A 112,177-nucleotide genomic window follows, 5' to 3' on the forward strand; every position below is an offset into this window, starting at 1 on the left:
CTGCGGCGATGTGCCGGTGGGTGGGGGCGAGGACGGAACCGGTCGGCGACAACATCGGGGTCACAGCTTCACCGACACGGATACGGTTCTTCGCTGTACCGACCGATACCCCGGTGAGTGCGGCGAGTCCTTCTTCCGCGGTGGCGTGACCGAGCTGGCCGAACGTGTCGACGGGACCGCCCGAGCGGGACTTCGCGTCGCCCGCGAGACGGTGGCGGAGAGCGTCGACGACGCGACCGAGGGACTCGACCTCGGTGAGAAGAGTGAGGTAATCGTCACCGGAAAGGCGGCCGGGGACGAGAGCGCCGAGGGGCGCGGCGAGTTCGTCGACCGCGTGCGCGATCGCGACTCGAAGCTGCGTCTCGTGTTCCCCCATAGGAACAGTGAACAGCACACCACCGACATTCACCCGGAGAGTCACCCCAGGGTGGAAAAGCCGGTGGGCAGCCGTTTCGTGGACGACGGTCAGGCTCAGGATGACGCCCTCCGTCAGGCTCAGGGACCGTGGGGGCGGAGTCCGTCGAGCTTCTGCTTCGCGAATCGCCCGAAGTCGCCCAGGAGGGTGACCAATTGCGTGACACGGTGATATAGTTGACGCTCGCCAACTATTGACGGGAGACAGATGTCACGCGGGGACGAGAGCGCGAAGCGCACCACGAACACACCGGCCACGAGCGCCGCGCCGGAGGGCTCGCCCGACGGCTCCATGAACCACCGCCAGGTACTGCAGGCCCTCTCGGGGCTGCTCCTCGGCATGTTCGTGTCGATCCTCGCGGGAACCGTCGTCTCGACGTCGCTCCCGCTCATCATCTCCGAACTGAAGGGCGATCAGTCCGCGTACACGTGGGTCGTCACCGCGACGCTCCTCGCGACCACCGTGTCCACTCCCCTGTGGGGCAAGTTCGCCGACCTCTTCAACCGCAAGCTGCTCATCCAGCTCGCGCTCGGACTCTTCGTCCTCGGTTCCGCGGCCGCCGGTTTCGCCCAGAACACCGACTGGCTCATCGTCTTCCGGGTCTTCCAGGGCCTCGGCGGTGGTGGCCTCGCAGCGCTCAGCCAGATCATCATGGCCGACATCATCAGCCCGCGTGAGCGCGGCCGCTACGCCGGACTCTTCGGCGGCGTCATGGCCGTCGGCACGGTCGGAGGCCCGCTTCTCGGCGGCCTCATCACCGACGCGTTCGGTTGGCGCTGGAACTTCTTCGTGGCGCTCCCGGTCGCGATCATCGCGATCATCATGCTCCAGGCCACGCTGCACCTCCCGAAGCGAGCCAAGCGCAAGGTCACGATCGACTACGCGGGTGCCGTGCTCATCGCGGGCGGCGTCTCGCTCTTCCTCATCTGGATGTCGATGGCCGGCAAGCAGTTCGACTGGATGTCCCTCGAGACCCTCACCATGGTGACGGGCGCCATCGTGCTCCTCGTCGCGGCCGTGATCGTCGAGCTCAAGGCCAAGGAACCGATCATCCCGCTGTCGATGTTCCGCAACCGCACCTTCACCCTCGCGGTCGTCGCGAGCATCTCCGTCGGCGTCTCGATGTTCGGCACGGCCGTCTTCCTCGCCCAGTACATGCAGTTGGCCCGCGGCGCCACACCGACGCAGTCCGGCCTCCTCACGATCCCGATGATGGCCGGCCTCCTCATCGCCTCGGCCTTCTTCGGCTCGCTCATCAGCAAGCGCGGTCACTGGAAGGCGATCATGGTGACCGGCGGTGTGCTCGCCGTCGTCGGAACCGCTCTCCTCAGCACGCTCCACTACGACACCCCGTTCGTACTCGTCGCGATCTACATGTTCGTCCTCGGCGCGGGCCTCGGCATGCTCATGCAGAACCTCGTGCTCGTCGTGCAGAACTCGATCGAGGTGCGCAACCTCGGCGTCGCGACGAGCGCCGTGACGTTCTTCCGCAGCCTCGGCGGCACCGTCGGCGTCTCCGTCCTCGGCTCCATCCTCGGCACGGTCGTGGCCGACGGCATCAAGGACGGCATCGCCGACCTCGCCCCTGAGCAGCAGGCCGCGGCGGCCCAGGCCCTCGGCAGCGGCACGATCCCGCAGGTCAACCAGCTCCCGGAGGCGATCCGAGTCGTCGTCGAGAGCGCGTACGGCACGGGCGTCGGGCAGGTCTTCTTCTACAGCGTCCCGCTCGCGATCATCACCCTCATCGCCGTCGCCTTCCTGCCGAACGCCCGCCTCGGTACGCTGAACGCGGTGCAGTTGAAGAACGAGAAGGGCGGCGCCGCGACGGAGTCCGGGGCGCCGAGTGAGCTCGTGGTCGCGGAGGACGCGCTCATCGACGTCTCGACGGCGTCGGTCGCCCTCCCCCCGGTCGGCACCTCGCACCCCGACGGCCGGCGGTCCGACGACGAGAGCCCTGACGGAGGCCGATCGCGATGACGATGCCGGAGGTCGACGGCGGCACGCAGGACACGAGCGCGGAGAGCTCGTCCCCGATCCACGAGGTCGAAGAGCAGATGAGCGTGCTCGCGGGCAAGATCCGCGTGAGCATCCGCAACGCGGCCGCCGCCGTCGACCCGTCGCTTCAGCCGTTCGGGCTCAAGATGCTCCGCATCCTCGAGCGGCACGGCCCCGTGCACGCGGGGGCGGCGGCGGAGATGCTCTCGGTCGACCGCACCGCGATCAGCCGGCAGTCGCGTCAGCTCGAGGACCTGGGTCTCGTCGCGACACGTGCCGACACCGAGGATCGACGGGCCCGCTTCATCGAGTTGACGGACCTCGGTCGCGAACGGCTCCGCAACGCCGGGCCCACGGGTTTCAACTCGCTCCAGCGCGTGCTCGGCGAGTGGAGCGACGACGACCTCCGGCAGTTCGCGGGCTACCTCGCACGCTGGGTGGAGGGCTGGGATGCTCTCGACGCGGAGACGGGAATCTCGGACGAGGCCGAGGCCGAGGCTGAGGCCGAGGGCCCGGCGTCCTCCGACGACGCCTGACCCTCTTCTGCGCATCACCTGACGGACTGGATGAGTTCGAGCAGCGCCTCGCCGTACGCCTCGGCCGCGTGGTCGCTCGAATAGGTGCGCTCCTCACCGTCGATGCGCGCCGTGACGGTGTAGAGGGTCCGTCCGCGCAGACCCTCCTGCACGCGGGTGAGGGAGACGAACGCGCTTCGCAGCAGTTCGCGGAGCTGGTCCTCGCGCGGCAACCAGAGCGCGTCGTCGAGAGCGACCGAATCGAGGGCCCACTCCGTCGTGCCGTTGAAGCCGAGGATCGTCCCGCTCGGGTACTGGTGCGGTTCGATCGTCATGTCGCTCACGGTGAAGACGTCGCCTTCGAAGTCGTCGCGAGCGATCTGGAAGGCGTCGCCCGACGACGGCGCCCACGTGAGGCCGGCGGTGCGGAGGCGGGAGGCGAGGGCGGTGGAGATCATGTCCCCATCCTGGTGTGTGCAGCGGGGATTCCGCTGAGTCGGCGGTGCGACGCCGACCCAGCGGAAGAGTGGGAGCGGCCTAGTTGTAGTTCCCCACCAGGTTGTGAACACTGAAGTCGGGTGATGATGCGAAAGGATGCGGCGCCGATGCTCGTTTTGGTAGGTTGGGCGAACCGGAAGTAGAAACGCAGCGTCCGACTGCGCGCATACGTGGCCGTGGGGCCGCCACTTCTCTCTTTTGAGGAGTGTGCTATGCCTGCGAATCGAACCGCCCCGAAGTCGTTGCGTGCTGCAGCGGTGGCTTTGGTTGGCCTGTCGGCCGTGTTCCTGTTCGAGATGCTCGACAATTCGGTCCTGAACGTCGCGCTTCCCACGATTGGGACCGAGTTGCATGCCTCGACCGCGGCGTTGCAGTGGGTGACGAGCTCTTACGCTGTGGTGTTCGGCGCGTTGATGCTCGTTTTCGGCGCTCTGGCTGATCGCGCGGGCCGTCGCCGGGTGATGGTCGTCGGTTTGGTTCTGCTCGGGCTGGCGAGCCTTGCCACCGTGTTCGTGACGACCGCCCCGCAGCTGATCGTCGTGCGGGCGGTGATGGGCGTGGCGGCGGCGATGACAACGCCTGGCTCGTTGGCTCTTGCGTTCCGGTTGTTCGAGGAAGAGTCGTTGCGGGTACGTGCGATCACCGTGATTTCGACGGTCGGGCTCGTTGGCCTCGCGATCGGGCCCGTGGTCGGCGGCTTCGTCCTGCAGTTCGCGCCGTGGCAGGCGCTGCTGGTCGTGAACGCGCCGATCGCGCTCATCGCCCTCGTCTGCATTCGTCTCGGGGTGCCCGCCGACCGCCCCGAGGACCTGCACCCGCAGTGCATCGACATTCTCGGTGCGATCCTCGGCACGGCCACGATCGCAATCGCGCTTCTCGCACCCACCTTGTTCATCTCCGACGCCGGATCCTGGGGCCCGTGGGACGCCACAGCGGCAGCAGTCGTGTCCGGAGTCATGTTTGTGATCCGCGAACGGACTGCCGCGCATCCGCTGCTCGAGTTCGCGCTGATTGCCCGCCCCCTCGTCTCCAGCGGGTTGGCGTTCAAGGCCGCGGCGGGCCTCGCGGTCGCGGGACTGAGCTATCTCGTCACGCTGCAACTGCAGCTCGACTGGGGATGGACCCCTGCGCAGGCCGCCCTCGGCATGCTCCCACAAGTCGTCGTGCTCATCGCCGGGGGAACGGTCATCTCGCCGTTGATCAAACGGATCGGCATCGACAACGCCGCCTGGGTGAGCGCAGTCGTGGTCGTCGCGGGCCTCGCTGTCTACGCCGTGTTCGGCAGGCTCGGGTACGCCTGGATCGCTGTCGCGCTCATGCTCGTCGCCGCGGGGATGCGCATCGTCGGCGTCGTCGCCGGCAACAACGTCATGCGCGGCCTACCCGCCGACCGCACAACCCTCGGCGCAGCCCTCGTCGACACGGCAAGCGAACTCACCACCGCCATCGGCATCGCCCTCACCGGAACCATCCTCGCCGCGATCTTCACCGGCAGCATCACCACCCAGCCCTGGACCATCGGACAGATGGCCCAGTTCCGAGCGGCGACGACCCTAGCCGCAACCGCCCTCACCGTCCTCGCCGCCCTCCTGGTCGCGCTCGGCATCACCCGCGGACGCACACGCCGATGAGTCAATGGATACGCGGAATGTTCGAAGCCCAGGCGAATCCGCGGCGGCAGAGGCACGCTCACGTCGCATGCGGCAGACGGCACCTCCGTGGGGGCGGAGGCGCTCGTGACTCACGCTAACGCTCCTTTGACGCCGGAAGGACGCCGGAGGCTTGCAGTCCTCGTCATCGATCGGGGCTGGTCGCTGCGACGGGCCGCCGAACGGTTCCAGTGCTCGCCCGCGACGGCGAAGCGGTGGGCGGACCGGTATCGAGCAGGTGCCCCATTGACGGATCGCAGCTCGCGTCCTGCGTCGTCGCCCGGCAGGCTGCCGCGGCGGACAGAGCGGCGGATCGTCGCGTTGCGATTCACTCACCGGTGGGGGCCGCACCGGATCGCGTATCACCTGCAGCTGCACCGGTCCACGGTGGGGCGGGTGCTGGCCCGTTACCGGATGCCGCTACTGGCCGCCGTCGACCAGTCCACGGGCCTTCCGGTGCGCAAGCCGAAGCCGGTGCGATACGAGGTCGACCGGCCCGGTCGGCTCGTGCACGTGGACATCAAGAAGCAGGGCCGGATCCCTGACGGTGGGGGCTGGAGGGTCCACGGACGCGGCTCCGCCCAAGCACGGAAAGCCGCCACGGCTCGCGACCGGGCTGCACAGGCAGGAACGGGAGCACCGCACGGCTACCGCTACCTGCACCACGCCGTGGACGACTACTCGCGGGTGGCGTACTCGGAGATCCTCGACGACGAACGCAAGGAGACCGCCGCCGGCTTCTGGCAGCGGGCGAACGCGTTCTTCCAGAACATCGGGATCACGGTGAGCGCGGTGATGACTGACAATGGCTCCTGCTATCGGTCCCGCGCATTCGCGGACGCCCTTGGCGAGAACGTGAAGCACAAGTGGACAAAGCCATTCCGGCCGCAAACGAACGGGAAAGTCGAACGCTTCAACCGAACCCTCGCCGCCGAGTGGGCCTACGCGCGACCATACGCCAGCGAGCAGGAACGCGAGGCCACATACGAGACATGGCTGCATCACTACAACCACCATCGACCCCACACCGGCATCGACGGCCAAGCACCCTCAGCCCGCGTTCACAACCTCACGGGGCGGTACACCTAGTCGCCGGACGTCACCGCGCCGAGCTGGTCGAAGATCGCCGTGTTCGCCTCGAACGCGGCGCGCGCCTCGGTGACGAGCACGTCGCGCTCGATCGCATCGAGTTCCATCGCATCGAGCGCGTCGCGGTAGCCGCGCTTGTACGGCACGAGGGCGCCGAGGTCGTCGAAACGGAAGAAGGACAACTGCTCCTCCGTCGCGCCGTAATGACGCCGGAGCATCGTCGCCATGACCTGCCCACCGGACAGGTCGCCGAGGTACCGGGTGTAGTGGTGGGCGACGAGCCGGATCGGTTCGTCGCGGGCGATGGCTCGGAGGTGCTCGGCATACACCTGCGTGGCGGGAAGCGCCGGGATCCGCTCGCGCCAGTCGGGAGCGCCGAGCGCGACGAGGTCGGCCTCGATCACGGCCGCCCGGTCGAGACGTCGGTCGTGCAGGACGGCCGGGTCGGAGTCCGCGACGGCACGGGACTCGAGCGCCGCGTAGACGCGCGCGAACTGTGCGAGATACACGGTGTACGCCGCGAGATCGAGCTTTCCGCCCATGAGCGCCGTCATGAACGGGCGCGACTCGGCGGCGCGGTGCTGCGCCTCGGTGGTTTCACGGAGAAGAGCGGCGACGCCGAGCGCCGGAGGCTCGACGACGGAAGCGATTCGGGTGTCCATGGCGTCACTCTACGGCAAAGGGTAGGTTTACCTAAGTACTTAATCTCGTTAGGGTAGGCATACCTTCCTTTCCCTCCTCGTTCGAGAGATCAGCACCGACGTGACCGCCCTTCGCCGTTCCCCATTCCTCCCCGTCATCGCCTCTCTCGTCCTCCTCCTCGCGGGGCCGGTCCTCGCGGGATGCACGTCTGCAACGTCCGGCGACGACACCGCGGGGGTGGCCACGCCGCGCCTGGCCGACGTGACCGCCGTCAATGAGCCGCGCTCCTGGGAGGGCCCGAGTACCGCCGTCGCCCCCTCGTCCCCCGTCGATCCCATCACCGAGGGCGAGCAGTCCCTCCCCGTCACGGTGACGGACCGGCAGGGCACGACCGTCGAGATCGACGACACCTCCCGCATCCTCGCCCTCGACATCTACGGCTCGCTATCACGGACCGTGTTCGAGCTCGGACTCGGCGACCAGGTCGTCGGTCGGGACGCCTCGAGCGGCTTCACCGAAATCGCCGACCGGCCGCTCGTGACGCAGAACGGTCACGACCTCAACGCCGAGGCGATCCTCGAGCTCGCGCCCACGCTCATCATCACCGACACGAGCCTCGGCCCCTGGGACACGGTCCTGCAGATGCGCGACGCCGGAGTCGACGTCGTCGTCGTCGACTCGCACCGCGCGATCGACTCGATCGGCTCGCTCGTCGGAGAGGTCGCCGCGGCGCTCGGCGTCCCCGAGCGGGGCGCGCTGCTGGCGGAACGCATCTCGGTGGCGGTCGATGAGACCGTGGCCGAGATCGCGGGCATCGCACAGGCCGACGGCGAGAAGCTCCGCATGATCTTTCTGTACGTGCGGGGGCAATCGGGCGTCTACTACATGTTCGGTGAGGAATCCGGCGCCGACGCCCTCATCACCGCTCTCGGCGGGGCCGACGTCTCATCGGAGATCGGCTGGTCGGGGATGAGACCGATCACCGACGAGGGACTCGTCGCCGCGAACCCGGATCTCGTCCTCGTGATGACGGGCGGGCTCGAATCCGTCGAGGGCGTCGACGGACTGCTCGAGGCCGTCCCGGCGCTCCAGCAGACCCCCGCCGGCGAGCACCGCCGCGTCGTCGACATGGCTGACTCTCAGATCCTGAGCTTCGGTCCGGACACGGCTCGCGTCCTCGAGGCGCTCGCCGTCGCGGTCTACGCGCCGGACGCGGCAGCCGCCGGCGCCGCGGGATGAGCGCCGCCGCCACCGCACTCGGACCCGCGCGGTCGAGCGCGCCGGTCCGGGTCCGCTCGGCCGGTCCGCGGCGAGTGCTCGTGCTGACGCTCGGCGTGGCAACGGTCGTCCTCGCCGTCGTGTCGGCGGGGCTCGGTCAACTCGCGATCTCCGTTCCGGAGATCCTCGGTTCGCTCGCGGCGCACACGAACGACGCGCTCGCCTCGATCGGCTGGTCGGCGGTCGTGCTGCCGGAGACGGCCGCTCCGGCGCACCCGAACGCCGATGCGACCCTCTGGATGATCCGCTTCCCCCGCATCGCCATGGCGCTCGTCGTCGGAGCGGCGCTCGCCGTGGGGGGCGCTCTCATGCAGGGCGTGTTCCGAAACCCGCTCGCAGAGCCCGGTGTCGTCGGGGTGTCGTCGGGCGCGGCCGTCGGGGCCTCGATCGCGATCCTCACGGGGGCCTCCTTCGCCGGGCCACTCACCTCTCCCCTGTTCGCCTTCGTCGGAGGGCTCGCCGCGACCTTCCTCGTCTACTTCGCCGCGCGTTCCGGCGGTCGCACTGAGGTCGTCACGCTCGTCCTCACCGGCATCGCCGTCAACGCGGTGTGCGGGGCGGGGATCGCGCTCGCGACCTTCCTCTCGACGACGCAGCAGCGGGAGCAGATCGTGTTCTGGCAGCTGGGCTCGCTCAACGGCACGCGTTGGCAGGACGTCGCGATCGTGCTGCCCATCACGATCGTCGGGATCATCGGCGCGCTCACGCTTTCCCACCGCCTCGACCTCCTCGCCCTCGGCGAGCGCCAGGCGCGCCACCTCGGCGTCTCGATCGAGAGCACGCGCGTGATCGCGATCGTGCTCGTCGCGGTGCTGACGGCCGCGGCGGTGTCGCTCTGCGGCATCATCGCGTTCGTGGGACTCGTCGTCCCGCACCTCGTCCGTCTCGTCCTCGGGCCGGCACACCGCGCGCTCCTCGCCGTGAGCGCTCTCGGCGGCGCCTTCCTGCTCCTCGCTGCCGACACCGTCGCGCGCACGGCCGTCCCGTACGCGGATCTACCGATCGGCATGCTCACCGCGCTGGTCGGCGGTCCCTTCTTCTTCTGGCTGCTGCGCCGCGCCCGCGTGCGGGCGGGAGGCTGGGCGTGAGCGCCGTCCTCGAGGCCCGCGGTCTCCACGTCCGCTACGGCGAGCGCGAGGTGCTCGCCGGGGTCGACCTCGCCGTCTCGCCCGGCGAGCTCGTCGCTCTCGTGGGACCGAACGGCGCCGGTAAGTCGACCCTCCTGCACGCCCTCACGGGTGACGTCGGCCTCTCCTCGGGGAGCATCGCGCTCGACGGACGGCCGCTCGGGGCGATCCGTACCCTCGACCTCGCGCGGCGGAGGGCCGTCCTGACGCAGTCCAACGAGGTGTCCTTCCCCTTCACGGCCGTCGAGGTCGTCGAGATGGGGCGGGCGCCGTGGCGCGGACGCCCCGAGGCGGACGAGGACGACGCACGCATCGCGGCCGCCGCCGAGGACGCGGAGGTCACGACCCTCCTCGAGCGTCGCATCACGGAGCTGTCAGGCGGCGAACGGGCGCGGGTCGCCTTCGCCCGCGTTCGTGCGCAGTCGTGCGAGATCGTGCTCCTCGACGAGCCGACGGCGAGCCTCGACATCCGCCACCAGGAGCGTGTGCTCGCGCGGCTCGCGGACCACGCCGATGCGGGTGGTGCCGCCGTCGTCGTGCTGCACGATCTCGATCTGGCGGCCGCCTACGCCGACCGCGTCGTGGTTCTCGACGGCGGCCGCGTCCGCGCGGACGGCCCGCCCCACGTCGCCTTCACCTCCGCTCTCCTGACCGATGTGTACCGTCACCCGCTCTCCGTGCAGGTCGTCGACGACGACGTGCACGTCCGTCCCGTCCGTCACGTCTCCCGCTCTCGAAAGGAGCAGCCGGCGAATGCCTGATCGCTTCCCCCTCGGCGCCCATCGCGTCCACCGTCTCATGACCGCTACGACGGTCTCCGCGCTCGCGGCAGGCGCCATCGTGCTGTCGCCGCTCTCGGCCCCGTCGGCATCCGCCGAGGCGCGCGTCACGATCGAGGGGGCGTCGGCCGCCGACCCCGAGTTCGCGACCTCCGTGACCGTTTCCGGATCCGGTTTTCAATCCATCACTGGCGGCTTCGGGGGTGTCTACGTCCTCTTCGGCTGGGTGGCCGAGGGCGCGTCGTGGCGGCCGAGCAACGGCGGCGAGGTCGGGAGCGACTACCGCTATGTGCCCGATCAGGAGGCGAAGGAGAACAAGGGCTTCCAGCGATTCGTCGCCTTTCCCGGCAGCGACACGGAGGACGCGGCGAACGCCGTCATGGAAGTGGACGGTTCGTGGCGCGTCGACATGGTCGTGCCCGGCGCGACCTTCGAGAGCCAGGACCGCGGCGGCGGCGTGAGCGAGGTGGACTGCCTCGCGGTACGCTGCGGGATCATCACGATCGGCGCGCACGGCGTGAAGAACGCGAACAACGAGACGTTCACTCCGATCGAGTTCGGCTCGACGCCGGGACCGTCGGACGGCGCCTCGGACGACGGAGGCGAGGACGCCGCGGCGGCTCCGAGGACCGATTCCGCCGCGGCCGCCGCGCGCGTCGGCTACACGACGACGACAGCGATCCCCGGCCAGGCGCTCAGCTTCACGGGTCAGGGCTTCTCTCCGGGAGAGCTCATCGTCGCGACCCTCGACGACGGCGTCTCGGCCGTCGGCCCGCTCACGGCCGGGCCGTCCGGGGAGATCGCCGGCGTCCTCCCCCTCCCGGCCGACCTCCGCGTGGGCACGCACCTCCTGACCCTCACGGGAGCCGCGTCCGGGAAGGTCGCCGAGAGCGACGTGACCGTGAGCGCCGATGCGACGGCTGCCGCCGGGGCCGCGCCCCCGGCGGCCCCGCCGACCTGGCCCTACATCGCGCTCGGGATCGCGATCCTCGTGGCTCTCGTGCTGCTGCTGCTCAGCATCGTGACGTCGATCCGCCGCGTGCACCGTGGCCGCCGTCTCCGCCGGGTCGACCTCGCGACGGGAGCGGAGGCATGACGGGCGCCACGAGACGCGGTCGGACCGCGCGCGCCGTCGCCACTCTCGCGCTCACGGGCGGCCTCGTGCTCGCGGGCACCCTCCCCGCCGCCGCGACCGGCATCCCGCCGGCGACGAACGACTCCGACGACGGTCTCCCGATCGGTGTGACGGTCCCCGAGTCGACGGAGCCCCCGAGCCACGGTGCGACCACGGTCGACGACGCGCAATTGTGGTGGGGGCTGAGCCGGGAAGCGAGTGGCGGCGCATTCGCGGGCGGGTGCAACTTCCTGAGCGCGGGCCTGGCCGGCGATTCCGGCGGAGCGCGCGTGTGGGGCGCGGTCGACGGGCTCTACTCCGCTCGCGAGGGCGACGTCGAGATCGTCAAGGCCACGGCGGCCGGCGAATGGCAGCGCGCCTCCTTCGAGACCAAGTGCCTCGACGCCGCCGGCAACGCAGTCACCGCCGCCTCGCTCTCCTCGTCGACGGACTCGCAGGTCGTCTTCTCGGGCGGCGCGGGCAGGATCGGCGACGACGGCGTCGACCTGCGCTGGACGGGATCCTTCACTGTCGCCTTCTATGGCGGCATGACCTATTGGAGCGCGAGCGACCCGGTCCTCACGGTCGATGCGAGCGGGACGGGGCGGCTCACGGCGACCCTGAGCGGCTATGGGACGAGCATAGAGGACTTGTCGACGTGGGAGCCCATCCCCGGTCGCACGGTCGTGCTCGCGGAGCTGCGTGACGTCGAGCTCGGGGAGGGCGGATTCCAGGTCCTGCCCGAGTACGTCGGCGTCGAGGCGGCGGGAGCCGGCCAGGTACCGCGGACCGAGGCCAACGCTCCGTATTGGGGAGCCTTCCCCGCCACCTTCCTCGGGTTCCAGAAGCTCACGGGACAGACCGGCTACTGGCTGACGTCCGGCGGTCAGCGCGACCCCGCGAAGCCCGCGACGCCCATCACGGTGAACGCGGACGCGCGAGCGCCGGCGATCGTTCCGACGACGGGCGGAGGTGCACCCTCCGGCGGCGGAGCCACGGAGATTCCGCGGAACGATGCGGTGTTCGCGCCTCGCGGTCCGACCACGAGCGCTCCCCCGGCTGTGGCCGCCACGCCGCAGGGGACCGCCCAAGCGGCATCGACGGTACAGCGCGCGAACGCGCCGCTCGTGCCGGGTGCGTCGGACGTACTGACCCCGCTCGTGCTGCCGCTCGGCGGCACGCTTCTCGCGATGCTCGTGAGCGTGCTCGCGTCGCTGCACCTCGCCGGGCGGCTCCGGTTCCCCTGGTCGCGGGCCTGACGAGCGCGGAAGCCGTCAGGCCGGGAGCGGTCGTCAGGCGGGGCTCGTGCCCTCGAGGCGCGTTCGGGAGCGGCGCGCGAGCAGGATGACGGCGAGAATGATCACGAGCGCTCCCGCGAGGATCAGCAGGGTCGCGATCGGAACCGCCGCGAGCGAGTACGGCGCGACGACGGCGTCGAGCTGGGTGGCCCCGACGCCGACGCTCGTGGGGATGACGTCGACCGCTCCGCCGAGCCATGCGAGCGCCGCCACTCCCTCGAGACTCTGCCGGACCGCCAGGCTCGATCCCGGGAGGATCTCGGGCAACTGTTCAGCTCCCGTAGACATCGCTGCCACGCCGAACGGACCGTGGGCGGAACTCGCGGCGACGGCCGTGACTCGCGTGTCGCCCGTGTTGGTGAGGGTGTAGGAGACGTCGAGACGCCCGAGCGCGAACGGATTCCACACCCCATCGAAGGAGACCGTGGGCTCCGACACGTCGACGGAGGGCGAGAGCTCGCCGGCGACGCGGATGTAGAGCCGGCTTCCGAGGCGGCGGTCGACCTGGACCTGCGCGCCGGCGTCATCGGAGAGCAGGGAGGTCACGATGCCGGCAGGGTGATCGCCGGGCCGGGCGTCCGCGGGGACCGTGAGGGTGAACGGCACGATCGCCGTCTCCCCCGGATCGAGGTCGACCTCGGTCGCCCCGAGGCCGACCCATGTACCCGAGTCGACCGATTGCTCGTCCGCCGGGAGGAGATCGATCGTACCCTCGCGAGTCGTGAACGCGTCCGCGGCGTAGACACGGAGTGTCAACGGCATCGCTCCGTCGTTGCGCACCGTGAAGGCGTCCTCGATCGTCGCTCCCGGATCGAGCGCGTACTCGAAGAACGGGCGACCGGTCCCGAGCGGGCCATCGGCGGGTCCGACGCTCCAACCGGCGGTGTCGGCCGCTACCGGGGTCCTCACCCGAGCGGCTTCGTGCGGCATCGGCTCGGCTGCGGCTGCAGCGGCGGTCGCGGAGACCCCGGGAAGGACGAGAGCCGCGACGAGCGCGGCGGCGGCGAGGAGGGGGGATGCGACGGTACGGGTCATGACGGGGTCCTCGAGTCGGGAACGGAGGGCGGAACGGAGGGCGGAACGGGACGGGATACGGGAGGGCGCACGAGAGGTGCGCGAGACGCGACGAGGCGGTACCGGGCCGCAGGGCCCGGTACCGCCGTCGAGATGGAGTCGGATCAGCCGAGCGCGGTCACCGTGAGGGTCGCGGCGTAGTCGCCGGCCGGGGTGTCGCTCGGGATGACGAGCTCGAGACCCGCGTCGATGTTCGCGCTCGCGGCCGTCGTGCTCGATGCGAGGGTCGCCGACGAACCGAGACCCGCGCCGCCCGAGAGCGTCGAGGGTACCGGGGCACCCGCGGTCACGCCGGCACCCGCCGACGAGACGCTCGGGCTCCAGCCCAGGTAACCGGCCGAGAAGTCGGCGGTTCCGGAGCTGAACTCCGACACGCTGCCGGAGATGCTCCACGAGTACGCGCCGGCGCCGCCCGACCGCGTGTCGGTCACGGCGATGGTGTTGAGTGCGCCGTCGGCCGTGAAGGTGCTGCCGACCTGGACGGCGGTGCCGAGGCTCACGGCGTCGGCCGAGGTGAAGGCCCAGCCGAAGCTGCCGGTCTCGGGCTCGGGCGCCGCGGGCACCGTCACGTCGATGTCCTGTTCACCCTCGCCGGGCTCCTCCCCGCCCGGGTTCGTGCCCGGGTCAGTTCCGGGGTCGTTCGCGAGCGAGTACGAGACCGCGAGCGGCGTCGTGGGCTTCGCCGCGTCACGCGAGCCGCCGGAGCTGTACCAGTAGCTGCTCTGACCCGTGAGCTGCTGGAAGTCGACGAAGCTCTGCGGGAAGGATCCCCACGTGGCGCCCGTCGTGGTCTGCGGCGTGCCCGCCGTCGTCACGGTCCTCCCCAGGTAGTCGGGGGTGACGGTGAAGCCGTCCTCGTCGGCGGCGGCTCCCGTGATGTCGGCGAGCACGATCTCGCGCCCCGAGACCGGAACCCACTGCGTCATGTCCTCCATGCTCGCGCCGTAACCCGATGCGGTCGCAGTGAGCTGCCCGTTGCCGGCAGCGTCGAGCGAGAGGACGGGGTCGGTCGCGGTCCAGTAGGTCAGGCCGCCGTAGAAGGCGACCGTGAAGGACCCGGTCCAAGCGATCTCCGTCGAGCCGTCGGCCGCGACCGCGCCCTCGCCGCCGTCGAACACGACGGCGTTCTTCGACAGCGAGGTCGTCGAGCCCGCCGAGACGGGCGTCCCTTGCGGCGTCTCGCACTTCGTGGTCCACGTGGGCTGGACGAGCTCTCCCGCTGCGTTCGGCTTCACGATCGTCACGTCACCGTCGGAGGTCGAGTAGAACCCGTCGGCCTCCGTCCACAGCCGTGAGCTGCCGGTGTTCCCGGCGGTTCCGGCGCTCAGGAAGTTGCAGCCGCCGAAGAAGGCACCGCCGCCGGCTTCGCCGCTGAGACCCCACGTGAACGAGGCGTCGGTGATCTGCCCGGCCGGCGGAGCCGCGTTCGCCGCCGTCGTCGTGCCGAGAGCGGCGCCGAGCGAGAGCGCCGTTGCGGCGACGATCGCGGCGGTACGACGGGCGGCTGAACCGCTCCGGCGCGGTACTGCTGAATCCACGGGTTGTCCTTTCGATAGCGGGACCCCCTCGAGAGGACGCGGCTGCGCCGGTCGATTCGAGACGGTTAGGTAAGGCTTAACTTACTGAGGACAGCCTTACCTTTGCAACGAGGACTTCACGCGCTCTCGTCCCGCCGCCCCTCGCGGACGTCGCGATGGAGGATCAAGAGCACCTCCGAGCGGAGCACGTCGGGAGCGAGGAGCCGACGGCCCACGGTTCCGGCGCGAGGGCCGGAAGACCGTCACTCGCGAGCGCGCGTCCCCGCCTCCCCCACCACGTCGGGAAGACGCTCGGCCTCGGATTCGAGCTGCTGCACGAGCGACGAGTCGCGCCCCATCTCCCGCTCGAGCTCGTGGGCGAGGGAGTCGAGTTCCGCGCCGCCGGCCATGAGGCTCGTGAGCTGGCCGAGGGTGATCTCGCTCTTCTCGAAGTTGCCGAGGCTCGTCCCGCGATTCAGGAGCAGGAATCGGTCGCCGACGGGGTAGGCGTGGTGCGGGTTGTGGGTGATGAACACGACGCCGAGCCCCCGGTCCCGCGACCGCGCGATGTACTTGAGCACGACGCCCGACTGCTTGACGCCGAGCGCCGCCGTCGGCTCGTCCAGGATGAGCACGCGCGCGCCGAAGTACACGGCGCGGGCGATCGCGACGCACTGCCGCTCGCCGCCCGAAAGCGTGCCGATCGGCTGGTCGACGTCGCGGAGGTCGATGCCCATGTTGTCGAGCTCCGTGTAGGTGATGCGCTTCATCTCCTTCACGTCGAGGCTGCGGAACGGGCCGACGCCGCGCGTCAACTCGGAGCCGAGGAAGAAGTTCCGCCAGACGGGCATGAGCGGCACGACCGCGAGGTCCTGGTAGACGGTCGCGATACCAGCGTCGAGAGCGGCACGCGGCGACGAGAAACGCACGGGCTCGCCGTCGAGCAGGAGTTCCCCCTCGCTCGGCGTGTGCACGCCCGCGAGGATCTTGATGAAGGTGGACTTGCCGGCGCCGTTGTCGCCGAGGACGCACGTGACCTCTCCGGCGTTGACCGTCGTCGAGACACCCGAGAGGGCGTTCACGGGACCGTAGCTCTTCCCGATGTCGCGCACCTCGACGACGGGCGCCGCCGATCGCTGCACGGCCGGTGCTGGGGTCGTCGCGCTCATCGGGCGCCTCCTGCCCTGGTTCGAACGAAGTGGTTGAGGAAGACCGCGAGCAGGAGCATCGCGCCGAGGAACGTGCGCAGCCAGTTCGTGTCCCACTGGGCGAAGGTGATGCCCTGGAAGACCATGCCGTAGATGAGGGCCCCGAGGGCCGCGCCGATCGCGGAGCCGAAGCCGCCCGTGAGGAGGCAGCCGCCGACGACGGCGCAGATGATGTAGATGAACTCCTGCCCCACACCGGTGTTGGCCTGAACGGTCGAGGTGCGGAAGAGCGAGATCATCCCGACGAGCCACGCGGCGCCGGCGGTCGTCATGAAAAGACCGACCTTCGTCTTGAGGACCGGCACGCCCACCTGGCGCGACGAGTTGAGCTGCCCGCCGACGGCGAAGATCCAGTTGCCCGCCCGCGTGCGCAGGAGCACCCACGTCGCGAGGATCGTCGCGAGGAACCACCACAGCACGGAGACGTAGAACGTGCCTCCCCCGATCTGGATCGACGAGCCGAAGAGCGGCTGCACCGAGTCGTAGAAGGGCACGTTCGTCATACCCTGGATCGCGACCTGGCCGGTGATGAGCTTCGTGACCGCGAGGTCGATGCCGGCGAGGACGAAGAACGTGCCGAGGGTGACGATGAAGCTCGGAAGCCCCGTCCGCATGACGAGGAACCCGTTGAGCGCCCCGACCGCGAGGGCCGCGACGAGCGACACGAGGACCGCGACCCAGATGTTGAGGCCGTAGTGGCTCGTGAGGACCCCGACGATGAGGGCCGTGAACCCCGTCATGACGCCCGCGGAGAGGTCGAACTCCCCGCCGATCATGAGCAGTGCGACGGCGACGGCCATGATGCCGAAGGTCGACGCGGACTCGAGCCACACGCCGGCGCCCGAGAGCGTCATGAAGTTCGACGTGTAGACGGAGAAGAAGAGCATGACGGCGAGGGCGGCGACGAGGGCGCCGATCTCGGGACGGGCGAGGATCTTGCGAAGCGGGCGGCTTTCGAGCCGCGGCCGGTTCCCGACGGTCACGATGTCGGTCGTCGTCATCGTTCCGCCCGTCCGTTCCGTCTCGTGCGGGTGGGCGTCGTCACCCGGGTGAGCATCGTCATCGTTGCGTCCTTTCGTTGCGACGGTGGGGCGGACGCGCCGCCCCACCGTCTCGCGTCGGTCGGGCTAGCGGGTGCCGTTGGCGGCGTACTCGGCCACCTCCGCCGCGTTCTCCTCGGTCACGAAGGCCGGACCGGAGTAGACGGGCTGGCCGCCGCCGATCTGGTTGCCGTTGACGGAGTCGAGGTAGAGGGCGGTGACGCCGAGGAAGCCCTGCACGTACGGCTGCTGGTCGACCGCGAACAGGATCGCACCGTCCTCGATGTTCGAGACGACGTCCTCCGAGAGATCGAAGGTCGCGACTGTCGCCTCGCTGCCCGCCTCGTCGACGGCCCCGACGGCGTCGATCGCGTACTGGCCCCCGAGGGTCAGGATGCCGTCGATGGACGAGTCGGCCTGGAGTTTCGACTTGATGGTCGCCTTGACCTCGGCGTCGTTCGTGCCGTCGACCTGCAGGTTCTCCATGGAGCCCGTGAACGTCGATGCGGCCGATCCGCAGCGCTCCTCGAGTCCGACGTTGCCGGCCTCCTGGATGACGCACAGGACGTTCGTGAGCCCCTCCTCGCTCAACCGGTCTCCGACGGCCTCGCCTGCGACGGTCTCGCTCTGGCCGATGTGGGTGAGTGCGCCGAACTCGGCGGAGCGTTCGATGCCGGAGTTGATCGTGACGACGGGGACGCCGGCGGCGACGGCCTTCTCGATGCTCGACTGGAGACCGTCCGGGTTCGCCATCGAGACGACGATGCCGTCGACGTCTTGCGCGACGGCGTTGTCGATGAGCTGCGACTGCTTCGCGGGGTCCGGGTCGGCGTTGTACGTGACGGTCACGCCGTAGTCGGATCCGGCCCGCTCGGCGCCGGACTTGACGCGGTCCCAGAAGGCGTCGCCGGGTCCCGAGTGGGTGACGACGGCGTAGGTGAGGTCGAGGGAGGCGGATTCTGAGCCGCCGCCGGAGCTTGCCTGGGGCTCCTGTCCGGTTCCGGAGCAGGCGCTGAGGAGAAGAGCCGCAGTGGTGGCGATTCCCAGCCCCACGAGGAGTTTCTTCGTCATTGAGGGTTCCCTTCGGTGCGGATCGTCTCGTCGTCGAGTCGTCCGGGGTGACGTCGGTGTCGAGTCGAGTTTCCGCTACGACACCCCAAATGTCAATACATTCTGTCATCCATGTATATTGATGCTCACTCAGCGTCGAGGAAGGGCACGTCATGCCAACGAAGCAGCACATCGGGGTCGGTCTCGTCTCGGTCGGGTGGATGGGGCGCGTGCACGCGCGCGCCTACGGTGCCGTCCGCGTTCACTATCCGGACGCCCCCGCCGTCGCCCGGCTCGTATCGGCCGCCGATGTGAGCGAGGACGCGAGGACCTACGCGGCGGACGCGCTCGGCTTCGAGCGGACGACGGACGACTGGCACGACGTCATCGCGGACCCGGACGTGGACGTCGTGTCGATCTGCACCCCGAACTTTCTGCACCGCGAGGTCGCCGTCGCGGCAGCAGCCGCTGGCAAGCCGTTCTGGATCGAGAAGCCCATGGGGCGGGGCTCTGCCGAATCGGCCGACATCGCCCGAGCGGCCACGGCGGCGGGGATCGTGACCTCCGTCGGCTTCAACTACCGTCACGCGCCCGCCGTCGCCCGTGCCCGCGAGCTCGTGCGGAGCGGCGCGCTCGGCCGGATCACGAACGTGCGCGTCTCCCTGCTCGCCGACTACTCCGCGGACCCGCGCGGCGCGCTCACGTGGAGGTTCCAGACCGGACTCGCCGGTTCGGGGGTCCTCGGTGATCTCCTCTCGCACGGCGCCGACCTCGCGCAATACACGGTCGGGCGCATCGAGGAGGTCACGGCCATGACGGAACGCTTCATTCGTGAACGGCCGCTCCCGGCGTCGTCGTCCGCCGGCCACTTCTCGCTCGGCTCCGAGTCGGGCCCGACCGGCACGGTCGAGAACGAGGACTACGCGGCCCTGCTCGTGCGCTTCGCGTCCGGAGCCGTCGGTGTCATGGACTCGAGCCGTGTCGCCGTGGGTCCGCACGCCGAGTACGCGCTCGAAATCTACGGAACGCTCGGCTCGCTGCGGTGGGACTTCCAGCGATTCAACGAGTTGCAGATCGCGGATTCGCGGGACGGGTATCGCACCGTCATGGCCGGTCCGGGATTCGGCGAGTTCTCGCGCTTCCAGCCCGGTCAGGGCACGAGCATGGGCTTCGACGACCTCAAGACGATCGAGGCGCAGCTCTTCCTGCGCTCGGTCGTGGAGGGGCGGCAGCTCGCTCCCTCCGCGTCGGACGCCTGGTCGGCCGCCGAGATCGTCACGGCCGCGCTGCGGAGCGCGGAGGATGGGACGTGGCAGCCCGTCGCGGCGGTCGACGGACCGACGACGACAGGAGAATGACCGCGGGCACGACGGGACGGTCGGCCCATGATCAGTCCAGCATTCGGCTACGCCGTGAACGCCGCCCGGAACGCCTCGAGAGCGGCATCGTCGTCGCCGCTCGCCCACGCCTCGAGCCCCACGACGCCGTCGTATCCGAGCGCCCGCAGCTCGCGAGCCACGGCCTCGTAGCGGATCTCACCCGTGCCGGGCTCGCAGCGGCCGGGCACGTCGGCGACCTGGATCTCCCCGACCCACGGAAGCGCCTCGCGGACGAGTTCGATGAGGTTCCCCTCCCCGATCTGCGCGTGGTAGAGGTCGAGGTTGAGCCGGAGCCCCTGATCATCGACCGAGCGGACGAGCGCGAGCGTGTCGGCGGCCCGCGCGAAAGGCGTCCCGGGGTGGTCGACTGCGGTGTTGAGGTTCTCGAGGGTGAAGACGCGGCCGGCACGCCGCCCGAGCTCCGCGAGCCGAGCGAGGGTGTCGCGGGCGCGCAACCAGTCGTCGCCGTCCACGACGCCGCGCGGACGCACCGGGAGCCCGTCGGGATCGAGTCCCGTCCCGTGGAGGTTGAGCCGCGGGGAATCGATGAACTCCGCGGCGCGTAACGACTCCTCCGCCGTCGCGAGGAGCGCGGCGATCCCGTCGACCGTCGTGAGGTCGCCGTGCAGGTATCCCGTCATGGAGGAGAAGGTCGCTCCCGTCGCAGCGAGCGCGGGGAGATCCTTGGAGGACCAGTCCCAGATCTCCACCGCGAATCCGCCGTCGTGGAGTCGAGCGACGCGCTCGACGAACGGGAGGTCTCGGTAGAGCATCTCGGCGGACGCCGCGAGCCGGTACGTCATGATCGCGGTCAGCTCAGGTCCACGGTCACGGCGACGTGCTCGGTCGCCGAACGCTGCGCCGCGTCCGCGAGCAGGAGCGCAGCGCGGCCGTCCTCGAACGTCGGGCTCGTGGACGGCTCGCCCCTCACCAGTCGGACGAACTCGCGGAGCTCGGCCGCGTACGCCTCGGCGTACCGTTCCAGGAAGAAGTTCTGGTACGGCGGGCGGCCCTCGACGACCGTCGCCGTGGAGAGGCTCACGAGGCTCGTCGGCGCGTTCGCGACCTGCAGGACGCCGTCCGGACCGAACGCCTCGAGGCGCTGGTCGTAGCCGATCGCGCTGTGCCGCGAGTTCACGATCGAGGCGATCGCCCCGGAGGCGGCCCGCAAGGTCGTGACGGCGGTGTCGAAGTCGCCGTGCTCGCGCGCTCCCGCGTCGAAGACGGTCGTACCGACGGCCGAGACCTCCACGATGTCGGGAAGGAAGAACCGCGCCATGTCGAAGTCGTGGATCGTCATGTCGCGGAAGATCCCGCCCGACACGGCGATGTAGGCGGCGGGCGGCGCCGCGGGATCGCGGCTCACGATCGAGAGGTGCTCGAGCTCGCCGATCTCGCCGGCGGCGACGCGGGCGCGGACGCTCGCGAACGCCGGGTCGAAGCGGCGGTTGAAGCCGAGCGCGACGGGTACCCCCGACGACCGGACCGCGGGGAGCAGCGCGTCGACCCTCGCGATGTCGAGGTCGATCGGCTTCTCGCACAGGGCGGGGACGCCGGCGTCGATCGCGGCGGCGATGAGGTCGACGTGGGTCGCGGTCGGCGAGGCGATGAGCACGGCGTCGACGTCACCGGAGGCGAACACCTCGCCGGCGTCGTCCGTCACCGTCCCGCCGAAGCGCTCCGAGACGGCGCGTGCACCGTCCACGAACGGATCACAGACCCACGCGAGGGTCGTATCGGGGTCGGCGGCGATGCTCGCGGCGTGCACCTGTCCGATGCGTCCCGTGCCGATGAGTCCGAAGCGGAGGGGCTGAGTGGTCACGTTGAGTCCTGTCTTCTCCGACGAGGTGATGGCTGCTGACGGTGTGATGGCTGTGGCGGAGTGTTGCTGTGGCGGAGTGCTGCTGTGGCGGAGTGCTGCTGTGGCGGAGTGCTGCTGTGGCGGAGTGCTGCTGTGGCGGGTTCCCCGGACGGGACGACCCGGGATCCCGGTCAGACCCAGGCGGTCAGGACGTCCCTGTTGCGGCGCTGGTCGTCGGCGCGCTGCGATTGGAAGTCGGTGATCGCGACGTCCGGCCCGTTGAGCACGTCCTGCTCGACGACGACCCAACCGTCGAAGCCGCTCGCGTCGACGGCCGTCATGACGGCGACGAGGTCGATGTCTCCCCGACCGAAGGCGACGAACGATCCGGACGACCACACCTCACGCATGCCGCCGCCCGCCGCGAGGACGCGTCGCAATTCGCCGAGGTCGACGTCCTTCAGGTGGAGGTGGTTGATGCGCTCGCCCCACCGTGTCACGGCCGCGAGCGGATCGCCGCCCGCGATGAACAGGTGTCCGGTGTCGAGCGTGAGCGAGACGTCGACGTTCTCGAGGAACCGGTCGATCTCCTCGGGCGACTCGACGAAGGTGCCGGCGTGGTGGTGGAACGTCGGCTCGAAGCCGGCGGCGCGCACACGCTCGGCGGCGCGCTCCGTGTTGCGGAGGAGTCGGCCCCACCCGCCGTCGTCGAGGGGGTCCAGGGCCGCGCCGCGACCGGGAGCGGAGCGCCGCACCGCGGACCCGTCGTCGGCGAGCGTCGGCAGCGGCAGCCGTGATGGGGATGCCTCCGAGGCATCCGAGAAGACGCGCAACGCGGCGTCGAGCGACGGCAGGGCCGCGGCGAACGCCTCGTCGTCGCTGAACGGCAACTGGACCCAGCCGCCCGCGAGTTCGAGGTCGAACCGCTCGAGTCGGCGACGCACCTCGGCGCCCTCACCGAGGTACCCGAGCGGGCCGAGGTCGACACCGCGGTAACCCGCGTCGGCGAGGATCTCGAGCATGGCGTCGGGAGCGACGGTCTCCGCGCCCTCCGGCGTCAATTCGAAGACGCCGAAGCTCACAGGCGCTCCCGCGACGGACGCCCTCATCGGGTCTCCTCCCCGCCGAGGAGCGGACGCTGCGCCGTGCGCTGCTGCTCGTACTCGGCGCGCGCCCGACGCGTCGACTCGAGCGTCGACTCCTCGGCGACGGGCACGTCCCACCAGCCCTCGCCGTCGGGTCCGTAGAGGAGCGGGTCGCTCTCGACGTGGATGACGGTCGACCGATCCGAGCGCTTCGCCTCGGCGACCGCCTCACCGAGCCGTGCGATCGCATCGGCACCGGGGGAGATCTCGACGACGTCGAGTCCGTAGCTGCGCGCGTTCATCGCGAGGTCGATCGGCAGTCGTTGCTCGCCCTGGAAGTTCCGCCGCTCGGGGTCGAGCGCGCGGTACTTCGTGCCGAAACGATCGGAGCCGACGGTCTCGGAGAGATGGCCGATGCTCGCGAAGCCGTGGTTCTGGATGAGGACGACGATGATCTTGATCCCTTCGGCCACGGCCGTCACGAGCTCCGAGTGCATCATGAGGTACGAGCCGTCGCCGATCATGACGATGACGTCGCGGTCGTCCCCCGCCGCGTCGAAGGCGCGCTTCGCGCCGAGTCCGCCCGGGATCTCGTACCCCATCGTCGAGTAGGCGTACTCGACGTGGTAGCCGAGCGGGTCGCGCACGCGCCAGAGCTTGTGGAGATCGCCCGGCAGGGAGCCCGCGGCTTGGACGACGACATCGGCAGGATCGGTCGCCGCCTGGACGGCGCCGATGATCTCCGCCTGACCGGGGAGATCGCGACCGGACGGCGCGAGCGCCTCGTCGACCGTCGAATCCCACTCCGCCTTCTCCTGGCGGATCCGCTCGGCGTAGCCGGTCGAGACCTGGAAGCGGTCGAGCTCGGCCGTCAGAGCGACGAGCGCCTCGCGTGCGTCCGCGATGACGGGCGATTGCGTGCCGTGCTTGTAAGCGTCGAAGGCGGCGACGTTGATGTTCACGAAGCGCACGCGCGGATTCTGGAAGGCCGTCCGCGACGCCGTCGTGAAGTCGCTGTAGCGCGTGCCGATGCCGATCACGACGTCGGCCTCCGCCGCGAGCCGGTTGCTCGCGGTCGATCCCGTCGCGCCGACCCCGCCGAGGTACTGCGGGTGGTCCCAGTCGAGGACGCCGCCGCCCGCCTGGGTCGTGCCGACGGGGACGCCCGTCTGCTCGACGAAGGCCCGCAACGCGTCCTCCGCGCTCGAGTAGAGCACTCCACCGCCAGCGACGATGAACGGACGCTCCGCCGACCGGATCGCGGCGACCGCACGCTCGAGCGCGCCGCGCTCCGGGAGCGGACGCCGGACGTGCCAGTCGCGATCGGCGAGGAACTCCTCCGGCACGTCGAGGGCCTCAGCCTGCACGTCCTCGGGGAGGGCGATCGTGACGGCTCCGGTCTCGGCGGGGTCGAGGAGCACCCGCATCGCGGAGAGGGCGATCGAGTAGAGCTGCTCGGGGCGCTGGACGCGATCGAAGAAGCGCGAGAGCGGCCGGAAGGCGTCATTGACGGTGAGACCGATGTCCCACGGCTGCTCAAGCTGCTGCAGCACGGGGTCGGCGACGCGCGTCGCGAACGTGTCGCTCGGCAGCAGGAGCGCCGGCAGCCGGTTGGTCGTCGCGAGCGCCGCTCCCGTGAGCATGTTCGTCGCGCCGGGTCCGACCGACGCCGCGGACGCGTACGTCGCCCGACGGCGTCGCATGCGCGCGAAGCCCACCGCCTGGTGCACCATCGCCTGCTCGTTGCGGGCCTGCAGATACGGCATCGCCCGCGACCCTTCGGCGTCGAGTTGCGCGAGCGCCTGCCCGATGCCCGCGACGTTGCCGTGCCCGAAGATGCCGAAGATGCCCGGGATCGTGCGCTCGCGGTGGTCGCCGTCGACCGTCCACTGGTGCGCCAGGAACTCCACGAGCGCCTGGCTGACCGTCATCCGTCTCGTCGCCATCAGTTACGTTCCTTCCGTCGGGTAGGGCAGCCGCGCGTCGACGCCCTGTGCGGCCCAGTCGTTCCTCACCCAGGCGTGCCGGGGGTCGTCGGTGATGCGCCACGCGCGTTCCGCGTCCGGGCCGGCCATGACGTTGAGGTAGTAGAGGTCGTAGCCGGGGGCGGCGACGGCGGGTCCGTGATACCCGAACGGTACGAGCGCGATGTCACCCGTTCGCACCATCGCGTTGATGTCGATGTCGCCGGCCGGTGAGGAGTAGGTGCTGAAGACGCCGAACGCCGCGTCGGCGTCCACATCTGTCGCGGCGTCCGCCGTCGGTGCCGACTCGAAGTAGTAGATCTCCTCCAGTCGGGACTCGGTCCCCTCGACGTGTTCGTCGTGCTTGTGGGGAGGGTACGACGACCAGTTGCCCGCGGGCGTGATGACCTCGCAGACGATGAAGCGGGCGGCGTCGAGGGCGTCGGGGGTGCCGAAGTTGTGCACCTGTCGGCTCGCCGCTCCCCCGCCCCGCAATTCCACGGGGGTCTCCTCGGCGCCGATGCGACGCGTCGGCAGCACGTCCGTCGTCGGCGACGAGGCGACCGCGACACGGACGGTCCCATCCCCCGTCGCCGCGATCTCGACGCCCGCGGTGGACGAGACGTAGAGCACGTCGCTCGGCCCGGAGAACACGGAGGCCCGTCCCGCGAGCGACACGATGTCTCGAGCGTCTCCGTCATCGACCGCGACGTCGACGGAGCCCGAGAGGGGAACGACGAGCCGCTCCTCGCCCGCCGCTGGCAGCGCGAGCCTCTCGCCCGGCGCGAGCTCGGCGATCCGGAGGCCCGTGTGCTGCCAGCCCGGGAGCGATGCGTCGACGACGCTCTCCCACCCGTCGCGAGCGAGCTCGCCTCGGCGCCGGAACCAGCGCGGTTCTGCAGTGTTCACACCGGTGTTCACAATCGATCCCTCGTTCCACGGCGAGCGCCGCTGCTCGGTTCCATCGTGCCCTGCCACCGCGTCAGGACGCCGACCCGGCGTGGACGAGTCCGGCCGCGATGTCGACGGCCGCGACGACGTCGCCGTCCGGCGGGTAGAGCAGCGTGCGTCCCACCGTCAGCCCGCGGACCCCGGGGAGCGCGAGCGCCTCCTGCCAGGACGCGAACGTGTCGTCCGGATCGGCTCCGGAGTCGCCCCCGAGCAGGAGCGTCGGGAGCGTCGTCGCCGCCATGACCCTCTCCATGTCGTCGACGACCGGGAGCTTCATCCACGTCGACGCGCTGCTCGCACCGAGTCCCGCCGCGATCGCGATCGAGAGCACGACCGCGTCCGTCGAGAGGTCGTTGACGACGCGACCGTCGTGCCACCGGCTCATGAAGGGCTCGAGCATGATGGGGAGCCCCGCTCGGGCCGCTTCGGTCACGACGCGTGCGGTGCTCTCGAGTGTCGCAGCGGTTCCGGCGTCGTCGAGGTTCACGCGGAGGAGCGTCTTGGCGAAGTCGACTCCCGACTCCACCATCGTCTCGACGTCGTAGCTCGTGAAGCGGTCGTCCATCTCGAACCGGGCGCCGCGCAGCCCGCCGCGGTTCATCGAGCCGACGACGATCTTGTCGTCGAGCAGCCCGAGGAGGGCGAGGTCGTCGATGATGTCGGGCGTTCCGAGCACGCCGTCGACGCCCGGGCGGCGGAGCGCGATCGCGAGTCGGCGCAAGAGGTCGTCCCGATTGGCCATCGCCGTGGGGTCCTGGCCGACGGCGAGCGCTCCCCGCGCCGGGTGATCGGCGGCGACGATGAAGAGCCGCCCGTCGCCGCGGACCACCTCGCGGCGCCGCCGACCGGCGAGGGCTGCGCGGATCGCGCCGGGCTCCTCGGCCCGGACGCGACGCACGCGTGCGAGTTCATCGACCCCGAGATCGCTCGTGATGGTCATGCCGTTCCCCCTCCCACCAGCAGCGCGTCGACCTCGTCGGAGGTCGGCATGGCCGTCGAGCATTCGCGGCGCGACGCGACGATCGCCCCCGCGACGTTCGCGAAGCGCAGGATGCGCTCGAGGTCCCACTCGGAGAGGAGGCCGTGGCACAGCGCGCCGCCGAACGCGTCTCCGGCGCCGAGGCCGTTCACGACCTCGACGGGGAACGGCGGCACCTCCACGCGCTCCGATCGCGTCTTGGCGAGCACGCCCTTCGGTCCCTGCTTCACGATCGCGAGCTCCACGCCCCGGTCGAGCAGCGCGTCGGCCGCGCGATCGGGATCGGTCTCCCCCACGGCGATCTCGCACTCCTCGCGATTGCCGACGGCGACGGTCGCGAACTCGAGGGCCGCACTCACCTGCGCGGTCGCCTCCGCAGGCGAGGCCCAGAACATCGGGCGGTAGTCGAGGTCGAAGACCGTGATGCGGCGACGCGCCCGGATCGCGAGCGCGGCCTCGTGCGTGGACCTCGTCGGCTCGGCGCTCAAGCCCGTCGCTGTGAACCAGAACACGCGCGCGTCGCGGATGGCGTCTGCGTCGAGGTCCGCGGCCTCGATGTTGAGGTCGGGGGCTTTGGGCTCGCGATAGAAGTAGAGCGGGAAGTCGTCGGGCGGGAAGATCTCGCAGAACGTGATGGGCGTCTTGAGCACGGGGTCGGCGGGCACGAGGCGCGCGTCGACGCCGAGTCGCTCGAGCTCGCGCGTCAGGTACCGGCCGAACGGGTCGTCCCCGACGCGCGAGATCAGTCCGGAGCGGCGGCCGTGTCGAGCGGCGGCGACCGCGACGTTCGCCGCGCTCCCGCCGAGGTACTTCCCGAACGTCGAGACGTCTTCGAGACCGACCCCGTCCTGGAGCGGGTAGAGGTCGACGCCCAGTCGGCCGACGGCGAGGACGTCCAGTCCTGTGATGTTCTCGGTCATACGTCGCTGTACAACTTCCTCGTGGCGCGTTCGGCACGGGATCCCGCGCCATGTCCTGACAATATCACAAGCGCCGCCGAGCGACGAGGACGTGACAACGGCTCGCCCAAGTCATATTGTCGTCACATTGCGCACTCGCGCTCGGAGGGAGAGACCGTGTCCGACGATCGCACCTACTGGCCGGACGAACTCTTCGCCGATCTCGACCGCACCGGCCCCGTCCCCCTCTACTTCCAGGTGTCGAGTCGGCTCGAGGCCGCCATCCACTCGGGCGCCATCCCGCCCGGCGCACGCCTCGAGAACGAGATCTCGATCGCCGGCCGACTCGGCCTCTCGCGACCCACCGTCCGTCGCGCCATCCAGGAGCTCGTCGACCGCGGACTCCTCGTCCGTCGGCGTGGGATCGGAACCCAGGTCGTTCAGGGTCGGGTGACGCGTCCCGTCGAGCTCAGCAGTCTCTTCGAGGATCTGCAGAGCACGGGCCACGAGCCGGGGACCGTCATCCTCGCCCATGAGGTCGTCCGCGCCGACGAGTCGCTCGCGAGCCACCTCGGAGTCGCCGTGGGTGACGACGTCGTCCGGCTGCGGCGTCAGCGCACGACCGACGGCGTCCCCGTCGCGGTGCTCGAGAACTTCCTCCCGGCGGAGTTCGCCGACATCACGCGGGAGCAGCTCGAGAGCACGGGCCTCTACCAGGTGTTGCGCGCTCGCGGCGTCGCCATCCGCATCGCGAAGCAGAAGATCGGCGCCCGCCGCGTGCAGGGCGACGAGAGCGAACTCCTCGGCATCGACCGCGGCCACCCGGTGCTCACGGTCGAGCGCGTGGCCTTCGACAACTCCGGTCGGGTCATCGAGTTCGGGCACCACTGCTACCGCCCGGACATGTACAGCTTCGAAACGACTCTCGTCGCGAAATGACGACGGCGGCGCGCACCGGACATCGGTGAGACGACGGCTCCTCGTCAAGGGCCTCGCACGAGGCCATCGCAGGTGATCGAATAGTCGACGACGATCGAGGGATGGTTCTGTGAACGAAGAGATGTCGGATGACGTCCAGCTGGAGACCGGTCCGAGCGACGGGATCGAGGCGGAAGCCGAGATCGACGCACCGGAGATCACGTACGACGAACAGCTCTACCCCGCAAGACCCCGGCGACTCCGCCCGCGCACGAACCTGCGCGGCGGCAGCCTGCGGCGGTCCTTCTCCGACCCGCGGGCGGCGAACGGCCAGAACCCCGCGTACGTCGAGTGGCTCGTTCGCCACTCGATGCTGAAGGACGCCGACGTGCTGAGTCGCCAGCTCTCCGGGCAGCCGAGCATGTGGCGCCACCCCTACGCCCGACCCGACGCGCGTCGCGCCGTGTCGATCGCCGACGTGTGGTTCACGGCGTACCCGATCTCCGTCATCACGCGAGAGCACGAGACCTACATCGGAGCCCTCGCGGATCCGGCGCTGTGGAACGCTTTCCAGGAGATCGGCATCAACGGCGTGCACACGGGTCCCGTCAAGCGGGCCGGCGGCATCTCCGGCTGGTCGGAGACCCCGAGCGTCGACGGTCACTTCGACCGCATCAGCACCCAGATCGACCCCGTCTTCGGAAACGAGGAGACGTTCCTGCGGATGGCGGACGTCGCCGAGGAGCACGGCGGCAGCATCATCGACGACATCGTCCCCGGCCACACCGGTAAGGGTGCGGACTTCCGTCTCGCGGAGATGGCGTTCAAGGACTACCCCGGCATCTACCACATGGTCGAGATCCCTCCGGAGGAGTGGGACCTGCTGCCGACGGTTCCGCCGAACCGCGACTCGGTCAATCTCGATCCCGCGACCGAGGCGGCTCTCTCTGAGCGCGGCTACATCATCGGTGAGCTGCAGCGGGTCATCTTCTACTCCCCCGGCGTGAAGGAGACGAACTGGAGCGTCACGGCTCCCGTCGTCGGCGTCGACGGCGTCACCCGGCGCTGGGTGTACCTCCACTACTTCAAGGAGGGCCAGCCGTCGGTCAACTGGCTCGACCCGACCTTCGCGGGCATGCGCCTCGTCATCGGCGACGCGCTCCACTCGCTCGGGGACCTCGGTGCGAGCGCGCTGCGGCTCGACGCGAACGGCTTCCTCGGCGTCGAGAAGAGCGCTGAGGGTCTGCCGGCGTGGTCCGAGGGCCACCCGCTCTCGCAAGCGGCGAACCACATCATCGCCGGCATGGTGCGGAAGGTCGGCGGCTTCACGTTCCAGGAGTTGAACCTCACGGTCGACGACATCCGGGACACGGGTGCCGTCGGCGCCGACCTGTCGTACGACTTCATCAACCGGCCCGCCTACCAGCACGCGCTCGCGACGGGAGACACCGAGTTCCTGCGGCTCACGCTGCGCACGTCGCTCGAGTTCGGCGTCGAGCCCGTGAGCCTCGTCCACGGCATGCAGAACCACGACGAGCTCACCTACGAGCTCGTGCACTGGTCGACCCTCCACCGCGACGACGTCCTGACGTACCGCGGCGTGGAGACCACGGGGATCGCGATCGCGGACTCGATCCGTGCGGAGCTCACGTACGTGCTCACGGAGAACGCGGACTACAACCTCGTGTTCACGCAGAACGGCATCGCGTGCACGACGACGTCGCTCATCGCGGCCTCCCGCGGGCACCAGACGCTCGACTCGATCCGCGAGAGCGACATCCCGGACATCCGCGAGGCGCACCTCGTCCTCGCCGCGTTCAACGCGTGGCAGCCGGGCGTGTTCGCCCTCTCCGGGTGGGACCTCACCGGGGCGCTCACGATCCCGAAGGAGCAGGTCGCCGACCTGATCGCGGACGGCGACACCCGCTGGATCGAGCGCGGGGCGCACGACCTCGTCGGGTCAGCTCCCGAGGCCACGCGGTCCGCCTCGGGCATGCCGCGGGCGCGTTCGCTCTACGGCACGCTGCCCGACCAGCTCGAGCAGCCCGACTCGTTCGCGAGCCTGTTGCGCGACATGCTCACCATCCGGGCCGAGAACGGCATCGCGACAGCTCGTCAGGTCGACATCCCCAACGTCGCCCAGCGGAGCATGCTCGTGATGGTGCACGAGATCGACGTCGAGGGCGAGGACGAACCGCTCACCCAGGTCACGGTGCTCAATTTCTCGGCCGAGCCGATCGACGGCGCGGTCCTGTCGGAGGCACTCCCGCCGAGAGCGATCGTCACGGACGTCGCGTCGGGCGAGACGATCGCGAAGGTGGACGACCTCCACAGCTTCCCGATCCACCTGGAGCCGTACGGTCGCGCGTTCCTCATGCTCGAGCCCGGCCCGCCCGAGCCGCCGACGGCGACGACCGCCATCCCGATCATCACGTCGGCGATGCCCATCATCCAGCCGTAGACCCGTGCTCACGCGCGCTTCCCCGGATCGAGCAGAGCCTGACGACTCACGCCGGGCCCCAGTGGGCCGGCTTTCACGGCCGACGAGCGACCGTGGCGAGTGGTCGTAGCGCCCACTTCGTTCGATCGCCACCCCGAGCGGCACCGCATGCGTCCGGCAGAGAGTGGAGGCATGGACGGTGAGATGCGGCGGAGGGGACACGCGACGGAGCACGACGGCGGGTCGGACGGGGTGCTCGTGGTCGGTCAGGCCGCGCGGGACCTCGTCCTGCGGACGGAGCGGTTCCCGGAACGGAACGACCATGCATCCGTGACCGAGCGGATGGAGACGCTCGGCGGCAAGGGGGCCAACCAGGCGGTCGGGTTGCGACAACTCGGTGCGTCGGTCCGCCTGCTCGCGGTCCTCGGCCGTGATGCTGCGGGCGAGGAAGCCGCGCGGACTGCGGCGAGCGACGGCATCGACGTGCGCTGGATCGTGAGGCGAGCTGAGACCGCGCTCCTCGTGGACGTCGTCGACGGCGACGCCGACCGGGCGCTCCTCGAGCACGTCCCCGATGACTCCCTCCTCACCGAAGAAGACGTCCGGTCGGCGGCGGAGTCCGGGGCCTTCGACGGTTGCGACACCGTCGTCCTGCAGCTGCAGCAACCCGAGGCGACCGTGCTCGCGGCGGCTCGACTCGGTCGGGCTCGCGGGCTTCGGGTCGTGATCGACGGTGCGGCCGAGGGGAGAACTCGCGATGAGCTACTCGGGATCGTCGACGTCGTGCGAGCCGATGCGACCGAAGCGCGCACCCTCACAGGCGCAACGCTCTCCTCTCCCGCCGAGACCCGGGTCGCCGCCGAATCGATCCTGGCGACAGGCGCCTCCGTCGTCGCCCTCACCGTCGAGGGTCAGGGGGATCTCGTCGCCTGGTCCGGCGACAGCGCCTTCTTCGCTTTCGGCGATGCGGCCGTCGTCGACCCCACCGGCGCCGGCGACGCGTTCGTCGCAGGGCTCGTCACCGGCCTCCGCCGCGGCCTGAGCCCGCGGGACGCCGGGGACCTCGCGCACCGCTCGGCCGCCGCGACGGTTGCTCGGCTCGGTGGTCGCCCCGATCTGGCCCGCCTCGCTCCACACCGATGAGCTCGCTCCACACCGATGAGGACGAGCAGCCGCAGACCGGCAAGGGGTTGCCGGCCGCGAAGACGTCTCGTTGACTCGAGGCATGAGTAGCGTTGCGATCTTCGCGCCGTCACCCACGTTGACGGTCACGATCGAAGAACACGAGTCCGGGGACGAGATCCACATCCACGCGGGCGGGCAGGGCGTCTGGCAGGCGCGGATGCTCCGGACCCTCGGCATCGAGGTGACGCTGTGCTGCGCGATCACGGGCGAGAGCGGCACGGTACTCCGGCGCATCCTCGAGGACGAGGGCATCGCCGTGGCCGCGGTCGAGCGACCGGGCCGCGGTGCCGGATACGTGCACGACCGACGCGAGGGACACCGCGAGGTCGTCGCGGAGGAGGACGGCGACGCGCTCTCCCGCCACGACCTCGACGAGCTCTACAGCCTCACTCTCCGCGAGGGGCTCACGACCGGTCTCGTGATCCTCAGCGGGCCGGACGCCGACTCGGTGCTCGACGCCGACACGTATCGTCGACTCGCGGCCGACCTCCGCGCCGGCGGAGCCCGCGTCGTCGTCGACCTCGCGGGCGATCGACTGCGATCGGCTCTCGAGGGCGGTGTCGACGTGCTCAAGCTCAGCGACGAGGAACTCACGGCCGACGGGTTCACGGACGACGACGTCTCGTCGATCCAGGCCGCCATGCGTCGCCTCCGCGATGACGGAGCCGACACGGTCATCGTGACGCGGGCTCCCGAACCGTCCCTGCTCCTCGACGGCGACGGCTTCCTCGAGGTCTCGCCGCCGTCGCTCGAGATCGTCGACACCCGTGGCGCCGGTGATTCGCTCACCGCCGGCGTCGTCGCGGCCATGACCCGGGGCGAGCAGCCGCGCGAGGCCGTCACACTCGGTGCGGCGGCCGGGGCTTTGAACGTCACTCGGCACGGCCTCGGCACGGGAGACGGGGAAGCGATCCTCCGGCTCCGAGAGTCCGTCGCCGTCCGCGAACTGTCCGATGAGGACCGCCAGGACGACTCAGACGACATCACGGAGGAGGACGAGCGATGACGAGCATCCTCGTGACGAACGACGACGGCATCGACGCTCCCGGCATCCACGTCCTCGCCCGAGAGGCGCGCGACGCGGGCCACGACGTGACGGTCGCGGCCCCGGCCCTCCAGTCGAGCGGCTCGAGCGCCTCCATCATGGCCGCCGAGGACGACGGCGGCATCGCGGTCGAACGCCGCACCCTCGACGGACTCGAGGACGTCCCCGCGTTCGCCGTCTCCGGAGGACCGGGACTCATCGCCCTCATCGCGGCGCGCGGAGCGTTCGGGGCTCCGGCGGACGTCGTGCTCTCGGGGATCAATCACGGAGCGAACGTCGGTCGGGCCATCCTCCACTCGGGCACGGTGGGAGCCGCGCTCACCGCGGGGCTCAATGGCGCACGGGCGGCCGCCGTCTCCCTCGACGTGGGCCTCCACCCCGAGGAGTTCCATTGGGAGACCGCGGCGACGGCCGCCCTCGCGCACATCGAACTCCTGCTCGCCCATCCGAGCGGCACCGTGATCAACCTCAACGTTCCGAACGCTCCGACGAATCGCGGCGTGATCGAGGCGTCACTGGCCCCGTTCGGCATCGTCCAGACCACGCTCGGGGAGAGCGACGAGCACCACGTGCGCCTCGCGGTCGAGGATCTGCCGAACAGTCCGGACCCGGGCACGGACGCCGCGTCCCTCGCGGAGGGCTGGGTGACGATCACGCGCCTCGACCCGGTCTCCCAGCTGCCTCTCGAGGTCGCGCTGGGCTGACGTCCCGCGCCGGGAGCCGCGCTCGAGGCTAGCGCCGCCGCAGTTGCGCGAGCAGTTCGTCGTCGGTCGACCCGGTGTACTCGACGATGCGACCGTTCGCCACGCGATAGATGCCGAACTCCGCGACGTTCGCGTGCCGACGCGTCCCGGGGACCCCGCGGAACTCGCCCGTGTGCGTCCCGCTCCCCCGCAGGTGCGCCGCGATGCGGTCGTCCTCGACGACGAGCTGGATGCGGCGCCAGCGCCAATCCGGGAACGCCTCGAAGAGCGTCGCGAGATCGGCCGTCCACGCCGCCACGCCGCCCGGCAGGTGCGCGCGCTTCACGCGCTCGTCGACGAACTCACGGATGGCGGCGAGGTCATGCCGGTTGAGCGCATCGAGGTAGTCCCCGAACCACCCGTGCAACTCCCACGACTCCACCCGTCCATTATCCCGGGGCGGAGGTCGTGCGGCGCCGTCGTCAGTCCGTCGGCGGCCGCCGCAACCGCTTGGTGTTCGTCCGCTGCTGCTTCGCCTTCAGCCGGCGTTCCTTCGCCCCGCGGGTCGGCTTCGTCGCCCGCCGCGTCGCTGCGGGCGGTCGCGCCGCCTCTGCCACGACGGCCGCGAGCCGCGCCCGTGCCGCCTCGCGGTTCCGGACTTGCGCCCGATGCTCGGACGCCGCGATCGTGAGGACGCCGTCCACGAGACGCCCGCTCAGCCGGTCGAGGACCCGCTCGCGCTGCGCCGGCGACAGTGCCGTCGTGTTCGCCGCGTCCCACAGCAGCTCGACGCGCGAATCCGTCGTGTTGACCCCCTGCCCGCCAGGACCCGAGGACCGCGAGAACCGCCACGACAGCTCGGCGTCGGGGATCGTGATCCCCGACGTGACGCGCAGGCCGGGGCGGTGCGGAGCGGCCATGCCTCCATCATCCCCTGTGATGCACGAGGGCCGGAGGCGGAGTCGTCACGTCGGTGAGGGTGCCGCGAAGGTGAGCCAGGATGCGGGATTGTCGTGCAGGATGCCGGACGCCACTTCCACGCCGAGTCGCTCTTCGAGTTGCGGCACGATCCGGCGGGCGACGTAGCCGAGCCCGGGGATCCCTCCGTACGAGAGGTACCGACTCGCCCTCGCCACATCGCCGCCGAGGATGACCGCCCGTCTCCCCGCCTCGGTGCCGACCACACGAGTGAGGCAATCGAGCAGCATCGAATCCGGCCAGTCCCGATGCCGGGCCCAGCCGTCATAGCCGAGTCGGGCGCCACGAGCCGCGAGATCGGCGTGGACGAGCGGATCCGGATTTCGATCCACGTGTGCCAGGGCCACGCGAGACGGCGCGATGCCCTCCGCCTCCAGCAGATCGAGCAGCTCGTGCGCCGCCGAGCCGTGTTCGAGGTGCACCATGAGGGGCGCGCCGGTGATCCGTGCCGCGGTGGCGGCGGCCGTGAGGACCCGGCGGGAGAACGCCGGGATGTTCCAGTACTCGATGCCGGCCTTGACGACGCCGGCTCGCACGCCCGGTGCCTCCGCGAAGCCGTCGGCGATGTCCGCGATGAATCGCTCGGCGAGGCGGTCCTCGTCGAGCGTCAGCAGGCTGTCGTCGGCGCCGTAGTGCGCGGCGCGGTGCGCACCGGTGACGTGCACGACGTGCAGGCCGGTCGACCGACTGATCCGTGCGACCGCATCGGGTCGTCGGCCCAGCCCGGTGGGCGTCGCCTCGACCATGGCGCCCGTGCCGGCCGCGACGAGGTCGACAGCCTCCGCCCGCGAGAGCTCCTCATCGGCGAGCTCCTCCCCGGGAAGCAGCGGTGACACCTGGAAGAGGTGCTCGTGGTAGTTCACCCGGCCGAGGACCTCGGGGAGGACGTCACCGAGAACGGTGCGGACGAAGGGCTCGGTCATGTCTCCGACACGCTCTCGAACCAGGGTTCCAGCCGCCGGTAGGCGTCGAGGAATTGCTCGTAGCGAATGCGGTACCCGTCTCGTTGCTCAGCATCCGGAGCGATGGCGGCGTCCCGTCGTCCCCACCGCTCGGCGACGCTGAAGTCGTCGAACATGCCGATGCCGACGCCTCCCACCACGGCGGCGCCGACGGAGGTCGCCTCATCACGCATGGTGCGGGCGGACACGGTGACGTCCCACACGTCGGCGAAGATCTGAAGCAGCGCCGCAGACTTGGACGCCCCGCCGATCGTGTCGACGGATCCCACCTCCACCCCGGCCTCGCGGAACGCGGTGAGTCCGGTGAGCAGGTTGAACGCGACGCCCTCGAGCACCGCGCGCACCATGTTGCCCCGGCCGTGATGCATCAGCAGCCCCACGAAGGCCGCCCGGGCCCGTGGATTCCAGTACGGCGAGCGCTCACCGAGCAGGTGGGGGAGGAAGAACAGGCCGTCCATGGCGGCCGGCCTGCCTGCCTGCTCGAGCAGCTCGGCGAAGCGGTCGGGACCGGTCGGCGAGAGGACGTCGACGATCCACTGCAGCGAGGCACCACCGGCCTGCATGGTCGCCGTCGGCACGAACATCCCCGGGATGACGTGGTTGAACGTCATCGACCGCATGAGCGGGTCGTGTACGGGACGCTCGTCCGCGATCGACACCCACGACGACGAGCCGAGGTACGCGTACGCACCCGAGGATCGATCGATGATGCCCGCGCCGAGGGCCGCCATGGGGCCGTCGCCGCCGCCGATGACGACGGGGGTCCCGACCGGCAGGCCCGTCGCCACTGCGGCGTCGGCTGTCACGAGGCCGGCGATGGTGGTGCTCGGCTGGATCTCGGGCAGGAGTCCGAGCGGAAGGTCCGCCGCATCCAGCACCTCGGCAGACCAGGTTCCCGTCGCCTGGTCGTACGCGTTCGTTCCGGAGGCGTCGGACGGATCCGTCACCTGCACACCGGTGAGCCGCGCGACGATGTAGTCCTTCGGCAGCAGGACGCGCGTGGTGCGGGCGAAGACGTCGGGCTCGTTGTCGCGGAGCCACGCGATCTTCGACAGCGTGTAGGTCGCGTTGATGCGGTGGCCGGTGATGCGGTACGCGTCCTCGAGGCCGATCCTCTCGAGGATGCTGGCGCTCTGCGCGACCGACCGCGTGTCCGCCCAGATCATCGCGGGCCGGAGCGCTCGCGAGTCCGGTCCGACGGCGACCGCTCCCATCATCTGGCCCGAGAAGGAGACGCCCTCGATCGTCGCGCCGCGTTCCGCCGCGACGGCCGCCAGCCGTCGACTGGCGCGACAGACGGCGTCCCACCAGTCCTCGGGGTTCTGTTCCGCCTTGCCCCCGGGTCCGAAGCCGACCGGGTACGGCTCGGTGACCGCATCGACCAGCTGGCCGTCCGCGTCCACGAGGGTTGCCTTGTTCCCGGTCGTGCCGAGATCGTGTGCGAGTATCACGAGTCCTCCGCCTTTCCCGTCACCGAAGCGACGAGCCGCCGTCCATGAGCAGTTCGGCACCGACGAAGTACGCCGCCTCGTCACTGAGGAGGAAGCGGACGGCGCCGGCGACCTCTTCGGTCGTGGCGAATCGGCCGATGACCGTGTCAGCGCGCCACGTGTCGTGCATGTGCTGCTTCAAGTGGTTGAGGGGTGTGTCCACGTATCCGGGCGACAACGTGTTGACGCGCACGCCGCGGGGTCCCCATTCCACCGCGAGCGAGCGGGTCAAGGCGGACACAGCCGCCTTCGAGGAGTTGTAAGCGCTCTGCTTCTGAGGGAAGTTGACGATGGCGTTGCCGCTCATGGAGGCGATGTTGACGATCGCGCCACCTCCGCGATTCAGCAGTTCACGCCCGAAGGCCTGATTGGTGAGGAACACACCACGGATGTTGACGCCGTACACGCGGTCGAACTGCTCGATCGGCATGTCCTCGGCGGCAACGTCGTCCTCGACGATGCCAGCGCTCGTCACGAGATCGACGGGGCGCTCGTCGTCGCGATAGATCTCGGAGACCACCGAGCCGATCGATTCCGCCGACGACAGGTCGACCTCGAAGGTCGTCACCGATGCGGGCAGCCGTTCGAGCCCGCGCATGTCCAGTCCGATGACGTCGGCGCCCTCGGCGAGCAGTCGGTCGACGATCGCCGATCCGATGCCCCCGGCAGCCCCCGTGACGGCGACGCGGCGCCCGTGCAGAGTGAGTTCCATAATGTGCTTCCTTGCCTATTTGGTTAGCCAAACTACATCCGTGCCCAGCCTAAAGGCCGTCGGCTCCTCTATCCTGCACCTCACGGCAACTTTCGTGTAGTGTCACTACCAACTGATCGAGGAGGACCGGATGGAACAGGACATCGATGTTCCCCAGTTGCTGAGGGTGCACACGAGCGGTCAGCTCGACGGCGGCACCCGTGTCTACACCAAGCGTCTCGGAGAGATGGCCGGCGTGTATCGGGACGAGTCGGCCTACACGTCCGCACTGGACGAACGCGGCCCCGACGAGCTCGTGTACGAGGTGCACGAACACAAGTACCGTACCGGCCCCGGCGCGCTCATCGTGGGCACCAGCCGCCTGCTCCCCGGCCGATACGGCGATGAGTTCGCCGTCACCCGCGGGCACCTGCACGCGGTCGCGGACCGTGCCGAGCTCTATTACTGCCTCTCCGGACACGGCGTGATGCTGCTCGAGACCGTCGACGGGCAGTCGACGAGCGTCGAGCTGCGAGCCGGGGACGCCGTCGACGTGCCGGGTCAATGGATCCACCGCAGCGTCAACATCGGCGACGAACCCTTCGTGACGCTGTTCTGCTACGCCTCGGACGCCGGTCAGAACTACCAGATCATCGAGGACGCCGGCGGCATGACGACGCTCGTCGTCGACGACGGCGACGGGGGCTGGACGAACCGACCCAACCCCGACCACACCGGCTACCGAGCGGTGGCGCGATGAGCGACGTCCTCGCGGAACTCGGATCGCTCCGCATCGTCCCCGTCGTCGAGATCGAGCGCGTCGAAGACGCCGTCCCGCTCGCCGACGCTCTCGCGGCCGGCGGCCTCCCCGCCGTCGAGATCACCCTGCGCACGGCGTCGGCGCTCGACGCGGTCCGTGCGATCGCCGACGCTCGGCCGGAATTCCTGCTCGGTGCGGGCACCATCATCACGGCGTCCGATGCGCAGCGTGCGGCCGAGGCCGGAGCGCGCTTCCTGGTCTCCCCCGGGCTCACCCCGACCCTGGCCGCCGCTGTGCGGCAGCTGGACCTGCCGTTCATCCCCGGCGCGGTGACCGCCGGTGAGGCGATGGCGGCCGTCGAGGAGGGCTGGGATCTCGTCAAGTTCTTCCCGGCCGAGACCTCCGGGGGCATCGCCGCCATCACGGCTCTCGCGGGGCCGTTCGCGACCCGGGGCGTCCGATTCATGCCCACCGGCGGCATCCGCCCCGCGAACCTCGACCGATACCTCGCGAGCCCCGTCGTCGCCGCTGTCGGAGGCACGTGGATCGCGACGGCGCAGCACCTTCGCGACGGGGACTACGCCGGCATCACCGAACGAGCATCGGCGGCCGTCTCGGCCGCGCAGCAGAGCGGAGTTCTCGCATCATGACCGGAACCTCCCCGAAGACGCTCACCGCGGAGACGCTCGAGCCGGCCGCCGTCCGCACCTTCTACTTCGTCGGCGTCACGACGGCGTCCTCGTCGATCCGCTCGGTGTTCCCGCGCTGGGCGGTCGAGCTCGACCTCGGGGAGGTGGAGCTCGTCGGCGTCGACCTGCCCGTCCACGCGCCCGCCGAGCAGTACCGACGCGTCGTGCAGTTCCTCGCCGACGACGCACTGAGCCTCGGCGCTCTCGTGACGACGCACAAGATGGATCTGTATGCGGCCGCGGCGGATCTCTTCGACGAGATCGACCCGCTGGCGCGGCTCATGACCGAGATCAGTTCCATCTCGAAGCGCGACGGGAAATTGCGCGCCGATGCGAAGGACCCCTACTCGTCAGGGCTCGCACTCGACACCTTCATCCCGCCCACCGCGTGGGGCGACGCACCGCGCGACCTGTTCATCATGGGCGCCGGAGGCTCGGCTATCGCCATGGACTGGCACCTCATCCGCCCCGAGCGCACGGCCGGGCGCCCCGCGTCCGTGATCGTGTCGAACCGCAGCCCGGAGCGTCTGGAGATCCTGCGCCGCGTGCACGAGGCCACCGCTCCCGACGTCCCCCTCCGGACCGAATCGATCGCGACGGCACAGGAGAACGACGCGCTCCTGGCCACGCTCTCGCCGGGCGCCGTCGTGGTCAACGCCACGGGGCTCGGCAAGGACGCCCCCGGGTCGCCGCTCTCCGACGACGCCGTGTTCCCCGAGAACGCCTATGCGTGGGATCTCAACTACCGAGGCGACCTGGTGTTCCTCGACCAGGCGCGTGCGCAAGCGCCCACTCGCGGTCTCACCGTCGTCGACGGCTGGGACTACTTCATCCACGGGTGGACGCAGGTCATCGCGGAAGTCTTCGCGACCGACATCCCCACCTCGGGGCCACGGTTCGACACCCTGTCCCAGCTCGCTCGCGACACGCGATGACGCGCCGCATCCTGGTCACACCCCGATCGGTGACCGCGGCCGGTCTCGAATCGGTCATCGAGCTGCAGCCCTTACGCGACGCCGGGTTCGAGCTCGTCTCCGGACCCGCCGGGACGACTCCCACCGCCGCCGACCTCGCGGACGTGCCGCACGACATCGTCGGTTGGCTGGCCGGGGTCGAGCGCATCGGCCCCGCCGAGATGGACCTGCTCCCCGCACTGCGCGTCATCAGTCGCAACGGCGCTGGCGCTGACGCCATCGACGCCGCGGCCGCCGCCGCCCGGGGCATCGAGGTCCTCACCGCTCGCGGTGCCAACGCTCGTGGCGTCGCAGAGCTGGCCCTCTCCCACATGCTCGCCGGTGTGCGCGGAACGGTGCCATCGCACGACGCGCTGCGGCGCGGTGAGTGGTTCAGGACGCCCGGTCGGGAGTTCCCCGACCTCACCGTTGGTGTCGTCGGGTACGGAGCGATCGGACGACTCAGCGCCGCCTTCGCGCGCGGCCTCGACGCCCGTGTCCTCGTCTCGGACCCGTTCGCGGTCTCCGACCGACCCGATGTCGAGAGTGTCGAACTCGGCGACCTGTTCGCACGCGCCGACGTCGTGACGCTCCACGCACCGCCGCCCGCGGACGGCACCCCACTGCTCGACCGCCGCCGGATCGCGCTGCTGCCGCCTCGAGCGGTCGTGGTGAACACGGCACGCTGGTCCTTGGTCGACCCGACCGCGATGCTCGATGCCCTGGAATCGGGGGCCGTCTCCTGTTACGCCGTCGACGCCTTCGCCGAGGAGCCACCGGCGCCGCACCCGCTCCTCGAGCATCCGAACGTGATCCTGAGCGCACACCTCGGCGGCTACACCGATGCGAGCGTCCGTCGCGCCGTCGAGGGTGCGGTCGCGGGATTGCTCAGTACGCTGGGCTCGAGGTAGATCGCCTCGCCGAGAGGAGCACCGTGACGTTCGACCCCGGCATGCCGCTGCTCGAGCATCTCGCCGCCGAGCTGCCGTCCCTCCGACGGTCGGAGAAGAAGGTCGCCGAACTCGTCGCGAGCGATCCCGGTTTCATCGTGCAGGGAACCATGGCCTCCGTCGCCGAGGCGGCCGGGGTCAGCGAGCCCACCGTCATGAGGTTCTGCACGGCACTCGGCTACGACGGCTTCAACCAGTTCCGTCTCGCACTCGCCCAGTCCGTCGCCCTCGGCCTGCCCGCCACCCTGTCGACCGTCTCGGCCAACGACAGCATCGCCGTCATGGCGTCGAAGGTGTTCGACCACTCCATCAGCAGCCTCGACCGCGCCCGACGCTACCTGGACGCCGCGCAGATCGAACGAGCGGTGGACGCGATCCTCGGCGCCCGCTCGCTCATCCTCACCGGACTCGGCGCCTCCGGGATCATCGCCCAGGACGCGGCGCAGAAGGCGCCGCTCTTCGGAGTGCCCTGCGTCGTGCCGACCGATCCTCATCAGGCGCTCATGACCGTCGCGGTCGCCGATCCGGACGACGTGCTCCTCGCGATCTCCAACACCGGAACCACCTCATCAGTGATCGAGATCGTCGATGCCGCCCAGGCGGCCGGCGCGACGGTCATCGGACTGACCGGAGCGGACGACAGTCCCCTCGCTCAGCGGGTCGACATCGCGCTCGTCGCGCGCACCTTCGAAGACACCGATATGTATACGCCCACGGTGAGCAGGATCGCGGCACTCGTGATCGTCGACGTGCTCGGGACCGCCGTCGCGCTCCGGCGCGGGGAACGGCACGCCGAGCGGCTCTCGTCCATGAAGGAGCAGCTCGTGACGTTCCGGCGCCGCTCCGCCGAGTGATCCGGAGAACGAGCAGAGGGTCCGGAAGCTCGCGCTTCCGGACCCTCTGCTCGTTCTTCGTCGGATCAGAACACGCTGTCCTCGTCGTAGTACTCGTCGACGTTGTCGCAATCGACACCGGCGCCCTCGATGTACTCGATGGCGTCGAAGTCGTCCGGCTCTGCCTCGCCCGTGGCGACCTGGAGCGCGATCTCGAAGGCCCGATCGGTCGCCGCCGACGGGGAGTTCAGAGCCGTCGAGGCGTACTGCCCCTCGCACCCGCCGTCGGAGATCTCCGCGAAGGCCTCCTTCTGCCCATCTACGCCCGACACCACGGTCGTGGTGTTGTTCTGGTCTCGGAGGACCGTCAGCGCGCCGAGCGCCATCGCATCGTTGAGGCCGAGGATGAGGTCGACGTCCGGGTGGGCAGCGAGCACGCTCTCGGTCGCGGGAACCGCCTCGTCCTGCGAGTAGTTCCCGGTCGCCTCGGCGACGATGTTGTAGGTGACACCGGCGGCCTCGAGCCCCGCGAGGAAGCCCTTCTGCCGATCGGGTCCGACGATCTCGTCGTTCGGTCCGCCGTTGATGACGGCGATGTCCACGGTCGAGCCCTCGTCGAACCGCTTCGCCGCGAGCTCGCCCGAGTCCTGGCCGATCTGCTCGTTGTTGGAGCCGACGGCGGTGAAGCCGACCTCCGGGATGCTCGTGTCGATGAAGAGCAGGGGCACCTCCCCGGCGATCTGCTCGAGCTGGTCGCGCTGCGTGTCGGGGCTGATGGCGTTGACGATCAAGACGTCGACGCCCTGGCTCAGGAGGGTCTGCGCCTGGTCGAGCTGGGTGACGGGGTCTCCGCCGGCGTTCTGGAAGAGGAGGGTGAACCCGTCCTCTTCGGCGAGCGCCTCCGCCTCCGCCTGCATCGCGGCGTAGTACGGTGCGTCCACCTGTCGCTGCAGGAATCCGATCGTCACATCCGAGGCGTTCTCGGCGGTGCCGCCCGCCGAACCGCCGTTGTCGCCGACCGTGCCGCAGCCGGACAGGGCGAGCGCCCCGACGGTGACGACGGCGCCGATGCCTGTCGCTTTCTTGAATGTCATCGCTGACCTTTCTGTGGGTGTTTGGGTGGGAGTGGTCCGGATCAGGAGATCGTCGGCCGCGCGCGGCGGCGGGAGAACTGGAAGGTCGTGAGCAGGATCGCGATGAGGATGAGCGCACCGCGGAACGCGTCCTGCAGGAACGTGGAGACGTTGAGCAGGACGAGGAGGTTCGTGATGACGCCGAAGATCAGCGTTCCGACGACCGCGCCGAACACCCGTCCGCGTCCGCCCGACAGAGCCGTGCCGCCGATGACGACGGCCGCGATCGCGTCGAGTTCGTAGAGCGTGCCGGCCGTGGGGGTGCCGGCGCCCACGCGGGAGGCGAGCAGGAAACCGGCGAAGCCGATGAGCACGCCCGCCATGATGTACGTGACGAGCAGGGTGCTGCGCACCGGGATTCCGGAGGCGTGCGCGGCCTCCTTGCTGCTGCCGACCGCGTAGATGCGGCGACCCAGCACGGTGCGCCGTGTGATGAAGCCGACGACGAGCGCGAGCGCGAGCCAGAGGATGCCGATGACGGGGATGCCGGCGACCGTCGCGGTCGCGATGCCCCGGAAGTCGGCCGCCTCGGGACGTACCGGGGAGCCCTCGGTGTAGGCGTACACGAGACCGCGGGCGAGGGCCAGCATTCCGAGGGTCACGATGAAGGGTTCGAGGCCACGGAACGCGACCAGGTAGCCGTTGATCGCACCGATGGCGGCGCCGACCGCGACGGCGATCGCGATCGCCATGATGACGTTCGAACCGCTGAGCAGCCCAGCGGCGAGGACCCCCGACAGCCCCAGGACGGAGCCGACGCTGATGTCGATCCCGCCCGTGAGCACGATCAGGAACTGGGCGAGGGTGACGATCCCGATGACCGAGGTCTGCAGGATCAGGTTCGCCAGGTTCCTCGGGGTGAAGAACGCGTCGGACGTGAGGCCGGCGACGATCAACAGGACGATGAGGATGTAGAGCGGGTACTGCTCCTTCGCCCAGCGACCGATCGCGGCCCAGCGGTCTGCCCGGACGTCCGGGGTCGGGATGGTGACGGTGTCGGTCATGAGATGTCTCCTCCGAGCGAAGCTCGAATCAGGTCGTCGGTGGTGCTGGTGAGGGGGTCGTAGGTTCCGACGACCGCCCCGTCGCGGAGGACGAGGATGCGGCTGCACAGCTTCAACGCCTCTTCGGCCTCGCTCGTGACGACCACGACCCCCTTCCCGCCCGTGGCGAGATCGCGGACGATCTCGTAGATGTTGAGGCGGGCGCGGACGTCGATGCCCTTCGTCGGCTCGTCGAGCACCATGACCTCGGGAGTGGCCTCGAGCCACTTCGCGATGCACACCTTCTGCTGGTTGCCCCCGGAGAGGCTCCGGGTCATGGTCTCCGCCCCGCCCTTCACCTGATATCGCTTCAGCAGCGTGGCGACACGGGCCTTCTCCGCGCGTCGGTTGATGACCCCCCAGCGCGAGTCCTGTCCGGGGGTGGCGAGGGTCAGGTTGAGCGCGTTCGTGAAGGCGGGGACGAATCCCTCGCGGCGGCGATCCTCGCTGAGGTAGGCGATCCCCTTCTCCAACGCCCGTCGCGGCGAGCCGGACGGTATGGGTCGGCCGCGCACGCGGACCGTCCCCGTCCGCCGGTCCTGATGCCCGGAGATGGAACGGGCGATCGAACTGCGGCCGCTGCCGACGAGACCGTAGATCCCGACGATCTCACCGGGTCGCACGTCGAGGTCGATGTCGTGCGCCGATCCGGAGCTCAGCCCGCGCACCTCGAGGATCGGGTCAGCGGCCGGGTCGGGCTTCATGTCGAACGGCTCGAGGGCACTGACGGCCTCGCCGATCATCATCGTGAGGATCTCGTCCGGATCGGTGTCGGCCGTGCGGACGACGTCCACGAGTTGCCCGTTGCGCAGCACGGCGATCCGGTCGGCCATGGCGAACACCTCCGGCATCCGGTGGGAGACGAACACCACGCACACTCCGGCGGCGCGCTCGCGGTCGACGAGTTCGAGGACGTCGCGGAAGTGCTCCTCGGTCGTCGACGCCGTGGTCTCGTCGAGGAGCAGCACTTTGTGGTGGTTGACGCTCGTCCGGCTCAAAGCGAGCATCTGCCGGGGTCCGGGGCCGAGGCTCCGCACCGGCGTTCGCGGGTCCAGATCGCTCAGTCCCACCGCGTCGAGGGCCTCGCGGGTTCGAGCCCCGCGGTCGCGCCGGACCGTGCCCCACGCCTTCACGCCGTCGGCACTGCTCAGCGACGTGAGCCACACGTTCTCCTCGACGGTGAAGTCCTCGATCACGAGGGGCTCCTGGTGCATGAGGAGCACGCCGGCGGCCTCCGCGTCGGCTGGCTTCCGGATCTGGCCGTGCGACCCGATCCGCACCGATCCGCTCGTCGGCGTCTCCTGACCGGCGAGCAGACGCGCCATCGTGGACTTGCCGGCACCGTTCGCGCCGCAGATGGCGAGCACCTCGCCGGGATAGCCCTCGAGCGTGACGTCGCGCAGCGCGTGGACGCCCGGGTAGCTCTTGCTGACCCCATCGAGATGGAAAGCCGGCACGGGCGACCGCTTGTCGTCATGAGAGGACACCGTCGCTCCTTCGCGTTGTAGTAGTACTACGGCAATGTAGCAGAACGCGAGCAAACGGGCGCACCAGATGCGGATTGTGTCCGAATATCTGTAGTTCCGCTACGACGATCGGGCCATCCCTGTCGCCGCGGCGTGCTCAAACGTCGACGCGCGAGTTCCTGACGCGACCGAGCCCGTGCGATCACGCACCTCGACGCTCGGCCGTAAGCACGGCCGCAAAGTAGGCGCACGAACGCTCCCGCTCGGTGGGTGAGGAAGCCCGGACACGCCCCGCCCTGCCGATGTCGGTCGGTAGCCGTCGACGCCGGTCCCGAGTCGGCGGACTCCGGATTGCCCGACTCACAATCGAGGTCGCTGGCGGCGAGCCGTGTCGACTGCCCACGAGATGGTGCCCCTGGAGGGACTCGAACCCCCAACCAACTCCTTAGGACGGAGGTGCTCTTCCATTGAGCTACAGAGGCAGGCGACATCGAGTCTAGCCGACGCCTCGGAGCCGTCGAGAAGCTCGCGTCGACGGACGATCCCCTCCACGTACCGTCCGTTCATCGCGCGGACAGCAGGGCGCGCGCACGGGGTCATACACGGTTCACGGGGTGCCGGAAGCGTAGGGACGCTCCCATCGGGAGCGCTCACCCCACTCGACACACTTCGAAGGACACCCCTGTGCATTCCTCCCCCTCCGCCCCCGTGGGCGGATCCGGTCGGCGCCTCGCGGCGCGCGGCACGGCGGCCGCAGTCGCCGGCGCGGTCGCGTTGAGCCTGTTGGCCGCGGCTCCCGGCGCTCCCGCCGTCGCCGCCCCGGACGACCTCGCGTCGCGCTTCACGTTCGCCGTGCTGCCCGACACGCAGTTCTACTCGCGCTACTCGTCCGACCAGTTCCTCCCGCGCTACGGCAGTGACCCGTTCCGCGCGCAGACGGAGTTCCTCGCGGACAACGCCGAGGCGCTCAACATCCCGTTCGTCGCCCACCTCGGCGACGTCGTCGACCGCGTCGGCACGGCGCGCGAGTGGGAGGCCGCCGACGTCGCGGTGCGCACCCTCGACGACGCGCCCCTCCCCTACTCGATCCTTCCGGGCAACCACGACGTCCGGAACTCGAACGACCAGCTGAGCGACGTCGACTACGACCTCGCGAACGAGCCGTTCCTCGACTGGTTCGGACCGGACCGCGCCGCGGGCGTCTCCACGTTCGAGGGCAGCGACCCCACAGGGCTCAGCCAGTACCACGTGTTCGAAGCCGAGGGCCAGGAGTTCATGGTGCTCGCCATGACGTGGCGCGCGTCGGAGCAGACGTTCCAGTGGGCACGCGACGCGATGGCGGCACACCCCGATGTGCCCGTGATCCTCACGACGCACTCGCTCCTCAACATCGACGCCGACCAGGAGACGCCGCGCGACACCGAGTACGGCGACAAGCTCTGGAACGACCTCATCGCCCCGAGCGACCAGATCTTCCTCACGCTCAACGGCCACTTCCACGGCGCGACGAAGCAGACGAAGATCAACAACGCCGGCCACGCCGTCACGCAGGTCCTCATGGACTACCAGATGGCGTACGAGGGCGGGAACGGTTACCTCGGGCTCATGGAGTTCGACCTCACGAACAACGCGATCAACGTGCAGACGGCGTCCCCGTGGGTCGTGTCGAAGCCGCAGGAGACCCTGACGAGCTACGACCAGCCGTTCCTCGAGGCGCCCGGCCAGCAGTTCACGATCGACATCGACTTCGCCGAGCGTTTCGCCGCCTTCGACCCCGGCTTCACCGCCGGCGAGCCCACGCAGCCGAAGCTCACGCAGGTCGCTCGCGACATCCTCCTCGATGGCTTCGAGGGCCCCGACCCGATCTCCACGGAACTGCCGGGCAATGAGCTCGACTACCTCGAGGCCGACGGCACCGTCGCGCACTGGCGCATGGGCTCTCTTGACGAGGGCGTCCTGCCCGAGGGCGGCGTCGTTCCCGACGTCGCGAACGGCAACGACCTCACGCGCGTGTCGATCGCCGACTCCGGCTCCTCGACCGCCGAGGTCGGCGACGTCACGATCGTGAAGGACGACGTCCACGGCTTCTCCTCCGACGGCGCGGCGATGTGCTTCTCGAACGCCGACCAGGCGGCCGACCGCTTCAGCTACCTCGAGACGGCCTCGGACGCGCCCGCCAACGACGAGACCTTCGAGGACGGCTACACGCTCGAGACGTTCATCAAGCTCGACGAGAGCTGGACCGCCGACAAGAACGGCTGGTCGAAGGCGATCGTCCGCTCGGGCAACCGCTCCGAGCTCCCCGGCATGCCGTGGTCGCAGTGGGACTACACCGCATCACCCGCCGCGCTCGGCATCTCGAACCTCCGCGAGTTCCAGTACACGGAGGTCCCGCTCCAGACCACGAAGGGTGACCGCACCGCGTGGTCCGGCGAGATCATGACGGAGAGCTGGGCCCACGTCGCGATCGTCAACGACGCGGAGTCGAGCACCACGACGATGTACGTCGACGGCGCACCCGTCCTCCGCAACGCGACCGACACACGCGGTCAGTCGATCAACGAGAACACGACGTGGCTCTTCGGCGCCGACTTCGTGGACGCCGCAGCCCGCAACGGCTGGAACGGCTGCATCGGCGAGACGCGCGTCATCGACCACGCGACCGGACCGGCCGAGTGGCTCACGCAGCGCGCCGACCTCGGCACCCTCACCGTCGACGCCCCGACCGGCACGCTGCCGTGGGACACGGAGCTCACCGAGCTCTCCGGCACCGGCTTCCCGGGCGCCGAGGTCACCATCGGCGACGCACCCGTCGAGACGACGGCCCGCGCGGTCGGCGAACTCGCGGGGACGACGACGGTCGGCGAGGACGGCACGTGGACCGTGACGTTCGACGGCGCCCTCGCGTCCGGTGAGTACGACGGCTCCGTCGTGCAGGCGCTCGGCGCCCGCGCGTCGAACGCCATCGCGCTCGACTTCGCGATCGCCGCCGCTCCCGCCGAGCCGACGCCCGGACCCTCGCAGCCCGGAACCGACCCGGACGACCCCGCCCTCCCGGGCGACCCCGACGACTCCCCGTCCGACGACGGCGGCCAGTCGGGTGACGAGGCCGGCGACGACCTCGCCGTCACCGGTGCGACCGTGGCCCCGTGGCTCGTCGGCGCGGCGATCGCGCTCCTCCTCGGAGGAGCGGTCATCGTGATCGCCCGCGCACGTCACCGTCGCGCGACGGAGTAGCCTCCTGCACGCACGAAGGCCCCGCCCGGACGTCCGGGCGGGGCCTTCGTGCACCCCGAGCTTCGCTCGGTTGTCACATATCGGCTATCGAAACGGTGATCGACCGCCGATATGCGTCAACCCAGGAGGGATCGGGTGGACGCGCAGAGTGTGCAGAGCTGCGAAGCTGCAGAGCGTGTTCCGTCAGGCGGCGAAGCCGACGTCGAGGTAGCGGTCCCAGACGGGTGTCGTCCGCTCGACGCCGCGCACGGCCCACGTCGGCCCGTGCGGCGTCTTCGGGGTCAGTCGCAGCTTCCACCCCATCTCCGCCGGTGTGCGGTCGCTCTTCAGGTTGTTGCACTTGAGGCAGCACGCCACGAGGTTCTCCCAGGAGTCCTCACCGCCGCGCGATCGCGGCAGGATGTGGTCGATCGTCGTGGCGGCCTTCCCGCAGTACCCGCAGTGGTTCCCGTCGCGACGGAGCACTCCCCTCCGGGTGACGGGTACGCGTCGGGCGTGCGGGATGCGCACGTAGCGCGTCAGGACGATCACGCTCGGCCGATCCCACGACCCGGATGTCGCCCACACCGGGTGACCGGTGTCGACCTCCACGACGGTCGCCTTGTCGTTCATCACGAGCATGAGGGCCCGCTTGAACGAGACCACGGCGAGTGGCTCGTATCCTGCGTTCAGCACGAGTGTGCGCATCGGTTGTTCCTCTCGAACGGCCGCTTGGGTTTCCGGTAATTCGAACTGCACCGACACGAGACGACGATCGAGGGGTTTCAGGCAACAAAAAAGGGCACCGTCACGCAGACGGCGCCCTTGCTTCGCTCGGCTCGATACCGAGGCACAGTTGGCTGAAATGCTTCAAGACGTACAGACCGCGCGCATCCATGGGGTGGATACCCGAGACCCTGTCCATTCGGCTCCCCTTCTCCTCGAGAAGTGTCAGAGCATCAGAGTACCCCCGAGGGGAACGGAAACCGAACGGAGCCGGTCGATCGTCGACGTGTCGTCACACAGAGTTCACGTCGCCGCGGTCGACTGCGGCGCGAGGCGTCAGCCGGAGATGCGCACGATCGAGTAATCGCTCGTCCAGATGGACCGCATCTGAACGACCTTGCCGGGACGGGGCGCGTCGAGGATCATCCCGTTGCCCGCGTAGAACCCGTCGTGACCCGACATGATGACGAGGTCGCCGGGGCGGGCCTCCGAGAGCGGGATGCGCGTCCCGGCGGCGGCCTGGCCGCTCACCGAGTGAGGGAGGCTGATTCCGAACTTCGCGTAGACGTACATGACGAAGCCCGAGCAGTCGAAGCCCGACGGCGTCGAACCGCCGAAGACGTAGGGCGTGCCCCGGTACTGCAGCGCGGTCTGGAAGACGGCGTCGAGACTGAACGACGGCGTCGGAGCGTCGCCCGAGACGCTGGAGCCGCCTCCAGGCACCGAACTCGACGCGGAGGCCGAGGCCGCCGCTGCAGCGCGCGCTGCCGCGGCCTCGGCCGCCGCTTCGGCTTCCGCGGCAGCGCGCGCCGCGGCGAGCTCCTCGGTCGTCGTCGCGCGGTAACCACCGGCCGCCGCGCCGGTGAGCGCCGCTCCCCCGTCGAGCGTCAGCGACTGGGTCTCGAGGCGGGCGGTCTCGAACGTCGTGGGCGCCGCCTCCTGGCCGGGCCCGGTCGCGAACGCCGGCAGCGCCGTCGTGCTGAAGAGTCCGGCCACGATGACCGTGCCGATCGCACGCGCGCGCAGCTTCTTCGCACGGGAGGCGGCGCGGAACCGGCGCTCGGCCTCACGACGGGCGGCGCGCGAGTCCAGGGGCTGCGAGACGGAACGGGGTGAACGGTGGGAGTCGGGAAGGCTCACGAAGAATTCTCCAGCGCCCGCCGGGACGGCTCGTGCCGCGCCCGCCTCGTTGAGTGGTTCTCGGGTCGATCACCGGGACGAGGAACGGGCACCCGGTGTCGCAGTCCGTGTCCCGGTTGGGAAGACGAACTCGCACTACCCTAGGCGCGGATCACATGATTGTCGAGTTGTCGAGAGAAAAAGATCACGAAAGCATAACGGTTGGCAGAGGTTCCTCCGCGCGGGGTATCGCTTACGCGGCGCCGTTCGCGCGCAACCAGGCCATCGGGTCGACGAGCGAACCGTTGATCTTGACCTCGAGGTGGAGGTGGTTCGCCGTCGAGCGACCGGTGCTTCCAACCTGTCCGATGATCTGGCCGGCGGTGACCTTCTGGCCCACCTGCACCGATCGGGTGCCGTACGTCATGTGGCCGTAGAGCGTGCTGACGGTCTTGCCGTTGATGACGTGGTCGATGACCACCGCGACGCCGTACCCGAAGTAGCTCTCCGTCGAGATGCGGACGGTGCCGTCGGCGATCGCGCCGATGGCCGTGCCGCCCGGGCACAGCATGTCGACGCCGTTGTGGGCACCGCCACGTGAGCCGAATCCGTCACCGATCGTCGCGGTGACGGCGAGCGGGTAACGGACCTCGCCGGAACCGGCGATCGCACCGAAGATGGCGGAGCCGCCACCCGAGCCGCTGGATCCGCCGCCGGACAGTCCGGCTTTCTTGGCGGCTTTGGCAGCCGCCTCTGCAGCCTTCTTGGCCTCTTCCGCGGCCTTCTTGGCGGCGATCTCCTCGGGCGTCGTGGCGCCGTAAGCGTCACGACTCACGGTCAGGGTCTGAGCGGCCGACGAGACGACGAGCGTCTGGGCCGACTGCTCGGCATAGGAGTGCGTCGCCTCCGTCGTCGTGGCGTCCGGAGCGACGGCGTAGGCCGGAAGCGCGACGGTCGCGAAGAGACCGGGGACGACGAGAGCGACGATCGCGGTCGAACGGAACGACTTGCGGGCGGGACCCTGCTTCGCCGCAGCGGGAGCGGTGCGAGCGGGAACCCGCGGGGATGACGGGGCGCCGGCAGTCGTCGACCGCGCGTTCACCGACGGGACGGACGGGGCCGAACGCTGCTGACGGGTCGAGGCCGTCGCCGGCGCATCACGACGCAGGGACCGACGCGAGGGCAGTTCCGGAGCAGCGGCGTCGCCGCGAGTCGAGTCGTCCGGGTTGCCTGGCGTCGAGGGAGCTGACAGGACCAATAGGGTGACCTCCGGCGTCCCGAACCCACGAAGGGCAGCTCTCGTCACGACCAATGTCTTGGCTTCTCCCCGCGAGGTGACGAGTCTCGGGACGACTCGCAGGGGGTCCGTCGGTCGGCTTCTGACCTTTGGACTTCACCGAGAATACGCGACGATCAGCCGAAACGCACGTCTTCCCGAGGAGCATTAACGGGAAAGTAACGGAATGATAACAGCGAATCCGCGCGTGACCAGGGGTTAAAGAACCGCGACGTAGATGTGCCCGGCGACCTCGGTCGGCAGTTCGAGACCGTCCCCGTGGCCCTCGACGCGGACGAGCACGTAGGAACCGGAGGGCGAGAACGTCGCGGTCGCACCCGGCGTGACACCGGCCTGCTTCAGTTGCAGGAGGAGTTCCGGCTCGAACTGCACGGGCTCGGCGAGCCGGCGGACGGTCGCGAGGACGGGCTCGGTCGAGGAACGCACGACGTCGACGACATTCGAGAGCCCCTCGGTGAAGACCGCGGCTTGCGGCCCGCCGAGCTCCTCGAGCCCGGGGATCGGGTTGCCGTACGGCGACTCCGTCGGGTGGTCGAGCACCTCGAGGAGCTTGCGCTCCACCTGCTCGCTCATGACGTGCTCCCAGCGGCAGGCCTCTTCGTGCACGAACTCCCATTCGAGTCCGATGACGTCGCTCAGAAGCCTCTCGGCGAGCCGGTGCTTGCGCATCACGTGCACGGCACGGCGGCGGCCCTGCTCGGTCAGTTCGAGGTGGCGGTCTCCGGAGACGACGACGAGTCCATCGCGCTCCATCCGGCCGACGGTCTGCGAGACGGTGGGGCCGGAGTGGCCGAGCCTCTCCGAGATGCGCGCGCGCAGGGGAACGATGTTCTCCTCCTCGAGATCGAGGATCGTGCGGAGATACATCTCCGTTGTGTCAATAAGGTCGGTCATCGACATCCCCTTCGAATTCACGCATGCGCCCCCAGCCTACTGTTTCGCAGGGCCCCTCCCGCGCACGTCACGATCGGGCGGTGCGGCGCCGCGGCCCTAGAATCGAGCCATGCCTGAGCTCGTCATCCCTCGTGACCTCCTGCCCGCCGACGGACGATTCGGCTGCGGCCCGTCGAAGGTCCGCCCCGAACAGATCGCCGCGCTCGAGCAGGCGGGCACCTCCCTGCTCGGGACGTCCCACCGGCAAGCGCCCGTGAAGTCGCTCGTCGGCGACGTCCGCCGTGGTCTCGCCGACCTGTTCTCGCTGCCAGACGGCTACGAGATCCTTCTCGCCAACGGCGGATCGACCTCCTTCTGGGACGCCGCAGCCTTCTCGCTCATCGAACGACGCAGCCAGAACCTCGCCTTCGGCGAGTTCGGCCAGAAGTTCGCTACGGCCGCCGGAGCCCCGTGGCTCGGGGCGCCCGACGTCCGGAAGGCCCCCGGTGGCGGCATCGTCGCGGCCGAGCCCGTCGAGGGTGTCGACGTCTACGCGTGGCCGCACAACGAGACCTCCACGGGTGTCATGGCGCCGGTCCGGCGCGTGCACGGCGACGCTGGCGCGCTCACCGTGATCGACGCGACGAGCGCCGCGGGCGGCCTGCCCGTCGACATCGCGGAGACCGACGTCTACTACTTCGCACCCCAGAAGAACTTCGCGTCGGACGGCGGCTTGTGGTTCGCCGCGGTCTCCCCCGCCGCGATCGAGCGCATCGAACGGATCGCCACGAGCGGACGGTACATCCCCGAGTCGCTCTCGCTCGCCAACGCCGTCTCGAACTCCCGGCTCGAGCAGACGCTCAACACCCCCGCCATCGCGACGCTCGTCATGCTGCGTGCGCAGCTCGAGTGGATCAACGGCAACGGAGGGCTCGACTGGGCGAGCGAGCGCACCGCGACATCGGCGGCGACCCTCTACGACTGGGCCGAGCGCACGAGCTACACGACGCCCTTCGTGAAGGACGTCGAGGCACGGTCGAACGTCGTCGTCACGATCGACTTCGACGACTCGGTCGACGCTTCGGCCGTCGCGAAGGCGCTCCGGGCCAACGGTGTCGTCGACACCGAGCCCTACCGCAAGCTCGGGCGCAACCAGCTGCGCGTCGCGACGTTCGTCGCGATCGATCCGTCGGACGTCGAACAGCTCGTGCGCTCGATCGAGTTCGTCGTCGACTCCCTCTGATCAGGTGAACGAGGAGGGGCCGGTCGCGATCGCGACCGGCCCCTCCTCGTTGGTTCAGCGTCTCTCACCGTCGACGTTCGTCGTACTCCTCGTCGGAGTCGTCGTCCTCATCCGAGTCGTCGTCCTCATCGGACTCGTCGTCGTCCGACTCGTCGTCATCATCGTCGGACTCGTCGTCATCGTCGTCATCGTCGTCATCGTCGTCATCGTCGGACGCGTCCTCCGGGTCGTCGATGTCGAGCTCGTCGTCCTCCGCGAGATCCGACTCGTCGAGTTCGTCGGAGTCGTCCTCACCGTCGTCGTCCGGCGATCCGCCGAGAGCGGCGGCCGCCTCCTGCGACGCGCGGTAGTCCGCGAGCCGATCGGACCACGGCACCCAGTCGGGAGCCACGAGAGCGCCGTCACCGGGAAGCAACGACACCTCGAGGACGGTCGGTTCCGCATCATCGACGCGAGCGACCGTGACGGTCCAGAACCATCCGATGTAGCCCTCGAGCCGGCTCGCGAAACGCAGGGACAGCACGTGATCGGCCTCGACGATGTGACCGGCGTCCTCCCCGACCGTGCGCTCCGGCGTCGTCTCGATGAGCGCGGCACGCGCGAGCTCGCGGGACGCGAGCAGGACGGGATCGGCCTCGAGCCCGACCGTCTCGTCCGCGGTGCCCTCGACGCTCGCCGGATCCGCATCGGCCTCGTGGGACGAGGCGCCCTCGACGGTCTCCGTAGCTTCGACGGCCGACGCCGCCTCGGCGTCAGACATCGAGCTCGTCGGCGACGCGGCGGAGGACCGCCGCGACCTTGCGCCCGTGGGCGCCGTCCGGGTAGCGGCCCTTGCGGAGGCCCGCACCCAGGCCATCGAGGAGCTTCACGAGGTCTTCGACGATGATCGCCATGTCGTCGGCCGACTTGCGCTTCATCTTCGCGAGGCTCGGCGGTGCTTCGAGGAGGCGGACCGAGAGCGCTTGCGCGCCTCGCTTGCCGTCGGCGATGCCGTACTCGAGCCGCGTCCCCGCCTTGACGCTCGTGACGTCGGCGGGCAGAGCCGACGCGTGGAGGAAGACCTCCTGGCCGTCGTCTCCGGCGATGAAGCCGAAGCCTTTGTCCTCGTCATAGAACTTGACCTTGCCGGTGGGCATGGGGGAACCTCGCTGTGGATCGAAACGCCGATCGTGTCGGCGTCGGGGGTGGTCGCCCCTGGACGACCCAGGAGCGGACGACGCTCACGCCGCCTCTCCAGTTTAGTCGGGCGGCGTCGCGAAGTCCCGCTGTCGCTCGCCACTGCGCGAGGACGTCGGACCCCGCGCTCGAGCCGTTGGGCATATCCTGACAACGTGACCACTCCGACGACGCTCAGACCGACGCGGTTCGAACGCATCCTGATGTTCATGCTCGTCGGCGTCTCGATCATGTCGATCGTCTGCCTCGTCGTCGTGCTCGTCGCCACGTGGGCCGGGGCGACGGACTTCCGCGGCAGCGTGTGGCCCGTCGTCGCGATGACGCCGTACTTCGGCCTCCCCCTCGCGTTCCTGCTCCTGTTGACCCTGCTCATCGTCGCGACGGTGCGACGAGCCCGCGCGGCGACCACCGCCGCCAGCGAGCGGAGCTGACCATGACGGCGCCAGCGAGCAGGCCGGAGTGACCGACACTCTCGCGCTCGCGAGCGCACTCCGCCGCTGGGACGAAGACAGGCTCCGCGCTCTGCTCGTCGCTCGCGACGTCCCCGACGACGCCCACATCGCGGACCTCTTCGATCTCGCCGAGTACCTCCTCGACCGCTCCCGCCTCGAAGCGACGGTGCGTCGGCTCGACCGCCCCACGCTCGTGGTCCTCGCGGCCGCTGCAGAACTCGCTCGTCCCTTCGCCTTCGAGGAGCTCCTGGCGCTCGTCGGTCGACGGGGAGGCTCCGACGGCTGGGATGCCGACGATCTCGCCGCGGCCCGTTCGCACGCCGTCGTCGCGGGCCTGCTCCTCGCCGAGGACCTCGACGTGCCGATCGACGCCGTCGGCTCCGCCTTGCACTCCCTCGACGACGGTTCGCTCGCTCTCGACGCGCTCCTCGCGGCACCGCGCCCGAGCAGCATCTCCCCGGCGGCCGACGCCGCTGCGGTCTCCGCCTCGGCCGTCGAACGCGCCTTCCTCGCGTCGGCGCGGACGGGTGACCTGCTCGATGCTCTGCTCCGCCATCCCGCGCGGGAACTGGGCCGGGGTGGGCTCTCGCTCCCCGATGCGCGCCACCTCGCGACCGTGATCGGGACCGACGTGGCCGCTGTCGGCCCCCTCATCGAACTCGCCTCGACCGCCGGACTCGTGGCGCTCGAGGACCGCTCGTGGCTCGTCACCCACGCGGGCCTCGAGTGGTTGGGGCTCGGCATCGCCGACAGGTGGCGGACCCTCGCCGAGTCCTGGGTCTCGAGCCTCTCTCCCGAGATCCTCGCGGTCATGACCTCGACGCGGCACGGCCAGCTCGGCGAGAGGCTCGAAGCCTTCGCTCATTGGTGGTTCCCCGCCGGCGGCGACTGGCTCACCACACGCGTCGACCGGCTCGCCGCGCGCTCCGACATCCTGGGTCTCACCGTGCGCGGCCTCTGGAGCCCTGCAGCGATGGCCCTCCTCACCGAGGGGGTCGACGCGGCGACCGCCGTCCTGTCGCCGGACCTCCCCAGCGAGGTCGACCAGGTCTACGTGCAGAACGACCTCACGATCATCGCTCCCGGTCCGCTGCGCGCCGAGATCGACCGCACCCTCCGCACGATGACGGACCTCGAGTCGCGGTCGCACGCGTCCACGTACCGGCTGTCGCCCCAGAGTGTCGGCCGGGCATTGTCCAGCGGATCGACGCGCGCTCAGATTCTCGGTTTCCTCCGCTCGGTCTCCCTCACGGGGGTGCCCCAGCCCGTCGAATACGTCGTGTCCGAGGCTGCGGCCCGGCACGGGCTCATCCGGGTCGGCCCCTTCTCCCCCGCCGACGGGGCCAATGCGGCGGCGTCGTCCTACGTCCGGTCGACCGATCGCGACTACCTCGCCGCCATCGGCGTCGATCAGGCCCTCGCTCCGCTCGCCCTCCGGACGAATTCGCCCGGTTCGTCCGATCAACTCGAGAGTTCGCTGCCGCCCGACGTCGTCTTCTGGGCGCTCCAGGACGCGCGCTATCCCGTGGCGCCGGAGAGCAGCGACGGTTCCGTCGTCCTGCTCGGTCGGCTCCGTCTCGCGACCGGTCGCACCTCGGATGCCGGGGCGACGAGCGGACTTCTCGAACGGCTCCGCGCGTCAGTCGGCGACGAAGGCGAGGCCACCGACGCCGCCTGGCTCTCGCGACAGCTCGACGAAGCGGTGAAGCGCCGCAGCACGATCGCGATCGTGGTTCGGTTCCCGGACGGCTCGGACCGGGAGTTCCGGCTCGAGGCGACAGGTCTCTCCGGCGGGCGATTGCGCGGCCGCGACGCGAAGGCGGATGTCGAGCGAACCGTTCCCGTTCGGAGCATCGTCTCGGTCCTCCCCGCGTGAGCGGTCCCGGCACGGGGCTCGGCCCCGCTGCACCCGGCCCCGGCCGCGGCACCTAGACTTGACCCTCATGTCCGACGGCCCGCTCATCGTCCAAAGCGACCGCACCGTACTGCTCGAGGTCGCCCACCCCCAAGCAGACGACGTGCGTCACGAACTCGCAGTCTTCGCCGAGCTCGAACGGGCCCCCGAACACGTCCACACCTACCGCATCACGCGGTTGGGCCTCTGGAACGCGCGCGCCGCAGGCCACGAGGCCGCCGACATGATCTCGACGCTCGAACGCTTCTCGAAGTTCCCACTGCCCCAGAGCGTGGTGATCGACATCGAGGACACCGTGTCGCGTTACGGGCGACTCGTCATCGAACGCGGTGACGACGGATCCCTCGTGCTGCGCTCGACGGATGAGGCCGTGCTCTCCGAGGTCTCGCGCGCCAAGCGCATCGCACCCCTCCTCATCGGGCACCCGGCTCCGGACGTCTTCCTCGTCGATGCGTGGGCTCGCGGTCAGCTCAAGCAGGAGCTCGTGAAGCTCGGCTGGCCGGCGGAGGACCTCGCGGGCTACACGCCCGGCACGCCTCACCCCATCGACCTCGCCGAGACGGGCTGGTCCATGCGCGACTACCAGTCGCAAGCGGTCTCGAGCTTCTTCGACGGCGGCTCCGGGGTCGTCGTGCTGCCGTGCGGCGCCGGGAAGACGATCGTCGGGGCTGGGGCCATGGCGACCGCGGCCACGACGACCCTCATCCTCGTCACGAACACCGTCTCGGCCCGGCAGTGGCGGGACGAGCTGCTCCGCCGCACGAGTCTCACCCCCGAGGAGATCGGCGAGTACTCCGGCGAGACGAAGGAGGTCCGTCCGGTCACGATCGCGACGTACCAGATCCTCACCGCGAAGCGGAGGGGCGAGTACGCCCACCTCGCGCTCCTCGACGCCCTCGACTGGGGTCTCGTCATCTATGACGAGGTCCACCTCCTGCCGGCCCCGGTCTTCAAGCTGACCGCCGAGCTGCAGGCGCGCCGCCGTCTCGGCCTCACAGCGACGCTCGTCCGCGAGGACGGTCGGGAGGGCGACGTCTTCAGCCTCATCGGCCCGAAGCGGTTCGACGCCCCCTGGAAGGAGATCGAGGCGCAGGGATACATCTCCCCGGCGACGTGCTACGAGGTGAGGGTCGATCTCCCCGCCGCGGAGCGGATGACGTACGCGGCGTCCGCCGACGACGAGCGCTACCGCCTCGCCGCGACGGCTCCCGCGAAGCTCGACGTCGTCAAGCGCCTCATCGATCGCCACGACGGCGAGCGCATCCTCGTCATCGGGCAGTACCTCGACCAGATCGACGAGATCGCCGAGACCCTGGGGGCGCCGAGCATCACGGGGTCGACCCCCATCGACGAGCGAGAGCGGCTGTACCAGGCGTTCCGCGTCGGCGAGGAGAAGATCCTCGTGGTCTCGAAGGTCGCCAACTTCTCCGTCGACCTGCCCGAGGCGACCGTCGCGATCCAGGTGTCCGGCTCGTTCGGCTCCCGCCAGGAGGAGGCGCAGCGCCTCGGTCGGCTCCTCCGTCCGAAGGAGTCAGGGATCCCGGCGAGCTTCTACACCCTCGTGGCTCGCGACACCGTCGACCAGGACTTCGCGCAGAACCGCCAGCGCTTCCTCGCCGAGCAGGGGTACAGCTACACGATCCTCGACGCCGACGCTATCGCCGCCTGACGTCCGACCAGGGCGGGACATTCAGGTCAGGAAGCGCCCGTACCGCAAGAGCAGGGTCCCCTCGGAGTGCACGACGTGGGCGAGCGCCAGCTCGACGGGCACATCCGGAGCATCGCCAGAGGAGATCCGGCCCGAGGATCCGGCCGCGAGCATCGGCGCGAGGGTCAGGCAGACCTCGTCGACGGCGCCGCTGCGGATGAGCGCCCCGAACAGCGCCGGCCCTCCCTCCGAGTGGATGCGTCGCAGTCCACGGTCGTCGAGCTCCGTTCGCAGCTCGAGCCCGTCGACGTGCTCGTCACCGCACTCGACGACGTCGGCGACCCGCGTGAGAGCGTCGCGGCGGGACCGGTCGGCGGAACGGGTCGTCAGGATGAGGGGTCGCACGGGAGCGTCTCGGAAGATGCGATCGTCGGGATCGAGCTCGAGCGACCGCGACACGATCCCGAATCGCGGCTGAGGCGCCAAGCCGAGGCGGGACCGCAGATCGGCATGGTGGTCGCCGACGACGAGGGGCCCGTAACCCTCCGCGCGCACGGTTCCCGCGGCCACGACGACGACGTCGCACGAGACGCGGAGGAGATCGAACACACGGCGATCGGCCTCGGAACCGAGACCGGCGGAAAGACCGTCCACCGTTACCGCTCCGTCGACGCTCGCGACGAAATTGACGCGGAGCCAGGGCCCCGCTGCGGGCACGCGCTCCTCGTACCACGACAGCACGTCGAGGTCGCCGGAGTCCCGTCCGGTGATGCCGGACAGCGACCAGACCCGGTCGAGCACGGCATCAGTCATTGACGTCCCCCATGTTGTGACGCAGGAGCGCGGGTGCCCGCATGCCGAGGATCGTCTCGGTCATCCGGACGGCGGCTACCGCCTCCGGCACGTTGTGCATGCGCACGATCCGCGCTCCTTGCGCGATGCACAGCACCATCGCGGCGATCGATCCCTCGAGCCGTTCGCTCTTCGGGGCGTCGATGCTCTCCCCCACGAAGTCCTTGTTCGACACCGCCACGAGCGTCGGGAGTCCGATCGCGGTGATCTCGCCGAGCCGACGCGTGAGCTCGAGGCTGTGGAGCGTGTTCTTGTTCAGGTCGTGCCCCGGATCGATGACGAGTCGCTCCTCGGGGATGCCGCCGGACAACGCGTGTCCCACACGCTCCTCCAGGAACGCGGCCACCTCGTGCACGACGTCTCCGTACTCGGGTCGTGGATAGACGGTGCGCGGCGCAGCGAGGCTGTGCGTGATCACGAGGGTCGCGTCGCTGTCCGCGACGACGTCCACGATCTCCGGATGGAAGAGCCCGGTGGTGTCGTTGATCACGTCGGCTCCCGCCGCGATGCATGCTCTCGCGACCTCGGGGAGGAACGTGTCGACGGAGATCACGACGTCGGAGCGATCCCGCACCGCCGTGACGACCGGCAGGACCCTGTCGAGCTCGTCGGCCGCGGAGAGCGCAGGTCCCGGAGCGAACGGGACACCGCCGATGTCCACCCAGTCGGCCCCTGCCGTGACGGCTGCCTCGCACGCCGCGACGGCGCGCTCGAGCTCGAACGTCCGACCTCGGTCGTAGAAGGAGTCCGGTGTCCGATTGACGACGGCCATGACGGCGACACTCGTCGAGAAGTCGAATGTCCGGGCCCCGATCCGGCGGGCGGGGCGCCGCCGTGGGACACCCTCCGCGAGCGAGGAGAGGGAGCGGGCTGCGAGGGGCATGACGCCATTCTGCCCCGGCGGATGTCGCCGGCGACACAGGGGTGACGGGCGTTCAGGAACGTTCCAGGAAACGTGCAGATAATGGCCTCATGACCGGCCCCCGCATCCTGATCGTCGACGACGAACCCAACATCCGCGACCTCCTCACGACGAGCCTTCGATTCGCCGGGTTCGCCGTGCGTGCCGTGGGCAACGGCGCCCAGACCATCTCGGCCGTCCTCGAAGAGGAGCCGGACCTCATCATCCTCGACGTCATGCTGCCCGATATGAACGGTTTCGGCGTCACCAAGCGGCTCCGCTCCGCCGGCTACACGGCCCCCATCCTCTTCCTTACCGCCAAAGACGACACCGAGGACAAGATCACGGGCCTCACAGTCGGCGGCGACGACTACGTCACGAAGCCCTTCAGCCTCGACGAGATCGTCGCCCGCATCAAGGCGATCCTCCGTCGCACGATGCAGGCGGACGAGGACGCGGTCATCCGTGCGGGTGAACTCACGATGGACCAGGACACGCACGAGGTCCTCGTCGGCAGCACGCCCGTCGAACTCAGCCCCACCGAGTTCAAACTCCTGCGTTATCTCATGCTCAACCCGAACCGCGTGCTGAGCAAGGCGCAGATCCTCGATCACGTCTGGGAGTACGACTTCAACGGCGACGCGGGCATCGTCGAGAGCTACATCTCCTACCTGCGTCGCAAGCTCGACCAGTTCTCGGCCGAGCCGCTCATCCAGACCAAGCGCGGCTTCGGGTACATGCTGAAGACCGCAGCGGCGAAGCCCTGAATCGCGGCCCGGGCGTGACCGAGGCCCCCACAACGAAGCACGACTCCTGGACGGCTCTCGTCGAGAAGTCCGGTGAGTGGTGGAACGGGATCTCGCTACGCACGAAGATCACGGGCGTCACGGTCCTCGTTCTCACCTTCGGTCTGCTCATCGCCGGGATCGGCACGATGGCGATCCTCAAGCCCGCGCTCGTGACGCAGGTCGAGGCGCAATTGAGCACGATGACGGAGAGCAAGGTCAGCGCCTACATCGACGGCGATGAGAGCGCATTCGCGATGGCGGCGCAGAACGATCTCTACATGGCCCTCTACTCGTCGGACGGCACCCTCGTCGACACCTCGTGGGCGAACAACGATCGTCTCGCCCCCCGGATCTGGGAGCGGATCAAGTTCGATCAGGCCCTCGCGAGCGCCGATGCCGGCACGATCGTGACGACTCCGAGCGCCGTCGGCAACACGGAGTTCCGCGGGCGTTTCGTCTCCGTGTACGCGCCCGGCTGCGATTCGTGCGCGCTCGTCTACGTCGCCGCGTCCATGCGGGGCACGGACACGATCGTCGCGACGTACCTCACGATCTTCTTCGGCCTGGGCCTCGGCGTCATCGTGCTCGGCGCCCTCCTCACGCGCGTTCTCGTGACCAACACGTTCCTGCCCTTGCGGGAGGTCGAGCACACGGCCGCGCGGATCGCCGACGGCGATTTCAGTCAGCGCCTGTCCGGGGCGACACCGAACACCGAGGTCGGCCGCCTCAACCGATCGCTCAACACGATGCTCGCGCGAATCGACCGCGCCTTCCGAGATCGCGCGAGGGCGAACGAGCAGATGCGCCGTTTCGTCGGCGACGCGAGCCATGAACTCCGGACTCCGCTCGTCACGGTGCGCGGGTATGCAGAGCTCTACCGCATGGGTGCGCTCCAAAAGCCCGACGACGTCGCACAGGCGATGGAACGCATCGAAAAGGAGGCGATCCGGATGGGCGGGCTCGTCGAGGACCTGCTCGAGCTCGCCCGGCTCGACGAGACCAAGCCGCTGCGCCTCGAGCGCGTCGATCTCACGCCCATCGCTCGCGACGCCGTCATGGACGCGCGCGCGGCCTCGCCGGGACGCGACGTCCGCGTCGTGATCGATTCCCCTCCTCCGCGCATCTTCCCGGTTCGTTCCGCCGAGGACACCCCGGTCCAGGCACCGCCGCTTCCCACGATCGCCAAGACCCGCAGCGGAGCGACGACCGCGACGGGACCGATGGCCCTCGCCGCCGGCACCCTCGCGCGACTGCGATCGCGACGCCCCCGGAAGGGCCAGGAGGACGAGGAACAGCAGCTCACCCTCAACCCCATCGTGCACATGACCGGTCCGACGCCGGATGTCCCCGCCGTGGTCTTCGCCGAGGAGAACAAGCTCCGGCAGGTCGTCGCGAACCTCATGGGGAACGCGCTCCGGTTCACGCCGCCGGACTCGCCTCTCGAGGTGGGAGTCTCGGCGGACCCGATCGCGGGACGTGCCACGATCGCCGTCATCGATCACGGTGAGGGGATCCCGCTTCAGATCCGCGACAAGATCTTCCAGCGCTTCTGGCGGGCCGACTCCTCCCGCACACGAGAGACCGGCGGGAGCGGCCTCGGGCTCTCGATCGTCGCGTCCATCGTGGCCGCGCACCACGGCACGGTGACGGTCGTCGAGACGCCGGGCGGTGGAGCGACGTTCCGCGTCGAGTTGCCCCTCGCCACCCCGGCGCTCCCGGACGACCGCCCCGCCGGCACGGCGGTCGCAGGAGACATGTCGGCGACAGACCGCCCCGCCGGCACGGCCGCTCCTCGAGACCCGTCGGCCTGACATCCGGCCGACCAGCCGGTTCGTCCTCATCGTCACGGGCGCCTGCTCGACGGCTTCGGGAACCGACTGACCGTCACCAGGCCCGCGAGCAGCCGCCCTGTCCACCGCTCGAGACCCCACGAGTCGTGGATCGCCCACGTCACCGTACCGTCGGTCCGTGCGCGCAGACCGTCTGCGTGCCATCGAAAGGGGTGTCATGACGAGGTTCCAGGTCGACAGCGAGGCGGCGGCCGGTGTCGCCGCGAGCATGCGCGGCACGATCGAACGAGTCCGGTCCGAATGCGCGTCTCTCCACGCTCAACTCTCCGAGCTGCAGTCCTCGTGGACGGGGTCGGCGTCGGCGGCGTTCCAGGGCGTCGTCGGAGAGTGGCGGTCCACCCAGCAGCGCGTGGAGGAGTCCCTCACGAGCATCAACACTGCGTTGGACCGATCCGTGCAGAGCTACGTGGACGTCGAGCAGCAGAACGCCGCTCTCTTCCGCTGACGGGCGGACGACGACGGCGGGGCGCCTCCCGAAGGAGACGCCCCGCCGTTGTGTGGTGCTGAACGGTGTCAGCGACCGGTACGGACTAGAAGTCCATGCCGCCCGTGGGGTCGGCCGGAGCCGGAGCGTTCTTCTCCGGCTTCTCGGCGACGACGGCCTCCGTGGTGAGGAAGAGACCGGCGATCGACGCGGCGTTGAGCAGCGCGGAACGCGTGACCTTCACCGGGTCGTTGATGCCCGTGGCGAGCATGTCGACGTACTCACCGGTCGCGGCGTTGAGGCCCTGACCTGCGGGGAGGTCGCGCACCTTGGCGGCGACGACGCCCGGCTCGAGACCGGCGTTGAGCGCGATCTGCTTGAGCGGGGCCTCGATGGCGACGCGGACGATGTTCGCACCCGTCGCCTCGTCGCCCGTGAGCTCGAGCTTCTCGAAAGCGGTCTTGCCGGCCTGGATGAGCGCGACGCCACCACCGGCGACGATGCCCTCCTCGACGGCGGCCTTCGCATTGCGGACGGCGTCCTCGATGCGGTGCTTGCGCTCCTTGAGCTCGACCTCGGTCGCCGCGCCGGCCTTGATGACGGCGACGCCGCCGGCGAGCTTCGCGAGACGCTCCTGGAGCTTCTCACGGTCGTAGTCGCTGTCCGTGTTCTCGATCTCCTTGCGGATCTGAGCGACACGGCCGTCGATCTGTTCCTTGGTGCCGGAGCCCTCGACGATGGTCGTCTCGTCCTTGGTGATGACGACCTTGCGAGCGCGACCGAGCAGGTCGAGCGTGACGTTCTCGAGCTTGAGGCCGACCTCTTCCGAGATGACCTGACCGCCCGTGAGGATCGCGATGTCCTGGAGCTGAGCCTTGCGGCGGTCTCCGAAGCCCGGAGCCTTGACGGCGACCGACTTGAAGATGCCTCGGATCTTGTTGAGGACGAGGGTCGCGAGAGCCTCGCCGTCGACATCCTCGGCGATGATGAGGAGCGGCTTGCCCGAGTCGATGACGAGCCCGGCGATCGCCTGGATGTCCTTGATGTTCGAGATCTTGGAGTTGGCGATGAGGATGTAGGGGTCCTCGAACACCGTCTCCTGGCGGTCCGTGTCCGTGACGAAGTAGGCGGACAGGTAGCCCTTGTCGAAGCGCATGCCCTCGGTGAGCTCGAGCTCGGTGCCGAACGTGTTCGACTCCTCGACCGTGACGACGCCTTCCTTGCCGACCTTGTCGATCGCGTCGGCGATGATCTCGCCGATCTGCGAGTCCGCAGCGGAGATGGCGGCGGTCGCAGCGATCTCCTCACGCGTCTCGATCTCCTTGGCGGAGGCGAGGAGCTCGGAGCTGACGGCGGCGACGGCCTTCTCGATGCCCTTCTTCAGGCTGATCGGGTCGGCTCCGGCCGCGACGTTGCGCAGCCCCTCGCGGACGAGCGCCTGGGCGAGGACGACCGACGTGGTCGTTCCGTCTCCGGCGACGTCGTCCGTCTTCTTTGCGACCTCCTTGACCAGCTCGGCGCCGATCTTCTCGTACGGGTCGTCGAGCTCGATCTCCTTGGCGATGGACACGCCGTCGTTCGTGATCGTGGGGGCGCCCCACTTCTTCTCGAGTACCACGTTGCGGCCGCGCGGGCCCAGCGTGACCTTGACTGCGTCAGCGAGCTGGTTGAGTCCACGCTCGAGGCCGCGTCGGGCCTCTTCGTCGAAAGCAATGATCTTTGCCATGCGGTTTTTCGTCCCTCCCGGACGTTGTGAACGTTTTAGCACTCAGATATCACGAGTGCTAACACGATTCTGGCACTCTCGATCAGCGAGTGCAAGCCAGCGGAAGGGCGATCACGGCGGCACTCGCGAGCGGAAACGACGAACGCCGCCGACCCTGAGGTCGACGGCGTTCGCAGGGCTCTCACCCCTTTCGGTGTCTATGCGAGACGGACCGACTCGGCTTGGGGACCTTTCGCACCCGTCCCCACCTCGAAGACGACCTGCTGGCCTTCTTCGAGGACCTTGTAGCCGCTCATGTCGATCGCGGAGTAATGGACGAAGACGTCCTGTCCTCCACCGTCCACGGTGATGAATCCGTAGCCCTTCTCAGCGTTGAACCACTTCACGGTTCCGTTCGCCATGCCTTACTCCCATGTTGCTGTGTCTCACGGCACTCGACTGTTGCCTATGCCGGGTCTGCCGCCGAGCGACGATCATGCGTGCGGCGCCGTCGTCGAACGGAGAGTGCAGCATGTGCGACCACTTCCAGATAGTAGCCATGGGGCCCCGCCACGTACACGGAAAATCTGAAATGGTTACAGACCCTCAGCACCCCGGAAACGTGCGGGAAACACACATCGCGGGCAACGACCCCTCGGGCCATGCGAGAGCGATGCCGGAGCCCGATGCAAGCGTGTCAGAGGGCTCAGCCGGCGGCGGGAGGCGTGTAGTCGCCGCCCAGGACGACGACGAGCTGAAGGATCGGTTCCTCACCATCCTCCACGGGGATCGCGAACTCGTCGGAGAGCGTGATGCGGCCCACTCCGAGTCCTTCGGCGAGACCGCGGGCCGCGCCCTCCTGCGACGGGTCCTGGTAGTACACCGTCGTCGTCTCGACCGAGTCGTCGTCCGCATTGCTCACGGCGATGTTCTGCGACCAGCCCGCCGCGGAGAGCTGCTCGACTGCCTCGGCGGCGAGCCCGCTCGTCGACGTCCCGTTGAGCACCGTCACCATGGCCTCGGGGTCCACGACCGCCGGGGACGGAGCAGGGGTCGACGGCGCCTCGGACGCCGCTTGCGACTCCTCCTGCTGCGGGAACACCGCATCGAGGTCGAGGCGGTTCGTGATGAGCTGCAGGCCGACGATGCCGATCACCACGAGGACGACCGTCGCCGCGGCCGCCCAGGCGAAGCCCCGCAGGCGGCGTCCGCGCGGTTCGGGTGCACGGTGGGCACCGATCCGCACGGAGCCCGATGGACCCGTCACGTCGAAGCGGTCCTGGGGGTGGGTGGGGCTCATTGCGTTGGCGACATCTTCCGGATCGTCGCTCCGCGAGCGGTCAGCTCGAGGAGCGGGGAGTTGAGCGTGCTGCTCGGGCGGCGGATCGAGCGTCACGGAGGCGTTGCAGCCTCTTCACGAGCATCGGATCGTAGACGAGGGCCTCGCGACGGTCGATGAGCGCACCGAGAACTTGATAGTAGCGGGCCGATGACAGCGCGAACTCGGAACGGATCGCGTCCTCCTTGGCGCCGGCGTGCTTCCACCACTGCCGCTCGAAGTCGAGGATGGCGCGCTCGCGGTCGTCGAGGGCGTCGGCGCCGCGCTCGTCCGCCGGCCCGCCGGTCGTCTCTCTCGCGGCCATCTCGCCCTCCTCTCGGCCACATCCTAACCACGCGACATGTCCGGGAAGTTTCCGTCGGCGGCTCGTCGCCGAGTCCGTGTCCTTCCATGACGCACGGGGACCAACGCCGCCGTCGTGCTGTTGAATGGAGGAGGACACGAGGGAAGGACGACGATGGCCAACGAAGTGAAGAAGAGCGACGCCGAATGGCGTGCCGAGCTGACGCCCGAGCAGTACGCCGTGCTCCGCGAGTCGGCGACGGAACGCGCATGGACGGGCGAGCTCCTCGACGAGAGCAGGGCAGGCCTCTACACGTGCGCGGCGTGCGGAGCGGAGCTGTTCAAGAGCGGGACGAAGTTCGACTCGGGCTGCGGCTGGCCGAGCTTCTACGAGTCCGTCGACCCCGAAGCGGTCACCCTCATCGAGGACACCTCCCTCGGGATGGTGCGCACCGAGGTCCGGTGCGCCGCGTGCGACTCCCACCTCGGGCACGTCTTCGACGACGGCTTCGGCACCCCGACGGGTGACCGGTACTGCATGAACTCGCTCGCGCTCGGCTTCACGCCCGCCGCCGAGTGAGCGGCTCGTCGGAAAGCGACCGCGAGAACCGCACGCCCGCGACGTTCGAGACGGTGCTCGAGGCCGTCGCGTCGCGCCGGTCGTGGTCGAGCGTCACTGACGACGCACCGACGCACGAGGAGCTCGCGCGCATGGTGGCCGCCGCCGGCCGCGTCGCCGACCACAGCTCTCTCCGCCCATGGCGCCTCATCGAGATGAGAGGCGACGCGCGGCTTCGGCTCGCCAAGGCGATCGCCAAGGCGTCGAAGGACCGCAAGCCGTCGGACAAACCCCTGCGAGCGCCGCTCCTGATCGCTGTCGTCGTGACGGAGCAGAAGTCGCACAAGGTGCCGCGCTGGGAGCAGGAGGCCGTGGCGTCGGGGGTCGCCCACACACTGAGTCTGCTGCTCGACGCCGCCGGTTGGGGCGTGTTCTGGCGCACCGGGTGGTACACGCGAAGCAAACCGATGCGGAAGGCGCACCGCCTCGCGAAGAACGAGGAACTGCTCGGCTGGCTCTACGTCGGCGGCGTCCCGGAGCGGAAGCGCTCCGGCCCGCGACGTCCGGTCGAGCCGGAACGGTTCATCACCGTCCTCTGACGCTCGTCGCCGAACGCGCGAGTCGCATCAGCGCCGACGGACGCTCGCGATCGCCACGGCGACGAGGGCGAGCGCCGCCCCGGCCACGGTGGTCCAGTGCACTCCCCCGGCTCCGGGCACGACGAGGTCGAGAACGACGGCGCCGACGAGCTGACCGGCCACCGTCCCGAGACCGAGGACGAGCAGCCCCGTGTGCGCGACGAGGAACGCCGAGACACCGATGAAGACGCAGCCGATCGCGCCGCCGATGTACAGGATCGGGTCGGTGGGGAGCGCCTCGGGGAGGCCGGCGGCGGCGAAGTGCACGAGCATCGCGACGACGAGCACGACCGTCCCGACCGTGAAGTTGATGAACGTCGCGGTGAGCGCGCTCGAGGACAGCTGACGCACGCGACCGTTGACCGCTTGCTGCCATCCGATGCCGATGCCGCCGAGGAGCGGCATGATCAGGAGGAGCAGCGGCTTGTCGCCGCCGAACTCGGTCGACACGGCCCAGCCGACGGCCACGAGGGCGAGCACCGATCCGATGACGCGCGCCGGCTCGAAGGGGACGACGCCGTGTGGTCCGAACCCGATCCGGTCGAGCAGAAGCGATGACAGAGTCTGTCCCGCGACGATGGCGACGGTGAACAGGGCGACGCCGAGCGCCGCCGCCGCGAGCCCCTGGGACAGGACGAGGAAGGCCCCCGCCGCTCCCCCGGCGACTGTCCACCAGGGCACCGTCCTGTTCCGGAGGGCGTCGACGACGCGCCCGAGGCCCCGCCGACCCGTCGGCGAGAACGCCATGACGACCGAGAGGATCACGAGGCCCGACCCGAACGACACGGCTGCGGCGGCGAACCCGTCGTCGAGCGCCGTGCCGAGGGATCCGTTGATGCGCGCCTGGACGGCCACGAACGTTCCGGTGATGACGGCGAGGACGAGCCCCAGCCACTGCGGGAACGCCCGCTTCTCTGCTTCGGCCATGCGTCGGCGGCCCGTCCTTTCCTCGAGAGGCGTTCGTGCCCCGCGTCGCTCCTCGACCTCAGACGGCGGCCGCGCGCAGCTCTCCGAGCAGTCGCTCCACTCGTGACTTGATGTCGTCGCGGATCACGCGGACCTCGTCGAGCGACTTGCCCTTCGGATCGTCGAGCTCCCAGTCCTCGTAGCGCTTGCCGGGGAAGATCGGGCAGACGTCGCCGCAGCCCATCGTGATGACGGCGTCGGACTCCCGCACCTGCTCCGTCGTCATGAGTTGCGGGACGGCCTGGGAGATGTCGATGCCCTCCTCGGCCATCGCCGCGACGGCGATCGGGTTGATGCTGTCGCCGGGCTCCGATCCCCCGGAGCGCACCTCGACGGCTCCGCCGGACAGCTCTCGCATGTAGCCGGCGGCCATCTGGGAGCGGCCGGCGTTGTGGATGCAGACGAACAGAACCACAGGCTTCTCGGGCATCGCGGTGATCCTCATTCCCAGGGGGTCCGATGTCGGACATGGAGCCGACTGCGGGACTCGAACCCGCAACCTACGCTTTACAAGAGCGTTGCGCTACCAATTGCGCCAAGTCGGCCGACGACCACCCATCCTAGCCACTCGTGAGCGGCCGGACGAACGGACCGATCAACCCTCCGGCTGCTCCGTCGGGCCGGGAGTCGGAGTCGGGGTCGGCGTCGCCGTCGAGTAGCTCTCGCTCGACGCCTGGAGGACGAACGCCCGGAACTCCTCCGTGTCCTCGAGCGATCCGGTGTACTGCCGCCCGTTCACGAGGATCGTCGGAGTCGCCTCGACCTTCGAGATGTTCGCATCGGCCAGCGGCCCGGTCGTCGCCCGCGTCGTCGCGGACTCGACCCAGCCGGCGAAGTCCTGATCCTCGATGCAGTCCTCGACGTCCGAGGCGCCGGCGGTCTCGGCGAGGGCGACGAGTTCGTCGTCGGTGAGTCCCGGCGTCCCTTCGGCGGGCTGATCCGCGAAGAGCGCGGAGTTGAAGGCCCAGAAGCTGTCAGGGGCCGAGTCGGCGACGCACGCCGCCGCGTTGGCCGCGCGCAGCGAGTACTGGGTACCGGCTGAGCGTCCCGCGAGGATCGCGATCGGATGGATCTCCATGGTCGCGGCGCCCGAGTCGAGGAGGGACTCGATCTGGTCGGCGTTCGCGCGTTCGAAGTCTCCGCAGAAGGGGCAGAGGTAGTCGACGTACACCCGGATCTGTGCCACCGCCGGGTCCTCGGCCGTGGGCACGGGCTCGGCGCCCGCCTGAAGCGCATCGGTCCGCTGGGCGACGAGGCCCTGTCCGATGACGATGCCGTCGCTCGCCATGTTGGCCGGCCCCTTCGTCGCGGGGCGGATCGACGAGACGACGATCACCGCGACGATCGCGACGACCGCGAGCACGGCGACGATGATGCCGCCCTGAAGGAGGACGCGATTGCGGATCTCCTTGCGCCGCTGGGCGGCGCGGAGCTCCTTCGCCTTCTCTCGGGCGGCCTCGCGGCGGTCGTTCTTGCTCACGGGCGTGTCGGGAGCGGCAGGTTCTCCGGTGGTCATGGATCCTCGCTTTGACGACGTGACAGAGATGCGCGCCGATGCCCGATCGGGCCCGGCGCTCCTATCGATAGTAGGCCCGCGGCCTGAACGCGAGCCACGTCCCCCCTGAGCGCCGCCTCCGACCGCATCGCCCGGGCCGTGACGGCCGCTTCCCGCGTGTCCCCTCCCCGGGGGGAAGCGTGACATACTGGGGGAGCGCGACGAAGACGACGCGTGCGTTGCCGTACCCGGTCGAAGCACCCGCTTCATCGGCGGCCGCGCTTCCATTCACTCGGATCGTCCGGCACGTACCTGCCGGTGAAGGAGAAGACAGAACATGTCATCAGTCACGTTCGACAACGCCACGCGGCTCTACCCCGGTGGCACCCGCCCCGCGGTCGACAAGCTCAACCTCGACATCGCGGACGGCGAATTCCTCGTCCTCGTCGGCCCGTCCGGCTGCGGAAAGTCGACCTCGCTGCGTATGCTCGCCGGCCTCGAAGAGGTCAACGACGGCCGCATCCTCATCGGCGACCGCGACGTCACGGACGTCCCGCCGAAGGACCGCGACATCGCGATGGTGTTCCAGAACTACGCGCTCTACCCGCACATGACCGTCGCCGAGAACATGGGCTTCGCGCTCAAGATCGCGGGTGTCGGCAAGGAGGAGCGCGCGACGCGTGTCCTCGAGGCCGCCAAGCTCCTCGACCTCGAGCAGTACCTCACGCGTAAGCCGAAGGCGCTCTCCGGTGGTCAGCGTCAGCGCGTCGCCATGGGCCGCGCCATCGTCCGTCAGCCGCAGGTGTTCCTCATGGACGAGCCGCTGTCGAACCTCGACGCCAAGCTCCGTGTCCAGACCCGTACGCAGATCGCGTCGCTCCAGCGCCGCCTCGGCGTCACGACCGTCTACGTCACGCACGACCAGACCGAGGCCCTCACCATGGGCGACCGCATCGCGGTCCTCAAGGACGGCCTCCTCCAGCAGGTCGGAACGCCCCGCGACCTCTACGAGGCCCCGCAGAACGTCTTCGTCGCCGGCTTCATCGGCTCCCCCGCCATGAACCTGTTCACGGCCGACCTCGCCGAGGGTGGCGTCAAGTTCGGTGCGAGCGTCGTTCCCGTCGACCGCGACATCCTCAGCTCCACGACCGGCAAGCAGGTAACGGTCGGCGTTCGTCCCGAGGACATCGTCGTCTCGACCGACCCCGGAGCGGGCCTCGAGGTCGTCGTCGACCTCGTCGAGGAGCTCGGCGCCGACGGCTACCTCTACGGCCACTCGGAGGTCGACGGCAAGCGCACCGACGTCGTCGCCCGCGTCGACGGCCGCCTGCACCCGTCGATCGGCGACACGGTCCACCTCGTGCCGGCACCGAACCACATCCACGCGTTCGACGTGGAGTCGGGCGAGCGCCTCAACAAGGCCATCGTCAGCGCCTGACGCTCGGCCTTACGGAACGACGCCGGTCGGCGCGGCTCAGGCCCGCCGACCGGCGTTCTCCTTTTCCCCGACGTCGGTCCCCCGCACTCCACGAAAGCGACGCCCTGACATGAGCGCATCCCTCAGCATCACCTCCGCGACGGTCGATCCCGCGCTCCTCGACCTCCCGTGGAACCTCCCGCTCGACGAGTGGCCGAGCGAGACCATCGCCTCGCTGCCGAAGGGCATCTCCCGCCACCTCGTGCGTTTCGCCTACCTCTCGGGCTACGTCATCGCGGTCAAGGAGACGACGACAGAGATGGCGCGGGGCGAGTACGACATGCTGCGTACCCTGCAGCGCCTCGACATCCCGTGCGTCGATCCCCTCGCGGTCGTCGCGGGACGGATGGACGACGACGGGAGCCCGCTCGCCTCGGTCCTCGTGACCCGTCACCTCAAGTTCTCCCTGCCCTATCGCGCGCTGTTCTCGCAGATGCTCCGCCCCGACACCGCGACCCGGCTCGTCGACGCCCTCGCCGTCCTCCTCGTCCGGCTGCACATCGTCGGGTTCTTCTGGGGCGACGTCTCCCTCTCCAACACACTGTTCCGGCGCGACGCCGGAGCCTTCGCCGCGTACCTCGTGGACGCGGAGACGGGCAAGCTGTTCGACGGCGGCCTCTCGAACGGCCAGCGTGAGAACGACCTCGAGATCGCGCGCGTCAACATCGCCGGAGAGCTCATGGACCTGCAGGCGGGCGGCCGCGCCGACGAGGAGCTCGATCCCGTCGAGGTGTCGAACGGCATCGTCGCGTCCTACCGCTCGCTCTGGAAGGAGCTCACCGGGTCAGAGGTCTTCGCCTCGAGCGACCGCTGGCGCATCAACGAGCGGGTCCAGCGGCTCAACGACCTCGGCTTCGACATCGAGGAACTCGCGATCCGCACCGACGAGGGCGGAACGACGGTGCGCATCCAGCCGAAGGTCGTGGACGCCGGGCACCACCAGCGGCGCCTCATCCGTCTCACGGGCCTCGACACGGGAGAGAACCAGGCGAGACGCCTCCTCAACGACCTCGACTCGTACTCCGCCTCCCTCAGCCGTGACGGTCACGAGGTCGACGAGGAGCAGGTCGCGCACGAGTGGCTGATGCGCGTCTTCGAACCCGTCGTGACCTCGATCCCTCGCGACCTGCGCGGGAAGCTCGAGCCGGCCGAGGTCTTCCACCAGCTGCTCGAGCACCGCTGGTTCATGTCGCAACGCGAGCAGCGCGACGTCCCCCTCGCCGAGGCGCTGACGTCCTACGTCAACGATGTACTGCGGCACCGGCGCGACGAGGCGACCGTCATCAACCCGCCCACCGAGTCGATCGCGGTGCCGGTCGATCTGGCCGAGGACGACGACGACGTCGATTGGCGCGAACGCGTCTAGAGACGACGTTCCCGCGGGCGCTCGAGGAGTCGAGCGCCCGCGGGAACGTCAGGACCGGCGTCAGCGAGCGGTGGCGCGGGCGCGGGCCGTCGAGATCTCGTAGAGGGTCACGGAGGCGGCGATCCCCGCGTTGAGCGATTCGGTGTCCGCACCGATCGGGATGGAGACGATCGCGTCGCACGTCTCCGTGACGAGCCGCGAGAGTCCCTTGCCTTCGCTACCGACCACGACGACGAGCGGACGGTCCGCGAGGTCGAGGCCCGGGAGGTCGACGTCGCCGCCCCCGTCGAGACCGATCACGAACGCCCCGGCCTCCTTGAACGCCTTGAGCGTCTGCGTCAGGTTCGTCGCCATCGCCACGGGCACGCGTGCCGCTGCACCGGCCGAGGTCTTCCACGCCGACGCCGTGACGCCGACGGAGCGACGCTGCGGGACGATGACGCCCTGTCCACCGAAGGCCGCCGTCGAACGGATGATGGCGCCGAGGTTCCGGGGATCGGTGATGCCGTCGAGCGCCACGAAGAGCGGTGTGCGGCCGGATTCGAGGACGCTCTCGAGCAGGTCGACGGGGTGCGCGTATTCGTAGGGCGGCACCTTGAGTGCGACGCCCTGGTGGACGCCGTCCGGTCCGGCGAGCCGATCGAGCTCCGGCCTCATGACCTCGAGAATCGGGACGCCGCGCTTCGTGGCGATCTGGAGGATCTCCTTGACGCGATCGTCGACCTCGATACGAGCGGCGATGTGGAGGGCCGTCGCGGGGATCTTCGCTCGCAGCGCCTCGACGACGGCGTTGCGTCCCGTGACGATCTCGACGTCGTCCTGCTTGCGCGCCTTCCGCTGCTGATCCTGTCGGCGCGATTGCGGCGAGCTCGCCGCGGTCGCGGCACCACGACCGCCGCCGCGGCCGCCGCGCGCCTGCTCCAGACGCTCCTGAGCGGCCTTCCGCTTGCCGGCGGGGTGGTACGGTCGGTCTTCCGCCTTGGGCGTCGGCTTCTTGCCTTCGAGCGCTTGCCGTCCGTTGCCGCCCGTGCCCTTGAGGGGGCCCTTCTTCGTCTTCCGCACAGCACCTGCGCGGTTCTTACCTGCTGCCATCGATGCTCCAGTGTGTGCCTGAGGGGGTGTCTTCGATCACGATGCCGACGGCGGACAGATCGTTGCGGATCCGATCGGCCGTCGCGAAGTCCTTGTTGCCGCGCGCCACGCGGCGTTCCTCGACGAGGCGCATGACGAGGGCGTCGAGCGCTCGCTCCGTCGAGCCGTCGCCGCTCGTCGAGCGCCACTCGGGGGATCGCGGGTCGATCCCGAGCACCTCGGCCATCGCACGGACCTCGGCCTCGGCGACCGCCGCGGCGTGCACGTCGTCGGCGTCGATCGCCTGGTTGCCGGCCCGGACGGTGTCGTGGAGAACCGCGAGCGCCTGGGGAACGCCCAGGTCGTCGTCGAGCGCGTCGGCGAAGGCCTGCGGGACCGCGGGAAGGATGCCGCCCTCGAAGCGCGTCCCGGAGACGCGCCGCTCCGCGCGCTCGAGGAAGCTCTCGATGCGGTCGATCGCCGCCTCGGCGTCCGCGAGGGCGCCGTCGTGGAAGTCGATCGTCGACCGGTAGTGCGCAGACGCGAGAGCGTAGCGGACGGCGATGGGTCGTGCGGACGCGAGCAGGTCCGCCGCGAAGATCGAGTTGCCGATCGACTTCGACATCTTCTGTCCGCCGACGTTCACGAGACCGTTGTGCACCCAGTAGCGCGCGAACGGGAAGCCGGCGGCCGTCGACTGGGCGAGTTCGTTCTCGTGGTGTGGGAAGCGCAGGTCGAGCCCGCCGCCGTGGATGTCGAACTCGTCTCCGAGGTAGCGCCGCGACATCGCGGAGCACTCGATGTGCCAGCCCGGGCGGCCGTCGCCCCAGGGACTCGACCACACCGCGGACGCGGGTTCCTCGGGCTTCGCGCCCTTCCAGAGGGCGAAGTCGTGCGGGTCGCGCTTTCCGCGCGGGTCCGCGTCGGTCGCCGCCTCCATCGCGTCGACGCGCTGCCGCGTGAGCTCGCCGTAGGACGGCCAACTCGTCACGTCGAAGTAGACGTCTCCCGAACCGTCGCTCGCGGGATACGCGTGGCCGCGCTCGACGAGCCGCTCGATGATCTCGTGCATCTGGGGCACGCTCGCGGTGGCCCGCGGCTCGTAGCTCGGCGGGAGGATGCCGAGGGCGCGGTACGCGGCCGAGAACTCGAGCTCCATGCGATACGCGAGAGCCCACCACTCCTCCGAGTCGCTCGCGTTCTGCAGCACCTTGTCGTCGATGTCGGTCACGTTGCGCACGAGGGTCACGGAGTAGCCGGAGACGCTCAACCAGCGCCGCAGGAGGTCGTAGACGAGAGCGGAGCGGAGGTGCCCGATGTGGGGAGAGGACTGCACGGTCGGACCGCAGACGTACATCCCGACGGAGCCGGGGACGAGCGGGACGAAGTCGCGCAGCGTCGCCGTGCGAGAGTCGTGGAGTCGGAGTGTCACGGCCCCAGCCTATTCGAGGACGTCGTCCCGCTGTGATCTCACGAGCGCCGACGCGATCGCCGTGACGCCCTCACCTCGTCCCGTGAACCCGAGACCGTCGGTCGTCGTCGCCGTGATGCTCACGGGAGCCCCGACCATGGCGGTCATCATCCGTTCGGCCTCGAGCCGTCGCGGCGAGAACCGCGGGCGGTTGCCGACGAGCTGCACGGAGACGTTGACGGGCGTGAAGCCGGCCCGCCGCAGGGCCTCGACGGCCGCGCGCACGAAGACGTCGCCGGCCGCACCGGCGAAAGCCGGGTCGTCGGTGCCGAACATTGCACCGATGTCTCCGAGGCCCGCAGCGCCGAGGAGCGCGTCGACGATCGCGTGGGCGACGGCGTCGCCGTCGCTGTGTCCTGCGAGCGCCCGCTCCCCCGGCCAGTCGAGTCCGGCGAGACGGAGCGTGCCGTCACCGCCCGTTCCGTGCACGTCCACTCCGACACCCGTGCGGAGCCCGCCCGCGTCGAGGAGGAGTTCCGCGCGGCGGAGGTCCCAGCGTGTGGTGATCTTGAATGCGCGCTCGTCCCCCTCGACGATCCGGACGGTCCCACCGAGTGCGGCGACCGTCGCGGCGTCGTCGGTGTGTTCGTCCGAGACGTCGGCGTAGGCGCGCTCGAGGAGGTGACGAGGGAACCCCTGCGGGGTCTGGACGGCGCGCAACCGGTCTCGGTCGACGGTTCCGAGGACGAGCCCGTCCGTCGCGACCTCTTTGACGGTGTCGACGACGGGCAGCCCCGGCACCACCGCCTCACCCGTCGACGCCACCGCGTCGGCGATCATCGTGAGAAGCGAGGGCGGTGTGAGCGCGCGAGCGGCGTCGTGCACGAGGACCGTCACGACCGACGGCAGGAGGACCGCGAGTCCGGCGCGGACGGAGGCGGTGCGCGATGGTCCCCCGGGCACGATGGTGAGCGCGTCCGCTGCGACTCCCACGGCACGTTCGGACACCTGCCGCGCCTCGGCCATCCCCGACGGCGGCGCCACGACGACGATCTGGACGCCGCGTGGCATTCCCAGGACGCCGTGGAGGGCCCGCTCGAGGATCGTTGCCCCACCGAGGGGCACGAGAGCCTTCGGTCGCCCGAGGGCGAGACGTGTGCCGTCTCCCGCGGCGACGACGACGACAGCGGTATCCGGCTCGACGCTCATGCTCCGACAGTACCCGGATGGCTGCGTCGTGCCGTGCTGACGGTCCCCACCGTTCACCGCCGACCGCTGTCGGTTAAACGACATCGCCGCCGGCGAACCGGCGGCGATGGGAGTCTCAGGAGGCGAGGACCTCGTCGAGGACCGTCGAGGCCTTCTCCTCGTCGGTCTTCTCCGCGAGAGCGAGCTCCGACACGAGGATCTGACGAGCCTTCGCGAGCATGCGCTTCTCACCGGCGGAGAGGCCGCGGTCCTGGTCACGGCGCCACAGGTCGCGGACGACCTCGCTCACCTTGATGACATCGCCGGACGCGAGCTTCTCGAGGTTGGCCTTGTAGCGCCTCGACCAGTTCGTGGGCTCCTCGGTGAACGGCGCCCGCAGAACGTCGAAGACGCGCTCGAGGCCCTCCTTGCCGATGACGTCTCGTACGCCGACGAGGTCGACGTTCTCGGCCGGAACCTCGATGACGAGATCACCCTGCGTGACGTGGAGCTTCAGATAGAGCTTCTCCTCGCCCTTGATGACCCGAGTCTTCACTTCCGCGATCGTCGCGGCTCCGTGGTGGGGGTAAACGACTGTCTCGCCAACCTCAAAAAGCATGGAATAGTATCCCTTCAGCGTCTCCCAGGATACCACAGGCGTCTCGGAGTAAGGTCCGCCTAACCAGCGCCGTCCCGCGGCGACGCTAGGCTAGTGTCGACAACCGAACCGATGCACGCCGGTCCGCCGAGCGCTGCGTCCCTTCCGCTGGAGGCACCCCTGTGAGAACTCGCGCCCGCATCACCGCGTCGATCGTCCTCGCGGCGGCCGTCGCCCTCGGCACGACCTCGTGCAACCTGTTCGCACCGCAAGCGACGCTCAAGGTCTACGACCCGAGCGACGGCGTGAGCGCGACGGTCGGCGAGATCGCGGTGCGCAACGCCATCGTCTTCGCCGACGGCGAGGACACGGGCTTCCTCCTCGCGACCGTCATCAACAAGGGCAGCTCCCCCCACGCGCTGTCCATCCAGGTCGGCTCGGGCGAGGACCGCCAGGAGTTCACCGTCACGGTCGACGGCGGAACGACGACCACGTTCAGCGCCGGCGACGAGCAGCGCCTCGAGCTCGACCCGCTCGGAGCCGAGCCCGGGTCGATCGTGCCCGTGTTCTTCTCCTACGGACGCGAAGAAGGCGACGAGGCGGCGGTGCCCGTGCTCGAGCAGGACACCTTCTCCGAGTACGCGACCCTCACCCCGACACCGGTCCCCTCGGAGTAGTCCCCGTACGACGACGACGGCCATGCTGTGCACCGAGGTGAGCGGCATGGCCGTCGTCGCAGCCCGTGAGGATCAGGGCTCGAAGCGGTACCCCAGCCCGCGCACCGTCACGAGCATGACGGGCTCCGACGGTTTCTCCTCGATGCGCGAGCGAATGCGCTTGATGTGGACGTCGAGCGTCTTGGTGTCCCCGAAGTAGTCGCTCCCCCACACCCGGTCGATGAGCTGACCGCGGGTGAGCACGCGACCGGCGTTGCGGAGGAGGAGCTCGAGCAGCTCGAACTCCTTGAGCGGCATCGACACCTCCTCGCCGCGCACCGTCACGGTGTGGCGGTCGACGTCCATCTGCACGGTGCCAGCCTCGAGGAGCGACTCCGCCTCGTCGACGTCGGGACCGCGGCGTCGAAGGACCGCGCGGACGCGAGCGAGCAGCTCGCGCGTGGAATAGGGCTTCGTCACGTAGTCGTCGGCGCCGAGCTCGAGCCCGACCACGATGTCCACCTCCGAGTCCTTCGCCGTGAGCATGATGATCGGCACGGTCGACACGGCGCGGATCTGCCGGCACACCTCCGTGCCCGGGATACCGGGGAGCATGAGGTCGAGCAGCACGAGGTCGGCGCCGTGGGTCACGAAGTCGTCGACGGCCGTCGGCCCGTCCGCGGCGACCCGCACCTCGTAGCCCTCGCGTCCGAGCAGGTAGGCCAGGGGTTCGCTGAGGGATTCTTCGTCCTCGACGAGCAGGATGCTGGTCATCGCGAGACCTTTCTCTTGGATCGTCCGCTGGAGGCTGTGGCGTCCTGCGGTGCTTGCGGCAGACGGATCGTGAAGGTCGAGCCCCGGCCGAGCTGGGACCACACCTTCACCTCTCCGCCGTGGTTCTGGACGGTGTGCTTGACGATGGCGAGGCCGAGCCCTGTGCCGCCGGTGCGGCGGGATCGGGCCTCGTCCACCCGGAAGAAGCGTTCGAAGACGCGCTCCTTGTCCTCGTCGGCGATACCGATCCCCTGGTCGGTGACGGCGATCTCGACGGCGCCGTCTACCCCGCGTGCCCCGACCCCGACGCGCCCGCCCGGAGACGAGTACGCGATGGCGTTGGTGATGAGGTTGTGGACCGCGACGATGAGCAACGGCTCGTCCCCGTACACCGCGAGGCCCTTGGCGCGGGCCCCGACGAGTTCGATCCCCGATGACTCGGCGAGGACGCGACTCTGATCGATGGCCGCCGCGACGATGTGGTCGACATCGATGAGCTCCGGCCGGGCGAGGGCATCGGCGGCCTGGAGTCGCGAGAGCTCGATGATCTCCGCGGTGATCTTCGCGAGGCGAGCAGCCTCAGCGCTCATCTTCGTCGCGAATCGGCGGACCTGGTCGGGATCGTCGGCGGCCGACTGCAACGCCTCGGCGAGCAGCCCGACCGCGCCGATGGGGGTCTTGAGCTCGTGGCTGATGTTCGCGATGAAGTCGCGCCGCACCTCGTCGAGACGCTTCGCCTCGGTGATGTCCTCGGCGAGGACGAGGATGAACCGCGTGCCGAGACGGGCGGCGCGCACGCGTATCGTCGCGTTCGCCTCGCCGAAGCGACCCTTCCCGAGCTCGAGCTCCATGACCGCGCGTTCACCCGTCGATCGGACCGAGATCGCGAGGCGGTCGATCTCCTCGTGGACGAGCACACCACCGCGGACGAGCCCCATCGCGACCGCTCCCGGCGAGGCCTTCACGACGTTCGCGGAGGGGTCGAGGACGATGCCCGCGCTCTCGAGCGCGTCGAGGATCTGGTCCACTCCGTCGGGTACTTTCGGCGACGCGACGTTCGCCACACGTTCACTCCGGCGGAACGCCAGGTACACGAAGCTCGTGAATGCGGCGCCCATGAGGGCTCCGAGAGCCACGGCGGCGAGCACCACCCAAGGGGACTCCATGAGACTAGATTAGAGGCACGCTGTGAAGACGATCGGACCACGGCCCCCGGAATTGCGCGGGTCGTCCTGGAGTGTTCATCGTCCCGGCACCGTCCGTTAACCTTCCGACGGCATCGTTGACACGACGGCGTGGCCGACGAATCGAGCGTCAGCGCCCGCACCCGAACGAGAGAGTGATCCTTTTAATGCGCGAAGTGTTCCAGCAGGAGCTGCACGAAGTCCAGCACCGCCTCGTCGAGATCGCCGAGCTCGTCGCCATCTCGATCGAAGGCGCCGTCCACGCCTTCAACGAGTCCGACGTCGCCCGGGCCGAAGAGGTCATCGAGAACGACAACCGCATCGACGGCCTCACCGTGGAGCTCGACGAGCTCGCCATCACGATCCTCGCGCGTCAGCAGCCGGTCGCGCGTGACCTGCGGATCGTCGTGAGCGCCTTGCGCATCAGCGCGTCGCTCGAGCGCATGGGCGACATGGCCGAGCACATCGCCCAGCTCGCCCGCTCGCGCTTCCCCGAGCGCGCCGTCCCGCGGGGCCTCCGGTCGACCTTCGCCGAGATGGGACGACTCGACGTGGAGATCGCGCGCAAGCTCGCCGAGTTGCTCCGCTCAGAGGACACCCGCATCGCCGAGGAGATCCGGGACGAGGACGACCTCATCGACGACCTGCACTTGAGCGTCTTCGACAAGGTCCTCGGTGAGACGTGGAAGGGTGAGACCGCAGCGACGGTCGACGCGACCCTCGCCTCGCGCTACCACGAGCGCTTCGCCGACCACGCGGTCTCGATCGCGAAGAAGGTCCAGTACCTCGCGACGGGAGACTGGGCTCCCGAGAGCACCACGCCCTCGAGCGTCTGACGCCACGGCACGACCGACAGAGCGGGCCCCGGTCCCCCTCCCCTCGCGGGAGACGGGACCGAGGCCCGCTCTGTGTCGTATCGCTACCGGCGAAGCGGTCGACTACTTCTTGCCCTGGGCGGCAACCGCAGCGGCACCGGCAGCGGCGGCCTCCGGGTCGAGGTACTGCCCCGGCTCGATCGGGCGGAAGTCCGCGTCGAGCTTGTAGACGAGCGGGATCCCGGTCGGGATGTTGAGCTCGGAGATCTCGTCGTCCGAGATGCCGTCGAGGTGCTTCACGAGGGCGCGAAGCGAATTGCCGTGGGCCGTCACGAGGACGGTCCTGCCGGCCGCGAGGTCGACGGTGATGTCCGATTCCCAGTACGGCAGCATGCGGGCGATGACGTCCTTGAGGCATTCGGTCGCCGGGATGTCGCCGTCGATGCCGGCGTAACGGGGGTCGTTCGCCTGCGAGTACTGGTCGTCAGCGTCGATGGGCGGCGGCGGGACGTCGAACGAGCGACGCCAGGTCATGAACTGCTCCTGGCCGTACTCCGCGAGGGTCTGCGCCTTGTCCTTGCCCTGGAGCGCGCCGTAGTGGCGCTCGTTGAGCCGCCAGGACCTCTTGACCGGGATCCACAACCGGTCGGCGACCTCGAGCGCGAGATTCGCCGTCTGGATGGCACGCGTGAGCACGGACGTGTAGAGGACGTCCGCCTCGATGCCGGCTTCGACGAGGAGATCTCCCGCGCGCTTGGCCTCGGCGACACCCTGGTCGCTGAGTCGCACGTCGACCCATCCGGTGAAGAGGTTCTTCTGGTTCCAGTCGCTGTTTCCGTGCCGCAGGAGCACGAGGGTATAGGGCTCTGACATGCCTCCAGCCTATCGGGCGGGGTCGCTCCACCGCGGGTGCCTGCGAGGATGGAGGCATGCCCATCGGGGAGATCACACGCGGGACGACGAACACCAATCGTCTGCGCCGAGTCGACCGTTTCATCGCGCGGTCGAGGGCCTTCACGACGGCGGAGTCGCCTCTCGTCGTCGACCTCGGTTTCGGGGCGAGCGGGGTCACGGCCTTCGAGCTCGCATCGCGACTCCGACGGTCGCGACCGGGCGTGCGCGTCCACGGTCTCGAGATCGACCCAGCACGCGTGGCGACGGCGCGGGCGCAACTCGAGGAGGTGCGCGCAGGACGGACCTCCTTTCCGAGCGACCTCGCCGTCACGATCGGACTCGGCGGTTTCGAGACGCCGACTCCGGACGGCTCCCCCGCCGATGTCATCCGCGCCTTCAACGTGCTCCGACAGTACGACGAGAGCGAGGTCACCGACGCCTGGCGGCGCATGGCTGATCACCTCTCCCCCAGCGGAGCGCTCGTCGAGGGCACGTGCGACGAGCTCGGACGCATCGCCAGCTGGGTCACGATCCCGCGGGATGGTCAAGCGACGTTCTCCCTCTCCCTACGGCTCGCCGGACTGGAGCGACCATCGATCGTCGCCGAGAGACTGCCCAAGGCGCTCATCCACCGGAACGTCCCCGGCGAGCGCGTACACGCACTACTCGAGGAGCTCGACCGGCAGTGGCTGCGGAACGCGCCGCTCGGGACGTACGGTCCGGTCCAGCGTTTCGTCGCGTCCGTCGACGGTCTCCGTTCTTCCGGCCGCACGGTCATCGGGGGCCGGAATCGCTGGCGGCTCGGTGAACTCACGGTGCCGTGGTCCGACGTCGCTCCGGACGACGGTGCGGTCCTTCCCGGGCACTGACCGGCCGGGCCGATCGACGCGGTGCTGACCTCAGGTGGGCGGGAGCAGTTCCTGAGCGTCGGCGAGGGGCAGCCCCGTCGCGACGAGCAGATCGACGATGAGCGGACGCACCGCGATCGCGAGGGCCTGCTCCGACACGGATTCGCTCGCGCCGACGACCTCCTCTGGACCGACGTGGCGCGCGAGCTCCTCGAGCGACCGTCGGGCGATCGGGAGTTGGGAGATGTCCTCGAGACTCGCGGACAAGAGGGTCACCGCCGTGACGACCCGCGCGAGGACGTCGGCGATACCCGGGCGACCACGGCCGTCACGGCTCACGTAGTCGATGCGGCGCGCGATCACCCGGAGATTCCGCACGGCGAGGTCCATGCCGGCGAGCATCGTCGCCTGACGTTCGAGTTCGCCGCGGTGACGTCGGACGAGCGGGGAGACGCGAACGATCGCCTGGGCGGATTCGAGGGACGTCTTCCAGGCGTCGAGAAGCGGTTGGGTGCCGCGGACGCGTGCGAGGGCGAGGTCGGCCTCGGACCGGTCCCCGAATCGCGCCGCCGTCACGAGCGCCGCCGTCACGGCGAGGAACTCGTCGAAGACCGCTCGCGCCTCGCGGACGGCCGTCCGACGCGGATCGCGAGGGATGAGCGCCGTCGCGAGGAGGGCGACGGCGCCGCCCACGACGCCGTCGACGACGCGGATGAACGGGCCGCCGTCGGGAGCGGGCAGGAGCACGACGAGGGTCGACTGGATGGCCGCGGCGATCGCGAACGCTCCAGCAGGCGACAACGCACGCGCGACGACGAGTGTCACCGCGAGGACGACGGCGAGTTGCAGGACGCCCTGGCCGAAGGTCAGGACGATGACCTCGGCGACGGCGATCCCGAGCGTCATGCCGATCGCGGTCTCGAGGACACGAGCGGGTCGCGCGTCGCGCACGAAACCGAGACTCGAGAGCGACACGGTGACGGCGAGGAGCGGCACGTCGTGCCCCAGCACCTCCCGGGCGAATACGTAGCCGCCGATCGCGGCGACCGTGATCTGCAGGATCGCGGGGAGCGACGTCCCGGCCCGGCGCACGGAGAGAGTCGACGCCAGGCGTCGTCGCAAGCGCTCCGCGCGGCCCGAGGGGCTCGGCCGATCGCCGACGGGATCGGGTTCGTCCGTCACCGCACTCAGCCGCGGCCGAGGCGCGGGAGGCGCGGCACGTCGGTCGTGGCACCGGCACCCTGGGGCACGATCGTCTGCTGAGCCGCCGCGACGACGGTGTCGTCGACGCGGATCGAGAGGACGACGTCGGAGGGCACAGCCCGCTTGATCACCGCGAGGGCGACGGGGCCGAGGTCATGATGGATCGCGGAGGACGTGACATGGCCGACCTCGCGCTCCACCCCGTCGCGCTCGGCCGTGACGACGGCGCCGTGGGCGGGGAGGACGGCGTCGCTCCCATCGAGGTGGAGCATGACGATGCGGCGAGGAGGGTGCCCGAGGTTGTGCACCTTCGCCACCGTCTCCTGCCCGCGGTAGCAGCCCTTCTCGAGGTGGACGGCGGTGCGCAGCCAGTCGAGCTCGTGGGGAATCGTGCGGTCGTCGGCCTCCGCGAGCTGACGCGGACGCCACGCGGCCACGCGGAGCGCCTCCGCCGCGAGGGAACCGGCGGCGGCCAGCCGACCGGAGCTGACGAGCTCGACGACCTCCGGCAGCTTGTCGCGCGCGACGAGGGACTCCACCCACGAGCGACCGGCACCCGGGTGATCCGACGCGGCATACTGCCAGCCTCCCGCGACGACGGAGGCCCACGGGTCGATCCAGTCGAGCCGGACGGCGGAGGGCGCGGCGACGGGGAGCTCATCGATGACGCGCGTCGACGCGACCACGGCGAAATCGGCCGAGCGATCGGCCACCTCGACGCGCAGCATGAAGCGCATGCGATCGAGCCACGCGGCGAGCGGGGCGGCGAACCCCGGGTCGAGCACGAGCCACGTGGTCTCGCCGTCGTCGAGCACGCGCGCGGCGTACTCGAGGCGTCCCTGCGGGTCGAGGACGAGTGTCTCGGCTGACTCCCCCGGCGCGAGGCGCTCGAGATCCTGCGACGTCAGGGAGTGCAGCAGCCGGAGGCGGTCGTCGCCCACGAGGGAGACGATGCCGAGGTCGGACGCGTCGACGATGGCCCGACCGTCCTCGAGCACACGTTGTTCGCGGATGGGGTCGCCGTAGTGCAGCGGAACGCGGACGACGTCGGCCGCGTCGTCGATCGACTCGGGCAGGACGGCGCCCGGAAGGGACGAGAACACCGAATCGGTCATCAGTCGACCTTCGCGAGGCGGGCCGATGCATGGGTGCGGAGATCCTGCCCCATCGCGGCGACATCCCACGCCCACAGCAGGTGGGCGTCGACGAGGCCGTAGAGCCGGGTCGCCGCCGCGTAGGGCTTGGAACCGGCGGTGCGCATGACGGCATCGGTCGCGAGGTCGATGCGCGGTCCCTTCACCTGCCCGAGGTAGAGCTCGCTGACCCCACCGGGGTGGACGAGCGCGACCTCGAGGTCGAAGCCGCCGTCGGAGTTGCGGAGCGTCTCGACGGATTCGGCCGTCGTGAACGGCCGCGGTGCGGTGGCCGGCAGCATCGCCGGGCCCGGGTCCCCCTCGAGCTGGGTGCGGTGGAGGCGCCAATAGCCGCTCTCCGCGACGAGGGGGGTGCGCTCCTCATCGTCGAGCCACGTGTACGACGTGTAGTTGAGGTACGGGAGGCCGTCATGGCTGAACGAGACGCGCTGCCCGAACTCACGCGACACGGAACCGTCGCCCACGGCGTAGTCGATGACGCCGGATCCCTCCCACACGCCGATGAGCCAGGACAGCGGGACGAGTTCGGCGGGAAGGCCGATCGGGATCTCGATCACGTCGGGTCGACCGTCAGCGCTGGCCGCGGTAGAGGTTGTAGATGACGACGCCGGAGACGTAGGCGATCGCGAGGCTGGCGAGACCGAGGAGACCGAGGTAGAAGAGTTCGAGCGCGAGCATGCGTCGAGTCTACCCGCCGGAACCCCCTGGCAGGCCGTCCCGAGCGACCGATCCGGACCCGACGATCAGAGGGCGAAGAGGGACGCGATGGCGATGACGATCGAGCTGAGCACGAGCACGACGACGGCTCCGCTCACGCTGATCGAGACGCGCGTGAGGTAGCCGGCCGTGACGCCGCCGGCGAGCTGGATGCCGAAGGTCACGAGCACGCTGCCGGCGAGCGCGACCCCGAGCCAGGCGAAGCGCGTGTCCGGCTCGGCGAAGACGCCGATCGCGATCGCCGCGAGCGCCGTCACGACCCACACCGCCACGACGCCGACCCACGGCCGATCCTGCACGTCCATCGACCGCTCGCTCATGCCTCCATGATGCCCGACGGCGCGGACGGCCGTGACCACTGGCATAGTATTGTCCCAGTCACGATCCGGAGGACACGCTTGGCGCAGCTACTCATCCTGACATCGGCCGCCGGCGCGGAGGTGCTCCCGTCCCTCGGACTCCTCAGTCACCGCGTGCGGCAGATCCCGGCGCAACCCGCCCAGCTCGTCAACGCACCCGGCAGCGATCTCATCATGGTCGACGCGCGGCGCGACCTCGCCGCGGCGAAGTCCCTGTGCAAGATCCTGACGACAACGGGCATCGCCGTGCCCCTCCTCCTCATCCTCACCGAGGGCGGACTCACCGCCGTGAGCGCCGACTGGGGCGTCGACGACGTCGTGCTGGATTCCGCCGGTCCCGCCGAGGTCGACGCCCGCATCCGACTCGCGATCGGGCGGCAGGCCCAGGAGCAGTCAGCGAGCAAGATCCAGACCTCTGGCGTTGTCATCGACGAGGCCAGCTACTCCGCGAAGGTCCAGGGCCGCCCCCTCGACCTCACCTTCAAGGAGTTCGAACTCCTCCGCTTCCTCGCGACGCACCCGTCCCGCGTGTTCACGCGCGAGCAGCTCCTCAGCGAGGTGTGGGGCTACGACTACTTCGGTGGCACCCGGACCGTGGACGTGCACGTCCGACGACTGCGCGCGAAGCTCGGCGATCTCGAGCAGCTCATCGGCACGGTGCGCAACGTCGGCTATCGCTTCAACGTGTACGAGGACGACGCCGCTCCCGCTCAGACCACCACCCCGACCGCGTGAGCACGAGGACGACGATGTTCCGCCTCGCACTCCCCCGCCTGACCCAGGACGACGATGCGTCGACTCCGACTCCGCGTCCGTGACCTGAACGAGCCCGGGGTCGCCGACGACTTCGGGATGCTCGAGAGGCGCGCGCAGGCGATCGACGGCCAGCCGCCCTTCAACGATCAGGCGAGACTCGACGCCCGCACCGGCTCACGCACACTCATCACGGCGATCGTGCCGAGCGAGGAGGACGACAGCGAGACCGTCATCGGGGCCGCGATCCTCGGCCAGGGCGAACTCGAGTTCACGATCGATCCGGAGTGGCGCTCGTACGGCTACGGCGACGCGGCCCTCTCCGCCCTCGTCGGGAGCGCTCCGCCGACGCTGTCGGCGTGGGCGCACGGAGACCACCCGGCAGCAGCGGCGCTCGCCTCTCGGCACGGCTTCGACCGCGCGCGTACCCTGCTCCAGCTGCGGATGCCGCTCGAGAGCGGCGCTGTAGCCGCCGCGCCACGGACCGACCTCGCGATCTCCCCCTTCGTCCCCGGTCGCGACGAGGGCGAGTGGGTCGCGCTCAATGCGCTCGCGTTCGCCGACCACCCCGAGCAGGGCAAGCTCACGGTCGACGACGTGATCGCCCGGGAGCGCGAGCCATGGTTCGACCCCGCGGACTTCCTGCTCGCGAGGAACACCGACGCAGTGCTCGTCGGATCCATCTGGCTCAAGGTCGAGGACGGCATCGGCGAGGTCTACGCCGTCGGCGTGCATCCCGACCACGCGGGATCCGGGATCGGCCGCACCCTCATGGAGGCGGGCCTCGAGCGGTTGCGTTCCTCGGGTGTCGCGACGGCGGCCCTCTACGTCGAGGCCGACAACGAGCGCGCGACGCGGTTGTACCGTTCCCTGGGCTTCTCGGATCACGCGGTCGACGTGCAGTACCGCCGCCGAGCGGCGCGTTAACGGGAAGTTCACCACCCCGGTCGAAACCCGTGCTGTGCTGGTGACAAGATGTGGGGATGGTTCCCGAGACATTCGCCACCGATGCAGGCCTCGACCGTGACGACGACGACTTCGACCCCGTCTTCGAGGAAGAGGACCCGGCGCTTCCGGACCACCGCTACCTCGATCGTGAGCTGAGCTGGCTCGCGTTCAACAAGCGCGTGCTGGAGCTCGCCGAGGACGACTCGCTCCCGGTTCTCGAACGGGCCAACTTCCTCGCGATCTTCTCCTCGAACCTCGACGAGTTCTTCATGGTGCGCGTCGCGGGCCTGAAGCGCCGCATCGCCACGGGCATCGCGGTGCCCACGAACAACGGGATCTCCCCGAGCGACGCCCTCGACGACATCCTCGTCGCCGCCCACGAACTCCAATCCCGCCACGCCGCGGTGTGGCACGACCTCGTCGCTCCGGCCCTCGCGGACGCCGGCATCACCGTCGTCACGTGGGACACGCTCGCCGACGAGGTCAAGACGGACCTCGGGGAGTACTTCTCCTCGCAGATCTTCCCCGTCCTCATGCCGCTCGCGGTGGACCCGGCGCACCCCTTCCCCTACATCTCGGGGCTCTCGCTCAACCTCTCCATCCGTGTGCGCAACACGAAGACGGGGCGTGAGGAGTTCGCCCGTCTCAAGGTGCCCCAGATGCTCCCGCGCTTCGTGCCCGTCGATACGGCGAAGTCCCCCGAGGCCGTCCGGTACATCACGCTCGAGGACCTCATCGCCGAGCACCTCGACTACCTCTTCCCCGGCATGGAGATCCTCGAGCACCACGTGTTCCGCGTGACGCGCAACGAGGACATGGAGATCGAGGAGGACGAGTCCGAGAACCTCATCCAGGCCCTCGAGCGCGAGCTGCTCCGCCGTCGCTTCGGACCGCCGATCCGCCTCGAGATCACCGAGGACATGGACGACGTGACCCTCGGACTGCTCGTGCGCGAACTCGACATCACCGACCGCGAGGTCTACCGCCTGCAGGGACCGCTCGACCTCGGCGGACTCTTCTCTCTCTCGGGGCTTGACCGCCCCGACCTGCGCTACCCGAAGCACGTGCCGTCGACCGCGCTGCAGCTGCAGCCGAACGAGCCGAACGGCAAGTCCGACATCTTCCAGGCCGTCTCGAAGCGCGACGTCCTCGTCCACCACCCCTACGAGTCGTTCGCGACGAGTGTCCAGGCGTTCCTCGAGCAGGCGGCGGCCGACCCGAACGTGCTCGCGATCAAGCAGACGCTCTACCGCACATCGGGCGACTCCCCCATCATCGAGGCGCTCATCGACGCGGCCGAGGCCGGCAAGCAGGTGCTCGCCCTCGTCGAGATCAAGGCGCGCTTCGACGAGGCCAACAACATCACGTGGGCCCGCAAGCTCGAGAAGGCCGGCGTGCACGTCGTCTACGGGCTCGTCGGCCTCAAGACGCACTGCAAGCTCGCCCTCGTGATCCGCCAGGAGGGCAACACCCTCCGGCACTACTCCCACATCGGGACCGGCAACTACAACCCGAAGACGAGCCGCATCTACGAGGACTTCGGTCTCTTCACCGCGGACGATCAGGTCGGCAAGGACCTGACGCGCCTCTTCAACGAGCTCTCCGGCTACGCGATCGAGAAGAAGTTCAAGCGACTCCTCGTCGCGCCCCTCCACCTCCGGAAGGGACTGCTCAAGGCGATCGACACCGAGCGCCGCAACGCCGAGGCGGGTCGCCCCTCCGGGATCCGGATCAAGGTCAACTCGATCGTCGACGAGGCGATCATCGACGGCCTGTACCGCGCGAGCCAGGCCGGGGTCCCGATCGACATCTGGGTGCGCGGCATCTGCAGCCTGAAGCCCGGCGTCCCCGGGATGAGCGAGACCATCCGCGTGCGTTCCGTGCTCGGACGCTACCTCGAGCATTCGCGCATCTTCAGCTTCGTCGGCGACGGCGAGCAGAAGACGTACATCGGCAGCGCCGACATGATGCACCGCAACCTCGATCGTCGCGTCGAGGCCCTCGTGCGCCTCACCGACCCGAACCACCTCGCGGAGATCGAGGCGCTCTTCGACCTCGCCATGGACGAGGGCACGATGTCCTGGTACCTCGACGCCGACGGCACGTGGACGCGGCACGCGAGCGATGAGCAGGGGCACCGGCTCGTCGACCTGCAGGAGAAGGTCATGCGGAGCGTCGCCACCCGTCGTCGGTCGCGGTCGCGCCGATGAGCCACGACCACTCCGCGATCTACGCCGCCGGCGCCGTCTGCTGGCGTGTCGTCGACGGCAAGGTCATGGTGCTCCTCGTGCACCGGACCGCCTACGGCGACGTCACGATCCCCAAGGGCAAGGTCGACCCGGGTGAGAGCCTTCCACAGACCGCCGTCCGCGAGATCAAGGAGGAGACCGGGCTGTCCGTGACCCTCGGCGTCCCGCTCGGAGCGGCCCAGTACCGCGTCCACTCGGGACGCGAGAAGATCGTGCACTACTGGGCCGCCGAGGTGTCCGACGCCGCGGTCCTCGCGTCGACATTCGTCCCGAACGCCGAGATCGCCGCGCTCGAGTGGGTCACGGTGAAACGCGCGCTCGCCTATGCGAGCTACGACCAGGACGTCGAGATCCTCCGGCATTTCTCGAAGCTCCTCGACGAGGGCGTCACGTCGACCTTCCCGATCATCGTGCTGCGTCATGCCAAGGCGACGGCGCACAGCGAGTGGAGGGGCTCCGACGCGTCCCGTCCCCTCACCGCGCGCGGTGTGACGCAAGCCGCGTCGATCGTGCCGAGTCTGCTCGCCTGGGGCCCCCGCCGCATCGTCTCGAGCTCGGCGGTCCGCTGCGTCACGACCGTCGCTCCCCTCGCCGCCGCCCTCGGGCGGAAGGCGCGCGTCACCGACGACCTCAGCCAGAACTCGTACGAGACGGGCGAGGCCGACGTGCGCGCCGTCGTCGGGAAGAGGATCGCCTCGGGCAAGGCCGCCGTGCTGTGCAGTCACGGCCCGCTCCTCCCCCTCATCCTGCGGGAGATCGCCCTCGCGACGGCGACTCCTGCCGGCTCCTACCTCTCGAGCGCCGCCGACCTCGAGCCCGCGGCCTTCTCCGTCGTCCACGTGTCCGCGACGGCGCCAGCCTCGGGGATCATCTCGATCGAGACGCACGAGCCGCGCGTCTGAACCCGGCGGTCCCGCGTGCTGACGCGGGGGCCGCGCACGACGGACAACAGTCGTTCACCTGTTGTTTACCAACGTGATGGAGGCTCGTAAGGCCTCGGACCTAGCGTGAGGGCGGGCCATGCACCGGCCCTCCTCATCCCGAAGAAACGGACATCACGTGAAGTTCAACACGTTCGGTCGCACCGCGGCCGTCACAGCACTCGCAGCACTCGCCCTGTCCGGGTGTGCCGCGAACGAGGACACCGCCGCTGGTGGAGGCAGCTCGGAGAGCGCGAGCGAACTCACCGGCACGCTCGTCGGCGCCGGCGCGTCGTCGCAGCAGTCGGCTCAGGAGGCCTGGACGACGGCCTTCCAGACCGCGAACCCCGACGTGACCATCGAGTACGACCCCGCCGGTTCCGGCGCGGGCCGCGACACCTTCCTCGCGGGCGGCAGCGCCTTCGCCGGTTCCGACCGTGCGTTCAAGGACGACGAGATCGCCGAGGGCGACTTCGCCGCGTGCGCCCCCGACACGGGCATCGTCGAGATCCCCGCGTACATCTCCCCGATCGCGGTCATCTTCAACCTCGAGGGAATCGACACGCTCAACCTCGACGCCGCGACGATCGCCGGGATCTTCAACGGCAGCATCACGACGTGGAACGACGAGCAGATCGCGTCGCAGAACCCCGACGCCGAGCTGCCTGACACGGCGATCACGCCCGTCCACCGTCAGGACGACTCGGGCACGACCGAGAACTTCACCGAGTACCTCGGCGCCGCTGCTCCCGAGGTGTGGACCGACGAGGCCGATGGCGTCTGGCCGCTCGAGGGCGGCGAGGCCGCTTCGCAGACCTCCGGCATGATCGACGCCGTCACGGGTGGCGAAGGCACCGTCGGTTACGCCGACGCCTCGCGCGCCGGTGACCTCGGCACGGTCTCGGTCAAGGTCGGCGAAGAGTACGTGCCGTACTCCGCCGAGGCCGCCGCCGCGATCGTCGACGCCTCGCCGATGGCCGAGGGCCGCACGGAGGGTGACCTCGCCGTCGAGATCGACCGCACCTCGGAAGAGGCGGGCGTCTACCCCATCGTCCTCGTGAGCTACCTCATCGGTTGCGAGGAGTACACGGACCCCGCGAGCGCCGAGCTCGTCAAGGCGTACTTCAGCTACATCGTGAGCGAAGAGGGCCAGCAGGAGGCCGCTGACGCCGCCGGCTCCGCCCCGATCTCCTCCGACCTGTTCGACAAGGCCTCGGCCGCGATCGAGCTGATCAAGTAGTACGACCGAGGGTGTGTCCGGGACGTCTCGCCAGACGTCCCGGACACACCCTCGTCCCACGCTCCGCCCCGCTCCACGCGCTCCACCCGCTCCACCCGCTCCATCCCGACCCGACCGAGAGAGCCCGTTCATGACCGCTTCAGCCACCACCGCGCTGATACCCGCGAAACAGCGCCCCGGTGACCGCATCTTCTCCGGCAGCGCTCTCGTGGCCGGCTCGCTCATCCTCGCGGTGCTCGCGGCCGTTGCAGCGTTCCTCATCCTCCAGAGCGTCCCGGCCGTCACGACGAACCCCGAGGACATCTCGATCCTCCGGGGCGTGAACCTCGCCGAGTACGTCTGGCCCCTCATCTTCGGCACGCTCTGGTCGGCGACGATCGCCCTCGTCCTGGCCGTCCCGGTCGCGATCGGCATCGCCCTCTTCATCAGCCACTACGCGCCCCGTCGGCTCGCCCAGGGCCTCGGCTACGTGATCGACCTCCTGGCCGCCGTGCCGTCGGTCGTCTTCGGCCTCTGGGGCGGAAACGTCCTCGCGCCTGCCGTCCAGCCCTTCTACTCGTGGCTCGAGCAGAACGCCGGCTGGTTCCCGCTCTTCGCCGGGCCCGCTTCGGGCACCGGCCGCACGATCCTCACGGCCTCGGTGGTGCTCGCCGTCATGATCCTCCCGATCATCACCGCCATCTGCCGCGAGGTCTTCCTGCAGACCCCCGTCCTCCACGAAGAGGCGGCCCTCGCGCTCGGTGCGACGCGCTGGGAGATGATCCGCATGGCCGTCCTCCCGTTCGGTCGCGCCGGCATCGTGTCCGCCGCGATGCTCGGCCTCGGTCGCGCGCTCGGCGAGACCATGGCCGTCGCGATGGTGCTCTCCGCCTCGGGAGGCGTGACCTTCAACCTCATCAGCTCGAGCAACCCGAGCACGATCGCCGCGAACATCGCCCTGAGCTTCCCCGAGGCCTACGGCGTGAACGTCAACGTCCTCATCGCCACGGGCCTCATCCTCTTCGCGATCACCCTCCTCGTGAACACGATCGCCCGCATCGTCGTGAACCGCCGCAAAGACTTCTCTGGAGCGAACTGATGTCACAGCTCACCGCACCGCCGAAGGCCGGCGCCCCCACGGGAGCGATGCCCAACTCGTACGCGACGGGTCGACTCCCCCGCTTCGTGCCGTTGATCGTCCTCGCCGGCTCCCTCGTCATCATGTTCGCCGTCTTCGCCCTCTTCGCGACGGCCGACCCCTCTGGCGGCTTCAACGCCGCCGGAGCGGTGTTCCTCGCCGTCGTCCTCTACGGGGCCGTCATATACTTCGTGGCCCGCATGATCGAGGGACCGCGCCGCGCGAAGGACCGTCTCGTGACGACCCTCGTGACGCTCGCCTTCGTGATCGCGCTCCTGCCCCTCGTCTCCCTCCTCTCGACGGTGCTGCTCAACGGCACCGCGCGTTTGGACCTCACGTTCTTCACGAACTCGATGCGCAACGTCGTGGGAGAGGGCGGTGGCGCGCTCCACGCCGTCACCGGCACCCTGTTCATGACCGGTGCCGCCGCGATCATCTCGATCCCGATCGGACTGCTCACGTCGATCTACCTCGTCGAGTACGGTCGCGGCCGACTCGCCCAGGCGATCACGTTCTTCGTGGACGTCATGACGGGTATCCCGTCGATCGTCGCCGGACTCTTCGCGTACACGCTCTTCGTGATCATCTTCGGCCCGGGCGTCCGCCTCGGCATCGCTGGTGCCATCGCCCTCGCCGTCCTCATGATCCCCGTGGTCGTGCGATCGAGCGAGGAGATGCTCCGCCTCGTGCCGAACGAGCTGCGGGAGGCGGCCTTCGCGCTCGGCGTCCCGAAGTGGCTCGTCGTCCTCAAGGTCGTGCTGCCCACGTCGATCGCCGGACTCACGACGGGCATCATGCTGTCGATCTCCCGCGTCATCGGCGAGACGGCTCCGCTGCTCGTCGCCGCCGGCTACACGAACAACATGAACTACGACCTCTTCGAGGGCCGTATGCAGAGCCTCCCCGTCTTCGTCTACAGCTCGTACGTCAGCCAGGGAACCGAGGCGCAGGCCTACCTCGACCGGGCCTGGACCGGAGCGCTCACCCTCATCCTCATCGTCATGGCACTCAACCTGCTGGCCCGCTTCATCGCCCGCGCGTTCTCGCCGAAGCTCAGCCGCTAACCCGACCCGAAAGACCACACACGTGTCCAAGCGCATCGAAGTCAACGACCTCAACGTCTACTACTCCAAGTTCCTCGCCGTCGAAGGCGTGAGCCTCACGATCGAGCCCCGCAGCGTCACAGCCTTCATCGGCCCGTCGGGCTGCGGGAAGTCGACCTTCCTCCGCACGCTCAACCGCATGCACGAGGTCATCCCCGGCGCTCGCGTTGAGGGCGAGGTCCTCGTCGACGGCGACGACCTCTACGGCGCCGGCGTCGACCCGGTTCTCGTCCGTCGCCAGGTCGGCATGGTGTTCCAGCGTCCCAACCCGTTCCCCACGATGTCGATCCGGGAGAACGTCCTCGCGGGCGTCTCGCTCAACAACCGTCGCATGTCGCGCTCGGAGTCGGACGAGCTCGTCGAGCGCTCCCTGCAGGGCGCGAACCTGTGGAACGAGGTCAAGGACCGGCTCGACAGGCCGGGCTCGGGCCTCTCGGGCGGACAGCAGCAGCGTCTCTGCATCGCTCGCGCGATCGCCGTCTCCCCCGACATCCTGCTCATGGACGAGCCCTGCTCGGCTCTCGACCCGATCTCGACGCTCGCGATCGAGGACCTCATCGAGGAGCTCAAGAAGGAGTACACGATCGTGATCGTGACCCACAACATGCAGCAGGCGAGCCGCGTGAGCGACCGCACCGCGTTCTTCAACATCGCCGGCACCGGCAAGCCGGGCAAGCTCATCGAATACGACGACACCAACACGATCTTCACGCAGCCGTCCGTGCAGGCGACCGAGGACTACGTCTCCGGCCGCTTCGGTTGATCCGGCCGCTTCCCTGAGACGACGAACGCCGCGCTCCCCTTCGGGATCGCGGCGTTCGTCGCATCACCGGCAGGCCGCATCGTGAATCACCGCGGCGACGACGAATCCCCCGGACTCCGCGGGCGTTCGCGGTGTCCGGGGGATCCGGTGTCGGTGGATCCGGGCGGATCAGACCGGCTCGACGACGAGGACGGGGTCTGTCGTGGGGGTTCCCCCTGAGCCGCCGGACTTCTCGATCGTGACCGCGACGATGTCGCCGGCGTCCATGCCACCGGCGAGCACTCCCCACCCGGTGCCGTCGGCGCCCGTGTCGAAGATGCCGGCGGAGACCGGACCGGCCTCGTCGATGTACCAGAGCTCGTAGGTCTTGCCGCTCGGAAGCTGCGGCAGCCCGTTGACGACGAGCACGGACTTGCCGAGCTCACCCGACCAGACGAGCGTCGCGGTGCCGCCCTCGCCATCGACCTCGACCGTCGTGCGCTGCACGTCGGAGGCCGAGTTGACCTCGGCGAGCGCGACGGCCTGGGGCAACTGGTTGCCGTTCTCGACGATGCCGACGAACATGCTCGACCCCACGATGACGGCTCCGACCGCTGCGGCAGCGACGGCGTACGACAGCGGCTTCGAGTACCAGCGACGATTCGCGCGTTCCTGGGCCTTCCGGATCTGACCGGGGGTCAACTGCGAACGTCGGTCGGTCGTGGCCGGGGCGGTGACCGCACCCGCCGCACTGTGCTCCTCCGTCGGGACGGCGGCGATCGCCGGAGCGGGGACGGGTCGCGCATCGGGTGCCGGGTCGACGGCGTGCCGGGACCGAGACTCGCTCGACTGCTGCGGTGTCGTCGCTATGCGCGCCATGAGCGCGGCCTTCAGGTCCGTGGGCGGATCGACGGGTTCGAGGGCGAGGCCGAGGGCGGCCGAGACATCCTCGAACGATTCGAGCTGCTCGCGAGCGGCCGGAGACGACTCCAGTTCCTTCTCGAAGGCGGCCGCCTCGTCGGCGTCGAGCCCCCCAGCGGCATACACGCTCGCGTCGAAGCCCGGATTGTTGGTGCTGCTCATGATGCCACCCCCATTTCATCTCTCAGACGGATCATGCCGTCACGTATTCGTGTCTTCACGGTGCCGAGCGGCACCCCGAGCATCTCGGAGACCTCGCTGTGGCTGTAGCCCCCGTAGTACGCCAGAGTGACGGCCTCGCGCTGCAGGTCCGTGAGGCTGCCGAGTGCTCGCTCCACCCGCTCGTTCTCGAGCCGGAGCTCCGCGGTCTCGGCGACGGTGTCGTAGTCGATCGCGTGGTCGCGGATGCCCACTCGGAGATCGCGCTCCCTGCTGGCCTGTGAAGCCCGCACGCGATCGACAGCACGACGATGCGCGATCGTCATGACCCACGTCGTCACTCCACCCTTGTTCGGAGCATAACGGGGAGCGGTTTGCCAGAGTTCGACGAAGATCTCCTGCGTCACCTCCTCCGATTGAGAGGGGTCGACGAGCACACGGCGGACGATCGCGAAGACGCGGGATGCGAGCCGGTCGTAGAAGTCTCCGAAGGCGAGCTGATCACCGGACGCGATCCGGGAGACGAGGAGCTGGAGCTCCGCTGCGGCGGTCTCCGCCGTCTGCTTCTGCTGGGCTCGCGCCTCGGTGCTCGTGTCTTCGCTTGCCACGGACTCAAGCATGCCAAACAATCCGGAGAACTCCGGCATCCACTCGCCCGGAGGGGCTGCACTGCTATGCGAACGTGGCGGTGCGACATCCGTCGTCAACATGAATCCGCTCCTTCCGAGCGCCGCTTTCCTCGGATGCGTCCCCACTGCCGACCGGATGAGCGGACCGTTCGCGGGGTCGACGGCACTTCGGGAACAGTTCGGGACCACGGCGTGATCGGGTTGCTCGGAACGCCGCTCGATCCGCGGAATCGTGCGGACAGGACGAGCTGGGAGACGGATTTCGACTTTCTGCGTATAGAGGTACGACTCGGGCCCTCGGCGAGGAATCGCGCACGAATGTCCAATCCCTTCCCGTCCAGGTTCCGAATGCCCCATCGAGAGCCGCGGTACAGCGGCCACGCAAGCCGGCGGATCGTCGGCCTCACAATCACAAGGAGTGTTCTCATGCGAGTGAAGAAGCGCAATCTCATGGCTGTCCTGTCCCTCAGTGCCGTTGCGGCGTTCGGCCTCGCCGGCTGTTCGACCGGCACCTCGTCCGGCGACGCGGCCAGCGAGGAGCCCTCGATGACCGAGGAGACCACGATGCCGAGCACCGAGGAGATGGACCCCGCGATGAACCTCGTCGGCCCCGGCTGCGCCGACTACGCCGAGGCCGTTCCGGACGGCGACGGATCCGTCGCCGGTATGGCTGAAGACCCGGTGGCCGTCGCCGCCTCGAACAACCCGCTGCTCACGCAGCTCACGGCTGCCGTCTCCGGCCAGCTGAACCCGGACGTCGACCTCGTCGACACGCTCAACGGTGGGGAGTTCACCGTCTTCGCTCCGGTCGATGACGCCTTCGCAGCCGTCGACGCTGCGACGCTCGAGGCCCTCAAGTCGGACGCCGACCTGCTCACGAGCATCCTCACCTACCACGTCGTCCCCGGCCAGCTCGCTCCTGACGCTGTCGTCGGCGAGCACGCCACCGTTCAGGGCGGCATGGTCGAGGTGACCGGTGAGGGCGACGCCCTCATGGTCAACGACGCCAACGTCATCTGCGGCGGCGTCACCACCGCCAACGCGACGGTGTACCTCATCGACGGCATCCTCATGCCCGCCATGTGATGACGCATCACCCCTGATCGCGCTCCGGCGCCATCCATCGGAACGGCCATGGCTCACGCCATGGCCGTTCCGTCGTGCGCGGCATGGTCCATGTCGATGCGTGAGGCGCAAGACCCGAGTGGTCCTCAAATTGGTCCTAGCGGCGTCCCCCATGCGGGGGACATACTGTCTCTGATGCGTGCTCCCCCGAGCCCGCTCCCCCGGACCGCCCCGCTTCTCACCCCCCGTCCCGCTCGGCCGCGCGCCGGGCATCTCCGGGTGACGAGCTCGCACAGGAAAGCAGCCCATGAGCGCCTCGAAGAAACTCCTCGCCACGATCGGACTGTCGGCCCTCGTCGTCGGATCCGCGCTCACCGCGACGGCGGCGAGCGCCGCGACCGATGACTGCACGCCCCTCCGGCAGGACGTCTTCCAGGCCGTCAATCCCGACTCGAGCCAGTCGCTCCTCACCGTGAGCGAGCGCGAGACCATCCGCGCTGCCGACGTCTGGGGCTTCACCGAGTCGCGCGGAGCCGTCTTCGAAGCCTCACCGAAGAAGAAGGACGGACTCGTTCCCGTCTACCGTCTCTACAAGGACGAGCGTTTCGTGTGGATCCCCGAGAAGCGCGGCTCGGACGAGATCGAGCGTGCACAGTCCGTCTTCGGGTGGGACCTGCAGAAGATCGACTTCTGGGCATCACCCACGCCGATCGACTGCGGCATCGGGGTGCACCGCCTCTGGAACCAGGAACTGCAGACGTTCCGAATGGAAGCGGACTCGGCACGCGTCGAGGCTCTCCTCGCGGACGGATGGCGCGATCAGGGAGCGCGGTTCTGGGTCGCCCCGAACGACGACGCGCCCACGCCGACACCGTCCCCCACGCAGAGCGATCCGGCACCCACGCCGACACCATCGCCCACGCAGAGCGATCCGGCACCGACTCCCGCGCCGGAGCCGGAGCCCGAGCAGCCGACGCCCGGTCCGGTGCCGCCGTCCGAGTCGCCCGCCGACGCCGACGGCACCTTCTCCCTCGCGATCATCCCCGACACGCAGATGGAGATGGGCCGCACCACGCGCTTCGCTCAGCGGAACGAGTGGCTCGTCGAGAACAAGGAGGAGCTCGACCTGCGGTACGCGCTCCACACGGGCGATGTGACGAATTGGGGCGAGAAGGATCCCGCCCAGTACACGGTGGCGTCCGACGCGATGAAGGTCCTCGAGGACGGCGGCATCCCCGCGGCGATCGCGATCGGCAATCACGACACGAGCGCCGTCTGCCCCGGCGGCGCATCCTGCCCGGGAGAGAACCCGTCGATCACCATCCGTGACACCCCTCTCTTCAACGAGACGTTCCCCGCCACGCGTTACACGAACATCTCGGCGGTCTACGAGACGGGTCGCGTCGACAACCAGGTGCAGATCTTCTCCGCCGGCGGCGCCGACTTCCTCATCCTGACGCTCGAGCTCTGGCCCCGCACGGAGGTCGTGGAGTGGGCGAAGGAGATCGTCGCCTCGCACCCCGGCCACAACGTCATCGTCAACACGCACTCCTACCTCGAGGGCGACGGGTCGATCATGCAGGGCGACGGCGGATACGGCGCCACCTCCCCGCAGTACCTCTATGACGAACTGATCTCGCGGTACGCCAACGTGAAGATGGTGTTCTCGGGCCACGTCGGGATGTCGAACCAGCGCACCGACGTGGGAGTGAACGGCAACCGGATCGCCTCCTTCCTCGGAGGCTTCCACAGCCCGCTCAATCCGGTGAAGCTCGTCGAGGTCGACGTCGACGCCGGAACGCTCACGGCCGAGGTGCACGTGCCGCAGACGAAGACGCACGAGTCGCAGTACGACGCGACGATCGAGGGCATCGACTTCATCGAGTGATCGTCTGAGCCGCCGGGAGCTCGCCCCCGCTCGTCCGACCGTGGGCGGGCTCCGTCGTCAGACAGGCATGAAAAGGGCCGGGCCGCAGAACGCCTCTCGGCGCGAGGCCGCTCGGAGCGGCTAAATGTGGAGCCCGGGGTTACTGCGGCCCGGCCGAGATCCAGTGTAACGGGCCCCACGGTTCCTCGTTTCCGTGTTTGCGCTGCGCGAACACAGGCTGACGAAAGCCGTCCGAATGACGACTCTCGCCCCGGTCCGACCGGTCCGACTCATCAGTCGAGCGACTCCGAGCGCCACAACCGGGCGCACGACGTCAATTCTCCGGCGATGCTCGAATAACGGAGGGCCCGCCGGGTCAGCTCCGTCGAGCGCACGGGCTCGGTGACGTCGAGGTCGTCGGCGACCGACGTGCAACCCGCGCCCGTCACCCGGCAGAACGCCGCTGCACGGTCGAGGGCGACGGCGAAGTCGCCCTCGAAGAGCCCGCGCAGGATCTGGTCGGCGAGAACCGTGATCTCGTCGGGTCCCGTCGGAGCCTCTGCGCCCGCGACGATCGGGTCGATCGTCGAGCTGACGGCGACGCCGCGCTCGAAGTAGAAGGACGTCGAGACGGGGTCCTGCCGGATGAGGACGCGCAGCAGGTAGATCCGCCACAACGCACCCGGCAGGCTGCGAGCACTCGCGCGCGACCACAGCTCGGCGATCGCGTCGATGCCGTGCTCGTCGGTATAGGCGACGAGTCGGTCGACGATCTCGGCGTCGGGGTCGGCGCGGACGCGAGACAGCAGGGCGTGTGACGTCTCGTGCGCGATGCGGCTCGACTCGGCCGGATCGATGCCGCCCTGGTACGCCTCGAACACGGAAGTCGGGAACATCGTCGGCTTGTGGAACTCCTCGGCCATGGCTGCGCCCTCCTGCCTCGTGACACGTACCCGTCAACGCTACTCCCGCTCGCGCGGCGTTCTCCCCCGCCGGTGTCTCACGGTAGATTGGGGAAACGCGGGCCTCTAGCTCAGTCGGTAGAGCAGCGGACTTTTAATCCGTAGGTCGTGGGTTCGAGCCCCACGGGGCCCACCCTGTACTCCCCCGGAATCACGCGGGGCCGACCCGGTCGCCCGGCTTTCGTGGCCTGCATGGGCACGCTTCGTTACGGCCCAGAGCGGTTCGGCTTCGAGGATCGTGTCCTCGCACACGTGCTGGGCGTCGTGGACCACTGACCTCGACCTCGCAACCCAGGTATCGGTCCGGCGAGGATCGTCATCTGCCCTTCTCTGGCAGACTGGGTGGCGCTACGTCGGATCGCGTTTCTGCCCAACGGGCTCGACTGCGGCCCACGATCGTGCATGCAGCGCGCACTCCCGTCGGCTCATCCGCCGCAGCACTGGAAGGGTTCTGCGCCGACGAACCTCATGCTCGCTGTTGCCGAGATCCAGTCAAGCCGTTCCAGGCGGAACGTACGGCCATAGCGGTGCGATGATCGTGGAAGGGAACATGACAGAATCCGCAGCCCGAGGGCTCGACGAATGGGACGACGGTTCGACTCGTTCTCCACTCGCGCAACCACGAGAAGTGACCCGTCCGGAAATACACGACCGCTTCGGGCTCATCGTCGACGGTACGAGGTACCCTCTCGAGCTCGGCGTCGACATCGAGGACTTCAAGCGCACCATCGTGTCCACGACCCGGAACGGCGGTGGCTTCGTGACCATCCCTGGCATGAGCGGGAACTACTCGCTTTTTGTGTCGACCGGGCTCAATCTGCTCATCGTTCGTATGCCCCGAGATTAGCCTCCGCCCGCGTGAGCGCGTGTGGCGGGGCGCTGCGATTCGTTCGGCGACGCGCCCTCCCTCGGTCCCCGCGTCGTGAGGCGGGCCCTGTCACCGTCCGGCACGACGAGCGGCGCGCACGGCCTCGCGCCTGCCGGACTCCCCCGGACGGCGGAGGCGCGCAGCACGCGTGCTCCCTAGGCTGGGCGGCATGACCGATGCCGCTCACGACCCCGCCACCCCGGACACCGTCGTCCCCCCGCCCGAACCCGCGCGGCCGAGCGGCGCATCCGCGCTGCTCATCCGCGGCTTGAGGAAGTCGTTCGGCGCGAAGGTCGCCGTCGAGGACCTCGACCTCGACGTCCCGACCGGATCCTTCTACGGCCTCGTCGGCCCCAACGGTGCCGGGAAGACCACGACGCTCTCGATGGCGACCGGACTGCTGCGACCCGACGCCGGCACCATCGAGGTGCTCGGCACGGACGTGTGGCGGAACACGGTGAAGGCGAAGTCCCTCGTCGGCGTGCTGAGCGACGGCATCGCCCTCTTCGACCGACTCACCGGAGAGCAACTCATCACGTACCACGGCCTCCTCCACGGCATGGATCGTGAGACCGTCGCGCAGCGCACGGGCGAGTTGCTCGATCTGCTCGATCTGCGCTCCGCGGGCGGCACTCTCGTCGTCGACTACTCCGCGGGCATGACGAAGAAGATCGCCCTCGGCGCCGCGCTCGTGCACGCTCCCCGGCTCCTCGTACTCGACGAGCCGTTCGAGTCCGTCGACCCCGTCTCGGCCGCGAACATCCGCGACCTGCTCGCGGGATACGTTCGCGGGGGCGGGACGGTCATCGTGTCGAGCCACTCGATGGACCTCGTGCAGCGCATGTGCGACCACGTCGCGATCATCGGATCCGGGCGGCTCCTCGCCGCGGGGACGACGGACGAGGTCCGGGCGGGCTCGACGCTGGAGGACCGTTTCGTCGAGCTCGTGGGCGGACGACACCACTCGGAGGGACCGACGTGGTTGCGCACCTCCTGAGACTCCGTTTCCGACTCCTCCTCAACAGCTTCACGCGCAGCACGTGGACGCTCGTCTCGGCGATCATCGGCGCCGCGTGGGGATTGTTCATCCTCGTCGGACTCGTCGCCGGGATGATCGCGCTGTCCTACGCCGAGCCCGTGTGGGTCTGGACGGTGTCCGTCCTCGCAGGGGGCGCAGCCGTGCTCGGGTGGATCGTGGTCCCCCTGCTCCTCCGCGGCGTCGATCAGTCGTTGAGCGTCGACAAGCTGCGCATCTTCCCCCTTCCTCCGAGGCGCCTTCTCGTCGCCCTCCTCGTCGTGGGGCTCCTCGGCGTCCCGGGACTCGTGACCCTCACCGCGGGACTCTCGACGACGCTCAGCTGGCTCGGACACCCCGTCGGCCTCGTGGCGGCTCCCCTCGCGGCTGTGCTCGGTGTCCTCACGTGCGTCACGGCGTCGCGTGCTTTCGAGTCGGTCGGCGCCTCCCTCGCGGCCGGCCGCCGTTACCGCGAGGTCATGGGTGTGCTCGTCTTCGTGCCGCTCCTCCTGCTCGGTCCCATCATCGGCGTCGCGGGGTCCTCCCTCGCCACGATCTCGAACGACCTTCCGGATATCGCCCGCACGATGTCGTGGACGCCGCTCGGGGCGGCCTGGTCGATCCCCGGAGACCTCGTGCTGCGCCGCAACGGCGAGGCGCTCGCGAAGACCGGTATCGCCCTTGCGACGCTCGCCGTGTTCGTGCTCCTGTGGAGGCGCAGCCTCGCGGTGCTCCTCGTGACCCCGCCTCGCGCGAGCGGAGGGTCGGGCTCCGCGAAGGGCCTCGGCCCGTTCGCCTGGTACCCGGCGACGCCCACCGGCGCCGTCGCCGCCCGGACCACCGTCTACTGGCTTCGCGATCCCCGGTACGGCGGCTCGCTCATCATGCTGCCGTTGCTCGCGGTGATCGCGGTCTTCCTCGCGTCCACCGGATCCGACTGGTTCCTCGCGGCGCTCGGACCCGTCATCGCCGCGACCCTCGCGATCACCCTGTGCGCCGAGGTGTCGTACGACGGCACGGCCTTCGCGACTCATCTCTCGACGGGAGTGAGCGGGGTCGCCGACCGCGTCGGTCGCGTCATCACGCTCGGTCTGCTGTCCGTCCCGCTCGTGGGCGTCGCGACGGTCGTCCCCCTCCTCGTGCTCGATCGCGGCGAGCAGATCCCCGCGCTCCTCGGGATCGGTTTCGGCCTACTTCTCACGGGCTTCGGGGTGTCGAGCGTCGCCTCGGCCCGGTTCCTCCTCCCCGTTCCCGCGGCCGGAGAGAGCCCGTTCAAGACGCCGCCCGGTTCGACATTCACCTCGCAACTCGGGATGTACGCGGCGTGGTTGATCGTGTTCGGGCTCGCGATCCCGGAACTCGCTCTCGGCATCGCGGCGATCGCCCTCGGGAGCGTCGTTCTCGGCGTCGCCGCGCTTCTCGTCGGCATCATCGCCGGCTCGATCGTCATGGTCGTGGGGATCCGTCAGGGCGGTGCGCTCCTCGAGCGGCGAGGCCCCGAACTCCTCGCGAGCCTGATGCGCGCGCGAGGCGCCTGATCTCCGGCGTCCCCATAGCGTGAGTGACACTCTCGTGTAAAGCCGAAGTCGAGGGCCGCTCGCCTTGTCTAGGCTCGGTCTCGTGACTGAGGGTGCGGTCGGCTCTGGCCCCCTTGTCGTCCCGTCGAACCCGAAGCGACGTGGAGAGGGTCCGGGAGAGCGCGTCGGGCGCCTCCCGGGCCCTCGTGCTCAATCCCGGTCATGACGGCTGGTCACGGCGGGTGTCAGGCGGGGCGCACGCCGGCGGCCGGCAGGATGACGTGGTCGATGTTGCCGATGAGGAACTCACGGTTGACGGGCTTGCCGAGCATGAGCGCGCGATAGGCGACGAGCGCCGGGCCGATCGTGCAGAGCTGCTCGATGTCCACGGAATCGGGGATCTCCCCGCGGTCGACGGCCCGTCGGAAGACGATGCGATTGGCGGCGGCTCGCGGCTCGACGAGCGCCTCCTGCGCCGCCGCGGCGAGTTCGGGACTGCGGGCGATCATCGAGACGATGCCCGCCATGACGCGGAGCTTTCGCTCGGCGTCGCGGATGTTCGGCGGCTTGATGAGGGCGATGAGATCCCCCCGCAGCGTGCCCGTGTCGGGTAGCGCCTCGAGGTCGATCTCGCTCGACTTCATGCAGGCGACGGCGTCGAGCACCAATTCCGGCTTGGACGACCAGCGTCGATAGAGCGTCGCCTTCCCCGCCTTCGCACGGGCGGCGACCATGTCGATCGTCATACCGTCGTAGCCGGTCTCGGCGAGCACGTCGAGGGTCGCTTCGAGGATCTCGGGGTCCCGCGTATGGTCGCGCTTTCGTCCGAGTCTCGGTTTCGGTTCTGCGAGGTCCGCCTGCTCCACTGCAGTCGCCCTCCTCTCCTCGTCATCGAGATTACCAGCGGGTAAAATCCAGAACTGCCTATATCCGGAACTCGACAGTACCGTATAGAGTGACGCTCATGTCAGATTCCTCTTCCCCGGCGACGGACGGTCGTCGCTGGATCACCCTCGTCGTCGTCGGGCTCGCCCAGCTCATGGTCGTGCTCGACGCCACCGTCGTGAACATCGCACTCCCTGCCGCTCAAGCAGACCTCGGCTTCTCGGACGGCGAGCGCCAGTGGGTCATCACGGCGTACTCCCTCGCGTTCGCGAGCCTGCTCCTGCTCGGCGGTCGACTCTCCGACCTCATGGGCCGCAAGCGCACCTTCGTCATCGGCCTCATCGGCTTCGCCGTCGCGTCGGCGCTCGGTGGCGCCGCGACGTCGTTCGAGCTCCTCGTCGCCGCGCGTGCGCTCCAAGGCGTCTTCGGCGCCCTGCTCGCGCCCACGGCCCTCGCCGTTCTCACCACGACCTTCGTCATCCCCCAGGAGCGCGCCAGGGCGTTCGGCGTGTTCGGGGCGATCGCCGGAGCGGGCGGCGCCGTCGGACTACTGCTCGGCGGCTTCCTCACGGAAGCCCTCGACTGGCGCTGGAACCTCTACATCAACGTCATCATCGCCGCGATCGCCCTCGTCGGCGCCTTCCTCTTCGTCCCCACCATCACCCGGAGCGGACCGCGGCCTCGACTCGACCTCCCCGGCACGGTGCTCGTCTCCGCCGCCCTCTTCGGACTCGTGTACGGCTTCTCCAACGCGGAGACGCAAGGGTGGGACGCGCCCGTGACGTGGCTCATGCTCGTCGGCGCCGCCGTGCTGCTCGTCGCCTTCGTGGCGTGGCAGCGTCGCGCGGCCCACCCGCTACTTCCGCTCTCGATCGTGCTCGACCGCAACCGCGGCGCCGCCTACAGCTCGGTGCTCATCGCGGGAGCCGGCATGTTCGGGATCTTCCTCTTCGTCACCTACTACCTGCAGACGACGCTCGGCTACTCGCCGATCCAGACCGGCCTGTCCTTCCTCCCGATGATCGGGATGCTCGTCGTCGCCGCTCAGGTCGGAACGAACGTGCTGGTTCCTCGACTCGGACCGAAGATCCTCGTGCCGACCGGAATGACCCTCGGCGCACTCGGCATGGTGCTCCTGACCTTCGCAGACGAGTCGAGCTCGTACGCCGCCTCGATCCTGCCGGCGCTCATGGTGCTCGGGACGGCGATGGGAACGATCATGCCGGCGTCCATGCAGACGGCGACCCTCGGCGTCGACCGCGAATTCGCCGGCGTCGCCTCGGCGATGGTCAACACGAGCCAGCAGGTCGGCGGCTCCATCGGCACGGCACTGCTCAACACGCTCGCGGCGACGGCCGTGTCCGACTACCTCACGGATCACGCTTCCGTCACCCAGGCCGTCGGCGTACACGCCGCGATCGCCGGCTACTCGACCGCGTACTGGTGGGGCGCGGGGTTCTTCGCCGTCGGCGCCGTCCTCTCTGCCCTGCTCTTCCGCCGACGCGGACAGGGACTGTCGCTGTCGCACTCGCCCGCCGCGCAGTCGACCGAGCCCGTCGCGGCGCTCTGACGACGAGCGCCCGCGAGCGGCGGTGCGGGAGAGCCGCACCGCCGCGCGCCGTCAGCCGGCGAGACCGGTGCGGATGCTCTCGTAGAAGGCCTCCGGCGTCTCGGAGACCCCGGCCTTGACGAAGCGCGACCAGTCGTCGACGAGCACCTCGGCGGAGCCCGCCTCCACCCCGGCGAGCGCCGCCTCGACCACCTGTGCCGGCGTGATCTTCGGCCCGTCGTACCCCCGCATCATGTCGGTGTCGGCCGCACCGAGGTGCACACCCGTGACACTGACGCCTCGGCCTGCGAGCTCGGCCCGGACACTCGTCGTGAGCGCCCATTCGGCGGCTTTCGCCACGTGGTAGGCACCCGCGCCCGGAGCGCTGAACCACGACAGGGCCGAGAGGACGTTCGCGATCGCGCCGCCGCCGTTGGCCGTGAGGACGGGAGCGAACGCGCGGATCATCGAGAGTGTTCCCCAGAAGTGGGTGTCGAGCTCGAGGCGGATCTTCCCGAGGTCGCCCGAGACGAGGTCGGCACCCGTCGTGATGCCCGCGTTGTTGACGAGCAGCGTCACGTCGGACGCCGCTTCGGCCGCAGCCCGGACACTCTCCGGGTCCGTGATGTCGAGACGCAGGGCGCGCACACCCTCGAGGTCGATCGATTCGGGACGCCGGGCGGTCGCGTAGACGGTCGCGCCCCGCTCGACGAGGATACGGGCGAACTCGCGACCGATGCCGCGGTTGGCTCCCGTGACGAGGGCGACGGAGGTACTGATGTCCATGTGGTGATGGTCCTTTCGATGACTGACTCCAGTACCGTAGGACCTGACATCAGTGTCAGGGTCAAGCGAGGAGACGCATGCGCATCGGGGAACTGTCGGAACGGACGGGAGCGAGTGTCCGTTCGCTCCGGTACTACGAGGCGCAAGGGCTCCTCCGGTCAGACCGGACGCCGAGCGGCCAGCGCGTGTATCGCGAGGACGCCATCGACTACGTCCACCTGATCCGCGTGTTCCTCTCCGCCGGCCTCCCGAGCAGGCGCATCCTTGAGATGATGCCCTGCATGGGGTCCGGCACGACGACGCGCGAGCAGCGCGAGATGCTCGCGGGAGAACGGCGGCGCATCGACGCGCAGATCGCGGAACTGACGACGGCGCGGGATCGCTTGTCTCTCGTCATCGAGGACGCGGCACGGCGCGACGAGGGCGACCGATCCGCCGCGTGAAGCGGCTCGGGACGAGCACTGCCGCATCGCCAGCACCCCCGCGAACTGGGGGGTGGGGGATGCTCACAACAGGCAGCGGAACGATTGCGAGGGTTCCTCACGTCCGATTACGCTGATGACCGTTCAGGAATCACCCGCGCGCCCGGACTCGGCGTCACCTCCGCAACGATGATCGCCGTTGCCCTGACGAAGAGAGACCCATGGATCTCACCATCATCATCCCGACCTTCAACGAGGCGCCGAACGTCGCCGAGCTGGTGCGTCGCATCCAGCTCTCCGTGGCGGGGACCGACGCCGAGATCGTCTTCGTCGACGACTCGACCGATGAGACACCCGCGGTGATCGCCGAGGTCGCCGCGCTCGCGACGATGCCCGTCCGGCTCCTCCATCGCGACGACCCCCAGGGCGGCCTCAGCGGCGCGGTCCTCGAGGGCATGGCGATCGCGCGGTCCGATTGGTGCCTCGTGATGGACGGCGACCTGCAGCACCCGCCGGAGGTCATCCCGACACTCGTGGCCCGCGCCCGTCGGGGAGACGTCGACGTCGTCGTCGCATCCCGCTACGTCGGCGACGGCACGGCCCACGGACTCGCGAACGGTCTCCGTACGCTCGTGTCACGCGCTTCGACGCTCGTCACGAAGGCGATGTTCCCGATCCGGCTTCGCGACTGCACCGACCCGATGACCGGCTTCTTCCTCGTGCACCGCCCGTCCGTCGTCCCCGACGAGCTCCAGCCGCGCGGATTCAAGATCCTGCTCGAACTCCTCGCCCGACGGCCCTTCCGCGTCGCCGAGATCCCGTTCGACTTCGCCGAACGGTTCGGGGGCGAGTCCAAGGCGAGCCTCGTCCAGGGCTTCCGCTTCCTCATGCAGCTCGCCATGCTGCGCTTCGGCCGGCTCTCCGGTTTCGCGCTCGTCGGCGGGCTCGGCGCCGTCGCGAACATCGCGATCGTCGCACTGCTGACCTCGCTCGGGATGTCGTACCTCGCCGCGTCCATCATCGGCGCCGAGGTCACGATCATCGGCAACTTCATCCTCCTCGAGCGCTTCGTCTTCTCCGATCTCCGCGAGGAGTCCGGCTCCACCTGGAAGCGCCTGTGGAAGTCGTTCGCGTTCAACAACATCGAGTCGGCGATCCGCATCCCGATCGCGACCGCCGCGGTCTCGGCGGGCATCATGCATGCCACCGTGGCGACGACGGTGACCCTCGCGATCGCGTTCATCGTCCGCTTCACGTTCCACTCGCTCGTCGTCTACGCGCCGCAGCGAAAGGCCCGCGTCTCGTCCATCGCGACCGAGCAGTCGGCCGCCGGGGCGGTCGAGCCGGAGCGCCTGGCGAGCTGAACCGCTCCGGCGACCGCCGTCAGGACGCGGCGATGGCCGGCGCGAGGCTCATGAGGCCCCGGTCGAGGTCGCGAATCCAGCGCGATCAACCGAATCATTCGCGCTACGTCGCGTCCAGCCTGTGCACGCTGGACACCCGTCTGGAAGACTCGACGCATGTCCACGCCGAACGATCCTCTCGACCCGAACCCGTCGACAGCCGGCTCTCCCGACGACGCCGAGAGCTCCGCGCAACCGACCGAGCGGGCCGCGCCGCAGCCGACCGAGCCGTTCGCGAACCCCGGACCCTCGGCTGCACAGCCGCCGTACGGGTCGCAGCAGCCGTACGGGTCGCAGCAGCCGTACGCGTCACAGCCGCCGTACGGGTCGCAGCAGCCGTACGCGTCACAGCCGCCGTACGCGTCACAGCAGCCCTACGGATCGCAGCCCTCATACGGATCGCAGCCACCCTACGGATCACAGCCACCCTACGGATCACAACCCCCGTACACCCCGGGCACCGGTGGTGACGGCTCGAGCGGCACCCCGGGCAAGAACGGCGTCGGTCTCGCGGCCCTCATCGTCGGCGGCGTCGCCCTCGTGCTCTCGTTCGTCCCCATCGTCAACTACGTGAGCGGTGTGATCGCGCTCGTCGGGCTCGTACTCGGCATCGTGGGCCTCGTGCGGAGGAACCGGAAGAAGGGACTGGCGATCGCAGGAACGATCGTCTCGGCCCTCGCACTCGTGCTCTCGATCGTGTTCGCGGTCGTCTACACGGTCGGGTTCACGACATGGGCGGTCGGCGAGATCGCCGAGAACGTGCCCGACTCCTCGGCGTTCCCGTCGGACGGGTCCGGGGAGCCGCAGGACGTCGAGGTCGTCTACGAGGTCGAGGGCGAGGCAACGGGCGCCTCGATCGTCTACTTCTCCTTCTCGGACGGGGCGGACAGCGACGTCCAGTCGCTCGACGGCCAAGCCCTGCCGTGGACCGAGGAGTTCGACGCGACCATCGGCGGGGAGTTCGACTTCTCGACCTTCAGCGTCACGGCGACGAACGGCCCGGACGACACGGGCCCGATCTCGTGCAGCATCACCGTCGACGGCAAGGTCGTGGCGACGGACGACTCGGAGGGCGAGTTCGGTACCGTCTCGTGCCTCGCGAGCAACGTGCTCGACTGACCTCGCTCCGTCACCGATCCGCGAACGACAGGAAGTCCCCCCGCGCATGACCTCTCCCGGCGACGACGCCTTCACCACCCGTCCCACCCTCCGCGGCTCCTTCGGCATGGTGGCCTCGACGCACTGGCTCGCGACCGCGAGCGGCCAGGCGGTCCTCGAACGCGGCGGCAACGCGTTCGACGCGGCCGTCGCGGCGGGATTCGTCCTCCACCTCGTGGAGCCGCACCTCAACGGGCCGGGCGGTGACATGAACGCGATCATCGCCCCCGCCGACGGTTCGGCACCTCGTGTGCTCGTCGGCCAGGGTCCCGCGCCGGCGGGAGCGACGATCGAGCACTACCGCGCCGAGGGCCTCACCGAGGTGCCCGGCGCCGGTGCCCTCGCGGCGGCCGTGCCGGGTTCCGTGATGGCCTGGTTCCGCGTGCTCGAGGACCACGGCACGATGGAGCTCGCCGACGTCCTGTCCTTCGCTCTGCACTACGCCCGCGCCGGTCACGCGATCGGCGCGACGGCCGCGCGAACGATCGACCGGATGAGGGACCACTTCTCCGAGCACTGGTCGGGATCGGCGGAGCTCTGGCTCCGAGACGGCCGCGCCCCGCGCGTCGGCGAGATGATCACGTATCCCGCGTGGGCCGACGTGCTCGACCGGCTCATCGGGGCGGGTGAGACGGCGACGACGCGCGAGGAGCGCATCCAGGCGGCACGCCGCGAGTGGTCGCACGGTTTCGTCGCGGAGGCGATCGAGCGCTTCGTGGCGACACCGCACCGGCACTCGAGCGGAGCCGACCACGCCGGGGTGATCGCGGCCGCCGACCTCGCCGCCTTCGACGCCGGGTACGAGGAGCCGACGGTCTTCCGCTTCCGCGGGATCGACGTCGCGAAGACCGGTCCGTGGGCGCAGGGACCCGCCCTCCTCCAGACCCTCGCGATCCTCGACGGCCTCCCGGATGAGCGGATCGACCCCGACACGGCAGAAGGCATCCACACGATCGCGGAAGCTCTGAAGCTCGCGCTCGCGGATCGCGACGCGTGGTACGGCGACCCCGACCACGCCGAGGACGTCCCGCTCGCGGAGCTGCTCTCCCCCGCCTACGTGGCCGAGCGGCGCGCGCTCATCGCGGACACCGCGTCGCACGAACTGCGGCCCGGCACCGTCTCCGGTCGGGAGCCGTGGGCGATTCCCTCCGTCAT

107 protein-coding genes and 3 tRNA genes (1 of these 110 cut by a window edge) are annotated in these 112,177 nt (G+C 69.5%); 54 read left to right on the forward strand and 56 right to left on the reverse strand.

Features of this window, described 5'->3' with window-relative positions:
* Positions 1–376: hypothetical protein (locus ELQ90_RS10460; RefSeq protein ID WP_133425022.1), on the reverse strand; the 376-nt coding region annotated here is incomplete at its 3' end.
* 330 nt (positions 377–706) lie between these two features.
* On the opposite strand from ELQ90_RS10460, the gene ELQ90_RS10465 reads away from it, so the two are divergent.
* Together ELQ90_RS10465 and ELQ90_RS10470 are read left to right on the forward strand one after the other, a co-directional pair.
* Entirely contained in the window at positions 707–2,392 is a 1,686-nt protein-coding gene (locus tag ELQ90_RS10465) for an MDR family MFS transporter (protein WP_128495535.1), read from the forward strand.
* Positions 2,389–2,946 (forward strand): MarR family winged helix-turn-helix transcriptional regulator, encoded by a 558-nt coding sequence (locus tag ELQ90_RS10470; RefSeq protein ID WP_128495241.1) that lies wholly within the window; start codon positions 2,389–2,391, stop codon positions 2,944–2,946. The genes ELQ90_RS10465 and ELQ90_RS10470 overlap by 4 nt, the downstream gene beginning before the upstream one ends.
* A 14-nt stretch (positions 2,947–2,960) precedes the next feature.
* Here the strand turns inward: ELQ90_RS10470 and ELQ90_RS10475 are convergent, their stop codons facing one another.
* Positions 2,961–3,383, reverse strand: coding sequence for a pilus assembly protein CpaE (locus ELQ90_RS10475; RefSeq protein WP_128495242.1), 423 nt, complete (start codon positions 3,381–3,383; stop codon positions 2,961–2,963).
* Positions 3,384–3,635: 252 nt separating this feature from the next.
* Here ELQ90_RS10475 and ELQ90_RS10480 point away from each other — a divergent pair, with 252 nt between their 5' ends.
* A complete protein-coding gene (locus ELQ90_RS10480; RefSeq protein ID WP_128495243.1) occupies positions 3,636–5,054 on the forward strand; it encodes an MFS transporter in 1,419 nt (472 codons plus the stop codon).
* A 105-nt stretch (positions 5,055–5,159) separates the two neighbouring features.
* Complete coding sequence (locus tag ELQ90_RS10485) at positions 5,160–6,161, forward strand: IS481 family transposase (protein ID WP_128495536.1); 1,002 nt, start codon at positions 5,160–5,162, stop codon at positions 6,159–6,161.
* Here the strand turns inward: ELQ90_RS10485 and ELQ90_RS10490 are convergent.
* Positions 6,158–6,823: a biliverdin-producing heme oxygenase gene (locus tag ELQ90_RS10490; RefSeq protein WP_128495244.1), complete on the reverse strand. Its 666-nt coding sequence runs from the start codon at positions 6,821–6,823 to the stop codon at positions 6,158–6,160. The genes ELQ90_RS10485 and ELQ90_RS10490 overlap by 4 nt on opposite strands.
* Positions 6,824–6,923: 100 nt before the next feature.
* Between ELQ90_RS10490 and ELQ90_RS10495 the strand changes: the two genes are divergently transcribed.
* The 5 genes from ELQ90_RS10495 to ELQ90_RS10515 are packed head-to-tail and all read left to right on the forward strand — an operon-like array spanning position 6,924 to position 12,360.
* On the forward strand, positions 6,924–8,042 hold the full coding sequence (locus ELQ90_RS10495) for a heme/hemin ABC transporter substrate-binding protein (protein WP_243696132.1): 1,119 nt from the start codon (positions 6,924–6,926) through the stop codon (positions 8,040–8,042).
* Positions 8,039–9,169, forward strand: coding sequence for a FecCD family ABC transporter permease (locus ELQ90_RS10500; protein ID WP_128495246.1), 1,131 nt, complete (start codon positions 8,039–8,041; stop codon positions 9,167–9,169). Before ELQ90_RS10495 ends, ELQ90_RS10500 begins: the two co-directional genes overlap by 4 nt.
* Complete coding sequence (locus ELQ90_RS10505) at positions 9,166–9,969, forward strand: heme ABC transporter ATP-binding protein (protein WP_243696133.1); 804 nt, start codon at positions 9,166–9,168, stop codon at positions 9,967–9,969. The genes ELQ90_RS10500 and ELQ90_RS10505 overlap by 4 nt, the downstream gene beginning before the upstream one ends.
* Positions 9,962–11,083 carry a hypothetical protein gene (locus ELQ90_RS10510; RefSeq protein WP_128495247.1) on the forward strand — a complete coding sequence of 374 codons (1,122 nt, stop codon included), beginning with the start codon at positions 9,962–9,964 and terminating at the stop codon, positions 11,081–11,083. Before ELQ90_RS10505 ends, ELQ90_RS10510 begins: the two co-directional genes overlap by 8 nt.
* Positions 11,080–12,360, forward strand: coding sequence for a hypothetical protein (locus ELQ90_RS10515; RefSeq protein WP_128495248.1), 1,281 nt, complete (start codon positions 11,080–11,082; stop codon positions 12,358–12,360). Before ELQ90_RS10510 ends, ELQ90_RS10515 begins: the two co-directional genes overlap by 4 nt.
* Before the next feature lie 33 nt (positions 12,361–12,393).
* Here ELQ90_RS10515 and ELQ90_RS10520 read toward each other — a convergent pair whose 3' ends face one another.
* From ELQ90_RS10520 to ELQ90_RS10540, 5 genes are all read right to left on the reverse strand, one after another.
* A complete protein-coding gene (locus ELQ90_RS10520; RefSeq protein ID WP_128495249.1) occupies positions 12,394–13,434 on the reverse strand; it encodes a WxL protein peptidoglycan domain-containing protein in 1,041 nt (346 codons plus the stop codon).
* Between the two features lie 143 nt (positions 13,435–13,577).
* Positions 13,578–15,011: a hypothetical protein gene (locus ELQ90_RS16630; protein WP_166408993.1), complete on the reverse strand. Its 1,434-nt coding sequence runs from the start codon at positions 15,009–15,011 to the stop codon at positions 13,578–13,580.
* A gap of 242 nt (positions 15,012–15,253) precedes the next feature.
* Positions 15,254–16,159 carry an ATP-binding cassette domain-containing protein gene (locus ELQ90_RS10530; RefSeq protein ID WP_128495250.1) on the reverse strand — a complete coding sequence of 302 codons (906 nt, stop codon included), beginning with the start codon at positions 16,157–16,159 and terminating at the stop codon, positions 15,254–15,256.
* Entirely contained in the window at positions 16,156–17,199 is a 1,044-nt protein-coding gene (locus tag ELQ90_RS10535; protein WP_128495251.1) for an ABC transporter permease, read from the reverse strand. Before ELQ90_RS10535 ends, ELQ90_RS10530 begins: the two co-directional genes overlap by 4 nt.
* A 126-nt stretch (positions 17,200–17,325) precedes the next feature.
* Complete coding sequence (locus ELQ90_RS10540; RefSeq protein WP_128495252.1) at positions 17,326–18,309, reverse strand: sugar ABC transporter substrate-binding protein; 984 nt, start codon at positions 18,307–18,309, stop codon at positions 17,326–17,328.
* A gap of 152 nt (positions 18,310–18,461) precedes the next feature.
* Here ELQ90_RS10540 and ELQ90_RS10545 point away from each other — a divergent pair, with 152 nt between their 5' ends.
* Positions 18,462–19,646 carry a Gfo/Idh/MocA family protein gene (locus ELQ90_RS10545; protein ID WP_128495253.1) on the forward strand — a complete coding sequence of 395 codons (1,185 nt, stop codon included), beginning with the start codon at positions 18,462–18,464 and terminating at the stop codon, positions 19,644–19,646.
* A 47-nt stretch (positions 19,647–19,693) separates the two neighbouring features.
* Here ELQ90_RS10545 and ELQ90_RS10550 read toward each other — a convergent pair whose 3' ends face one another.
* The 7 genes from ELQ90_RS10550 to iolC all read right to left on the reverse strand — a co-directional run bounded on the left by ELQ90_RS10550 (position 19,694) and on the right by iolC (position 27,367).
* A complete protein-coding gene (locus ELQ90_RS10550) occupies positions 19,694–20,470 on the reverse strand; it encodes a TIM barrel protein (protein WP_128495254.1) in 777 nt (258 codons plus the stop codon).
* Positions 20,471–20,478: 8 nt separating this feature from the next.
* Positions 20,479–21,489: an inositol 2-dehydrogenase gene (gene iolG / locus ELQ90_RS10555; protein ID WP_128495255.1), complete on the reverse strand. Its 1,011-nt coding sequence runs from the start codon at positions 21,487–21,489 to the stop codon at positions 20,479–20,481.
* Positions 21,490–21,659: 170 nt separating this feature from the next.
* Positions 21,660–22,577 (reverse strand): sugar phosphate isomerase/epimerase family protein, encoded by a 918-nt coding sequence (locus ELQ90_RS10560; protein ID WP_128495256.1) that lies wholly within the window; start codon positions 22,575–22,577, stop codon positions 21,660–21,662.
* On the reverse strand, positions 22,574–24,499 hold the full coding sequence (gene iolD / locus ELQ90_RS10565; RefSeq protein WP_208020636.1) for a 3D-(3,5/4)-trihydroxycyclohexane-1,2-dione acylhydrolase (decyclizing): 1,926 nt from the start codon (positions 24,497–24,499) through the stop codon (positions 22,574–22,576). The genes ELQ90_RS10560 and iolD overlap by 4 nt, the downstream gene beginning before the upstream one ends.
* A gap of 3 nt (positions 24,500–24,502) precedes the next feature.
* On the reverse strand, positions 24,503–25,426 hold the full coding sequence (gene iolB, locus ELQ90_RS10570) for a 5-deoxy-glucuronate isomerase (protein ID WP_128495258.1): 924 nt from the start codon (positions 25,424–25,426) through the stop codon (positions 24,503–24,505).
* 73 nt (positions 25,427–25,499) lie between these two features.
* Positions 25,500–26,408, reverse strand: coding sequence for a class I fructose-bisphosphate aldolase (locus ELQ90_RS10575; protein ID WP_128495259.1), 909 nt, complete (start codon positions 26,406–26,408; stop codon positions 25,500–25,502).
* Positions 26,405–27,367, reverse strand: a complete 963-nt coding sequence (iolC, locus tag ELQ90_RS10580) for a 5-dehydro-2-deoxygluconokinase (RefSeq protein ID WP_128495260.1) — start codon at positions 27,365–27,367, stop codon at positions 26,405–26,407. The genes ELQ90_RS10575 and iolC overlap by 4 nt, the downstream gene beginning before the upstream one ends.
* Before the next feature lie 156 nt (positions 27,368–27,523).
* On the opposite strand from iolC, the gene ELQ90_RS10585 reads away from it, so the two are divergent.
* The 5 genes from ELQ90_RS10585 (at position 27,524) to surE (ending at position 33,638) form a co-directional block, all read left to right on the forward strand.
* The gene (locus ELQ90_RS10585; protein WP_128495261.1) at positions 27,524–28,285 is read left to right on the forward strand and encodes a GntR family transcriptional regulator; all 762 of its coding nucleotides are present in this window, start codon (positions 27,524–27,526) and stop codon (positions 28,283–28,285) included.
* Between the two features lie 121 nt (positions 28,286–28,406).
* Entirely contained in the window at positions 28,407–30,725 is a 2,319-nt protein-coding gene (treS, locus tag ELQ90_RS10590; protein WP_128495262.1) for a maltose alpha-D-glucosyltransferase, read from the forward strand.
* 171 nt (positions 30,726–30,896) lie between these two features.
* A complete protein-coding gene (locus ELQ90_RS10595) occupies positions 30,897–31,847 on the forward strand; it encodes a PfkB family carbohydrate kinase (protein WP_243696134.1) in 951 nt (316 codons plus the stop codon).
* A gap of 82 nt (positions 31,848–31,929) precedes the next feature.
* Positions 31,930–32,895: a 1-phosphofructokinase family hexose kinase gene (locus ELQ90_RS10600; RefSeq protein ID WP_128495263.1), complete on the forward strand. Its 966-nt coding sequence runs from the start codon at positions 31,930–31,932 to the stop codon at positions 32,893–32,895.
* Positions 32,892–33,638, forward strand: coding sequence for a 5'/3'-nucleotidase SurE (gene surE / locus ELQ90_RS10605; RefSeq protein WP_128495264.1), 747 nt, complete (start codon positions 32,892–32,894; stop codon positions 33,636–33,638). The genes ELQ90_RS10600 and surE overlap by 4 nt, the downstream gene beginning before the upstream one ends.
* Before the next feature lie 28 nt (positions 33,639–33,666).
* Here the strand turns inward: surE and ELQ90_RS10610 are convergent, their stop codons facing one another.
* The 5 genes from ELQ90_RS10610 to ELQ90_RS10630 are packed head-to-tail and all read right to left on the reverse strand — an operon-like array spanning position 33,667 to position 37,759.
* Positions 33,667–34,059, reverse strand: a complete 393-nt coding sequence (locus tag ELQ90_RS10610; protein ID WP_128495265.1) for an ester cyclase — start codon at positions 34,057–34,059, stop codon at positions 33,667–33,669.
* Positions 34,060–34,099: 40 nt separating this feature from the next.
* Positions 34,100–34,537, reverse strand: coding sequence for an alternative ribosome rescue aminoacyl-tRNA hydrolase ArfB (gene arfB, locus ELQ90_RS10615; protein ID WP_128495266.1), 438 nt, complete (start codon positions 34,535–34,537; stop codon positions 34,100–34,102).
* A gap of 45 nt (positions 34,538–34,582) precedes the next feature.
* Positions 34,583–35,518, reverse strand: a complete 936-nt coding sequence (locus ELQ90_RS10620; RefSeq protein ID WP_128495267.1) for a phosphotriesterase family protein — start codon at positions 35,516–35,518, stop codon at positions 34,583–34,585.
* The gene (gene xylB / locus ELQ90_RS10625; protein ID WP_128495268.1) at positions 35,515–37,008 is read right to left on the reverse strand and encodes a xylulokinase; all 1,494 of its coding nucleotides are present in this window, start codon (positions 37,006–37,008) and stop codon (positions 35,515–35,517) included. Before xylB ends, ELQ90_RS10620 begins: the two co-directional genes overlap by 4 nt.
* 19 nt (positions 37,009–37,027) lie before the next feature.
* Positions 37,028–37,759 (reverse strand): SDR family NAD(P)-dependent oxidoreductase, encoded by a 732-nt coding sequence (locus ELQ90_RS10630; protein ID WP_128495269.1) that lies wholly within the window; start codon positions 37,757–37,759, stop codon positions 37,028–37,030.
* Positions 37,760–37,889: 130 nt separating this feature from the next.
* Here ELQ90_RS10630 and ELQ90_RS10635 point away from each other — a divergent pair, with 130 nt between their 5' ends.
* The 5 genes from ELQ90_RS10635 to ELQ90_RS10655 are packed head-to-tail and all read left to right on the forward strand — an operon-like array spanning position 37,890 to position 41,944.
* On the forward strand, positions 37,890–38,498 hold the full coding sequence (locus tag ELQ90_RS10635) for a glucose-6-phosphate isomerase family protein (protein WP_128495270.1): 609 nt from the start codon (positions 37,890–37,892) through the stop codon (positions 38,496–38,498).
* Positions 38,495–39,148 carry a bifunctional 4-hydroxy-2-oxoglutarate aldolase/2-dehydro-3-deoxy-phosphogluconate aldolase gene (gene eda / locus ELQ90_RS10640; protein WP_128495271.1) on the forward strand — a complete coding sequence of 218 codons (654 nt, stop codon included), beginning with the start codon at positions 38,495–38,497 and terminating at the stop codon, positions 39,146–39,148. The genes ELQ90_RS10635 and eda overlap by 4 nt, the downstream gene beginning before the upstream one ends.
* Complete coding sequence (locus ELQ90_RS10645; protein ID WP_128495272.1) at positions 39,145–40,122, forward strand: shikimate dehydrogenase family protein; 978 nt, start codon at positions 39,145–39,147, stop codon at positions 40,120–40,122. Before eda ends, ELQ90_RS10645 begins: the two co-directional genes overlap by 4 nt.
* Complete coding sequence (locus tag ELQ90_RS10650; RefSeq protein WP_128495273.1) at positions 40,119–41,051, forward strand: NAD(P)-dependent oxidoreductase; 933 nt, start codon at positions 40,119–40,121, stop codon at positions 41,049–41,051. The genes ELQ90_RS10645 and ELQ90_RS10650 overlap by 4 nt, the downstream gene beginning before the upstream one ends.
* Before the next feature lie 23 nt (positions 41,052–41,074).
* The gene (locus ELQ90_RS10655; RefSeq protein ID WP_128495274.1) at positions 41,075–41,944 is read left to right on the forward strand and encodes a MurR/RpiR family transcriptional regulator; all 870 of its coding nucleotides are present in this window, start codon (positions 41,075–41,077) and stop codon (positions 41,942–41,944) included.
* A gap of 65 nt (positions 41,945–42,009) precedes the next feature.
* Here the strand turns inward: ELQ90_RS10655 and ELQ90_RS10660 are convergent, their stop codons facing one another.
* From ELQ90_RS10660 to ELQ90_RS10675, 4 genes are all read right to left on the reverse strand, one after another.
* On the reverse strand, positions 42,010–43,017 hold the full coding sequence (locus tag ELQ90_RS10660) for a sugar ABC transporter substrate-binding protein (RefSeq protein WP_128495275.1): 1,008 nt from the start codon (positions 43,015–43,017) through the stop codon (positions 42,010–42,012).
* Positions 43,018–43,058: 41 nt separating this feature from the next.
* On the reverse strand, positions 43,059–44,060 hold the full coding sequence (locus tag ELQ90_RS10665; protein WP_128495276.1) for an ABC transporter permease: 1,002 nt from the start codon (positions 44,058–44,060) through the stop codon (positions 43,059–43,061).
* Positions 44,057–45,586, reverse strand: coding sequence for a sugar ABC transporter ATP-binding protein (locus ELQ90_RS10670; RefSeq protein ID WP_128495277.1), 1,530 nt, complete (start codon positions 45,584–45,586; stop codon positions 44,057–44,059). The genes ELQ90_RS10665 and ELQ90_RS10670 overlap by 4 nt, the downstream gene beginning before the upstream one ends.
* Positions 45,587–45,972: 386 nt before the next feature.
* A tRNA-Arg gene (locus ELQ90_RS10675) sits at positions 45,973–46,047 on the reverse strand.
* 202 nt (positions 46,048–46,249) lie between these two features.
* Between ELQ90_RS10675 and ELQ90_RS10680 the strand changes: the two genes are divergently transcribed.
* Positions 46,250–48,802 carry a metallophosphoesterase gene (locus ELQ90_RS10680; protein ID WP_208020637.1) on the forward strand — a complete coding sequence of 851 codons (2,553 nt, stop codon included), beginning with the start codon at positions 46,250–46,252 and terminating at the stop codon, positions 48,800–48,802.
* Positions 48,803–48,985: 183 nt separating this feature from the next.
* Here ELQ90_RS10680 and ELQ90_RS10685 read toward each other — a convergent pair whose 3' ends face one another.
* The 4 genes from ELQ90_RS10685 to ELQ90_RS10700 form a co-directional block, all read right to left on the reverse strand.
* Positions 48,986–49,489 carry an HNH endonuclease gene (locus tag ELQ90_RS10685; protein ID WP_128495278.1) on the reverse strand — a complete coding sequence of 168 codons (504 nt, stop codon included), beginning with the start codon at positions 49,487–49,489 and terminating at the stop codon, positions 48,986–48,988.
* A 354-nt stretch (positions 49,490–49,843) separates the two neighbouring features.
* Positions 49,844–50,647: a C40 family peptidase gene (locus ELQ90_RS16815; protein WP_208020638.1), complete on the reverse strand. Its 804-nt coding sequence runs from the start codon at positions 50,645–50,647 to the stop codon at positions 49,844–49,846.
* A gap of 232 nt (positions 50,648–50,879) precedes the next feature.
* Complete coding sequence (locus ELQ90_RS10695; RefSeq protein WP_243696135.1) at positions 50,880–51,932, reverse strand: peptidoglycan DD-metalloendopeptidase family protein; 1,053 nt, start codon at positions 51,930–51,932, stop codon at positions 50,880–50,882.
* Positions 51,933–52,121: 189 nt separating this feature from the next.
* Complete coding sequence (locus ELQ90_RS10700) at positions 52,122–52,817, reverse strand: iron-dependent transcriptional repressor DtxR (RefSeq protein ID WP_128495279.1); 696 nt, start codon at positions 52,815–52,817, stop codon at positions 52,122–52,124.
* A 109-nt stretch (positions 52,818–52,926) separates the two neighbouring features.
* Here ELQ90_RS10700 and serC point away from each other — a divergent pair, with 109 nt between their 5' ends.
* On the forward strand, positions 52,927–54,039 hold the full coding sequence (serC, locus tag ELQ90_RS10705; protein WP_128495280.1) for a phosphoserine transaminase: 1,113 nt from the start codon (positions 52,927–52,929) through the stop codon (positions 54,037–54,039).
* A 64-nt stretch (positions 54,040–54,103) separates the two neighbouring features.
* On the opposite strand, the gene ELQ90_RS10710 is transcribed toward serC, so the two are convergent.
* Both ELQ90_RS10710 and ELQ90_RS10715 read right to left on the reverse strand, forming a co-directional pair.
* Positions 54,104–54,799: a DUF3027 domain-containing protein gene (locus ELQ90_RS10710; protein WP_128495281.1), complete on the reverse strand. Its 696-nt coding sequence runs from the start codon at positions 54,797–54,799 to the stop codon at positions 54,104–54,106.
* On the reverse strand, positions 54,792–55,175 hold the full coding sequence (locus ELQ90_RS10715) for a cold-shock protein (RefSeq protein ID WP_128495282.1): 384 nt from the start codon (positions 55,173–55,175) through the stop codon (positions 54,792–54,794). The genes ELQ90_RS10710 and ELQ90_RS10715 overlap by 8 nt, the downstream gene beginning before the upstream one ends.
* A gap of 195 nt (positions 55,176–55,370) precedes the next feature.
* Between ELQ90_RS10715 and ELQ90_RS10720 the strand changes: the two genes are divergently transcribed.
* From ELQ90_RS10720 to ELQ90_RS10730, 3 genes are all read left to right on the forward strand, one after another.
* The gene (locus ELQ90_RS10720; protein WP_128495283.1) at positions 55,371–55,646 is read left to right on the forward strand and encodes a multidrug ABC transporter ATPase; all 276 of its coding nucleotides are present in this window, start codon (positions 55,371–55,373) and stop codon (positions 55,644–55,646) included.
* A 28-nt stretch (positions 55,647–55,674) separates the two neighbouring features.
* Positions 55,675–57,543: a helicase-associated domain-containing protein gene (locus ELQ90_RS10725; protein ID WP_128495284.1), complete on the forward strand. Its 1,869-nt coding sequence runs from the start codon at positions 55,675–55,677 to the stop codon at positions 57,541–57,543.
* 67 nt (positions 57,544–57,610) lie between these two features.
* Complete coding sequence (locus ELQ90_RS10730; RefSeq protein WP_128495285.1) at positions 57,611–59,251, forward strand: DNA repair helicase XPB; 1,641 nt, start codon at positions 57,611–57,613, stop codon at positions 59,249–59,251.
* A 21-nt stretch (positions 59,252–59,272) separates the two neighbouring features.
* On the opposite strand, the gene ELQ90_RS10735 is transcribed toward ELQ90_RS10730, so the two are convergent.
* Both ELQ90_RS10735 and folP read right to left on the reverse strand, forming a co-directional pair.
* Positions 59,273–60,043 (reverse strand): pyrimidine reductase family protein, encoded by a 771-nt coding sequence (locus ELQ90_RS10735; protein ID WP_128495286.1) that lies wholly within the window; start codon positions 60,041–60,043, stop codon positions 59,273–59,275.
* Entirely contained in the window at positions 60,036–60,965 is a 930-nt protein-coding gene (gene folP, locus ELQ90_RS10740; protein ID WP_128495287.1) for a dihydropteroate synthase, read from the reverse strand. Before folP ends, ELQ90_RS10735 begins: the two co-directional genes overlap by 8 nt.
* 89 nt (positions 60,966–61,054) lie before the next feature.
* On the opposite strand from folP, the gene ELQ90_RS10745 reads away from it, so the two are divergent.
* From ELQ90_RS10745 to ELQ90_RS10755, 3 genes are all read left to right on the forward strand, one after another.
* Entirely contained in the window at positions 61,055–61,750 is a 696-nt protein-coding gene (locus tag ELQ90_RS10745) for a response regulator transcription factor (protein WP_128495288.1), read from the forward strand.
* A gap of 14 nt (positions 61,751–61,764) precedes the next feature.
* A complete protein-coding gene (locus ELQ90_RS10750) occupies positions 61,765–63,582 on the forward strand; it encodes a sensor histidine kinase (protein WP_128495289.1) in 1,818 nt (605 codons plus the stop codon).
* A gap of 196 nt (positions 63,583–63,778) precedes the next feature.
* The gene (locus ELQ90_RS10755; RefSeq protein WP_128495290.1) at positions 63,779–64,066 is read left to right on the forward strand and encodes a WXG100 family type VII secretion target; all 288 of its coding nucleotides are present in this window, start codon (positions 63,779–63,781) and stop codon (positions 64,064–64,066) included.
* Between the two features lie 85 nt (positions 64,067–64,151).
* On the opposite strand, the gene groL is transcribed toward ELQ90_RS10755, so the two are convergent.
* From groL to ELQ90_RS10775, 4 genes are all read right to left on the reverse strand, one after another.
* Entirely contained in the window at positions 64,152–65,771 is a 1,620-nt protein-coding gene (gene groL / locus ELQ90_RS10760; protein ID WP_128495291.1) for a chaperonin GroEL, read from the reverse strand.
* Between the two features lie 197 nt (positions 65,772–65,968).
* Entirely contained in the window at positions 65,969–66,172 is a 204-nt protein-coding gene (locus ELQ90_RS10765; protein WP_128495292.1) for a cold-shock protein, read from the reverse strand.
* Between the two features lie 284 nt (positions 66,173–66,456).
* The gene (locus tag ELQ90_RS10770; protein WP_128495293.1) at positions 66,457–67,050 is read right to left on the reverse strand and encodes a LytR C-terminal domain-containing protein; all 594 of its coding nucleotides are present in this window, start codon (positions 67,048–67,050) and stop codon (positions 66,457–66,459) included.
* Between the two features lie 40 nt (positions 67,051–67,090).
* On the reverse strand, positions 67,091–67,393 hold the full coding sequence (locus ELQ90_RS10775) for a DUF3263 domain-containing protein (RefSeq protein ID WP_128495294.1): 303 nt from the start codon (positions 67,391–67,393) through the stop codon (positions 67,091–67,093).
* A gap of 153 nt (positions 67,394–67,546) precedes the next feature.
* Between ELQ90_RS10775 and msrB the strand changes: the two genes are divergently transcribed.
* The gene (gene msrB / locus ELQ90_RS10780; RefSeq protein ID WP_128495295.1) at positions 67,547–67,951 is read left to right on the forward strand and encodes a peptide-methionine (R)-S-oxide reductase MsrB; all 405 of its coding nucleotides are present in this window, start codon (positions 67,547–67,549) and stop codon (positions 67,949–67,951) included.
* Positions 67,948–68,529, forward strand: a complete 582-nt coding sequence (locus tag ELQ90_RS10785; RefSeq protein WP_243696136.1) for a nitroreductase family protein — start codon at positions 67,948–67,950, stop codon at positions 68,527–68,529. Before msrB ends, ELQ90_RS10785 begins: the two co-directional genes overlap by 4 nt.
* A gap of 27 nt (positions 68,530–68,556) precedes the next feature.
* Here ELQ90_RS10785 and ELQ90_RS10790 read toward each other — a convergent pair whose 3' ends face one another.
* The 4 genes from ELQ90_RS10790 to ELQ90_RS10805 all read right to left on the reverse strand — a co-directional run bounded on the left by ELQ90_RS10790 (position 68,557) and on the right by ELQ90_RS10805 (position 71,050).
* Entirely contained in the window at positions 68,557–69,495 is a 939-nt protein-coding gene (locus ELQ90_RS10790; protein WP_128495296.1) for a DMT family transporter, read from the reverse strand.
* A gap of 58 nt (positions 69,496–69,553) precedes the next feature.
* Positions 69,554–69,964: an arsenate reductase ArsC gene (locus tag ELQ90_RS10795; protein ID WP_128495297.1), complete on the reverse strand. Its 411-nt coding sequence runs from the start codon at positions 69,962–69,964 to the stop codon at positions 69,554–69,556.
* A 39-nt stretch (positions 69,965–70,003) separates the two neighbouring features.
* A tRNA-Thr gene (locus ELQ90_RS10800) sits at positions 70,004–70,079 on the reverse strand.
* Positions 70,080–70,129: 50 nt separating this feature from the next.
* Entirely contained in the window at positions 70,130–71,050 is a 921-nt protein-coding gene (locus ELQ90_RS10805) for a DsbA family protein (RefSeq protein ID WP_128495298.1), read from the reverse strand.
* A 316-nt stretch (positions 71,051–71,366) separates the two neighbouring features.
* Between ELQ90_RS10805 and ELQ90_RS10810 the strand changes: the two genes are divergently transcribed.
* Together ELQ90_RS10810 and ELQ90_RS10815 are read left to right on the forward strand one after the other, a co-directional pair.
* Positions 71,367–72,467 carry an ABC transporter ATP-binding protein gene (locus tag ELQ90_RS10810; protein ID WP_128495299.1) on the forward strand — a complete coding sequence of 367 codons (1,101 nt, stop codon included), beginning with the start codon at positions 71,367–71,369 and terminating at the stop codon, positions 72,465–72,467.
* A gap of 109 nt (positions 72,468–72,576) precedes the next feature.
* Complete coding sequence (locus ELQ90_RS10815) at positions 72,577–73,872, forward strand: DUF4032 domain-containing protein (protein ID WP_128495300.1); 1,296 nt, start codon at positions 72,577–72,579, stop codon at positions 73,870–73,872.
* Between the two features lie 60 nt (positions 73,873–73,932).
* Here ELQ90_RS10815 and rlmB read toward each other — a convergent pair whose 3' ends face one another.
* From rlmB to ELQ90_RS10835, 4 genes are all read right to left on the reverse strand, one after another.
* A complete protein-coding gene (gene rlmB / locus ELQ90_RS10820; protein WP_128495301.1) occupies positions 73,933–74,964 on the reverse strand; it encodes a 23S rRNA (guanosine(2251)-2'-O)-methyltransferase RlmB in 1,032 nt (343 codons plus the stop codon).
* The gene (gene cysS, locus ELQ90_RS10825; RefSeq protein WP_128495302.1) at positions 74,951–76,375 is read right to left on the reverse strand and encodes a cysteine--tRNA ligase; all 1,425 of its coding nucleotides are present in this window, start codon (positions 76,373–76,375) and stop codon (positions 74,951–74,953) included. Before cysS ends, rlmB begins: the two co-directional genes overlap by 14 nt.
* Before the next feature lie 9 nt (positions 76,376–76,384).
* Positions 76,385–77,563 (reverse strand): 2-C-methyl-D-erythritol 4-phosphate cytidylyltransferase, encoded by a 1,179-nt coding sequence (ispD, locus tag ELQ90_RS10830; protein ID WP_128495303.1) that lies wholly within the window; start codon positions 77,561–77,563, stop codon positions 76,385–76,387.
* Between the two features lie 115 nt (positions 77,564–77,678).
* Positions 77,679–78,161, reverse strand: a complete 483-nt coding sequence (locus ELQ90_RS10835) for a CarD family transcriptional regulator (RefSeq protein WP_128495304.1) — start codon at positions 78,159–78,161, stop codon at positions 77,679–77,681.
* A gap of 161 nt (positions 78,162–78,322) precedes the next feature.
* Here ELQ90_RS10835 and ELQ90_RS10840 point away from each other — a divergent pair, with 161 nt between their 5' ends.
* Entirely contained in the window at positions 78,323–78,817 is a 495-nt protein-coding gene (locus tag ELQ90_RS10840; RefSeq protein WP_128495305.1) for a hypothetical protein, read from the forward strand.
* A 72-nt stretch (positions 78,818–78,889) separates the two neighbouring features.
* Here the strand turns inward: ELQ90_RS10840 and ELQ90_RS10845 are convergent, their stop codons facing one another.
* Positions 78,890–79,570, reverse strand: a complete 681-nt coding sequence (locus ELQ90_RS10845) for a response regulator transcription factor (protein WP_128495306.1) — start codon at positions 79,568–79,570, stop codon at positions 78,890–78,892.
* Complete coding sequence (locus ELQ90_RS10850; protein WP_128495307.1) at positions 79,567–80,736, reverse strand: sensor histidine kinase; 1,170 nt, start codon at positions 80,734–80,736, stop codon at positions 79,567–79,569. Before ELQ90_RS10850 ends, ELQ90_RS10845 begins: the two co-directional genes overlap by 4 nt.
* Before the next feature lie 185 nt (positions 80,737–80,921).
* Between ELQ90_RS10850 and phoU the strand changes: the two genes are divergently transcribed.
* Positions 80,922–81,590, forward strand: coding sequence for a phosphate signaling complex protein PhoU (gene phoU, locus ELQ90_RS10855; RefSeq protein ID WP_128495308.1), 669 nt, complete (start codon positions 80,922–80,924; stop codon positions 81,588–81,590).
* 102 nt (positions 81,591–81,692) lie between these two features.
* Here phoU and ELQ90_RS10860 read toward each other — a convergent pair whose 3' ends face one another.
* Complete coding sequence (locus tag ELQ90_RS10860; RefSeq protein ID WP_128495309.1) at positions 81,693–82,442, reverse strand: phosphoglyceromutase; 750 nt, start codon at positions 82,440–82,442, stop codon at positions 81,693–81,695.
* Positions 82,443–82,498: 56 nt separating this feature from the next.
* Here ELQ90_RS10860 and ELQ90_RS10865 point away from each other — a divergent pair, with 56 nt between their 5' ends.
* On the forward strand, positions 82,499–83,332 hold the full coding sequence (locus tag ELQ90_RS10865) for a class I SAM-dependent methyltransferase (protein WP_128495310.1): 834 nt from the start codon (positions 82,499–82,501) through the stop codon (positions 83,330–83,332).
* A 30-nt stretch (positions 83,333–83,362) separates the two neighbouring features.
* On the opposite strand, the gene ELQ90_RS10870 is transcribed toward ELQ90_RS10865, so the two are convergent.
* The 4 genes from ELQ90_RS10870 to ELQ90_RS10885 all read right to left on the reverse strand — a co-directional run bounded on the left by ELQ90_RS10870 (position 83,363) and on the right by ELQ90_RS10885 (position 86,705).
* Positions 83,363–84,493, reverse strand: a complete 1,131-nt coding sequence (locus ELQ90_RS10870) for an FUSC family protein (protein WP_243696137.1) — start codon at positions 84,491–84,493, stop codon at positions 83,363–83,365.
* 5 nt (positions 84,494–84,498) lie between these two features.
* Positions 84,499–85,629 (reverse strand): CAF17-like 4Fe-4S cluster assembly/insertion protein YgfZ, encoded by a 1,131-nt coding sequence (gene ygfZ / locus ELQ90_RS10875; RefSeq protein WP_128495311.1) that lies wholly within the window; start codon positions 85,627–85,629, stop codon positions 84,499–84,501.
* The gene (locus tag ELQ90_RS10880) at positions 85,629–86,225 is read right to left on the reverse strand and encodes a nitrobindin family protein (protein WP_128495312.1); all 597 of its coding nucleotides are present in this window, start codon (positions 86,223–86,225) and stop codon (positions 85,629–85,631) included. Before ELQ90_RS10880 ends, ygfZ begins: the two co-directional genes overlap by 1 nt.
* A 186-nt stretch (positions 86,226–86,411) precedes the next feature.
* On the reverse strand, positions 86,412–86,705 hold the full coding sequence (locus tag ELQ90_RS10885; RefSeq protein ID WP_243696138.1) for a hypothetical protein: 294 nt from the start codon (positions 86,703–86,705) through the stop codon (positions 86,412–86,414).
* Positions 86,706–86,783: 78 nt separating this feature from the next.
* Between ELQ90_RS10885 and ELQ90_RS10890 the strand changes: the two genes are divergently transcribed.
* From ELQ90_RS10890 to pstB, 8 genes are all read left to right on the forward strand, one after another.
* Entirely contained in the window at positions 86,784–87,479 is a 696-nt protein-coding gene (locus ELQ90_RS10890) for a response regulator transcription factor (protein WP_208020639.1), read from the forward strand.
* 54 nt (positions 87,480–87,533) lie between these two features.
* Complete coding sequence (mshD, locus tag ELQ90_RS10895) at positions 87,534–88,424, forward strand: mycothiol synthase (RefSeq protein WP_128495313.1); 891 nt, start codon at positions 87,534–87,536, stop codon at positions 88,422–88,424.
* 56 nt (positions 88,425–88,480) lie between these two features.
* Positions 88,481–90,655 carry an RNA degradosome polyphosphate kinase gene (locus ELQ90_RS10900; RefSeq protein ID WP_128495314.1) on the forward strand — a complete coding sequence of 725 codons (2,175 nt, stop codon included), beginning with the start codon at positions 88,481–88,483 and terminating at the stop codon, positions 90,653–90,655.
* Positions 90,652–91,596 (forward strand): NUDIX hydrolase, encoded by a 945-nt coding sequence (locus tag ELQ90_RS10905; protein WP_128495315.1) that lies wholly within the window; start codon positions 90,652–90,654, stop codon positions 91,594–91,596. The genes ELQ90_RS10900 and ELQ90_RS10905 overlap by 4 nt, the downstream gene beginning before the upstream one ends.
* Before the next feature lie 157 nt (positions 91,597–91,753).
* Positions 91,754–92,854: a phosphate ABC transporter substrate-binding protein PstS gene (locus ELQ90_RS10910; protein ID WP_243696139.1), complete on the forward strand. Its 1,101-nt coding sequence runs from the start codon at positions 91,754–91,756 to the stop codon at positions 92,852–92,854.
* Between the two features lie 130 nt (positions 92,855–92,984).
* On the forward strand, positions 92,985–93,932 hold the full coding sequence (pstC, locus tag ELQ90_RS10915) for a phosphate ABC transporter permease subunit PstC (RefSeq protein ID WP_128495317.1): 948 nt from the start codon (positions 92,985–92,987) through the stop codon (positions 93,930–93,932).
* Positions 93,932–95,035: a phosphate ABC transporter permease PstA gene (gene pstA / locus ELQ90_RS10920; protein WP_128495318.1), complete on the forward strand. Its 1,104-nt coding sequence runs from the start codon at positions 93,932–93,934 to the stop codon at positions 95,033–95,035. The genes pstC and pstA overlap by 1 nt, the downstream gene beginning before the upstream one ends.
* A 22-nt stretch (positions 95,036–95,057) precedes the next feature.
* A complete protein-coding gene (gene pstB, locus ELQ90_RS10925; protein WP_128495319.1) occupies positions 95,058–95,837 on the forward strand; it encodes a phosphate ABC transporter ATP-binding protein PstB in 780 nt (259 codons plus the stop codon).
* Positions 95,838–96,005: 168 nt separating this feature from the next.
* Here the strand turns inward: pstB and ELQ90_RS10930 are convergent, their stop codons facing one another.
* Both ELQ90_RS10930 and sigK read right to left on the reverse strand, forming a co-directional pair.
* On the reverse strand, positions 96,006–96,899 hold the full coding sequence (locus ELQ90_RS10930; RefSeq protein WP_128495320.1) for an anti-sigma factor: 894 nt from the start codon (positions 96,897–96,899) through the stop codon (positions 96,006–96,008).
* Positions 96,896–97,504, reverse strand: a complete 609-nt coding sequence (gene sigK / locus ELQ90_RS10935; protein ID WP_279432135.1) for an ECF RNA polymerase sigma factor SigK — start codon at positions 97,502–97,504, stop codon at positions 96,896–96,898. Before sigK ends, ELQ90_RS10930 begins: the two co-directional genes overlap by 4 nt.
* A gap of 447 nt (positions 97,505–97,951) precedes the next feature.
* Between sigK and ELQ90_RS10940 the strand changes: the two genes are divergently transcribed.
* Both ELQ90_RS10940 and ELQ90_RS17110 read left to right on the forward strand, forming a co-directional pair.
* A complete protein-coding gene (locus ELQ90_RS10940; protein ID WP_128495322.1) occupies positions 97,952–98,611 on the forward strand; it encodes a fasciclin domain-containing protein in 660 nt (219 codons plus the stop codon).
* Positions 98,612–98,897: 286 nt separating this feature from the next.
* On the forward strand, positions 98,898–100,478 hold the full coding sequence (locus tag ELQ90_RS17110) for a metallophosphoesterase (RefSeq protein WP_128495323.1): 1,581 nt from the start codon (positions 98,898–98,900) through the stop codon (positions 100,476–100,478).
* 272 nt (positions 100,479–100,750) lie between these two features.
* On the opposite strand, the gene ELQ90_RS10950 is transcribed toward ELQ90_RS17110, so the two are convergent.
* On the reverse strand, positions 100,751–101,380 hold the full coding sequence (locus ELQ90_RS10950) for a DNA-directed RNA polymerase subunit beta (protein ID WP_128495324.1): 630 nt from the start codon (positions 101,378–101,380) through the stop codon (positions 100,751–100,753).
* A 99-nt stretch (positions 101,381–101,479) separates the two neighbouring features.
* On the opposite strand from ELQ90_RS10950, the gene ELQ90_RS10955 reads away from it, so the two are divergent.
* The 4 genes from ELQ90_RS10955 to ELQ90_RS10970 all read left to right on the forward strand — a co-directional run bounded on the left by ELQ90_RS10955 (position 101,480) and on the right by ELQ90_RS10970 (position 104,840).
* Positions 101,480–101,552: transfer RNA gene (locus tag ELQ90_RS10955), tRNA-Lys, on the forward strand.
* Between the two features lie 417 nt (positions 101,553–101,969).
* Positions 101,970–102,266 (forward strand): hypothetical protein, encoded by a 297-nt coding sequence (locus ELQ90_RS10960; protein ID WP_128495325.1) that lies wholly within the window; start codon positions 101,970–101,972, stop codon positions 102,264–102,266.
* A 190-nt stretch (positions 102,267–102,456) separates the two neighbouring features.
* Positions 102,457–103,284, forward strand: a complete 828-nt coding sequence (locus tag ELQ90_RS10965) for an ABC transporter ATP-binding protein (protein WP_128495326.1) — start codon at positions 102,457–102,459, stop codon at positions 103,282–103,284.
* A complete protein-coding gene (locus tag ELQ90_RS10970) occupies positions 103,266–104,840 on the forward strand; it encodes a transporter (RefSeq protein ID WP_128495327.1) in 1,575 nt (524 codons plus the stop codon). The genes ELQ90_RS10965 and ELQ90_RS10970 overlap by 19 nt, the downstream gene beginning before the upstream one ends.
* Positions 104,841–105,064: 224 nt before the next feature.
* Here the strand turns inward: ELQ90_RS10970 and ELQ90_RS10975 are convergent, their stop codons facing one another.
* Entirely contained in the window at positions 105,065–105,685 is a 621-nt protein-coding gene (locus tag ELQ90_RS10975; RefSeq protein ID WP_128495328.1) for a TetR/AcrR family transcriptional regulator, read from the reverse strand.
* A 98-nt stretch (positions 105,686–105,783) separates the two neighbouring features.
* On the opposite strand from ELQ90_RS10975, the gene ELQ90_RS10980 reads away from it, so the two are divergent.
* Positions 105,784–107,274, forward strand: coding sequence for a DHA2 family efflux MFS transporter permease subunit (locus ELQ90_RS10980; protein WP_128495329.1), 1,491 nt, complete (start codon positions 105,784–105,786; stop codon positions 107,272–107,274).
* Positions 107,275–107,325: 51 nt separating this feature from the next.
* Here the strand turns inward: ELQ90_RS10980 and ELQ90_RS10985 are convergent, their stop codons facing one another.
* On the reverse strand, positions 107,326–108,039 hold the full coding sequence (locus tag ELQ90_RS10985; protein ID WP_128495330.1) for an SDR family oxidoreductase: 714 nt from the start codon (positions 108,037–108,039) through the stop codon (positions 107,326–107,328).
* 77 nt (positions 108,040–108,116) lie between these two features.
* Between ELQ90_RS10985 and ELQ90_RS10990 the strand changes: the two genes are divergently transcribed.
* The 4 genes from ELQ90_RS10990 to ELQ90_RS11005 all read left to right on the forward strand — a co-directional run.
* The gene (locus ELQ90_RS10990) at positions 108,117–108,482 is read left to right on the forward strand and encodes a MerR family transcriptional regulator (RefSeq protein ID WP_128495331.1); all 366 of its coding nucleotides are present in this window, start codon (positions 108,117–108,119) and stop codon (positions 108,480–108,482) included.
* Between the two features lie 200 nt (positions 108,483–108,682).
* Entirely contained in the window at positions 108,683–109,825 is a 1,143-nt protein-coding gene (locus tag ELQ90_RS10995) for a glycosyltransferase (RefSeq protein WP_128495332.1), read from the forward strand.
* A 156-nt stretch (positions 109,826–109,981) separates the two neighbouring features.
* Positions 109,982–110,983, forward strand: coding sequence for an MmpS family transport accessory protein (locus tag ELQ90_RS11000; RefSeq protein WP_128495333.1), 1,002 nt, complete (start codon positions 109,982–109,984; stop codon positions 110,981–110,983).
* Positions 110,984–111,029: 46 nt separating this feature from the next.
* On the forward strand, positions 111,030–112,177 hold the 5' portion of the coding sequence (locus tag ELQ90_RS11005) for a gamma-glutamyltransferase family protein (protein WP_128495334.1). It continues 685 nt past the right edge of the window; 1,148 of the gene's 1,833 nt are visible here — the first part of the coding sequence; the start codon lies at positions 111,030–111,032; its stop codon lies off the right edge, out of view.

Source organism: Labedella phragmitis (assembly GCF_004078635.1).
Classification (GTDB): domain Bacteria; phylum Actinomycetota; class Actinomycetes; order Actinomycetales; family Microbacteriaceae; genus Labedella; species Labedella phragmitis.

What these genes read in the sequence shown, in the direction of transcription:
- ELQ90_RS10710 (WP_128495281.1), bottom strand. Translation starts at nt 54,799, where the DNA reads ATGTCTGACGCCGAGGCGGCGTCGGCCGTCGAAGCTACGGAGACCGTC.
- folP (WP_128495287.1), bottom strand. Translation starts at nt 60,965, where the DNA reads ATGCCCCTCGCAGCCCGCTCCCTCTCCTCGCTCGCGGAGGGTGTCCCA.
- ELQ90_RS11000 (WP_128495333.1), top strand. Translation starts at nt 109,982, where the DNA reads ATGTCCACGCCGAACGATCCTCTCGACCCGAACCCGTCGACAGCCGGC.
- iolC (WP_128495260.1), bottom strand. Translation starts at nt 27,367, where the DNA reads ATGACCGAGAACATCACAGGACTGGACGTCCTCGCCGTCGGCCGACTG.
- ELQ90_RS10775 (WP_128495294.1), bottom strand. Translation starts at nt 67,393, where the DNA reads ATGGCCGCGAGAGAGACGACCGGCGGGCCGGCGGACGAGCGCGGCGCC.
- ELQ90_RS10645 (WP_128495272.1), top strand. Translation starts at nt 39,145, where the DNA reads ATGACCGGAACCTCCCCGAAGACGCTCACCGCGGAGACGCTCGAGCCG.
- pstC (WP_128495317.1), top strand. Translation starts at nt 92,985, where the DNA reads ATGACCGCTTCAGCCACCACCGCGCTGATACCCGCGAAACAGCGCCCC.
- ELQ90_RS10755 (WP_128495290.1), top strand. Translation starts at nt 63,779, where the DNA reads ATGACGAGGTTCCAGGTCGACAGCGAGGCGGCGGCCGGTGTCGCCGCG.
- ELQ90_RS10980 (WP_128495329.1), top strand. Translation starts at nt 105,784, where the DNA reads ATGTCAGATTCCTCTTCCCCGGCGACGGACGGTCGTCGCTGGATCACC.
- ELQ90_RS10700 (WP_128495279.1), bottom strand. Translation starts at nt 52,817, where the DNA reads ATGACCGACCTTATTGACACAACGGAGATGTATCTCCGCACGATCCTC.
- ELQ90_RS10595 (WP_243696134.1), top strand. Translation starts at nt 30,897, where the DNA reads ATGGACGGTGAGATGCGGCGGAGGGGACACGCGACGGAGCACGACGGC.
- ELQ90_RS10810 (WP_128495299.1), top strand. Translation starts at nt 71,367, where the DNA reads ATGTCATCAGTCACGTTCGACAACGCCACGCGGCTCTACCCCGGTGGC.
- ELQ90_RS10630 (WP_128495269.1), bottom strand. Translation starts at nt 37,759, where the DNA reads ATGGAACTCACTCTGCACGGGCGCCGCGTCGCCGTCACGGGGGCTGCC.
- ELQ90_RS10535 (WP_128495251.1), bottom strand. Translation starts at nt 17,199, where the DNA reads ATGACGACGACCGACATCGTGACCGTCGGGAACCGGCCGCGGCTCGAA.
- ELQ90_RS10490 (WP_128495244.1), bottom strand. Translation starts at nt 6,823, where the DNA reads ATGGACACCCGAATCGCTTCCGTCGTCGAGCCTCCGGCGCTCGGCGTC.
- msrB (WP_128495295.1), top strand. Translation starts at nt 67,547, where the DNA reads ATGGCCAACGAAGTGAAGAAGAGCGACGCCGAATGGCGTGCCGAGCTG.
- ELQ90_RS10600 (WP_128495263.1), top strand. Translation starts at nt 31,930, where the DNA reads ATGAGTAGCGTTGCGATCTTCGCGCCGTCACCCACGTTGACGGTCACG.
- ELQ90_RS10745 (WP_128495288.1), top strand. Translation starts at nt 61,055, where the DNA reads ATGACCGGCCCCCGCATCCTGATCGTCGACGACGAACCCAACATCCGC.
- ELQ90_RS10520 (WP_128495249.1), bottom strand. Translation starts at nt 13,434, where the DNA reads ATGACCCGTACCGTCGCATCCCCCCTCCTCGCCGCCGCCGCGCTCGTC.
- ELQ90_RS10995 (WP_128495332.1), top strand. Translation starts at nt 108,683, where the DNA reads ATGGATCTCACCATCATCATCCCGACCTTCAACGAGGCGCCGAACGTC.
- ELQ90_RS10940 (WP_128495322.1), top strand. Translation starts at nt 97,952, where the DNA reads ATGCGAGTGAAGAAGCGCAATCTCATGGCTGTCCTGTCCCTCAGTGCC.
- ELQ90_RS10985 (WP_128495330.1), bottom strand. Translation starts at nt 108,039, where the DNA reads ATGGACATCAGTACCTCCGTCGCCCTCGTCACGGGAGCCAACCGCGGC.
- ELQ90_RS10530 (WP_128495250.1), bottom strand. Translation starts at nt 16,159, where the DNA reads ATGAGCGCGACGACCCCAGCACCGGCCGTGCAGCGATCGGCGGCGCCC.
- ELQ90_RS10635 (WP_128495270.1), top strand. Translation starts at nt 37,890, where the DNA reads ATGGAACAGGACATCGATGTTCCCCAGTTGCTGAGGGTGCACACGAGC.
- phoU (WP_128495308.1), top strand. Translation starts at nt 80,922, where the DNA reads ATGCGCGAAGTGTTCCAGCAGGAGCTGCACGAAGTCCAGCACCGCCTC.
- groL (WP_128495291.1), bottom strand. Translation starts at nt 65,771, where the DNA reads ATGGCAAAGATCATTGCTTTCGACGAAGAGGCCCGACGCGGCCTCGAG.
- ELQ90_RS10765 (WP_128495292.1), bottom strand. Translation starts at nt 66,172, where the DNA reads ATGGCGAACGGAACCGTGAAGTGGTTCAACGCTGAGAAGGGCTACGGA.
- ELQ90_RS10805 (WP_128495298.1), bottom strand. Translation starts at nt 71,050, where the DNA reads ATGACCACCGGAGAACCTGCCGCTCCCGACACGCCCGTGAGCAAGAAC.
- pstA (WP_128495318.1), top strand. Translation starts at nt 93,932, where the DNA reads ATGTCACAGCTCACCGCACCGCCGAAGGCCGGCGCCCCCACGGGAGCG.
- ELQ90_RS10620 (WP_128495267.1), bottom strand. Translation starts at nt 35,518, where the DNA reads ATGACCGAGCCCTTCGTCCGCACCGTTCTCGGTGACGTCCTCCCCGAG.
- ELQ90_RS10660 (WP_128495275.1), bottom strand. Translation starts at nt 43,017, where the DNA reads ATGACATTCAAGAAAGCGACAGGCATCGGCGCCGTCGTCACCGTCGGG.
- serC (WP_128495280.1), top strand. Translation starts at nt 52,927, where the DNA reads ATGCCTGAGCTCGTCATCCCTCGTGACCTCCTGCCCGCCGACGGACGA.
- ELQ90_RS10560 (WP_128495256.1), bottom strand. Translation starts at nt 22,577, where the DNA reads ATGAGGGCGTCCGTCGCGGGAGCGCCTGTGAGCTTCGGCGTCTTCGAA.
- ELQ90_RS10770 (WP_128495293.1), bottom strand. Translation starts at nt 67,050, where the DNA reads ATGAGCCCCACCCACCCCCAGGACCGCTTCGACGTGACGGGTCCATCG.
- ELQ90_RS10950 (WP_128495324.1), bottom strand. Translation starts at nt 101,380, where the DNA reads ATGGCCGAGGAGTTCCACAAGCCGACGATGTTCCCGACTTCCGTGTTC.
- ispD (WP_128495303.1), bottom strand. Translation starts at nt 77,563, where the DNA reads ATGAGCGTCGAGCCGGATACCGCTGTCGTCGTCGTCGCCGCGGGAGAC.
- ELQ90_RS10545 (WP_128495253.1), top strand. Translation starts at nt 18,462, where the DNA reads ATGCCAACGAAGCAGCACATCGGGGTCGGTCTCGTCTCGGTCGGGTGG.
- ELQ90_RS10730 (WP_128495285.1), top strand. Translation starts at nt 57,611, where the DNA reads ATGTCCGACGGCCCGCTCATCGTCCAAAGCGACCGCACCGTACTGCTC.
- ELQ90_RS10465 (WP_128495535.1), top strand. Translation starts at nt 707, where the DNA reads ATGAACCACCGCCAGGTACTGCAGGCCCTCTCGGGGCTGCTCCTCGGC.
- ELQ90_RS10885 (WP_243696138.1), bottom strand. Translation starts at nt 86,705, where the DNA reads ATGAGCGAGCGGTCGATGGACGTGCAGGATCGGCCGTGGGTCGGCGTC.
- ELQ90_RS10845 (WP_128495306.1), bottom strand. Translation starts at nt 79,570, where the DNA reads ATGACCAGCATCCTGCTCGTCGAGGACGAAGAATCCCTCAGCGAACCC.
- eda (WP_128495271.1), top strand. Translation starts at nt 38,495, where the DNA reads ATGAGCGACGTCCTCGCGGAACTCGGATCGCTCCGCATCGTCCCCGTC.
- ELQ90_RS10480 (WP_128495243.1), top strand. Translation starts at nt 3,636, where the DNA reads ATGCCTGCGAATCGAACCGCCCCGAAGTCGTTGCGTGCTGCAGCGGTG.
- arfB (WP_128495266.1), bottom strand. Translation starts at nt 34,537, where the DNA reads ATGGCCGCTCCGCACCGCCCCGGCCTGCGCGTCACGTCGGGGATCACG.
- ELQ90_RS10930 (WP_128495320.1), bottom strand. Translation starts at nt 96,899, where the DNA reads ATGAGCAGCACCAACAATCCGGGCTTCGACGCGAGCGTGTATGCCGCT.
- ELQ90_RS10510 (WP_128495247.1), top strand. Translation starts at nt 9,962, where the DNA reads ATGCCTGATCGCTTCCCCCTCGGCGCCCATCGCGTCCACCGTCTCATG.
- rlmB (WP_128495301.1), bottom strand. Translation starts at nt 74,964, where the DNA reads ATGGCAGCAGGTAAGAACCGCGCAGGTGCTGTGCGGAAGACGAAGAAG.
- ELQ90_RS10860 (WP_128495309.1), bottom strand. Translation starts at nt 82,442, where the DNA reads ATGTCAGAGCCCTATACCCTCGTGCTCCTGCGGCACGGAAACAGCGAC.
- ELQ90_RS10550 (WP_128495254.1), bottom strand. Translation starts at nt 20,470, where the DNA reads ATGACGTACCGGCTCGCGGCGTCCGCCGAGATGCTCTACCGAGACCTC.
- ELQ90_RS10735 (WP_128495286.1), bottom strand. Translation starts at nt 60,043, where the DNA reads ATGACTGATGCCGTGCTCGACCGGGTCTGGTCGCTGTCCGGCATCACC.
- ELQ90_RS10960 (WP_128495325.1), top strand. Translation starts at nt 101,970, where the DNA reads ATGACAGAATCCGCAGCCCGAGGGCTCGACGAATGGGACGACGGTTCG.
- treS (WP_128495262.1), top strand. Translation starts at nt 28,407, where the DNA reads ATGTCGGATGACGTCCAGCTGGAGACCGGTCCGAGCGACGGGATCGAG.
- ELQ90_RS10665 (WP_128495276.1), bottom strand. Translation starts at nt 44,060, where the DNA reads ATGACCGACACCGTCACCATCCCGACCCCGGACGTCCGGGCAGACCGC.
- ELQ90_RS10500 (WP_128495246.1), top strand. Translation starts at nt 8,039, where the DNA reads ATGAGCGCCGCCGCCACCGCACTCGGACCCGCGCGGTCGAGCGCGCCG.
- ELQ90_RS10470 (WP_128495241.1), top strand. Translation starts at nt 2,389, where the DNA reads ATGACGATGCCGGAGGTCGACGGCGGCACGCAGGACACGAGCGCGGAG.
- ELQ90_RS10540 (WP_128495252.1), bottom strand. Translation starts at nt 18,309, where the DNA reads ATGACGAAGAAACTCCTCGTGGGGCTGGGAATCGCCACCACTGCGGCT.
- ELQ90_RS10900 (WP_128495314.1), top strand. Translation starts at nt 88,481, where the DNA reads ATGGTTCCCGAGACATTCGCCACCGATGCAGGCCTCGACCGTGACGAC.
- ELQ90_RS17110 (WP_128495323.1), top strand. Translation starts at nt 98,898, where the DNA reads ATGAGCGCCTCGAAGAAACTCCTCGCCACGATCGGACTGTCGGCCCTC.
- iolD (WP_208020636.1), bottom strand. Translation starts at nt 24,499, where the DNA reads ATGGCGACGAGACGGATGACGGTCAGCCAGGCGCTCGTGGAGTTCCTG.
- ELQ90_RS10990 (WP_128495331.1), top strand. Translation starts at nt 108,117, where the DNA reads ATGCGCATCGGGGAACTGTCGGAACGGACGGGAGCGAGTGTCCGTTCG.
- surE (WP_128495264.1), top strand. Translation starts at nt 32,892, where the DNA reads ATGACGAGCATCCTCGTGACGAACGACGACGGCATCGACGCTCCCGGC.
- ELQ90_RS10790 (WP_128495296.1), bottom strand. Translation starts at nt 69,495, where the DNA reads ATGGCCGAAGCAGAGAAGCGGGCGTTCCCGCAGTGGCTGGGGCTCGTC.
- ELQ90_RS10795 (WP_128495297.1), bottom strand. Translation starts at nt 69,964, where the DNA reads ATGCCCGAGAAGCCTGTGGTTCTGTTCGTCTGCATCCACAACGCCGGC.
- ELQ90_RS10865 (WP_128495310.1), top strand. Translation starts at nt 82,499, where the DNA reads ATGCCCATCGGGGAGATCACACGCGGGACGACGAACACCAATCGTCTG.
- ELQ90_RS10965 (WP_128495326.1), top strand. Translation starts at nt 102,457, where the DNA reads ATGACCGATGCCGCTCACGACCCCGCCACCCCGGACACCGTCGTCCCC.
- ELQ90_RS10650 (WP_128495273.1), top strand. Translation starts at nt 40,119, where the DNA reads ATGACGCGCCGCATCCTGGTCACACCCCGATCGGTGACCGCGGCCGGT.
- ELQ90_RS10835 (WP_128495304.1), bottom strand. Translation starts at nt 78,161, where the DNA reads ATGCTTTTTGAGGTTGGCGAGACAGTCGTTTACCCCCACCACGGAGCC.
- ELQ90_RS10475 (WP_128495242.1), bottom strand. Translation starts at nt 3,383, where the DNA reads ATGATCTCCACCGCCCTCGCCTCCCGCCTCCGCACCGCCGGCCTCACG.
- ELQ90_RS10850 (WP_128495307.1), bottom strand. Translation starts at nt 80,736, where the DNA reads ATGGAGTCCCCTTGGGTGGTGCTCGCCGCCGTGGCTCTCGGAGCCCTC.
- ygfZ (WP_128495311.1), bottom strand. Translation starts at nt 85,629, where the DNA reads ATGACCGATTCGGTGTTCTCGTCCCTTCCGGGCGCCGTCCTGCCCGAG.
- ELQ90_RS10575 (WP_128495259.1), bottom strand. Translation starts at nt 26,408, where the DNA reads ATGACCATCACGAGCGATCTCGGGGTCGATGAACTCGCACGCGTGCGT.
- mshD (WP_128495313.1), top strand. Translation starts at nt 87,534, where the DNA reads ATGCGTCGACTCCGACTCCGCGTCCGTGACCTGAACGAGCCCGGGGTC.
- ELQ90_RS10715 (WP_128495282.1), bottom strand. Translation starts at nt 55,175, where the DNA reads ATGCCCACCGGCAAGGTCAAGTTCTATGACGAGGACAAAGGCTTCGGC.
- ELQ90_RS10815 (WP_128495300.1), top strand. Translation starts at nt 72,577, where the DNA reads ATGAGCGCATCCCTCAGCATCACCTCCGCGACGGTCGATCCCGCGCTC.
- ELQ90_RS10685 (WP_128495278.1), bottom strand. Translation starts at nt 49,489, where the DNA reads ATGCGCACACTCGTGCTGAACGCAGGATACGAGCCACTCGCCGTGGTC.
- ELQ90_RS10905 (WP_128495315.1), top strand. Translation starts at nt 90,652, where the DNA reads ATGAGCCACGACCACTCCGCGATCTACGCCGCCGGCGCCGTCTGCTGG.
- ELQ90_RS10515 (WP_128495248.1), top strand. Translation starts at nt 11,080, where the DNA reads ATGACGGGCGCCACGAGACGCGGTCGGACCGCGCGCGCCGTCGCCACT.